Raw genomic sequence first — 115,343 nt, 5'->3', positions numbered from 1 at the left:
GTTCGGCACCGGTGACACCCTCGCCTCGCACGCCGTCGCGTGGAGCGAGCTCTTGTGCACCGTGGCCGGGCTCCCCCCGCTGGCCCCTGGTGTGCTGACCCTGCCCCGACGCGGGCGCGAGGGACGGCCGCCGCGGTGACCTCCGAACCCGACGACTCCCCCACCGAGGAGGTCGTCCTCCCGCCCCTGCAGCTGCACGACCCCCTCCCGGCGGTGGTCGACGACGCCCAGGCCCTCCAGCGCGTGCTGGACGCCCTCCGCCACGGGACCGGCCCGGTCGCGATCGACGCGGAGCGCGCCTCCGGATACCGCTACTCGCAGCGGGCGTACCTGATCCAGCTGCGCCGTGAGGGAGCTGGGACGGCTCTGGTCGACCCGATCGCGTTCGAGGACCTCCATGAGCTCGACGACGTGCTCGCCCCCACCGAGTGGATCCTCCACGCGGCCACCCAGGACCTGCCGTCTCTCGCGGAGGTCGGCCTGCGCCCCCGTGCGCTCTTCGACACCGAGCTCGCCGGCCGACTCCTCAACCTCCCCCGCGTCGGCCTGGCTGCGCTCGTCCAGGACGTGTACGGGATGAGCCTGGCCAAGGAGCACTCCGCCGCCGACTGGTCACGACGGCCACTCCCCGAGCCGTGGCTCGTGTACGCCGCCCTCGACGTCGAGCCTCTGGTCGGGCTGCGCAACGCCCTCGAGGAGCGCCTCGAGCGGGCCGGCAAGCTGGAGTGGGCCCACGAGGAGTTCCAAGCACTTCTCCACTTCGCCGGTCCCGCGGTCCGGACGGAGCCGTGGCGGCGGACGTCCGGCATCCACAAGGTCCGTGGGCCGCGACGGCTCGCGCTCGTGCGAGCCCTGTGGGAGGCGCGCGACGTCATCGCCCGCGAGCGCGACGTAACCCCGGGGCGGATCCTCAACGACGCCGCGATCGTCACGATCGCCCGCACCGCGCCGGCGAGCCGCCAAGAGCTGCGTGACCTGGAGGTCATGCGCAGCCGCGGGGCGCGCCGCTACCTCGACACGTGGGACAGTGCCCTCGCCGCCGCCCGGGACCTGCCGGAGTCAGAGCTGCCCTCCAACGCGTCGAGCGACGCCGACGGTCCTCCGCCTGCTCGTGCGTGGCCCGAGCGGAACCCTGAGGCTGCCGCCCGGTTGGCGGCGTACCGGACCGCTCTGACGGCGATCGCCGAGCGCCACGACCTGCCTCTCGAAAACCTTCTGACACCCGACATCCTCCGGCGGCTCGCCTGGGACGCGACGGTGGCACCGGACCGCGACGCCGTCGCGGCGTTCCTCACCGACCGTGGTGCCCGCCCGTGGCAGGTCGCGCTCACCGCCCAACCGCTCGCCGAGGCGCTCCGCGCGCTCTGAGCACCCACTACGCTGGCCGGGTGGCTGAGTTCAAGAAGCCGCTCGTCGCGGCTCCCGAGCTGTTCGCGGCGCGCCAGGGTGACCAGGACCCGGTGGCACGCGCGGAGGCTGGCGCACGCGTCGCCCAACTCCTGGTCCGCGGCGCCCGAGACGCCTCCGACCAGGCCACCACCGAGCGGGTCCTGGCGCTGGCCGACGAGCACGGGCTCGACCTGCTCGCCGAGCTGTGGGCCGACGCTCCCGGCGACTCGCTCGCCGGTGCGCTGTGGCGCCTGTACGTGCTGCGCACCTGGGTGCGACGCGACGCCATCCAGGCCGCCCGCGAGTTCGACGCCGGCAAGGCCCACGCGCCCGTCGACGAGGTGGTCGCCGGTGTCGTCGATCCCCCGGGACCGCAGGAGGTCGTCGCGCTCGCCGACGCGGTCGTGCGCGGTGTCGTGACCAACGACCTCGCCGACACCCTCGACCGGGCAGCGGCGTTCGCCCGGATCGTCGGGGTGGGCAGGGCCGCGCTCGGTGAGGACGACCACGGCCAGGCCATCAGCGCGTCACGGCTCGTCGACACCGCCGCCGCGTTGGAGAGTGCCGCCCGGAATGAACGCCGAGGCAACCTGGTTTAGTCTGGGAGTGCGCCGGGCTGCGGTTGCCCCGGGTCCCAAAATTAGCCGCTACGAGCGGCCACGCGCCGTGAGGTGCTCCCAGCCCGGCGCACTAGCCTTCTCCCCTCCCTCGTCCCGCCGATCGGCGCTGCGGGATGTCCCTCGGTGAGCGATGCTCGCGTCTATGGACACTGCTCCGTACGGCCGTACAGGCTCCACCGTCGACGTGGTGGTCATCGGCACGGGTCCCGGCGGCGAGGCGGCGACGGGGGCGCTCGCACGCTCCGGGCTCGACGTGGTGGCGGTCGAGGACGGACTCGTGGGAGGCGAGTGCCCCTACTACGGCTGCATCCCCTCGAAAACGCTGATCCGCTCCGCCGATCTCCTCGCGTCGGCCCGTCGAGCCGACGGCGTGGCCGGTGAGGTCGCCGTGACCCCGCGCTTCGCCGACGCCTACGCGCGGGTACGGGACGTCACCGCCGACTGGGACGACTCGGCGTCGGTCGCACGGCTCGAGAGGGCGGGCGCGACGATCGTACGGGGGACTGCGACCCTCACCGGGCCGCGGACGGTCGCCGTCGGTGACCGGACCTGGTCGGCTCGCCGGGGTGTCCTCCTCGACGTCGGGACCCGTCCGTCGGCACCGCCGATCGACGGACTGGACGGCACGCCGTACTGGACCAACCGCGACATCCTCCGGAGCCCCGACCTCCCCCGATCGCTGCTCGTCCTCGGCGGTGGCGCGGTGGGGCTGGAGCTCGCACAGGCGTACGCGCGCTACGGCACGGTGGTCACCGTCGTCGAGTCCGGGCCACGGCTCCTCGCGCACGAGGAGCCGGAGGCGGGGGACCTGGTCGTCGGCGCCCTGCAGGCCGACGGGGTCACGGTGCGCACCGGGAGCCCGGTCGCGGCGGTGGCGTACGACGGGGAGCGCTTCGCCGTCACCCTCGATGACGGCTCCGACCTCGACGCGGAACGGCTGCTGGTCGCCACCGGGCGGACTCCCAACACCGACCGGCTGGGCCTCCAGGAGCTCGGTGTGCCCACCGAGCACGGATTCGTCACCACCGATCCGCACCAACGGGTCCTGAGCGGCGGCGCGGTGGTGGACGGGCTGTGGGCGATCGGGGACGTCACCGGCCGCGGCGGGTTCACGCACGTCTCGATGTACCAGTCCGCGATCGCCGTGGCGACGATCACCGGTCAGAAGGGCCCTGGTGCCTCGTACCGCGCGCTTCCTCGTGTCACCTTCACCGACCCCGAGATCGGCGCGGTCGGACTCACCGAGGAGCAGGCACGCCGCCGCGGGCTCCCGGTGCGTACGGGGATCACCGACCTGGCAGCGACCTCGCGGGGCGCGACGTACGGACCGGGTGCGAGCGGGCTCATCAAGGTCGTCGCCGACGCCGAGCGCCGCGTGCTCGTCGGAGCGACCTCCGCGGGGCCGGCGGGCGGGGAGATCCTCGGAGCGCTCACGGTCGCGATCCAGGCCCGGGTCCCCGTGGAGGAGCTGCTCCGGACCATCTGGGCCTATCCGACGTTCCACCGCGCCATCGGGTCCGCCCTCGCCGACCTGTCGTGAGCGTGAGAGGCGGAGGACGGCGGGAGTGACCACGATCACCTCGACGGAGGAGTGCCCCCTCCTGTCCGGTTAGACTGGTCAAATGCTCAGGACCGTCCCGCGCCTGCCTGCCGTGATGCTTGCGGCAGCGCTGTCAGGACTCCTGCTCATGCTCGCGGGTCCGGCCTCGACCGCGACCGCTCGCAGCCAGACACCCGCGCCGTCCGACGCACGCAGCTCTGCCGACCGCGCCGTGACGGTGACCAAGGTGACGGTGCACAAGGTCGACGTCGGGGCTCGCGCCCATCACGACCAGAACGGGCTCGGGCCCGACCTCGCGGCGCTCCCTGCTGCCCACATCGGCGGCACGGCAGTGACTGCCCGCAGGGTCCTGGCTCTCGACGATGCGGCGTCGGCCGCTACCGCCTCACCCGAGCGCAGCCGCGCGCCGCCCCGCTGACGGACGACCTCCACAGTCCTGACCGCGCTGACCGCGGTCGCCACGTCAGCAGATCCCGGAGCCTTCCGTGTCACGTCCCGATTCTCGCGCGCCGTTGTGGCGCGCTCTGGCGGCCCTCACCGTCCTCGTCATCTCGGCAGTCGTCGCCCTGAACTTCACCCCCCGCCTCGGTCTCGACCTCAAGGGCGGGACACAGATCGTCCTGGAGACCCAGGACACCGAGCGCGTGAAGGCCGACGGCGAGGCGACCGACCGTGCGCTTGAGGTCCTGCGCGGCCGCGTCGACGCCCTCGGTGTCGCCGAGCCCACCCTGGCTCGCTCCGGCGAGAACCGGATCATCGTCGAGCTCCCCGGCGTCCAGGACCCGCGCGAGGCCGCCGAGGTCATCGGCCAGACCGCCCAGCTGACCTTCCACAACGTGATCGGCCCGGCTCAGGAGGGCGCCAAGCCCGCTGAGGGGCAGCAGATCGTCGAGGACGAGGACGGCAACCCGATCATCGTCGGCCCGCAGCTGCTCGACGGCAACGGCGTCTCCAGCGCCAAGGCCGAGCAGGAGCAGCAGTCGCTGCAGTGGGTCGTCAACGTCCGCTTCAACGGGGAGGGCACCCCCGGCTGGAAGCAGCTCGTCAACGAGGCGTGCGCCAACACCGCCGGCGGGCAGCGCATCGCGATCATGCTCGACAAGAACGTCATCTCCTCCCCCGCCGTGCAGCCGAGCCTCTGCGCCGGCCCCGGATCGACCACCAGCATCACCGGTGACTTCTCGGCCGACTCGGCCAAGGATCTGGCCGTCCTGATCGAGGGCGGCGCGCTCCCCGTCCCGGTCGAGGTCATCGAGCAGCGCACGGTCGGCGCGACCCTCGGCGACTCCGCCATCGAGGCGTCGATCGAGGCGGCGCTCATCGGCGTCGCGCTCACCGCGGTCTTCATCATGCTCGTCTACCGCCTCATGGGCTTCCTGGCGAGCATCGCCCTCGGCACCTACGCCCTCCTGTCCTACGCGATGCTCGTGTGGCTCGGGGCGACACTCACCCTTCCCGGCCTGGCGGGCTTCGTCCTCGCCATCGGCCTCGCGATCGACGCCAACGTCCTCGTGTTCGAACGAGCGCGCGAGGAGTACGCCCGGCGGACCGGTGAGGGCTTGCCACGAGCGCTCGACACGGGCTACAAGAAGGCCTGGACGGCCATCCTCGACTCCAACGTCACGACCATCATCGCCGCGGGACTGCTCTTCTTCTTCGCCAGCGGGCCCGTCAAGGGCTTCGGTGTGACGCTGACGATCGGCACGATCGCGTCGATGGTCTCGGCGCTCGTCATCGCCCGCGTCCTCACCGACTGGGCCGTACGACGGTCCTTCGCCCAGAAGCGCCCCGGCATCACGGGTCTCACCGGGACCGGCAAGTTCCGCACGTGGCTGGTGACCAAGGGACCGTTCATCCTGAAGCGCTCGGGCCTGCTCGTCGGGCTCACGCTCGCCGCGATCGCCGTCGCCGTGACCGGCGTCGTCACCCAGGGGCTCAACCTCGGCGTCGAGTTCACCGGCGGCCGCGTCCTGGACTACAAGGTCAGCAAGCCCATCACCACCGACGCCGCCCGTACGGTCGTCAGCGACGCCGGCTTCCCGAGCGCGGTGGTCCAGGAGAGCGGTGGCGAGTCCGGCGACCAGAACAACATCACGGTCCGCACCGACAAGATCACCGACGACGAGGCCGTCAAGATCGAGGACGCCCTGGACGAGGCGGCCGGTCCCGTCACCAAGGAGCGTGACGAGCTGATCGGCCCGAGCCTCGGCAAGGAGCTCCGCAACCAGGCGATCATCGCGTTCATCATCGCCCTGGCCGCCCAGATGCTCTATCTCTCGATCCGGTTCCGATGGACGTTCGCGACCGCAGCCGTGCTGGCGCTCGCCACGACAGTGGCTCTGGTGGTCGGCATCTTCGCGTGGTTCGGTGAGCCGGTCGACGGGGTGTTCCTCGCCGCGATCCTCTCGATCATCGGTCTCGACGTGAACGACACCGTCGTCGTCTTCGACCGCATCCGAGAGAACCTGCGAGAACGCAAGAAGGGCGACAGCCTGCGCCGGATCTTCAACGACTCGATCATGCAGACGGTCCCCCGTACGGTGAACACCGGCCTGGGCGCGATCTTCATCCTCGCCGCCCTGGCGATCCTCGGTGGTGCCTCGCTCCAGCCGTTCGCGATCGCCCTGCTGCTCGGTCTCACCTTGGGCACGCTCGGCACGGTCTTCGTGGCGTCGCCGATCGCCGTCCTCCTCGAGGAGCGGTTCCAGCCCAAGGACAAGGCTGACCGCGTGGCGGCTGCGGACCCGTACGCGACCGTGCCCGCAGGTGGTCGCGAGAGCGGCGCGCTCTGACCGGGACTCGCGTCGCTCTGACGCGGGCTCGCCCCTGACGAGACGGAAGGACCCGCCATCGGGCCGCTGCGGCGGCGCGATGGCGGGTCCTTGTCGTCGTGTCGGGTGGCGCGCCTCAGAAGGTGCCGGCGCGCTCGCGCGAGACGGTGAAGCCCTCGTCGGTCTCGGTGTTCAGGCACGTGATGCCCGTGCGCTGACTGGTGCACCCGAAGGAGCCGAGGGTCGTCGACTTGCCGTAGGCGAGCTCTGGGGAGTTGCCGGCGAGCGTCGGCGCGTCACAGCTGAAGAAGCCGCCCTCGTCGTCGACGACCAGCGTGCGACCCCATCCGTCCTCGCAGCCCTCCGGCTTGGGCGGGGGCGAGAAGTCGAAGTCGCCGATGTCGCAGCGCGCACCGTCGGTGTTGAGCCGGCACACGATGTTGCCGCTCGGGCTCCGGAACGCCCTCATCGGGCCGACGTCGTCGGTCAGGTCGGTCGCGACGTCGTCGAGCGGGAGCTGCGCGGTGCGCGGCGACGTCGTCGGGGCGGATGCTTCGGCCGCTGGCTCGGCGTCGGCCAGATTGGACGCGGAGCCGCAGCCACCGAGCGCGACCGCCAGGAGAATGGCGGCGCCACGGGCGAGCACGAACGACCTCGATCGGTGCACATCTGTCCTTCCGTACGGGCTGGTTCGTCGGCCACTCTAGGTGACCGCCCGACGGCTACGACGAGAGGTAGCGGGCGAGACCGACCTGACCGCGACGCATCATCGCCGTGTGGTTGAGCCGGAGGACCGGGGACACGAGACTGCCGATCGCGTTCATCCACGGCTCGCTCGTGACGACCTCCTGCGAGTAGCGGAGGACCGTGGTCTCGCGGTCAGCGCCGAGCCGCCAGCTCGCCCAGCCCTCGAGGTCACCGGCGATCTCGGCGAGCAGATGGCGTGACGTCTCGTCGACGCGGGTCCGGTGGAGGGTGAGGTGGAGCGTGTACGGGAGGGTCGCTCTGATCGCCAGCCGCGCGGTGTCGTCGTCGATGCCGGTGACGTGACGCACGTCGGGCCACCACACGGCATAGCGCTCGAGGTCGGCGACGGCGTCGAAGGCCTGCGCGACCGGCGCTGCCACCCGCCACGTGCTGGCGAAAGAGTAGTGCCGTGGCTTCATGACAGGGTGAGCCGCTCCGTGCGGGCGCCGCCGACGGACTCGAAGCGCCGGGGCTGACAGGTCAGGAGCACGACCTGTGCCGAACGGCCGACATCGTTGAGGACCACCGCGAGACGCTCCAGACGATCGGGGTCGGAGAAGCCGAGGGTGTCGTCGAGGATGACCGGAGCGCCCTCGTCGGGGTCGACCAGCTGTGCGCAGGCGAGGCGTCCGAGGACGGCGAGCTGCTCGCGGGCGCCGCCGGACAAGGAGCCGAACGGGACGGTGCGTCCCCGCAGCGTCCGGGTCTCGATGGCGAGGTCGGTGCTGACCTCGACCTCGAAGTCGGGCCCGAAGACGACCTTGCCGAGTCTGTCGATGCGTTGCTTGAAGGGCGCGACGTAGTGGCGCTGAGCCTCGTCGCGGTGCCGCAGCAACGTGGCGCTGAGAAGGTCGGCGGCCTGCGCCGATCGGGCGAGACGCCGGTGGGTCGCGCTGGCGACGTCCAGCGCGGCTTCGACGTCGGTGAGCCGGTCGTGGATGCCCTCGGCCGCGCGGTCGTCGAGGAGCGTCTGCAGCTCGACGCGGCGTTCGTCGGTCCTGGTGAGGTCGCGGTCAACCCCCTCGACGAGCTCGCGGGCGTTGGCGAGCTCCATCGCGAGAGTCTCCGGGGACGCGGCCTCGAACGTGGCCCGCGACGCCCTGCTCGTCGTCCTGGCGCGCTCGTACGCCTCGTCCGCGGCGACCACGGCTTCGGTGAGTGCCTCGTCATCCACCTCTGCTCTGGCGGCAGCCAGACGCGCCGTCTCGCGCGCCAGCTCGTGCTCGGCGCTCTCGAGCTCCTGCCGAGCTCGAACCGAAGCCTCGCCCGCCACCGAGAGAGCCTCACGCGCACCGTCGTGGGCGTCCCGCGCGGCCGCCGCGTCGGCGTCGGCGTCCTCCGCGGCACTGCGGGCGGCGTCCGCGGCAGCCTCGAGGGCGTCGCGCTCGCCTTCGGAGCTGGGGTCGGAGCTGGGCTCGGCGCTGGGCTCGGCGCTGGGGTCGGAGGGGCGTCGTCGCTCGAGTGTGGCCAACCGGAGCTCGAGATCGTCCAACGTCGTGCCACCGAGGGCGTCGGAGAGCGAGTCCTCGGCAGTGGCGCACTGGGACTCGGCAACCCGACGACGCTCGTGCGAGGACCGGGCCTCGTCCAGAGAGTCCACCCCGGCCTCGTGGAGAGCCACGTCGAACGCCGCGCGCGCCCGCGCGACGCGACGGTCGAGATCTGCGGGCGGCGTGCCCGGACTGACCACGACCTCGACCACCCCGTCGACGGTGATCCGGACGTCGTCGAGGACCGAAGCCTCGTAGGTCTCGCCGACGACCTCCGCACCCCCGACGTCGACCCGGTGGCCGCCGAGGGGACGGACCGACACCCGCGCGGCGGCGGCGTCGCGCGCGCCGACCGCCACCTGGACGTCCGTCGACAGGTCGGTCAGGCGCGCCAGCACCGCGTCGTCGACGCGGAGGACCTCACGCTCGGCCCGTGCGCGGGCGCACCGCTCCCCCGCCTCCCTCGCACGGCGGACCCGCTGAGCGAGCGCGGTCCGCTCGAGCTCGTCCCGGTGGCGTGCCACGGCGAGCGCGGCAGTCTGTGCAGCATGGCGGGCCACACGTGCGCGCTCGGTGGCGACGCCGACCTCTCGTCGCGCGTCGTCCTCGGCCGTGCGGGCGTCGGAGTGAGCCGCCACTACCTCCGCGACACGCGTCCGCAGCGCGTCGATCGTCTCGGCACGGCGAGCGAGGTCGTCGACCATGCTGCGGCGGTCGTCGCGCGCCCGGACGGCGTGCGACAGGGCGCGCTCTGCCACCTCGAGGTCCTCCTCGGAGCGGCGCAGCTCCTCGCGCAGCGTCTCGAGAGCCCGGACGGCGTCCTCCGAACGGCGAAGACGAGCGTCGGCCTCGATCGACAACGTCGACAGGCGCGCGTGCTCATGCTCGTTGGCCGCGTAGTCGTCGACGTAGCGGTCCATCTCGGCGCTCCGGGCACGCAGCCGCGCAGCCTCGGCCTCGAGCTCCACGATCTCGGCCGCTGACTGTGCGTGAGCCCCCCGCGGCTTGCCTCCCGCGGTGAGGAGACGGTCGCGCTCGGCGAGAACGGCGGCCATCAGCGCGTCGTGGTCGCCGGTCGCGCCGGCCGAGTCGTCCAGGGCGCGGTGGAGCGCGGAGATGCGGGCGAGCTCGGGCTGGTCGAGCGACTCGCCCTGGACGATCTCGAGCGCCTCCCACAGGTCGACGTCGACCGTCTCGCTCAGGATCGCTGCGAAGCGCTGGTGCGCCTCGTCGCCGCTGTGCTGCTCTCGCGAGGGCGCGGTCACGTCCAGCTCGGTCATCGGAGACTTGAGCCAGCGCTTGCGGTAGACCAGCGCGTACGGGCCGGTGCGCAGCTCGACCTCGGCCTCCGGTCCGACGTCGAGCCCGACGGGCTTGACGTCGCGGACCGCCTGACTGCGCGAGCTGGACTTGGTGGTGCGGAGCAGACGGACCGCTTCGGCGACCGACGACTTGCCCGCCTCGTTGGGTCCCACGACCACCGTCACGCCGTCGCCGAACCGGACCGTCGACTCCTGAACACCCCTGAAGTGCCGCAGCGTCACCCGCACCAGCCTCATCGGCCGGCCCCCGCGAGCCGGTAGAGCAACCCGAGCGCGTCTTGTGCCACGGTCGCGTCCGGTGCGTCGGAACGGGCGAGCTCGGCGAGCTCGTCGAGAGCGGCCTGAGCGAATCCGCTGAGACCGAGATCGGCGAAGTCGTGACCGTCAGGCAGGACGACCAGGTCCGTGTGCCGTTCCCAGGCGTCGAGCCGTGCGAAGAGGTCGCTCCCGTGCTCGAGAACGCCGTCGAGCCGCGCCATCTCGGCCGTGGAGAGCGTCCCGCTCAAGGCCAGCCACACGGCCGTGCGGTCCTTGTCGGGCATCTGCTCCAGCCGATCGGCGAGTCGGTCGACGTCCTCGGAGGAGGCCAGCTCCTGCTCGACGACCTCGAACCGCCAACGGCCGACCCGGACCGGATCCACGGTCACGGCCCGCGACTCCGGGTCGACGTCCACGACCAGCACGTTGCCGGGATCGTCCTCGCGGCGCGACGTGACCTCGGGAGCACCGGCGTACCAGATGCGGGACTCGATCTCGGTGGTCGAGTGGCGGTCGCCGAGGACGGCGACGTGAGCGCGGCCGGAGTCGAGTGCCTTGGTGAGGGTGGGCACGTCGATCGCCGCGAGCGCGTCACGGTCGGGGTTGAACGTGCTCGCCACGCCGTGTCCGGCAACCACACGCACCAGATCGCCCGACGTCGGCCGGAGTCCGGCGCACGCGTCTGCCACCAGGTCACGCGTGGGGTGCTTGCCGAACCACGGCGCACCGACGACCTCGGCACCCTCGACCACCGTGAAGGGGGCGCTGTCGCGCAGCACGTGCACGTGGTCGGGCTTGCGCTCGGCGAAGACACGCGAGTCGTAGATCGACGCGGCGTCGAGCGGGTCGTGGTTGCCCGGGAGCAGCACGACCGGCACCGAGAACCCTCGGAGGACCTCGAACGTCCGCGCGACGATCGCCCGGTCGAGCTGGTTGGACTCGAAGACGTCACCACAGACGACGGCGAACGCAGCGTCGCGCTCAGCGGCGAGGTCGCCGATCCGCCGGACGGCGTCGAGCCGGGCCTGCTGGAAGCGCGCACGCGCCTCGTCGCCGAGGAACCAGGCGGTCATGCCGAGCTGCCAATCCGCTGTCGCGATGAAGCGCATGCATCCACCTCCGGGGTCCGTGCGAGCCTCCGAGCAGGCTCCCTCGGAGCCTAGTGACGAGGGCGGACAGGTTGAGGGACGCGCGCCGGGCTGGGGACGGCCGGATCGTGTGGACAACACCACTCCCGTCACGCCCGCCACGCCTGCCGGGCGGGCCCTGGTCTCAGCCCGGCTGGGCACCGAGCCAGGTGGTCGCCTCCGCGCCGGCAGCCACGGCGGCCCCGAGCGCGCCAGCACGCCCCTCCCCCGCGGCCAGCGCGGCGGCGAGGGCCCCGGCGAACGCATCCCCGGCACCGGTCGTGTCCACGACCTCGACCCGTGGGGGCGTCGCCGAGTCCTCGCCCCAGCGTGCACCCGCGGACCCGAGCGTGACGCAGAGCGAGACGGCGTCGTACTCCCGCGCCTCGTGCTCGTTGACCACCAGCGGGTCGGCGAGCGCGAGCAGGGACGGCGGCAGCGGTCGTACGGGCGAGGCGTTGAGCACGAGCCTCGTGCCCGCCTCCCCCGCGACCTCCGACACGGCGTCCACGGCGTCCTGGCCGATCTCGAGCTGCACCAGCACCACGTCGGCCCCGCGGATCGCGCCGGCGGCGTCGCGCACGTCGGCGGCCGTGAGTCGGGCGTTGGCGCCGGGGGCTACCACGATGGTGTTCTCTCCCCGGCCGTCCACGACGATGAGGGCCGTCCCGGTCGCCACGTCAGGCGTGGTCCGCAGATGGGTCACGTCGACTCCCGCCGCGGCCAGCGCGTCACGGTACGCCCGACCGTCGGCGTCGTCACCGACCCTGCCCACCAGGGCGACCGAGGCGCCCGCGCGGACGGCACCGATCGCCTGGTTGGCGCCCTTGCCGCCGCGGGATCGGCGAAGATCCCCACCGAGGACGGTCTCGCCGGGCGAGGGATGGCGGCGGACCTCCGTGACGAGGTCCACGTTGAGCGATCCCACCACCGCGACCCGCGCTGACGCACGCGACGGCGGGGAGGGATCCGGGTGGGCCTCCGCGGGCGTCACCGCTGGACCGCCCGTGCCGTGTCGTCGCCGTGCGACGCCTGCGGGCCGGCGCAGATGGTGGTGAGGAACAGGTCACGTGTGGCCTCGTGGTCGACGTCGACCGCCACGTCGACCAGATGGCCGAGGGAGTCCACGCCGTGCACCGCGTCCTCGCCGAGCACGTAGCGCCGGTCGACGACCGTCTGCCCCCGGGTGAGGCCCGGCGCCAGTGCGACGTGGACCGGCCAGCGGCGAGTCGTGAGCAGGCCCGGGGACGCGACCGAGCAGACGGCACCGGCGTCGCCCACCAGGCCGCCGTGCCCGACCCGGGGGTCGCTGCGGATCACCTCGTGCGAGTGGGCGAGCAGCCGTCCGGCCAGCGCGACGGCAGGGTCGGGGTCGTCGCGCAGCACCTCATACGTCTCCGCCTCGACGACGACCCGCGAGAAGACGTCCAGCCCGTAGAGCGTGACCGGAACCCCGGAGGCGAGGACGATCGCCGCCGCCTCCGGGTCGTGCCAGACGTTGAACTCGGCGACAGGCGTCGCGTTGCCCCCCTCTAGGGCTCCGCCCATCGCGACGATGCCTCGAAGGTTCTCCTTGACCTCCGGGTAGGCCCTCAGGAGCAGCGCCACGTTGGTCATCGGCGCCAGCGGGACGAGCGTCACCGGGTCGGGAGAGTCGAGGATCGTCATCCGCATCAGCTCCAGCGCCCCGCCCGCGAACGGCATCCGCGAGGAGGACGGGAGCCGTTGCCCCCCGAGCCCATCGGCGCCGTGGACGTGCCGGGCGTCGCGGGAGCCGCCGAGCAAGGGCTGCTCGGCTCCCCGCGCCACGGCCACGTCGGGCGCGTCCAGGGCGTCGAGGACCGCCAGCGAGTTCGTCACGACCTGGTCCACGTCGGTGTTGCCGGCGACGCAGGTGATCGCCCGCACGTCGATCGCAGGGTGCCGGACCGCGAACATCAGGGCCAGTGCGTCGTCGACGCCGGTGTCGACGTCCAGCACGACCGGGACGGGCGGCGTGGTGCTCGGCTCGAGCGGGGGGTTGCTCATGCCCACACCGTAGTCCCGGCGACATGTGCGCGATCCCACTTGGACGGGTCGCTCGACTTCGCTAACGTCGAAGGTTGGCGCGGAGCCGGCCGCTCCCCGGCACGACCCCGCGCTCGACCACCGAACCACCCCCGAGATCAGGGGTACGAGACGTACGCGCATGTCGCGGGAAGGGATGTATGGCGGCCAAGAAGCCCGAGTTGGATGCCGAGGACGACAGCGGAGGTGTCCTTTCGGGAGTCTCCTCCAGCCAGGTCGTCGGGAGTGCCCTCGCCGCGATGACCGCGGCCGTGGCGGGCTCGTTGCTCGGCGTCGCCGGCACCCTCATCGGCGCGGCCGTCGGCTCCGTGGTGGCCACCATCGCCGGCACGATCTACACGAACTCCCTGCGCAAGAGCCGCCAGCTGGCCCAGGCCGCCCGGCTCACGAGCCTCGCGACGATGGCCAAGCGCGATGTCGGTGCGGGTGCCGGTGCCGGCGGTACTGCCGTGCTGCCTGTCCCCGAGGCGCTGGACGAGGTGGGCCAGCCCGGCGACGGTGGTGTCGAGGACACCGTCGACCCGGAGACCGCCGTCGACGCGCCGGACGACGGAGCCGAGGTGGAGGCCGACGGCACGGACACCGAGGCCGCCGACCCCGATGCCGCCTCCAAGCGACTGATCTCGTGGCGCGGAGTCGCGGCGGCCACGGTCGCGAGCCTGCTCCTCGCCCTCGGAGGCATCTTGGCGTACGAGGCGATCGTCGGGCACCCGCTCGGAGACAGCGGCAAGTCGGGGACCACGTTCAGCAACGTCGGGACGACGTCGGACGACGGCAAGGACGGCGGCGGCGACAAGGACGGCGGCACCGACCCCTCCCCGTCGTCGACGCCGTCGACGACGGATTCCGACCCGGACGAGCCCGCCCCGACCGACGAGGTGACCCCGCCGGCCGAGGAGGCCGTCCCCCAGCAGCCCGGGCCGACGACCGAGCCCACTCCCGAGCCGTCGACACCCTCGACGGAGCCTGCCCCGCAGCCCGACAACCTCGACGAGGATCCGTCCCTCGGCCAGCCCTCGCCGGCTCCCGCTGCCGACGAGGCGACGCCCTCGTCGTTCGAGGGATGACCGCTGGTTGGATGGTCCGGTGACATTCAACTTCTCGGTCGGTGACCGCCTCGGCGAGACCGTCGACGGCGCCCAGGGCCGTACCGGCGTGATCTCGACACCGCACGGCGACATCCAGACACCGGCGTTCATCCCCGTGGGCACCAAGGCCACGGTCAAGGCGGTGCTGCCCGAGACGATGGGCGAGCTGGGGGCCCAGGCGCTGCTGGCCAACGCCTACCACCTCTATCTCCAGCCCGGCTCCGACATCGTCGACGAGGCTGGCGGGCTGGGTGCCTTCATGAACTGGCGCGGTCCGACGTTCACCGACTCGGGCGGCTTCCAGGTGCTGTCGCTGGGGGCCGGCTTCCGCAAGGTGCTGGCGATGGACACCACCGACCGTACGGCCGACGACGTCATCGCCGACGGCAAGGAACGGCTGGCCCACATCGACGACGAGGGCGTGACGTTCAAGAGCCACCTCGACGGGTCCAAGCACCGGTTCACCCCCGAGGTGTCGATGCGGATCCAGCACCAGCTGGGTGCGGACATCATCTTCGCCTTCGACGAGTGCACGACGCTGATGAACACCCGCGGCTACCAGGAGCGCTCGGTCGACCGCACCCAGGCGTGGGCGGTCCGGTGCGTCGCCGAGCACGAGAAGCTGACCGCAGAGCGGGCCGGCAAGCCGTACCAGGCGTTGTTCGGCGTCGTCCAGGGCGCGCAGTACGAGGACCTCCGGCGGCGGTCGGCACGCGGCCTGGTCGAGCTCGGGTTCGACGGGTACGGCATCGGAGGCGCGCTCGAGAAGGAGCAGCTGGGCACGATCGTCGGCTGGGTCAGCGAGGAGCTTCCGGAGGACAAGCCGCGCCATCTGCTCGGCATCGGCGAGCCGGACGACCTCTTCACCGGGATCGAGAACGGTGCGGACACGTTCGACTGCGTGAGCCCCTCGCGGGTGGCGCGGTCGAGCCGGGTCTACACCCACGACGGTCAGCGCAACCTGGCGGTGGCGTCCTCGCGGCGGAGCTTTGCGCCGATCGACGCGGAGTGCGACTGCTACACGTGCGCGAACTACACCGAGGCGTACCTGCACCACCTGTTCAAGGCCAAGGAGTACAACGCCGGCACGCTGGTGACGATCCACAACGAGCGCTTCATCGTCCGGCTCGTCGACCGGATCCGCGCGTCGATCTCCGACGGCACCTACGCCGACCTCAAGGCGGACTTCCTCGGCCGCTACTACGCCTAGCCCGGCGGCCCTGGCCGCGCGCGGGCGGTGGTGGCCGGGTCAGCGCCAGTACGAGGGCTCGCGGGACTTCAGCCAGCGGATCACGAGCATCGTCACCGGCATGACGAGCAGCTCGACGCAGACCTTGTAGACGAACCCGATGACGGCGTAGTTCCAGAACTGGCCCCACGTCGTGATGCCGATGACCGACGCGGCGATCGCGCAGAAGATCAGCGTGTCGGCCAGCTCGCCGGCCCCGGTCGAGGTGGCGAGCCGCGCGAACAGCCCTCGCTCGGCGGTACGCGCCTTCATCCTGACCAGCACCACGCTGTTGAGCAGCTGGCCCACCACGTAGCCCGCGAGACTCGCCAGCACGATCTGCGGCACGAACCCGAGGACGCTCTCGTACGCCCCCTGGTTCTCATAGAACGACGCTGCAGGCGCTTGCTGGACCACCCAGAACGTCACCGCCGCGACCACCGCCATCGCGAAGCCGGTGATGATCGCCCGGCGCGCCGCCCGGAACCCGTACACCTCGGAGATGACGTCGCCCAGGATGTAGGCGAGCGGGAACAGGAACGCACCGCCGTCGGTGATCACCGGCCAGAGCTGCAGGCCGCCGAACGTCCAGCTCCCCGACCCGATCTCGATGCCCTTGGTCGCCACGATGTTGGAGACCACGAGGACGACGCAGAACGCCGCGAGGATGGCGTCGAAGTGGGTCGACCCCCGCGAGGCATAGCGGACGACGCGGCGGTCGGTGTCCTCGGGCGCGCGGAAGGTCATGCGCGCGGCCTCACGCGAACGGCTGCCGGCGGTCGACGCGCAGCGACATCCGGCCGGCCCAGCGCCACAGCCGTGCGACGGCGTCGCGGTCCTCGTCGGTGACGAGGTTGCCCATCAGCCGCAGCGCGATGGTCATCAGTGCGTACGAGCGCATGCCGACGGGGCCGCCGTACGTCACCACGCCCGGGACGGTCAGGAGCCCCGCGAGTCGGCGCGCGATCGAGAACGCCTCGCCGTAGTGCTCGCGCAGGACCGCCGGCCACGCGGTCGCCAGGTCGGTGCCGGCGGCGAGCTCGTCGGCGACCAGCCGGCCGGTCTCGAGCCCGTAGTCGATCCCCTCGCCGTTGAGCGGGTTCACGCATCCGGCGGCATCGCCGATCAGCGCCCAGTTGGCACCGGCGACACCCGACACCGCGCCGCCCATCGGCAGCAGCGCCGACGTCGGGGCGCGCAGCTCGTCGGCCAGCTCCCACTCCGTACGGCGCAGGCGGGCGTAGTGCTCCATCAGCGGTCGCAGCTGGACGTTGGCGGGACGCTTGGAGGTGGCGAGGGTGCCGACGCCGAGGTTCACCTCGCCGTCGGCCAGCGGGAAGATCCAGCCGTAGCCGCTCAGGACCTCGCCCTGTTCGTCGCGCAGCTCGAGGTGGCTGGAGATCCACGGGTCGTCGCTGCGGTCGGACTTCACGTACGACCGCGCAGCGACGCCGTACGCGGTCTCGCGGTGCCACTCGCGGCCGAGCACGCGGCCCAGCGGGGAGCGGACGCCGTCGGCGACGACGAGGCGGTCGCACGCCACGTGGTGCGGGCCGTCGGTGGTCTTGAACACCACCTCCCGGACCCGGTCGCCGTCCCTGACCACGTCGACCGCGCGGGCGCCGTCGACCGGGGTCGCGCCCGCGTCGAGGGCCGCGGCGCGGATGTGCGCGTCGAGCTCGGTGCGCGGGACCGCGGAGCCGTGGTCGGGCAGCGACCCACCCGGCCACGGGAGCATCAGCGTCTGGCCGAACCCGGAGGCACGGAGTCCGCGGTTGGTGCCGTGGCGACGGATCCAGGGGCCGAGGTCCAAACGGTCGAGCTCGGCGATCGCTCGCGGCGTCAGACCGTCGCCGCAGGTCTTGTCTCGCGGGAAGCGGGCGGCATCGGCCAGGACCACGTCGAGCCCGTGCCGCGCAGCCCACGCAGCCGCGGCAGAGCCGGCGGGACCGGCACCGACGACGAGGACGTCGGTACGGGTAGGAAGGTTGACGCTCACGCGCTCGATTGTGTCACCCTGCCGCAGCGCCGCGATCTTCCGGCGTGTCTGTGCCGCGCAGCACAATGGGGCGCATGCTCCTCGCCGACGTCGTCGCCACCTCTCGGGCCGTCGCCGCGACACGGTCGCGCCTCGCAAAGCGGACCGCGCTGGCCGACCTGCTGCGCGGGACACCACCGGAGGACCTCGAGGTCGTGGTGACCTACCTCGCAGGCGAGCTCCGCCAGCGCCGTACGGGGTTGGGCTGGGCGTCGTTGCGCGACCTCCCGCCGCCGGCCGAGGAGCCGAGCCTCACCGTGGCCGAGACCGACGCGACGTTCGCGGCGATGGCCGGGCTGTCGGGACCGGGGTCGCAGACGGCGCGTGCCGAGACCGCGCACGACTTGTTCGCGAGGGCGACCGCCGACGAGCAGCGCTTCCTCGCGGGACTCGTCTCCGGTGACGTCCGGCAGGGCGCCTTGGACTCCGTCGTCCTCGACGCGGTCGCGGAGGCCGCCGACGTGCCGGCTGCCGCGGTGCGGCGGGCCGCGATGCTGCAAGGGGCGAGCGCGCCGGTCGCCGTCGCCGCTCTGACGGGTGGCGCCGAGGCCCTGGCTGCGGTGATGCTCGAGCCGGGTCGCGCCGTACGCCCGATGCTGGCGTCCTCGGCGCCCGACGTGGCCGCCGCGCTCGACAAGGTCGGTCCCGCGCTACCGGCCTCTGTCGACACCAAGCTCGACGGCATCCGCATCCAGGTCCACCGGGTCGGCGACGACGTCCGTGTCTACACGCGCAGCCTCGACGACATCACCGAGCGGGTGCCTCAGATCGCCGAGACCGTACGCGGGCTCGCCGCCGACCCCCTCGTCCTCGACGGTGAGGCACTCATCGTCGAGCACGACGGGCGGCCCGCCCCGTTCCAGGACATCGCCTCGCTCGGAGCGACCCACCCCCGTGACACCGCACCCGACCTGCGCTCCGGCGAGGACGTCCACGTGCTGTCCCCGGTGTTCTTCGACGTGCTGCACGCCGACGGCGACGACCTGCTCGACCGCCCGTTGCGTGAGCGGCTCGAGGTGCTGGAGCGGATCGCGCCCGGGCTCGGCGTGCCGCGTCTGCAGACCGCTGACGCCGAGGAGGCGCAGGAGTTCTTCGCCGAGGCGGTCTCGTCCGGATACGAGGGCGTGGTCGTGAAGTCGCTCGACTCCCCGTACGACGCGGGCCGGCGCGGCGCGGCCTGGGTCAAGGTCAAGCCCCGCCACACCCTCGACCTCGTCGTGCTCGCGGTCGAGTGGGGGTCGGGGCGCCGCAAGGGCTGGCTGAGCAACATCCACCTCGGTGCCCGCGATCCCAACGGCGGATTCGTGATGCTCGGCAAGACCTTCAAGGGGATGACCGACGAGATGCTCGCCTGGCAGACCGAGCGGTTCCTCGAGCTGGAGGAGTCGCGCGACGGCCACGTCGTGCACGTTCGACCTGAGCAGGTCGTCGAGATCGCCTTCGACGGCGTGCAGCGATCGCCGCGCTATCCCGGCGGTGTGGCGCTGCGGTTCGCGCGCGTGCTGCGCTACCGCGACGACAAGACGCCGGCCGAGGTCGACACGATCGACGACGTACGCGCACTGGGCTGACGGGACGAAGGAGACAGCAGGTGATGGCACGGTCCCGGAAGGCGCGCGAGGCCGACATCGAAGATCTCGCGATGGCGCTCCCCCGCGCCGAGAAGGTGCCCGGGTGGGGCGGGCTCCCCCGCTATCAGGTGAGCAAGAAGTTCTTCGTCGGCTACCGTTCCTCGCGTCCGGACGCCGTCGACGCCGCGACGGGCGAGCGGCTGACCGACGTGCTGGTCTTCAGGGTGCCCGACGAGAGCGACAAGCTCGCCCTGGTCCACGGTGACGGGCCGTGGTTCACGACCGACCACTTCAACGGGCACAGCTCCGTGCTGCTCCGGCTGGCGCACCTCGGCCAGCTCACCCGAGCCGAGCTCGCCGAGGTGATCGAGGACGCGTGGCGGTCACAAGCGCCGAAGAGCGTCGTCGCGCGTTGGCAGGGAACCCGCACCGACTGACCAAACGATCACTCCAGTGGGCAGACGGGAACGGTGTTCCAGCGCTACAGTCCGGCCGTGGACCTCGACCTCGAGACGCGACAGACCCTGCAGCGTTTGGCGTGGACTCTCCTGACACCGCTTGCCGCGAGCGTGTCCGCGGTGGCGTGTGGGGGCAGCGCACCCCACGAAGGTCAGCCATGACGGCTGAGGAGGAGGTCCGCAGCGCGTTCGCTGCGCGCATCATCGGCATCGCCCTGGCCTGCGTCCTCGTGGCCGGTGCCACCGTCTACTGGGCCGTCGACCCATTCCGCGCCCAAAGCGGCCTGCGCGACCTGCGCCACGCGCGCGACCTCGTGTCCACGCAGGAACCCCAGAGAGCCGTCGTCGTCGACAGCGAAGACGTGCCCGCGAAGGAGTACGAGGATCTCGGCTGGGGCATTGCCGTCGTACGACTGCCCGACGGCTCGTATGCCGACCTCTGGACGATGGACGTCGGCTTCGCCGTCTTCTTCGGCGCGCCGGAGGAAGGCGAGCGCCTGACCGTCCTGGTCGACCCCAAAGACCCGACGTGGGCCGCGAGCGTCGCGGACGCGGACGCTTCGGCGCTCTCGCAGGCGCGCTACCTGTTCGTCAGCTTCTTCCTGCGGCTCGGGCTCGTCCTCCTGGTCGCGCGCGTGCTCCTCACCTGGGGGGCACGGATCCCGTTCCGTGCGTACCGCGCGCTGCGACGCCCTCGCGACCCACGTCCGTGCAGAAGTGGTCGCGGTCATGTCGAGGGCCCGGCGAGACGAGGAGCGCGTCACCCTGCGCATCCGCGTGGGCGATGACGACTACAGCTGGGACGCGACTCTCCCGCCAGGATGCGTCCCCTACGTCGGCGGCTTCCTCGAGCTGCGCGGCGACGTGCGCGACGGCGGCTGGGTGATGGCGGGCGACCCGGACCACGGCTTCGCGTACCCGCGGACCACGCTCCGCAAGTGGGGCGCAGCGCCGTCAACCCGCTCGTGGCACCCCGCAGTCTGACTCACTCCCCCGGCGCGCCCGAGCGCGCCCTCACCGCGGCCTCCGTACGACTCGCCACCCCGAGCTTGCGCAAGATCGCCGACACGTGCACCGACGCCGTCTTGCGGCTGATGAAGAGCCGCTCGCCGATCTCGCCGTTCGACAGCCCTTCGGCCACCAGCGCCAGCACCTGCCGCTCGCGCTCCGTGAGCTCGTCGGGGTCCCCGCGCCTACCGACCGCATCCAGCCCTCCGCTCTCGAGCACGGCCTCCGCCCGCTGCACCACGAGCCCGGCGCCGATCGCGCTCCCTGCCGCGACGGCCTCCGTCAGACGCTCCCGCGCGCCCGCGCGGTCCCCCTCAGCCAGCGACGCCTCTCCGTCGCGCAGCAAGGCGTACGGGCGCAGGTGGGCGGGACCCGGCGCGTCGGCCACCGCCGACCACGGTCCCTCACCGAGCTCGGCGGCGACGGCACCACCCCATGCGGCGAAGGTCGGCCAGGACGCGCACTCCTCGGCGATCGCGCGGTACGGCGCGACGTCGGGCGCCGCGCCCACGTCCTCGCGGCGGAGCACGGCGATCGCTCGCGCCGCGACCGCGACGACCGGAAGCTCGTCACCCGGGCTCCGGTCCTGACCTTGACGCAGCAGGATGTCGGAGGCGAGCCGCAAGGCCTCGTCCGGGTCACCCCGCAGCAGCGCCATCTCCCCCAGCGTCGCGGTGACCCGCGTCCGGACCTGCTGCTCGAGCCTCCCGAACCGCTCCCACCCGGCGAGCTTGGCCCGCGCGATCGCCTCGGACGCGTCCAGCTCGCCCCGCCACATCTGGAGCCACGCCCAGCGCTCGCGCAGATACATCGCGAACATGCTGTCCGACACGAGCGGGATCGCCCGCTCGTACCAGGCTGCGGCCTCGTCCCACCGACCCAGACCGATCATCGCCTCGGCGGCGTTGCCCTCGAGCATCGCATCGGTGCTCCACCCGGACCCGAGCGCGCGCGAGCGCCGCGCCCCCTCCGAGGCGAGACCGAGCGCGATCTCGAACTCGCCTCGCAGGAGGTGGCAGTGGGAGGCGTTGACGTAGTAGCGCGACAACGCCCTCCAGTCGTCGACGGCGAGGTCACGAGCGCGTTCGAGGTCGTCCAGACCGCCCACGTCCCCGAGCGACACACGGGAGACGCCGCGCATGTTGAGCGCCAGCGACGCGCTGGACGTCGCCCCCGCCGCCGTCGCCGTCTCGAAGCACTCGGTCGCGCTCGCGATCGCCTCGCGGGAGCGGCCGTCGAGCATCCCGTCTCGCGTCTTCGTGACGAGGAGCAGCGCGCGCACCTCGTCGTTCTCGCCCGGACCCACGAGGGCGAGCCCCGCTCGAGGAACGCGCGCCCCTCGGTGCTGCCGGCCTGCGCGGCGATCACCGCCGCGTTGTCCAGCGCCCGGGCCAGGCCGTCCGTGTCGTCGGGGGGCCATTCGGCGAGGGCCTGCTGGCACAGCGCGAGCGCACGGTCGAGCCGGGTCGTCGACCGCACGGAATCGGCGACGCCGATCACGAGCTGGTGATGGGAGACGCCGGCGGCCTCCTCGGCGTCCGGGACCATCTCCCAGAGGTCGAGCGCGCGCTCGCCCAGGGTCGCGGCGGTCGTCCAGGAGCCCGCACGGTCTGCTGCCTCCTGGCCCCGGACGGCGGCCGCCAGCGCACGGTCGGGCACCCGCGCGCGCCACCAGTGCTCCGCGATCTCGGACAGGCGCGCGACGGTCGTCGGATACGACTCGAGAGCGTTCGCGTACGCCGAGTGCAGGCGGCGACGCTCACCGGGAAGGAGCTCGGAGAGCACCGCCTCCTGGACCAGCGCGTGCCGGAAGGCGTAGCCGTCCTCGTCGCCCTCGAGCACCGCGGCTGCCACGGCCTCGCGGGCGGCGCCCTCGGCCGCGACCACGGCATCAGGCCCGAGGGCGTCGGAGAGAAGGTCGTAGGAGGCGCGCGGGCCGGCCGCGGCCACCTGCCGGCAGAACTCCTGCGCAGTCGGTGACAGCCGCGAGTAGCGCAGGAGCAGCAGGTCGCGCAGCGAGTCGGGGAGGTCGGTGCCGAGGAAGCCGACGAGCTCCTCGACATAGAAGGGGACGCCCTCGCTGCGGTCGATGAGGTCGGCAAGGCCGGGCCCGACGTCGTCGTCTCCGAGCAGCGCCGCGGCGAGCTGGGCGATCTCGCCCTCGTCGAGGCGCGGGACGGCGAGCCGGGTGACGAGTCGTGCGCGCTCGAGCTCGGCCAGCATCGACCGCAAAGGGTGCCCCCGGCCCACGTCGTCGCTGCGGTAGCTCGCCACGAGCAGCAAGGCACTCCCCTGCGGCAGCCGTGCGAGACGGTCGACCGTCGCCCGGGTGGCGTCGTCGGCCCAGTGGAGGTCCTCGACGACCACGACGAGCGGCTGGCGCTGCGCCACCGAGGCCAGCAGCCCCGCCACGACCTCCGGCAGCCGCCCAGGGCTCGCCTGCACGCGCACGTCGATCAGCCGCGGCGCCACCAGCCCGAGCGCGTCGGCGCTCGGCCCGGCCTCGTCGAGCGTCCGGTCGGCGCCGAGCGCACCGACGACGTCGCGGACCAGGCCCTCGAGCGCCGCGTACGGCAGCGGTCCGGAGCCTGAGTCGGCACACGCACCGGACACGACGAGCGTGTCGCCGCTCTCGCGCAGCTCGGAGACGAACTCACGGAGCAGCCGGCTCTTGCCGATGCCGGCCTCCCCGGCGACGAGGACCGAGCGGACGGCACCCCGGCGCGCCTCCGCGTACGCCTCACGCAGAACGGCGAGCTCTGGGGCGCGGCCGACCAACGGTGCACGGACGTGAGCCATGGCCTCATCGTGCCGTACGCCGCGGTCAGACCGGCCTACGCCGCTCGCCTCCCTATGTGGCTTCGGAGTCCCCCGTCGCGACCGGCCGGGACGGGTCGCTCACCCACTCGCTCCACGAGCCGGGATAGAGCGCCGCGTCGACGCCCACGCGCCGGAGCGCGAGCACCTCGTGCGCCGCGGTGACGCCCGATCCGCAATAGACGGCGACCTCGTGCCCCGGCACGGCACCGAGGTCCACGAACCGGTCCGCGAGCACCTCTGCCGGGCGCCAGCGTCCCGCGGCGTCGACGTTGTCGAAGGTCGGCGCGCTCACCGCTCCCGGGATGTGGCCCGCGACCGGATCGACCGGCTCGACCTCTCCGAGGTAGCGAGGCGTCACACGGGCGTCGAGGAGCACGCCGTCCCGCCCGACCCGCGCAGCACCGTCGGCATCCACAACGGGCAGGTGCCCAGGATCTGCGGCGAAGTCCCCCGGCTCGGGTGTCGGGGTCTCCGTGGAGACCGGCATCCCCTCCGCCTCCCACGCCGCGAACCCGCCGTCGAGCAGCCGTACGTCGCGGTGGCCGTGATAGGTGAGCAGCCACCACGCCCGGGCGGCGGAGGTGCCGTCGTCCGCGTCGTACACGACCACGGGAGCGCCCGCCCGTACCCCGTGCGCCCGCATCGCTGCCGCGAACCGGTCGGCGTCCGGCAGCGGGTGACGCCCCCGGCGGCCGTCGCCCGGCGGGTCCGCGAGCTCGGCGTCCATGTCCACGTACGAGGCTCCGGGCACGTGACCGGCCTCGTAGGCGGCCCGGCCGGCGCTGCCGCCCAGGACGTAGCGCACGTCCAGCAGGGTCACCCCTCCCCGGCGCAGCATGGTGTCGAGCTCACCCACTGTGAGCAGGGGCTCCCGGAGCGGATCGGCTCGGTCGTCGGACGAGGGCTCGGCGGAGGAATGATCGACCATGGCGACACGGTAGCCTCGTGCCTCGTGGCGAGCCTCCTCTTCTTCACCGGGACGATGGACAACGGCAAGTCGACCCTGGCGCTCCAGACCAATCACAACCACGCGGCCCGGGGACGCGTCGGCCGGATCTTCACCAGTCAGGACCGTGCCGGCGACGGCCGCCTCTCGAGCCGCCTCGGACTCTCCACCGACGCGATCGAGGTGGACCCCGACTTCGACTTCTGGGACTACGTCGTCCGGTCGCTGACCGGTGGTGGGCGGATCGACTACCTCATCTGTGACGAGGCGCAGTTCTACACGACCGCCCAGGTCGAGGCGCTGGCGCGGATCACCGACGAGCTGCAGATCGACGTGTTCGCCTTCGGCATCCTGACCGACTTCCGGACCCGCATGTTCGAGGGCTCGGTGCGCCTGGTGGAGCTGGCCGACCGGATCCAGCCCCTCCAGGTCGAGGCGCTCTGCTGGTGCGGCAAGCGGGCGACCCACAACGCCCGCACGGTGAACGGTGTGATGGTCACCGAGGGTGACCAGATCGTCATCGGCGACGTCGACGAGCCCGGCTTCCCCACCCCGCAGGTCGGGTACGAGGTGCTGTGCCGCCAGCACCACCGGCGTCGCATGACGACGGCGCGGGCCCGTGCGGTCACGACGCTCAACGACCCGCTGCCGTTCAACGGCTGAGGCTCACCGCTCGACGGCGAGCAGCCGGAACACCTCGACCGCCTCGCTCTTGCCCTTGAGCTCCAGGGCACCGAGGGGCTCGGTGACGACCCCGGAGAGCAGCTCGAGGGTCGCCGCGCTCACCGCGACGCCGCCCGCGGGCGCCTTCCCCTCGATCCGGGACGCGGTGTTGACCGTGTCGCCGATGACGGTGTGCGTACGTCCTCCTGCGGTGCCGAGCACGCTCACCGAGACCGGACCCGAGTTGATCCCCACCCGGAACCTGGGCCATCCGGGATGCTCGCGGACCACGGCCTCGGTCGCCTCCTGGAGCGCCAGGCCGGCGAGGGCCGCGCGACGGGCATGGTCGGGCTGGTCTCCTCGCCGGTTGAAGGTGACCATGAGCGCGTCGCCGATGATGCGGTCGACGTCTCCCCCGTAGCGCCCGACCACCGGCGGCACCGCCACCTCGAAGAACGTGTTGAGCATCTGCGTGACCTCCTGGGGCGCGTGGGCCTCGGAGAACGTCGTGAAACCCTGGAGGTCGGCGAACAGGATGCTCATGTCCCGTCGTCCCTGGGTCGTCTCGTCGAGATAGAGAGCGGCGAACCGCTCCTCGTGCCACTGGCGCCGGGCCGTGAGGGCGACGAGCAGCACGGCCGCGAGCACCAGGAGGTGCCACTCCCACCACGACAGGTGCCAGCTCCGGGAGAAGGCCACGGCGACCGACGCCTCCGCCAGCAGCAGGAACGCCGAGGCGACGGCGAGCGGCAGCGCGTTCCGGCGACGCCTCCAGATCCTGAGATAGCGCCACGCGGCGACGCTGTGCCCGACGATCGCCGCGCCCGCGATCGCCGACAGCATGCCGTCGACCTCCTCGGGCACGGGACCGGCGTCGAACGGCCAGATCTCTGTCAGCGACAGGACCGCCCACCCGACGACGACCGCGGCGACCACCGCCCGGATCACACCGGCCCGCTGGACGAGGCGGACGTCACGCTCGCCGCCGAGGTCGCTGCCGGACCACACCGCGAACACCGCACCCAGCGCCAGACCCACGGGCGTCGCGAGCACGAAGCCCGCGTTGGGAGTGGTGAGGAGGACGCCCGGCGTCGCCAGCGCGTGCAGCCCCAGGAACAGTGCGGTGACCAGGAAGGCGTACGAGGAGAGCAGCACGCGGGCGTCACCGCGCTGGAGGGCTGCGGCTCCCATCGCGTACGCCAGGACGGCGCCGATCACCGCGGCCGACAGGACCAGCCAGAAGTGAGCGGGATGGTCCTCCCAGGCGATGTCGATCTCGGGTTGCCACATCAACAGGGCGAGACCGAGCAACGGCAGCGCGAGGCACACGCCCAGAGCGATCGCGCCGGTCCGCCCACCCGGGGACGGGCGGCCGCTCGGCGCCGCGCGGTGGCCCTCAGGCATCGCCCTCGGCCAGACACTCGTGAACCTGCGAGACCACGACCGACCCTTCACCCACCGCGGAGGCGACACGCTTGACCGATCCCGAGCGCAGGTCACCGACGGCGAACACGCCGGGGAGCGTCGACTCGTTCGGCCGTGGCGGCCGGTCCCGCGGCCAGGTGCCGTCGGCCACCGCGTCCATCCCGGCGAGCAGGAAGCCGCGGACGTCCCGGCGCACCTCCTCGGGCAGCCAGTCGGTCCGTGGCTGGGCACCGATCATCAGGAACAGTCCGTCGCACCGCTCTTTGTGCTCGGCGCCGCTGGAGCGGTCGCGGAGCACGACATGCTCGAGCCAGCCCTCACCACCGCCGCCGACGACCTCCGTCCCGGTCAGGACGGTGATGTTGTCCGCAGCGGCGATCGCGTCGACGAGGTACTGCGACATCCCCGCCTCGAGCGACGCGGCCCGGATCACCAGGCTCACGTGGGCGCAGTAGCGCGCGAGGTGGAGCACCGCCTGACCGGCGGAGTTGCCACCGCCGACGACGACTGCCCGCCGCCCGGTCATCGCGTGCGCCTCGGAGACGCTCGCCCCGTAGAACACCCCGGCACCGCTGAGCGTCTCCAGCTCCGGCACTCCGAGGCGGCGGTACGAGACGCCGGTCGCCAGCACCACCGCCCGCGCCGTCACCGTGCCCACGTCGGCGATGTCGAGCTCGAAGCCGCCGCCCTCGGCCAGGCGCCGCAGCGCGACGACCTCACGCATCAGGAGGACGTGCGCCCCGAAGACCCAGGCCTGCTGGTAGCCCCGCTGGGCCAGCTCGGCCCCGCTGATGCCGCGCGAGAAGCCGAGATAGTTGCGGATCAGCGAGCTCGATCCGGCCTGCCCACCGATCGCCTCGCGCTCCACGACCAGGGTTCGCAGGCCCTCGGACGACCCGTAGACGCCTGCGGCGAGTCCGGCCGGGCCGGCACCGACGACGACCATGTCGAACGAGCGGTCGCCCGCCTCCTGACCCAGCGACGTCGGGACGCCCCAGGCCTCGGCGATCTCGACGTCGCTGGGATCACGAAGGACCGTGCCGCCGAGGGCCGGCATCGTCACCAGCACGTCCACGCCGGTGAGGTCGTGCCCCCGGTCGCGGACGGCCCGCTCGGCGTGGTCGGCCAGCGCTGTGCCGCGCTCCCGGAAGGCGTGTGGGATGCCGTTGCGTACCAGCAGGCTGCGGACCCCGGCGGCCCGCGCCGACTCGCGTCCGGCCACGACGACCACCTCGCGCAGGGTGGTCGCGTCGCTGCGGGACCACTCCTGGACGAACTCGGCGACGGTCCGGTGGAAGAGCTCGTCGCGTGACGTCCACGGTTTGAGCACGTAGTAGCTGACGCCACCGACCGCCACCGCCGACAAGATGGTGCGCGCGGCCTCCCTGCTCGCCCAGGCGCCCCACGGCACCAGCATCGCCCGCCGTGCGTCCGGGTGGAGCCGTCGGGCGGCGTCGAGGACGTCACGGCGGTCGTCCGGGTCCAGCGCGTGGTCGACGAGGACCACCGCGACGGCGGCCGAGCGGGCGTGCGCGCGCTCCAGGGTGCGGACGGCCTCGTCCGCGGTCAGCTCACCGCGGATACGGAAGTCGCTCCCGAAGGCACGCGTGAGCTCGCCTTCGACGCGTTCGAGGAGAGCCGGGTCGCGGTCGACGGCGAGCAGCAGCGGACGCGCGGAGTCCCCCGCGCGGGCATGGGCCATGAGCGCACGCTATCCAGGGCGCAGTCCGCCGACCACGTCCTTTGCAGTCTCCGCTCAGACGTCGACGAGCAACGGCACGCGCATCTCGGCCGGGGTCACCGACCCGTGGAAGCCGGCCATGCGGAGCTCGATCCCGAAGTGACGCGACGAGAACACGCCGAAGTCACCGAGCGAGGCCACCACGACGTCGCCGATCCGGGGACGGACGGCGTCGTCGATCGAGCCGAACCAACCGGCGGCCTCGGCCTCGTCCCTGGTGAGGACCAGAGCCTGCTCTCCGACGCGGTCGCGCCAACGACCGGCGACCTCGTGCTCGGCACCGGACCGCGTGTAGAGGTGGCGGAACCGCGCCTCACCGGCGAAGACCGTCACGTCGGTCAGCAGCTGGGGCTCCGCCTCGACGTCGAACCGTCCGGCGCGCGGGAGGTCGAGCATCCCGTGGTCGGCGGTGACGAGCATCGCCGTCCCCGACCCGAGCTCGGCACGCAGGTCGGCGAGGTCGTGGTCGATGCCGCGCAGGCGGTCACGCCACTCCGGGGAGGTGCAGCCCTTCTCGTGGCCGGTGTGGTCGAGCGTCGACTCGTACGTGTAGACCAGCGACCCCGGCGTCGCCTCGGAGGCCTCCACGACCACGTCGAGGCGCTCGTACACCGAGCCGAACGGGTGGAACGGCACCCCGCCCTGGCTGCACACGGTCAACCCGCTGCCCTCGAACTCGGCCTTGTTGACCGTCGACGTCGGGATGCCGGCGGCGTCGATGCGCTCGAACATCGTCGGGTACGGCTGCCACTGCGAGGGGTCGACCTGAGGGTCCCAGCGCAGCGAGTTCATGACGCGGTCGGTGCCGGGGATCCGGCTCGTGTAGCCGACGACGCCGTGGCGCCCGGGCGGCAGCCCGGTGCCCAGCGACGTGAGGCTCGTGGCGGTGGTCGACGGCAGACCACTGAGCAGCGGCTCACGGTCGAGGAGGCCCGCGAGGTACGGGGCCGCATCAGCGTGCTCGGCGAGCAGGTCGTAGCCGAGCCCGTCGACGAGCACGACCACGTAGCGCTCGGCGGGGGGCAGCCCGAGGGTGTCGGTCCAGCTGGGGACGCCCATCGCCGCCGCGACGCTCGGGAGCACCGAGGTCAGAGCACGGGCGTCGTAGTCGACGGCAGGAAGCACCGTCCCGGCAGCCGTCACCGCGGACGGCTCGTCGCCGCCGACAGCTCACGGGTGAAGGCGAGCAGACGCTGCACGGCGGCACCGCCGTCGGCGGCCGCGCTGACGCGCAGCGAGAAGTCGTCGGCAGTCGCCGAGCCGGTGTATCCGTGGTCGGCCTCGCAGTCGGGGTCGGAGCAGGCGGCCGGCTCCAGGTCGAGACGCCGTACTGCGCCCCAGCCGATCGTCAGGACGGCCTCGGCAGGGTCGTTGGACCGGTCCGAGGTGACGGCGGTGGCCGTCGGAACGGTGCGGGTGACCACGACCGAGTCGACGGCGCGCAGCGGCACCGCCTCGGTCGTCGTCGAGGTGTAGGGCTCCGGCAGCACGTCGTCGGCCGGGTGCTCGTCGGTGTGGGCCAGGACCAGGCGTGTGGGCGTCAGGGTCAGCACCGTCATGTGGCGGCGCACCTCGTCACCGTCGAACGTGGGCTCGTGGTGGAGCACGTACGCGAGGACGGGCTCGCCCGCGAGCGCATCGGCGATCCCGGCGGCCACCACCTGCGGGTAGTAGCCGGTGGTCTCGATGTCGGCGCTCAGCGTGGCGGTGCGGTCGCCCGGCTGGTCCGAGGTCTCGGTCTCGGGCCGCTGCGGCAACGGATGTCGGTTGGCCATGTCTACCAGTCTCCCACTGTCACGGAAGTCACGTCGGCCCCTCCCCGGAACCTGGCGCCGCCACCTCATGCGCCGGCCAACGTGTCTCCGAGGCCGGCCGGCGTGCTGAGGCGCCGCACGTACCAGTCGCGCCGGGTGTCGGTCGGCTGCGCGACCCGTGCGCGCGCCTTGAGGACGTGGTGTCCCGCGGGGCTCGCGACCACCGGCTCGAGGCTCAGCTCCGACACCTCGGGAAGGTCGTCCTTGAGCGCGGCGACCCGCTGCAGGAGGTCCTCGATGGACTTGAGGTCGGCACGAGGTCCGCCGCGGTAGCCGAACAGGAGCGGCGCCGACTTCAGCTCGCGGATCATGCTGGCGACGTCGACGTCGGTGACCGGCGGGATCCGGTACGAGCGGTCCTCGAGCAGGTCTGCAGCCGCGCCCGAGAGCGCGAACGACAGCACCGGCCCGAAGAGCGGGTCCTCGACCGTACGGATCGACATCGGGACGCCGGGAGGTGCCATCTTCTGGACGACGAACATCGCGCGCTCCGGCGGGCCGATGTCGGCGGTCATCACCGCCCACGCCTCACGCATGTCGTCGGCGTCAGCGATGTTGCGCCAGACGTGGGTGAGATCAGGGCGTGCCCGGACCGTGTCGGCGGTCGCCTTGAGCACGACGTTCCATTCGAACTGCTCCCCTGCCGCGATCGCGGCCTCGAGCGTCGGAGCCGGCTCCCAGTCCCACAGGTCGATGCCGTACATGGCGAGCAGCTGGTGCACCTCGTCGTCGGTGAGCCATCCGCCATCGGGGTTGCGAGCGAGCCCGGCGCGGACGAGGTCGCTGGCGGCCGTACGGTCGACGTCGTCGTAGTGGGCGATCACGCCCTGCTCGCTGCCTGCCCACTGCGCATAGCTGACGACGCGCGCCAGTGCGCGTACGGCGGACTCAGGCGCCGAGTACGACGGGACCGAGCCGCGCCCCGCCGCCCCCTCGACGTCGGGGACGCGCAGCAGCTCGGGCACCCCCTCGGTGCCGAGGAACGTCGAGACGATCGGCTTGTCGGACTGCTCCCCCACGGCAGCGAGCACGTTGGCGACCTCCTCGCCGGAGGTGTTGACCGGCGGGATGTAGACGGCCACGATCGCGTCCACCTCGGGGTTGTCGATCGCAGCGTCGAGGGCGGCCTCGAAGTCGTCGGCACCGGCGCTCGCGCCGAGCGCGATGGGTTCGGCGACGGTGAGTCCGGACGCGGCGGCGGCGTCGGCGACCAGCAGCGCCAGCGCGTCGCTGTTGCCGACCACCGCGACCCGCGGACCGCGCGGCAGCGGCTGGTGGGCGAGCAGCTGCGCGACGTCGAACATCTCGCCGAGCGTGTCGACCTGGATGACGCCCGCCTGACGGAACATCGCGTCGACCGCCGACTGCGGGGCCGTCGTCTTGCGCACGGCATGCCCCACCGGGACGCCCTGAGTCGAGCGACCCGACTTCACGGCCACGATCGGCTTCTTGCGGCCGACGCGCCGGGCGATGCGGGAGAACTTGCGCGGGTTGCCGATCGACTCGAGGTAGAGCAGCACGACCTCGGTCGCGTCGTCCTCCTCCCAGTACTGGAGGAGGTCGTTGCCGGAGACGTCGGCGCGGTTGCCCGCGGAGACGAAGGTGGACAGCCCGAGGCCCCGGCGGTCGACGTTCTCGAGGATCGCGAGACCCAGCGCGCCGGACTGGCAGAAGAACCCGACGCGCCCACGCGGCGGGATGATCGGCGACAACGACGCGTTGAGGCGTACACGTGAGGAGGTGTTGATGACGCCCAGGCAGTTGGGCCCGACCAGACGCAACCCGTACGACCGGGCGAGCCCGACCAGACGACGCTGACGCCGGCGTCCCTCCTCGCCGATCTCGGCGAATCCTGAGGAGATCACGACCAGGCCGTGGACGCCCTTGGCGGCGCAGTCGAGCACGACCTCGGGGACCGACTCGGCGGGGACGGCGATGACGGCGAGGTCGACCTCGCCCGGGATGTCCTGGACCTTCTTGTAGGCCGGGAGACCGGAGACCGCCTCCGCCTGCGGGTTCACCGCATAGACGGCGCCGGCGAAGTCGCCCAGCACGAGGTTGCGGATCATGCCCTGGCCGATGGTGTCCTGACGCCGGCTGGCACCGATGACGGCGACGCTGCGGGCGTTGAAGAAGCGCTCGATCGAGGCGGCCTCGGCCCGGTGCTCGCGAGACTGCATGACCCCGATCGCGGTCTCGGTCGGGTCGATCGAGAAGACCAGACGCATCACGCCGTCCTCGACGCTGCGCTCGACCTGGTAGCCCTGGTCGCGGAAGACCTGGATCATGCGGACGTTCGCCGGGAGCACGTCGGCCACGAACCGGTGGATGCCCATCTCGCGGCCGGCCTGCGCCAGGTGCTCGAGCAGCAGCTGTCCGAGCCCGCGTCCCTGGTGGTCGTCCTCGACGAGGAACGCGACCTCTGCCTCCCCTTCGCCGACCGCGTCATAGCGCCCGACGGCGATGATGCTGTCGCCGATGGTCACGACGAACGCGACCCGGGTCAGGTAGTCGACCACGGTGAACCGCTTGACGTCTCGGTCGGAGAGGGTCGGGTACGGGGCGAAGAACCGGTAGTACTTCGACTGCTCCGAGACGCGGGAGTAGAAGCGTACGAGCTCGTCGGCGTCCTCGGGGATGATCGGTCGGAGGTGGGCGGTGCCGCCGTCACGGAGCACCACGTCCGCCTCCCAGTGCTCGGGGTAGCGGTCGTCAGGTGCGTCGGATTGCTCGGCCACACCCAGAATCTACCGTCTGCTGCCCGGGTCACGGCGTCGCGACCCAGGGTCGTCGAGACGATGGCCTAGGGTTCTCTGGAGCGCTGACCGAGGCAGCGACCGACGAGAGAGGACGTGCATGGCCCGTCGTACGCCGAGCGCCCCGCCACCGGCCGACTACGAGGAGCACATCCTCGACGTCGACGTGCGCGAGGAGATGCGGTCGAGCTTTCTGGAGTACGCCTACTCGGTCATCTACTCCCGTGCGCTGCCCGATGCCCGCGACGGCCTGAAGCCGGTCCAGCGTCGGATCCTCTACACGATGGACGACATGAACCTGCGCCCCGACCGCGGGACGGTCAAGAGCGCGCGCGTGGTCGGCGAGGTCATGGGCCGCCTCCACCCGCACGGAGACGGGTCGATCTACGACGCGCTCGTCCGGATGGTCCAGCCGTGGTCCCTGCGGCTCCCGCTGGTGCACGGCCAGGGCAACTTCGGCTCTCCCGACGACGGTCCTGCCGCGATGCGCTACACCGAGTGCCGGATGGCGCCGCCGGCGACCGCGATGACCGAGAGCATCGACGAGGACACCGTCGACTTCCGGCCCAACTACGACTCCCGCGAGGAGGAGCCGTCGGTCCTGCCCGCCGCGCTCCCCAACCTCCTCGTCAACGGAGCGTCCGGCATCGCCGTGGGCATGGCGACCAACATGGCGCCGCACAACCTCGTCGAGGTCGTCCAGGCCCTGCGCCACCTGATCAAGAAGCCGGACGCGTCCCTGGACGACCTGATGCGCTTCGTTCCCGGCCCTGACCTCCCGACCGGGGGCAAGATCGTCGGTCTCGAGGGCATCCGAGAGGCCTACGCGACCGGCCGAGGCAAGTTCATGATGCGTGCCTCGGCCCAGATCGAGAGCATCACGCCCCGCCGCAAGGGCATCGTGATCAAGCAGCTCCCCTACAACGTGGGGCCCGAGAAGGTCATCGAGCGGATCAAGACCCTGGTCCAGTCCAAGAAGCTCCAGGGCATCTCCGACCTCAAGAACCTCTCCGAGGCCGACATCAACCTGGTGATCGAGGTCAAGAACGGCTTCAACCCCGACGCGGTGCTCGCCCAGCTCTACAAGATGACGCCGCTGGAGGACTCCTTCGGGATCAACAACGTCGCCCTCGTCGACGGGCAGCCGCGCACTCTCGGGCTCAAGGAGCTCCTGGAGGTGTTCCTCGCCCACCGCCTCGACGTGGTGCGACGCCGCAGCGAGTTCCGCCGCCGCAAGGCCGCCGACCGCCTGCACCTCGTCGAGGGGCTGCTGATCGCGATCCTCGACATCGACGAGGTCATCCAGCTGGTCCGGAGCAGCGACACCCGCAGTGAGGCGCACGAGCGGCTCAAGTCCGTCTTCGACCTCTCCGACGTCCAGGCCTCCTACATCCTCGACCTCCAGCTGGGCCGGCTGACCCGGACGTCACGGATCGAGCTCGAGCGGGAAGCCGACGAGCTCCGCGCGACGATCGAGCAGCTCGACGCGATCCTGGCCGACGAGACGATGCTCAGGGGCCTGGTGTCGGACGAGCTGGGCGAGGTCGCCAAGAAGTACGGCACCCCTCGGCGTACGGTCCTGCTGGAGAGCGCCGGTCAGGCCGTCACGGCCGCCGTCCCGCTCGAGGTCACCGACGACCCCTGCTACGTCCTGCTCTCCGCCACCGGTCTGCTCGCACGCACCACCGACGACACGGTCCCGGAGATCGAGTCCGGGCGCCACCTCCACGACGTCGTCGCCTCGGCCGTCCGTACGACCGCCCGCGGCGAGGTCGGGCTCCTCACCTCGGCGGGCCGCGTCATCAAACTGTCGGTCATCGACCTCCCCGGCCTTCCCCCCACCGCGGCCGCGCCCAACCTCCAGGGCGGCGTGCCGCTGACGGAGATGACCACGACGGGGCTGGGCCCGGACGAGCGGGTTCTGGCCCTCACGACGTTCGACCCGGAGTCGCCAGGGCTGGCACTCGGCACCCGCAAGGGGATCGTCAAGCGGGTCAAGCCCGACTACCTCGCCAGCAAGGACTCGTGGGACGTCGTGTCGCTCGACGACGGCGACGAGGTCGTCGGTGTCCGCGAGCTCCGGACGGGTGACGAGGAGCTCTGTTTCATCACCACCGACGCCCAGCTCCTGCGCTTCCCCGCGTCCGTGGTACGACCTCAGGGGCGTACGGGTGGCGGGGTCGCGGGCATCAAGCTCGCCGCGGGGGCGTCGGTGCTGTTCTTCGGAGCCTTCGAGCCGGTCGAGGACGCCCAGGTCGTCACGATCGCGAGCGCCGCAGGGACGATCCCGGGCACCGAGGCCGGGTCGGTGAAGGTGACGCCGTTCGACGCCTACCCCGGCAAGGGGCGCGCGACCGGTGGCGTCCGCTGCCACCGTCTCCTCAAGGGCGAGGCGGCCCTGGTCCTCGCGTGGGCCGGCCGTGGTCCGGCGATGGCCTCCGGCTCGGGCGGCGCGGCAGCCACCCTCCCGGCCGTCGACCCGCGTCGTGACGGGTCCGGCACGCCCGGTGCCCAACCCGTGCTGGCCGTGGGCAGCCCGGTCGCCACCCAGATCGGCTGACGTCAGCCCTCGGCGCCCTTGTGGTGGGCCTCCTGGACGTGCCAGGAGTTGCCGTCCGGGTCGTCGAGGTAGACGTAGGACATGAAGTCACGGTGCTCGGGATCGACGCCGGGCGCCATGCCGCCGGTCGCGACGTCGAAGTGCTGGATGCCGGAGCTCACGACGCCTCGCCCCTCCAGCTCCGCGTAGGCGGCCTCGATGTCGTCCACGACGAGGTGAAGGCCCTTGGTCGCGCCAGGCTCAGCCCCGTTGAGACCGACCCCGAACGTGACCGAGCACCCCGAGCCGACAGGCGTGACCTGGACGACCCGGAAGTCGTCGCTCGGCTGATGGTCGACGTCCAGGTGGAAGCCCAGACTCTGGGTGTAGAACTCCTTGGCCCGGTCGACGTCGGTGACTCCCAGGATGATGTTCTCGAGCTTCCAGTCCATCGGCTCGTCCTTCCGGTAGGTCGGTCACGACAGCCGCCTATGCTGACGCCATGCCGAAGTCTGCCAGCCTCGCCCTCCTCCTCTCCACGGTATTCCTGGCAGTAGCGGGGTGCTCCGGGGACGACGGCACGGACGAGCCCGCACGCGATCCCGGCGAGCGGCTCGCTGCCGCTCGTGCCGTGCTCGACGACGCCGAGAGCATCAAGCTCGATCTCGCGACCAAGAGCCTTCCGTCGGGCGTCACCGGGCTCCTCGAGGCCAAGGGGACGGGCACCCACGCTCCCGCTTTCGAGGGTGACGTCAAGGTCTCGCTCAAGGGCGTGCCGGTCAACGCCGAGGTGATCTCGGTCAACGGCACCGTGCACGCCAAGACCGGCTTCGCTCCCGACTTCCTGCCGATCGATCCGGCGTCGATCGGCGCGCCCGACCCGGCGACGCTGATGCGGACCGACGGCGGCGTCTCCTCGCTCCTGACCGAGACCGACGACGTCTCGACCGACGGCGAGAGCCGCGACGGTCGAGACGTGCTGACGACCATCAGCGGCACGATCGACGGCGCCGTGGTCCGAGGGCTGATCCCGACGGCTCAGGCCGGAGCGACGTTCGACGCGACCTATCGCCTGACCGACGACGACGTCCTCCGCGACATCACCCTGGAGGGTCCGTTCTACAAGGACGTCGAGCCGGTCACCTACACGGTCGCCGTCACCGCCTCCGACGACGCGGTCGAGATCACCGCACCGTGAGCGAGCCGTCCGCGGCCGCGGCACCGGTCGCGAACCCGGCGGCGCGCCTCCTGCTCGCACTCGCCGCGGTCGCGGTCGCGTTCGCCGCCGCCGACACGTACGTCGTCGTGATGGCGTTGCCGGACATGATGACGGCCGGTGGGCTGGGGCTCGACGAACTGCAGCGGGCAGCGCCGATCGTGTCGGGCTTCCTGCTGGGCTACGTCGCGGTCCTCCCCCTCGTCGGCCGGATCGCGGACATCCGTGGACGACGCCCCGTCCTCGTCGGCTCGCTGGTGCTCTTCGCCGTGGGGTCCGTCGTGACCGCTGCCGCCGACGGGCTCACGGTGATGGTCGTCGGTCGGTTCCTCCAGGGCGTCGGGGGTGGCGGGCTCGTTCCGGCGACGCTGGCACTCGTCGCGGACCTGTGGCCCCCGCGCCGGCGTGGTGTCCCGCTCGGCATCGTCGGCGCGGTGCAGGAGCTCGGGAGCGTCCTCGGCCCGCTGTACGGCGCCGCGGTGCTCGCGGTCGGCGACTGGCGCGCGATCTTCTGGTTGAACTGTGCCGTCGCCCTCGTGCTGGCTGCGGCGATCGCGGCCTCCGGCCGGATACTCGCCCTGTCTCACGAGCGAGGGTCTGACGAGCGAGGGTCGGGCGCCGGGTCGCCGGGCGAGAGAGGGGCGGGCGCCGGGTCGCCGGGCCGCGACGTCCTCGGCGCCGTCCTCGCCGTCCTCGCCGTCACGGGCCTCGCGCTCGCGATCGGCCAGCCCGACCGCGTGCGCAACGACGTCGAGCTCGGGACCCTGCTCCTCCCCCTCGTGGCGGAGTCACGCTGGACGACCCCGGTCGCGCTGGCGACGTACGCACTCGCCGCCGCCTTCGTCGCCCGTCAGCTGACGGCCCGGCGGCCGCTGATCGCGGTACGCACCTGGCCGGCGACGGTCCGCGCCGTCGACCTCGTCGGCGCCGCGCTGCTCGGCCTCGCGCTGGGCTGCGTGATCGTCACGTTCGCCTCGGCCGACCCCGAGCAGAGCGTCGTGTCCCCCAACGCTCCCCTGCTGCTCGGCGCGGCCGCTGTCGCCACCGCGGCCTTCGTCGTTCGACAGCGCACGGCTGCCGCACCCCTCATCCCCCGCCGTACGCTGCGCCAGCGCCCGGCGTGGGGCGCGCTGGTCGTGTCGCTGTTCGTGGGAGCGGCCTTGATCGCCGCCCTCGTGGACGTCCCGTTCTTTGCGCGGCTGACCGAGCATCGCGGCTCCCAGCTGGCCGCCGCCCTCGTGCTCGTCGAGTTCCTGGTGGCGATCCCCGTGGGTGCTGTCGTGGGCGGTTACGCCACCCGACGGGTCCGCCCGGCGTGGATCGCCGGCGCGGGGATGACGCTCGCCTGCGGGTGCTTCGTCGCGATGGCCGGCTGGGACGGTGACGCGCTCGCCCACGTGTCGTCGGCAGTCGTCCTGGCGCTCGCCGGCCTCGGCTTCGGTCTCGCCGTGGCCCCGGTCAACGCCGCGCTGCTCGACGCGACCCCGGACGAGACGCACGGCGTCGCCTCGGCGCTCGTCGTCGTGGCCCGGATGGTCGGCATGCTGGTCGGGATCTCGGTCCTGACGTCCTGGGGGCTGCGGGCCTACTACGACGCGGTGGACCGGATCCCTCCCCTGTCCGAGGTCTGTCCGGGGTCCGCCACCGCGTGCAAGGCCTACAACGCCGAGCTCGTGGACGCCGGCATCGTCCAGCTCAGCACGGTCTTCGCCGGCGCCGCGGTGTGCGCGGGTCTCGCGGCGGTCGCGGCCGTCCTGCTGCTCGACGTGCCTCGACGCCGTACGAAGGACGCCGCAACCAGGGAGCGGCCGTCGGGGTCGTGATCCTCATCACGAGGGCTGCTCCTGATCCACGCTCCTCCGCGACTGGTCGTACGCTCCTGCCCATGAAGGACGACTTCGACGACCTCCTCGCCGCCAACCGCCGGTACGCCGACGCGTTCGACCTGGCCGGGTTCGACGGCGTGGCCCGAGCCGGCATGGCGATCGTGACGTGCATGGACTCGCGCATCGACCCGCTGCGGATGGTCGGCCTCGAGCCAGGTGACGCCAAGATCCTGCGCAACCCGGGAGGGCGTGTCACCGAGCAGGTCCTGGTCGCTCTCGTGCTCGGCGCGAACCTGCTGAAGGTCGACCGCGTGATGGTCGTCGAGCACACCCGGTGCGCGATGGCGAGCGCGTCGGAGTCCGATCTGCAGGCACGGATCGGCGATGCCACCGGCACGGATGCGACGTGGATGTTCCTCGGGGCGATCAACGACCAGCGCGCGGAGCTGGCCGAGTCGGTGCACAAGATCGACTCGCACCCGCTGATCCCGCCGCACGTGAAGGCCGGCGGGTTCCTGTACGACGTCGACACAGGGCTGCTCGAGCAGGTCGTCTGATCGCGGCCACCCCGCGTCACGACGACGTACGCCCGCCTCAGCGCGGGCGTACGGTCGTCCCGCCCCAGGTCTCCGGACGCAGGTCCTCGACGGTCTCGGTGAACAGCCAGCGGTGGCCGGCCAGGTCCTCCGCGGCGTACTGACGTTCGCCGTACTCGAAGGTGATCGGCTCCATCACGATCGTCGCGCCATGCGATCGGGCATGGGCGCAGTGCTCGTCGACCGCATCGACGCGGACCAAGACCTCGTGGGTGACCTCACCGGCGCGAGGGGGCCGTTGGTCGTGGCGGACGTCAGCGACGATCACCGCCCCGTCACCGACGCCGAGCTGCGAGCGATGGTCCTCGCCGATCCGCACGTGCTCCTGGAATCCGAAGGCCGACTCGAGCCACTCGACGGCCGCACGGACGTCGGGATAGACGAGGACCGGGACCACCGTGGCGGCAGGAATCGAGCGATTGCGTCTCATGCGCTCCATGCTGCACCCGGCGTAGGCCCCGAGTCACGCCTTACGCGTCGATGCGGTCCGCGTCCAGCTCGTACGCTCCCTGGACGATGAACTCCTTGCGCGGCGCCACCTCGTTGCCCATGAGCAGCTCGAACACCGCGCTCGCCTCCTCGGCGTCGTCGACGGTGAGACGCCGCAGCGTGCGGCGCCTGGGGTCCATCGTCGTCTCTTTGAGCTGGTCGGCGTCCATCTCACCGAGGCCCTTGTAGCGCTGGATCGGGTCCTTCCAGCGCAGGCCCTTCTTGGTGAGCTCGGCGAGCCTCCGCTGGAGCTCGGGGTCGGAGTAGGTGTAGACGTACTTGTCCATCCCCTTCTTGGGGTTCGACAGCTCGATCCGGTGCAGCGGCGGCACCGCGGAGTAGACGCGGCCCTCCTCGACGAGGTCGCGCATGTAGCGGAAGAACAGTGTTGCGAGGAGGCATCGGATGTGGGCGCCGTCCGCATCCGCGTCGGCCATGAAGATGATCCGGCCGTAGCGCGCCTGCTCGGCGTCGAACGTGCGCCCCGACCCTGCGCCGACGACCTGGATGATCGACGAGCACTCGGCGTTCTTGAGCATGTCGGCGATGGAGGACTTCTGGACGTTGAGGATCTTGCCGCGGATCGGCAGCAGCGCCTGGAAGTCCGACGAGCGGGCGGCCTTGGCCGTACCGAGCGCGGAGTCGCCCTCGACGATGAAGAGCTCAGTGCGGTCGTTGTCGTTGCTACGGCAGTCGGCCAACTTGGCCGGGAGCGAGCTGGACTCGAGGGCGCTCTTGCGACGCTGCGTCTCGCGCTGCTGTCGGGCCATCTCGCGGGTGCGGGCGGCCGCGACGACCTTCTCCATGACGGCGCGCGCCTTGGCCTTGTGAGCGGTCTTGTTGGACGTCAGGAACGCCTTGAGCTCCTCGGAGACCACCTTGGCGACGATCCGGGTGACCGGCGGGGTCCCGAGGACCTCCTTGGTCTGCCCCTCGAACTGGGGCTCGGCCAGCCGGACCGTGACGACGGCCGTCATCCCCTCGAGGATGTCGTCCTTGATGACGTCCTTGTCGTTGGCCTTGAGCTGGCGGTTGGCGCGCAGGACCTCGTTGAAGGTCTTGGTCAGCGCTCGCTCGAACCCGCTCACGTGCGTGCCGCCCTTGGGCGTGGCGATGATGTTGACGTAGGACCTGGTCACCGTCTCGTAGCCGGTCCCCCACCGCAGCGCGATGTCGACGCCGAGGTCGCGCTCGACGTCCTGGGGACTCATGTGGCCCTTGTCGTCGAGCAGCGGAACGGTCTCGGTGAAGTGCCCGCTGCCCGCCAGCCGCAGCACGTCCGAGACAGCGGGGTCGGGGGCGAGGAACTCGCAGAACTCCGTGATGCCTCCGTCGTGCTTGAACGACTCCTTGAGCGGCGCGTCGCCGCGCTCGTCGCGCAGCACGATCTCAAGACCCGGCACCAGGAACGACGTCTGCCTGGCTCGGGCGACCAGCTCCTCGTACGAGAACTCCGCACCCTTGATGAAGATCTGGTGGTCCGCCCAGTAGCGGACGCGTGTGCCGGTCGTCGCCTTCTTGATGCGCCCGAGCTTGCGCAGTCCGCTTGAGGGCGTGAAGGGCGCGTCGGAACCCTCGCCGTCGAACGAGCCCGGTGCTCCGCGGCGGAACGACATCTCCCAGCGCCCACCGTCCTTGGCGACCTCGACGTCGAGCCGCTCCGACAGCGCGTTGACGACCGAGGCGCCCACGCCGTGGAGACCGCCGGTCGCGACGTACGAGCCGCCGCCGAACTTGCCGCCCGCGTGGAGCTTGGTGAAGACGACCTCGACACCGCTCAGCCCGGTCTTGGTCTCGGTGTCGACGGGGATGCCTCGACCGTTGTCCTGGACCTCGACGGAGCCGTCGGGATGCAGCACGACCTCGATCCGGTCGCAGAACCCACCGAGCGCCTCGTCCACCGCGTTGTCGATGATCTCCCAGAGGCAGTGCATCAACCCACGGGTGTCGGTCGAGCCGATGTACATCCCTGGCCGCTTGCGGACGGCCTCCAAGCCCTCAAGGACCAGCAGGTTGCGGGCGTTGTACTCGGTGTCGATGACAGGCTCCTTATCCACACGCTCCGGGGTCGTCCGGCGCGTCGGTGCCAAATCTACCCAGCCCGTACGACGCCCTCGGTGCACCGTACGGCCCTCGCGGCGCGGCGTGTCGTACGCCACACCGCAGGTCGCCACGTGGCGTCATTGCCCGCTGCGGGTACCGTCGAGTTGTCGAGCCATTCGCGAGGTGATCCGCTGCGGGAACACGCGCTCATGGTTGGATGTTGAAGCAGAGGAAGGCACTGAAGCCTTCCGCCCCTGAAGAACCGTTGTTCGGAGAGAAGAGGTCAGACGTGACAGCTACTGTCGCCCCCACCGCTGCCCTCAGCGCCGCTGATCGTTGCGACCGTTGTGGAGCCCAGGCCTACGTCCGTGTTGAGCTCGCCAACGGCTTCGAGCTGCTGTTCTGCGCCCACCACGGCCGCGCACACGACGCCAAGCTTCGCGAGGTCGCGGCGAACATCCACGACGAGAGCGACAAGCTCACGGCCACCCCGGCGAACGCGCCGGCCGAGGAGCACTGAGCCTCGGCGCCGCCGACGCCTGAACGAGCGTGACGAAGGGCCCCGTACCTGGTGGTACGGGGCCCTTCGTCGTGTCGGTGTCGCTGCCTGCTCCGTGTCAGTGACGCACGCCGTAGGCCCAGCGCGGCAGCATCACCAGACCATCGATGACGGCGTCACCGCTGAGCCGAACGGGGCCGGTGCGGCGTTGGGTCGGTCCAGGGGCGGTCCTCACGACGCCGAACTTCCGACGACCCGCCGCCCCGATGAAGGTGGTGCCCTTCACGCCAGGCCTGTGGATGGTGATCCCCCTGCGCCCGGGCTCACGCTTGAGCACGACGACGACCTCCGAGCGCTTCTGGACCCCGCGCAGGGTCACGGTCCCTCGAGCGCGAAGCCTCGTCGCGCTCCCGTCGACGAAGCGCTTGTCGCGGAGCCGCTTCGTGCTGCCCGAGCGGGCGAGCGCACGGTCGTCGTACGGGCGCGCGGCGCACTGCTGGCGGGTCCACGCCGACACGTTCCCGGCGCGGTCGGTCGCACGCATCTGGACGCAGACGACCTTGCCGCGCGGCACCGCGAGGATCACCGAGCGCCGGGTCGTCCGCGCCAGAGCACGCGGCGTACGCCAGGCCCGCGACATCCGCGCGGCGGTCTGGGCCGTCACCGAGTAACGGACCTGGTACGAGGCGACGCTCGACTCGTGCTCCTCGGCTCCCCACCGGAACATCGCCCGGGACGTCAGCACGACCTCCTTCGCGCGCACGAAGGTGTGCACCGGCGGCACCTGGTCGAGGATCCAGCGCGCCGTGACGACGGGCGAGACCCGCCCCGCGGCGTCGATGGCCCGGACGCGGAGCTCCTGCTTACGGCCCGCCACCTCGGGCGACCAGCGCGAGATCTGGTGAGGGCTCGAGCACTCCTCGAACCCCGCGTTGCTGCCGTAGCCACACTCGTACGTGAGCCACGCGTCGGCTGCGTCGGCGTCGGTCGCGGCGAAGCGGACGACCTGGTTCGCCACCTTGGTCACTGCCGGCGGGACGGCCGTGAAGCGTACGGACGGCGTCCGCGTGTCCGGGAACGAGCGCAGGAGGGTCGACCCGTGCATCACGAGCGGACCGTTCGCGCTCACGGCGACCGCCGATCGCCCGGTACTGGCGAACTGCCGCACGTGGGCCGTCGATGACCACACCACCCGGCGATACTCGCCGATGCGGCTCCACGATCCGTCGCCCGTCGAACGGTGCAGGCTCAGGCCGTCGCCCCCCGCGAAGAACGTGCCCCCCTCGGCCGCGAGGTCGAGCGTCTGCGTGGCCGAGAGACTGGCGAGCTTCGTGGGGGTCGACCAGGTGACACCGTCCGTGGAGGTACGGACCTCGCCACGTCGGGACCCGCCCTCTGCGTACGACAGCCCGAGGGCGATCCGGCCGCCGGCCGTGATCGCGACCCGCGGCGTCGCGCCGCCCCCTCCCGCCACGACAAGCGAGTGGGGAGCACCCCACGTGGTCCCGGCATCGGAGGAGGCCCGTACGGACCAGGTGTCGGCACCGGTCGCGGACACGACAACAGCCTCGTCCCCGTCGACGTCGACGTCGAGCTGCCCGTTGCCCACCTCGACGACGCTCGGTGTCGACCAGGTTGCGCCGCCGTCGCCGGTACGGGCGACGAAGACGTCAGAAGCGACCCTGTAGGCCAGGACCGCCCGGTTGCCGGAGGCAGCGAGCCGCAGGTTCGTCGGGGATGCGGTCGTCGCGATCTCGACCTTCTGAGGCGTGCCACCCGTAGCGCCACCTGACCAGCGGTTGACCCGGACGACGGGCTTGCCCGAGCCGGCGCGACCTGAGCTCGCGGTGAGGACGTGCACCCCCGCGACGGCCACGATGGGCGCGCTCGCGCTGTCATCGACCGTGCGCAGCGGTCCGAACGTCCGTCCCGCGTCGGTCGAGATGCGCAGATGGCTCTCCGGACGGCACGACGTCCCCGTGCACGGCCTCCACCGGACCGCGACCACCGAACCGTCCGCATCCGCGGCGACCGCGTCATCCGTCTGCGGCGCCCCACTGGACAGGTTCGTCACCGCCCACCCGAGCGGGGCGATGGGGTCGGCGGCGGCCAAGGTCTCACCGCCAGCGCTTCCCGGCGCGAACGCCAGAGCCCCCGCCACCAGCACCCCGCCGAGCGAGGTCGCCAGGATTGCCGCGAGCCGCGGCCGTCGTCCGATCTTCACGTGACCCTCCAGTCAGGTCACGCCACCGTGACTCTCAGACGTTGTTCTACCGCACCTCGGGGGTCACCCGACAGGGGCGGGGGTAACGATTCGTAACAGCGTTTCAGAGACAGTCCGTACGCCCGAACTCGACGTCGTTGCCGGGTCCGTCCGGTGTGAACCGGTAACAGCGCTGCTCGATCTTCTGCTGCTGCCCGAGCCACCCGTCTCCCACGGTGCGCTCGTACCGGACCACCACGGCCAGGTCGTCTCCGTCGCGGGTGCCCTCGACCGCGACGACAAGCCCGTTGCGGACCCAGGTGCCCAGCTCCTCCCCCGTGTCGGCTCCCCGGAAGAGCCCGAGGTTGAGCCGGTTGCGGTCGAGGTCGGCCGCCTTCCAGTGCCAGGAGTGCTCACAGCCCGCAAGCGCCAGCGCGAGCAGCAGCACCGCCGCTGCCGTACCGAGTCTGCGCGTCACCCGTCCGATCCTGCGCCGTCCCCAGACCGGACGGCAGCGTCGTCGTACTCAGATCGCTCTGGCACCCTTCCCCCATGGGAACCCTCGGCACCGTCCTCGTCGGCCTCGCAATCCTCGTCGGGCTCGCGGGGATCATCGTCCCGATCCTCCCCGGGTCTTTGCTCATCTGGGCGGCGATCGTCGTCTGGGCGATCGCGGTGGGCGAGCCGACCGGCTGGGCCGTCCTCGGGGTGGCGACGCTCGTGTACGCCGTCGCCCTCGTGGTGCAGTACGCGATCCCGGGCAAGCGGCTGAACCGGGCCGGGGTTCCTGGACGCGCCATGCTCGTGGGCGGCCTGTGCGGGATCGTCGGCTTCTTCGTCGTTCCGGTGCTGGGCCTGTTCCTCGGCTTCGTGCTGGGCGTGTACGTCTTCGAGATGGGACGGCACCGGACGCACGCCGCCGCCTGGGAGTCGACGAAGCACGCCATGAAGGCGGCCGGCCTGTCGATCCTCATCGAGCTCGCGGGCGGTCTGGTGTCGGCGACGCTGTGGGTCGTCGGCGTCGTGTTGACCTGAGAGTTCCTGACCCGTGGTTGCGGGGTGGCCGCGCTGAGCACGTGCCCGACGCGTGTCAGACCGGCGCCCTACTATCGAACACATGATCGAACACGGGGTCGGAGCGGCGACCGCTGCGACGCTGCTCGACGCACTCTCCACCCGTGTCGAGCAGGTCGTCGTGCTGACACGTGCCGGCCTCTCTCGCACAGACGACGTCGACCGGGCCGCCGGCGCCACGGAGATCGACGTCATCCGTGCGTGCGAGGTGGTGGTGCGGATCGCCCAGGGCGTCCAGCACGACGCGGTCTCGGCCCTCGAAGCCCGCCGTACGGGCGCCGAGCCGAGCCAGGACCCGAGCGCTGCGCAGCCGCGGACGCGTTCGCTTCGGGCCGAGGTCGGGATGGCTCGCGGTGTGGGCAACGGCGCCGGTCAGCACAGTCTCGACGTGGCGATCGCGCTCCGTGACCACCCGATGACCCACGCGCTCCTCCGCGACGGAGCCATCAGTGCCTCCGTCGCCGCAGCGGTCTGCGCCGAGACTGCGCCACTCGACCGACGACGGCGTCGGCGCATCGACGAGCGAGTCGTCAGCGTTCTTCCCGGCATGTCCGTCCGCGAGGCCTCCGCGGCGGCGCGGCGCCACGTCCTCGCACTCGACGCGGCGGGCTGCGCGGACCGGGCCGACGCGGCACGAGCAACACGGCACATCCGGCTGCGCCGACTCTCGGACGCGATGGCCGAGCTGACGGTCCGCGCTCCCGCCGAGCAAGTGATCGCCGCATGGCGACGTCTCCACTCCGACGCCTTCCGGCAGAAGGCCTCGACCGATCCGCGGACGACTCGCCAGATCGCCGCCGACCACGCGATCGAGGCGCTCACCGGTGTCGACGTCGACACACCGGACGGCTCATCGACGCACGCACCGGCGGAGATCGGTCTGTTGATGAGGCCGGAGACCTTGTTCGGCGTCGACGACGCTCCTGGCGTCCTCGACGGCTACGGACCCGTGCCGGCGGCCCTCTGCCGGCGGTTGGCCGGACGAGAGGCGAGCTGGCTCCGCAGGGTCTTCACCGACGACCGCGGCGACCCGCGCGACGCCGACGAGAGACGGCGCCGCTTCCCAGCACGGATCGCGCGGCTGATCCGGACGATCGACGGGCACTGTCTCCGCCCGTTCTGCGACTGCGACGCCACCGACATCGACCACGTCGACCCGCACGGTGCTGGAGGGCTGACGACCGTCGACAACGCGCAGGCACTCTGTCGTCACGACAACCTCGTCAAAGAGGTGCCCGGCTGGAGAGTGCACGCCTCCACGGGGTCCGCGGCGACAGGCGACCGCACTCCCATCCCTGACACGGTCACGTGGACCACGCCGACCGGCCACCACTACGCCGCCCGGCGTCGCCAGCGGGTCGACCAGCCATGGCCACACCGGGCCGGGCGAGGGCGCGGCGAGCTGAGCCCACTCGAGACCCACCTGCGCGATCTCGTCAGCGTCCATCGACCAGACCGGCGGTGAGGGTAGCCGCACCCAGGAGCCGCGACGGCTGGACTCAGGAAAACCTCGACCGCTGGGGCTGTCGACGCTCGTGGTTGTCCCGCCGGCCGAGCCACCACGCCATGACGACGCCCGCGACGGCGCCCATGAGGTGTCCCTCCCAGGAGATGCCGGCCTGACCGGGGAGGATCCCACCGACGATGCCGCCGTACATCACGGCGACCACCACCGCGACGAGCACCGACAGCAGACGGCGTGTCACGATCCCCCACACCACGAGGAACGCCGCGTAGCCGTAGATCAGCCCGCTCGCTCCGATGTGCACCGTGTACGGGGCACCGATCAGCCACGTGCCGAGGCCTCCGAGGAGCACGATCCCGAAGGTGGCCGGCCAGAATCGGGACCGCGCCGTGTACGCGAGGAGGATCCCGAGCACGACGAACGCCGTCGAGTTGGCGATCAGGTGGTCGAAGCCACCGTGCAGGAACGGAGCGGCCGCGATGCCGTACAGGCCGTCGGTGTCCCGCGGGCGGATGCCGTGCTGGTCGAGGAAGACGCCCGGAAGCGCGTCGAACAGCTCCAGCAACCACATGGCGCCGAGGAGGACGAGCACCGGGATCGCGGGGCCGAGGAACGACCGACGGCCCGGTGTACGCGTCGTGGACATGCCCTCAGCGTATCGGCGTACGACAAGGCAGCTCACGCACGAGCGCCGCGTACGGGACCCGTACGCGGCGCTCGTGAACGCTGATTGTGACTGCTGAGTTATCGCTCAGTCGAGGTAGTCGCGCAGGACCTGCGAACGCGACGGGTGACGCAGCTTGCTCATCGTCTTGGACTCGATCTGACGGATCCGCTCGCGCGTCACGCCATAGACCTTGCCGATCTCGTCGAGCGTCTTGGGCTGGCCGTCGGTCAGGCCGAAGCGCATCGACACCACACCGGCCTCACGCTCGGACAGCGTGTCGAGCACCGCGTGCAGCTGCTCCTGGAGCAGCGTGAACGAGACGGCGTCGGCGGGGACGATCGCCTCGGAGTCCTCGATGAGGTCACCGAACTCCGAGTCGCCGTCCTCGCCGAGAGGCGTGTGGAGGCTGATCGGCTCGCGGCCGTACTTCTGGACCTCGACGACCTTCTCCGGAGTCATGTCGAGCTCCTTGGCGAGCTCCTCCGGCGTAGGCTCGCGACCCAGGTCCTGCAGCATCTGACGCTGGACACGGGCGAGCTTGTTGATGACCTCGACCATGTGGACCGGGATGCGGATGGTGCGCGCCTGGTCGGCCATCGCACGGGTGATCGCCTGGCGGATCCACCACGTCGCGTAGGTCGAGAACTTGAAGCCCTTGGTGTAGTCGAACTTCTCCACCGCACGGATCAGACCGAGGTTGCCCTCCTGGATCAGGTCCAGGAACAGCATGCCGCGGCCGGTGTAGCGCTTGGCCAGCGAGACGACCAGTCGCAGGTTGGCCTCGAGCAGGTGGTTCTTGGCGCGGCGACCGTCCTCGACGATCCACTCGAGCTCCTCGCGCACCGGTTCCGACAGCTTGCCGCCCGAGGCGAGCTTTTCCTCGGAGAACAGGCCAGCCTCGATCCGCTTGGCCAGCTCGACCTCCTGGCCGGCGTTGAGCAGCGAGACCTTGCCGATCTGCTTGAGGTAGTCCTTGACCGGGTCGGCGGTGGCGCCGGCGACGGTGACCTTCTGCTCCGGCTCGTCGGTGTCGTCAGCCGCGGAGATCGTGAAGCCCGACGCCTCATCCTCCTTGAGGGTGGGGTCGGTCTTGAGGTCCTTCACGAAGACCTCGTCGGGGATGTCCGGCAGGACCTTCTTGCCGTTCTCGTCGACGATGATCGCGCCGGCGGTGATGTCGACCTCGGTGGCGCCCTTGGCCGCGGTCTTCTTCGCCGGCGCCTTCTTGGCCGCCGTCTTCTTGGCGGCCGCGCTCTTGGCCGGTGCCTTCTTGGCCGCCGGAGCCTTCTTGGCAGGCGCGGCCTTCTTGGTCGCGCCCTGCGAGGCCGAAGCCTTCACCGTGGTGCGGGCGGATCCCGCCTCCGCCACGACCGTCTTGCGTGCTCGGCTATCGGGCGCTGAAACCACGAGATGACTCCCTAGGGGTGCTCGGACCAGAAGGTCGCTGCAGTCTTGAGGGCGCGATCAACCGGCCTCCCGTCAACCGCGGCTCGTCCAGTCTGCCACGCGCTGGGGGCGAACCACGAACCGCCTGGCCCACGATCTCGTACCGTGACCGAAACGCGACCTTTTCGACCAAGGACGGCCGCGTCGTCGACCCGCCAGTCGCCGGTCAGGCCTTGACGGCGAGCACCGGGCAGGTGGCGTCGAGCAGCACGCGCTGCGCGTTGCTCCCGAGGATCAACTTGCCGACCGGCGACCGGCGACGCAGGCCGATGACGATGAACTCCGCCCCGGTCTCCTCGGCGACCTTGATCAGGTCGTCGGCGGGATCCATGCCGCGGACCAGCTGGCGAACCTCGGAGTCGACGCCCGAGTCGGCGAGCTGCTCGCGGACGTCCTTGAGCTGGGCCTCGGTCCGGACTGCGTCATCGTCGTCGAAGTCTCGCCCGCCGCGGTGAGAGTTGACCACCACGAGGCTCGACCCCCGGAGCTTTGCCTCCTCCACGGCCCGCGCGAGAGCCGCACGTCCCTCTGCCTTAGGGACGTATCCCACGACGATCGTGCCCATCCTCGACCTCCATAGCTCGACGGTGCTTCGACAGTATCGTGATCCATGTCGCTCGACAGCCTTCCACCGCCCTCGGCGCCGCGTCACCCCGACGTGTGGACATCCGAGCTCCGGCGAGACGAGGAGGACCCACCCTGGGTCCATGCCCTCGCTTCCCTCCGGCCCGTCGGTCGGCATCCCTCCCGCGGCTGCTTCGCGGCTCCTCGACGCGCTCGTCGAGCGGTGGGTGCGGCGGGCGACCCCGCCGGACGGCGAGCCGAGACTGTCGCTCTGGTCGTACGACGCAGGGCACGCGTCCCTCGTCGGGCGCTGGTCGTCGTCGCCGCGCGTCGTCCAGCGACTTGACGCGTGGATGCGTGCCGACGTCGTCGATCGGCTCGTGGCCCCGGTCGCCGCAGGCACAGGACCGCGCGACCGCGTGCTCGTCTGGGAGCGCGCGGGTCGGCCGGAGGTACGCGGCGCCGACCTCGCCTGGTACGCGGCGTGGCGGACCTGCGCGCGCGGGGACGGTGAGGTGTTCCTCGTCGTCACGCGGGCGGGCTGGGTCAGCGTGCCTGACGCCACCGTCGGGCCGCGCCGCTCGCGTCGGACGGCACGGTGAACCGTCGACAACCCGCAGCGGGACGAGCGCGGTCAGTCCCAGGTGTGCACGGGCTCGTTGGTGTGCATCCGCTCGCGATAGTGCATCGTCATCTCGCGCAGCGCCTCCGTACGGTCGGTGCCGGCGCGTTCGTACAACGTGCGGAAGCGTTCGCTCTGCCAGGTCGCACCGTTGCGACCCGTCAGGCACCGCTGCTCGATGATGCCGAGGTACTTGTCGCGGTCGGAGGGGTCCACCCCCATGGCGTCCAGCCCGTCGGCCGCCATCGGGAGGAGACGACGGAGCACCAGCTCGGTCACACCGACGGTGCCGATGCCGGGCCAATAGATACTCGCGCCGATCCCGCCCCTCGCCGCACTCGTGAAGTTTTCCTCGGCCGCGCTGAACGACATCTGCGTCCAGAGCGGACGGTCGGCATCGGCCATGGCCCGGACCAGCCCGAAGTAGTAGGCCGCGTTGGCCACCGTGTCGACCACCGTGGGCCCGGCGGGAAGCACGCGGTTCTCGACGCGCAGGTGGGGGCGGTCGCCGATCACGTCGTAGATCGGTCGGTTCCACCGATAGATCGTGCCGTTGTGCAGACGCAGCTCCGCCAGTGTCGGCGGGTCGCCGGCGGCGAGGACCGCCTCCGGGTCCTCGTCGTCGAGGACCGGCAGCAGGGCCGGGAAGTAACGGACGTTCTCCTCGAAGAGGTCGAAGATCGACGTGATCCACCGCTCTCCGAACCACACGCGCGGGCGGACCCCCTGGGCCTTGAGCTCCTCCGAGCGGGTGTCGGTCGCCTGCTCGAAGAGCGGGATCCGGGTCTCGTGCCACAGCTGCTTGCCGAGCAGGAAGGGCGAGTTCGCGCCGAGCGAGAGCTGGGTGGACGCGATGGCCTGGGAGGCGTTCCAGTACGACGCGAACTCGGCCGGTCCCACCTGGAGGTGGAGCTGCACGCTGGTGCAGGCGGCCTCGGGCATGATCGACTCGGAGGTCGTGGTCAGGCGCTCCTCCCCCGAGATCGAGATCGCGATGTCCTCCCCGCGAGCGGCGAGGACCTGCTCCGAGAGAAGGGAGTAGCGAGGGCTGGCAGAGATCGTCGACGGGGTCATGTGGCCCGCCTTGAGGGTCGGCATGATGCCGATCATCAGCAGATGTGCGTCGACCGACCTCGCGCGCTTCTCGGCGTGGTTGAGGTCCTCGCGGATCGTCTTCTCGTAGTGGCTCAACCCGTAGCCGTCGAGGGGCCGGGGGTCGATGTTGATCTCGATGTTGAACTGGCCGAGCTCTGTCTGGAAGTCCTCGTCGGCGATCGCCGCGAGGACGTCCTCGTTGCGCAGCGCGGGGTTGCCCACCTCGTCGATCAGGTTGAGCTCGATCTCCACCCCGGTCATCGGCTGGACCGCGTCGAATCGGGTGTCGCGCAGCATCCGGGAGAACACGTCCAGGCTGCGCCGGACCTTCTCCCGGAAGGCGGTCCGGTCCTCGCGGGTGAAGACCTGGTCGTCGACCTCTTGACCCATCTCAGCCTCCTCGGCCTCGTGACCGCGTCGTCGGCGTGTCGCAGCACCAACACTATGAGAGGCCGGGCACCGTCCGCAGAACGTCGTCGGTGTCGAATCCCTCCCAGTGCGCCGGGTCGAGGCACTCGGTGAGCGCCTGCTGCACCAGGGCGGCCATAGAATATCTGGGCGCGACCTCGGCGACGCGGTCCAGCGCGCACTGGGCCTGTGCCCCGTCCCCTGCCAACCATGCCGCGAACGCCGCAAGCGTCAACGGGGCCGCCTGGAACGGAGCCACGGCGCTCACGGCGACCTCGCGCCACATCGTGAGGCTGGCGAGCGCGTTGGCAGGCGTGATCCTCGACCAGAGGACGTCGCGTACGACGACGAGCGACGTCCACACCGACAGCGCAGCCACGTCGTCGGGGACCAGGCGATGGCCGCTGCCGCTCCCCCCGCCGCCCGTCGCCGGTCCACCCGGCCCTGCGCCGAGAGCCGCATCCACCACCGGGAGGACGCGGGCGAGTCCACGGCGCACGGTCTCGGCGTCGCGCTGAGCAGCTCCGTGCGCCCCGACGCGGCCCAAGCCCTGCACCTCTCGCTCGGTCGCTCGCTGCGCCTCCTCGAGCGCACGACCCGACACGGGGGCGAACCGGCGTACGAGGTCGTCCCGGTCGGACAGCACCTCGTGGCCACGGAAGACCGCCTCCGCGAGCAGCGGGGACGAGGAGACGTCGCACGGCACCCCCTCGCGAGGGCAGCACGTCGGGTCCTGGCAGGAGTAGGAGTAGTAGCGCGTGCCGTCGTAGCGGACGGCGTCGGTGACGTGGACGCCGTCCGCGCGGAGCAGTCGGGTCATCGCGTCGGTGAGTGCCCGCGCACCCTCGTCGAGATCGGTGTCGGCGTAGGCGATCAGGGCGACCGCGTCCGGATCCTGGCGGAGCAGGTAGCCCACCAGCTGGTCGGCGGCGAGCTCGGCGGCCTCCGGCGGAGGCAGGTCGACCCGCAGCCGGAAGCCGGCACGGCCGGCAGGACCGTCGAGGCACACGGCCACCAACGAGTCGCGGGGGTGGAACCCGAGCAGGACGGGGACAACACCGATCAGGTCGGACAGGGTGCGAGCGCGCATCACATCGGTCATGCCGAGAGGGTGGGTCCTCGGAGAGCACTCGGGACAGGTGACTTCTGGCCTGTGGACACCGGCCGGTCGACACCGGCCTGTGGACACTCGCCCGTGAACACGGGCCGGTCGACACTGGCCTCTCGACACTGGCCGACGAGCCGTCCGCAGCCGGAGCGAGAATGGGCCCATGCGCCGCCAGGCCACGATCCTCCACCTCGACCTCGACGCGTTCTTCGCCGCCGTCGAGCAGCGCGACAAGCCGTCGCTGCGCGGCAAGCCGGTGGTGGTCGGTGGTCTTGGTCACCGGGGCGTCGTGTCCACCGCCTCGTACGAGGCTCGGCTCTTCGGCGTCAGATCCGCCATGCGGACTGCGGAGGCGCGCGCCCGGTGCCCGCACGCGGCCTATCTGTCGGGACGCTTCGACGCCTACCGTGCCGCGAGCCGGGTCGTGATGGGTCGGCTCCGCGAGATCTCTCCGCTCGTCGAGCCCTTGTCTCTCGACGAGGCGTTCGTCGACCTCGCCGCCGGTGCGGAGTCACGGCACCTCGACCTCGACGGCGTGACCGCGCTCGCCGAGCAGGTCCGCGCCGACGTCGCCGAGCGCACCGGCGGTCTGACCGCCTCGGTGGGTGTCGCCTCATCCAAGTTCCTCGCCAAGATCGCGAGCGAGCTCGCCAAGCCCGACGGGTCGTACGTCGTCGCGCCCGGCACCGAGATCGAGACGCTCGACCCGCTCAGCGTGCGTACGATCCCGGGCGTCGGCCCGGTGACCGCCGAGCGCCTGCGCCGGATCGGCGTCCACACGGTCGAGCAGCTGCGCCGGCTCGACCTCCTCGAGCTCACGTCCCTGCTGGGCACGGCGTACGGGACCTCGCTGCACTCGCTCGCTCGCGGAGAGGACCACCGTGGGGTGGTCGCGGAGCGCGAGACGAAGTCGCTCAGCGTCGAGGACACCTTCGAGACCGACATCACCGATCCGCGCGTCCTCGCCGACGTGGCGACCACCATGAGCCGTCGAGTGTCGGAGCGCCTGCGCGCCAACGGCACCTCCGGCCGTACGGTCACGCTCAAGATCCGTCATCACGACTTCGAGACCCACACCCGGTCGGCGACGCTCGCCGGGCCCACCGACGACGCCCGCGTGATCGCACGCACGGTGACGGGGTTGCTCGCCGAGATCGACACCTCGTCAGGCATTCGGCTGCTCGGGGTCGGCGTCTCGGGGATGGCCGACTGGGTCCAGGACGACCTCTTCCCGCCCGACGACGACGAGCTCGCGGCCGCCACCGGATCGACGGGTGCTGCGACCACGCTCGCCGGCGAGCCGGACATGGCGACCGCCGGCGCGGTCCCGCGTCCGCTCCGTGCCCGCTCGCGATGGGCCCCGGGCGCCGACGTGGTCCACGACGAGCACGGCCCGGGATGGGTCTGGGGGTCGGGTCTGGGGCGGGTCACGGTGCGCTTCGAGACGGCCACCACGGGGCCTGGTCCCGTACGCACGTTCGACGCCGAGGACCCGTCCTTGACACCCGGTACGGTCGAGCCATGAGCACGTCTTCCGGTCCGCGGCCTCCGGTCGCGCCGCGCCACCCCCAGGTCAGGGTCCACCACGGCGACGAGGTCGTCGACGACTACGAGTGGCTCCGTGACAAGGACGCGCCCGAGACCCGCGCCTATCTCGAGGCCGAGAACGCCTACGCCGCCGAGCGGACCGAGCACCTCGAGGCGCTGCGCGGGCGGATCTTCGACGAGATCAAGTCGCGCGTCCTCGAGACCGACCTGTCCGTGCCGGTCCGGCGCGGATCCTGGTGGTACTACGCACGCACCTTCCAGGGCCGCGAGTACGCCGTCCACTGCCGCTGCCCCGTGACGAGCCCCGGCGACTGGACGCCGCCCGAGCTCGGCTCGGACACGCCCGTCGAGGGCGAGCAGGTCCTGATCGACGGCAACACCGAGGCCGAGGGACACGACTACTTCGCCCTGGGCGCGCTCAGCGTGAGCCGTGACGGGTCCCTGCTCGCCTACTCCGTCGACACCGCCGGCGACGAGCGGTTCACCCTGCGGGTCAAGGACCTGAGCTCGGGCGCCCTGCTCGACGACGAGATCAGCGACGTGTCGTACGGCGCGACGTGGTCGTTCGACGCCGATCACCTCTACTACTCGACCGTCGACGACGCGTGGCGTCCGGACAAGGTGTGGCGGCACACGATCGGGACGCCCTCGGACGCCGACGAGCTCGTGTTCCACGAGACCGACGAGCGCTACTTCACCGGTGTCGGCGCGACCCGCAGCGATCGATTCCTCGTGATCGCCTCGGGCTCCAAGGTCACGACCGAGATCCGGGTGCTCGACGCGACCGACCCCACGGGCGAGTTCCGAGTGGTGGCCCCCCGGCGCGAGGGCATCGAATACTCCGTCGAGCACGTCGTGGTCGGCGGCGAGGACCGCTTCCTCGTGCTCCACAACGACGGCGCGGTCAACTTCGAGCTGGCGAGCGCCCCGGTGTCCACGCCCGGACCGGAGCACTGGCGTACGGAGATCCCGCACCGCGACGACACCCGTCTGGAGGACGTCGACGCCTTCGCCGGGTTCGTCGCGCTGAGCCTGCGACGCGACGCGCTCAGCCAGGTGGCCGTGATCACCCTCGACGACGACGCCCGACCGGGCGCTCCGCTCGGCGACCCTGTCCCCGTCTCGTTCGACGAGCCCTTGTTCACCAGCGGGCTCGGGCCCAACCGCGAGTGGGAGCAACCGCTCGTCCGCCTCGGATACACCTCCTTCGTCACACCCGAGACCGTGTACGACTACGTCGTCGCGACGGGTGAGCTCCTCCTCCGCAAGCAGCAGCCCGTGTTGGGCGGCTACGACCCCGCCGACTACGAGCAGCACCGGCTGTGGGCGGTCGCGCGCGACGGCGCGAGGGTGCCGATCTCGCTCGTCGCTCGCAAGGGCGTGGCCCGCGACGGGAGCGCTCCGGCGCTGCTGTACGGCTACGGCGCCTACGAGTCGAGCATCGACCCCGGTTTCCGCGCGACACGGCTGTCGCTGCTCGACCGCGGGGTGGTGTTCGCGGTCGCCCACGTCCGCGGCGGCGGTGAGATGGGGCGCGGCTGGTACGAGGACGGCCGCCTCCTGCACAAGAAGAACACCTTCACCGACTTCGTCGACTGCGCTCGTCATCTCGTCGCCGAGCGGTGGACCACGAGCGAGCGCCTGGTGGCGGAGGGCGGTTCGGCCGGGGGCCTGCTGATGGGTGCCGTGGCCAACGACGCCCCGGACGACTTTGCCGGCATCTTGGCGGTCGTGCCGTTCGTGGACGCGCTGACCTCGATCCTCGACCCCTCGCTCCCCCTGACGGTCATCGAGTGGGACGAGTGGGGCGACCCGCTGCACGATCCCGAGGTCTACGCCTACATGAAGTCCTACACGCCGTACGAGAACGTCACCGCACAGCGATATCCCAAGATCCTCGCGATCACCAGCCTCAACGACACCCGCGTGCTCTACGTCGAGCCCGCCAAGTGGGTGGCGCGTCTTCGTGCCGTCGCCGGCGCAGACGTGCTCCTCAAGACCGAGATGAGTGCGGGACACGGGGGCGTGAGCGGGCGGTACGAGTCGTGGAAGGAGCGGGCGTACGAGCTCGCGTGGGTCATCGACACCCTCGGCGCGGCTCACGAGCCGCTCGCCGTCCGAGACTGAGGAAGGACGTCGGCGAGACTGACCGACCGGGCCAAAACTGTCGGTGCTGTCCGGGACGATCAGCCGATGACCCGGACGATCTACTACACCGCCAGCAGCCTCGACGGATTCATCGCCACGTCCGACCACGACCTCGGCTGGTTGCTCTCCCAGCCTGTCTCGGAGGACCTCGCGGGTGAGATGGAGGGTCTCACCACGCGCTTCGGGGCGATGGTGATGGGTTCCAGCTCCTACGAGTGGATCCTCGACCACGAGAGCCTGCTCGACAACCCCCAGGCCTGGCCCTACACCTCACCGAGCTGGGTGATGACACATCGCGACCTCCCGCGGGTCCCGGGGGCCGACATCCGCTTCGCCCAGGGCGACGTGGCGGCGGTCCACTCCGAGATGCTCGCGGTCGCCGACGACAAGGACGTCTGGGTGATCGGCGGGGGCGAGCTCGCCGGCCAGTTCGCCGACGCGGGTCTCCTGGACGAGCTCGAGGTCTCGTACGCTCCCGTCACGTTGGGCTCAGGCCAGCCGCTCCTCCCCCGGCGCCTCGACCTCACGCTGCGTGACGTTCGTCACGACGACCCGTTCGTGATCGCTCGATACGCGCTCGCCCACCCCTGAGCGGCCCGTGGTTAGGGGATATGGCCTAAGAAACACCTGAGACCGGCACCTTTAGCACGCTCTGTTCGTCTTTTCCAGTGCCAGACGGAATCGACCGGCGGCTGATCGCGTTGTGATGGATCGAGCCGAGAACGAAGTGAAGGAGCTGGTCTGCGTGACGACAGCAACGACTCAGGTGCGTGAGCGCGCCGAGGGACGAGACAGCGTCGGTATGTACCTCGACGAGATCTCGCGCACCCCTCTGCTCGACGCCGCCCGTGAGGTCGAGCTGAGCAAGACCATCGAAGCCGGACTCTTTGCCAAGCACCTCCTGGCCGAGGGTCGCGTGGGCCGCAAGAAGGGCGGAGCCCCGAAGTCGGCGACCCAGGAGGAGCTCGAGTGGATGGTCGCCGAGGGTGAGCGCGCCCTCGACGAGTTCATCACCGCGAACCTGCGTCTGGTCGTGTCGATCGCCCGCAAGTACGGTCGCTCGCAGATGCCGATGCTCGACCTGGTCCAGGAGGGCAACACCGGCCTGATCCGGGCGGTCGAGAAGTTCGACTACCTCAAGGGCTTCAAGTTCTCCACCTACGCCACGTGGTGGGTCCGCCAGGCCATCACCCGCGGCATCGCCCAGCAGGGCCGTGTCGTGAGGCTCCCCGTGCACGTCGTGGAGGAGCTCAACCAGGTGGGTGCCGCTCGTCGCAACCTCGAGCGCAAGCTGGGCCACGAGCCCGACCCGGCTGAGATCGCCGAAGAGCTCGGCATGCAGGTCGAGCGGGTGATCGACCTCATCTCGTGGGGTCGCGATCACGTCAGCCTCGACTCCCCGGTGGACGAGGACGGTGACACGTCCCTCGGCGACCTGGTCGCCCGCGAGACCCAGCCCGGCCCGGACCACGCGGTGCTCGACACGGAGTCCCGTGACCGCCTCTCGGGTCTGGTGGAGCACCTCGGCGAGCGCGAGGCCGACATCATCCGCTGCCGTTACGGTCTGCTCGACGGCCGCCAGCACAAGCTCGCCGACATCGGCAAGCGCCACGGAATCTCCGCCGAGCGCGTCCGCCAGCTCGAGCGAGAGGCGATCCAGCGTCTCCGCAAGATCGCCGACCCGGATCTCGCCGCCTGACGGGGGCGCAGCGAGTCCGCAGACGAACGGGCCGGTGTCCGCGACCGAAGGGTCGAGGCGCCGGCCCGTTCGGGGTCCCAGGCACCGCGCTGCCCCGGCGAGGTCAGCGAGGGGCAAGTGCGGGACGGAGCTCCTCGTACGCCCAAGCGGCCAGCGTCGTCGGCGTCGTGGTCACGGCGTCCCTGGCCTGCTCGGGGACGAATCCGTCGCGGATGCCCGACGTCATGCCCACGATCCCCTGCGCAGCCCTCTTGCCGAGACCGACCGACGTGAGCATCGCGAAGAGCTCGTCGTCCTCGACGTGGTGCACGGCCACGGGATGACCGGTGACGTCGCTCACCGTGCGCGCGACGTCGGAGAACGACAGGTCCTCTGGTCCGTGCACACCCTGGATCCGTCGCCCCGGCCGTCCGCTGAGCAGGTTAGCGGCCACGACGTCGCCGATGTCGCGCGGCGCCACCCACGGCAGCCGGCGATCGGGGGCCATCGCCGTCAGGAGCACACCACCACGGATCGCGTCGATGTCGTCGAGCAGGTTGGTGAAGAAGTAGCCGCAGCGCAGGACCAGCAGGTCGACGCCGGTGGCGCCCAGGATGTCCTCCGCAGCGCCCAGCCCGTCGATGAGTCCGACGCCCTGCCGGCGCTCGGCTCCGACGCTGCTCTGCAGCACGAGCCGCGAGATCGTGTTGCGCCGCACCGCGTCGGCGGCGTGCTCGGCGAGCTCTCGTGTCGAGGCATTGGGGTCGTCGACGGTCAGGTCGGTCGGATCCACCCAGAACAGGGCGTCGACGCCCTCGGTCGCGCGCACGACGTAGTCACGGTCGTGCAGGTCTCCCTCCCTCACCTGCACGTAGGGCAGGAGGTCAGGGTCGAGTCTGGCCGCGTCTCGCAACAGGAGGACGGGCCGCGTGCCGGCCTGGACGAGCAGGCGCACGACATGCGCCCCGACGTGACCGGTCGGCGTTGTCACAGCGAAGGTCGTCATGCGATCTGACGCTATCGGCGGTGTCTGACAACCTCTGGGCTCAAGCGCGTGGTCCAGAGCTGCTCCACCTCGCGCGCGAGGTCGTCGAGCGAGCCGGTGTTGTCGATGACGACGTCGGCCGCCGCGAGTCGGTCATCACGTGACGCCTGAGCCGCGATCCGGCTCGCGGCTTCCTCGCGCGACATGCCCCGCTGGGTCACCAGGCGCTCGATCTGGACCTCGACCGGAGCGTCCACGACGACGACCAGGTCGAAGCGAGAGGCCTGCCCCGTCTCCACGAGGAGAGGGACGTCGTGGACCACGACAGCATCGGGCCCTGCCTGGGCCTCGAGGTCAGCGCCACGAGCACGGACCAGCGGATGGACGATGTCCTCGAGGTCTCGACGAGCCGACAGGTCGGAGAAGACCAGCGCGCCGAGCGCCGGACGGTCGAGCTGCCCGTCGGCGGTCAGCACATCGTCGCCGAAGCGTTCGACGACCGCAGCCAACCCCGGCGTACCAGGCTCGACCACCTCGCGCGCGAGCACGTCGGAGTCGATGATGACAGCGCCGCGGTCTCGCAGCAGGGTTGACACAGCGCTCTTGCCGGAGCCGATCCCCCCGGTCAGACCGACGCGGATCACGCGGTCCGCCGTGCGCCGAGGTCAGCGCCCACGCGATGGTCGCTCTTCAGACTCTCCGCACGCTCGCGGGTCGCGTCGTCGAGCGGGACCACGTCGACGCTGGTCATGCGGTCGTACGCACGCAGCAACGTGCTCGCCACCGTGTCGACGTCGAGGCCGGGCACCTCTTCGTAGACCGCGCCCACCGAGCGGCGGCGCATGGGCAGCTCCAGGCGGTTGTGGATCACCGGCAGCGCCGCGCGGAGCATCGGGGCGTCTCCGAGGACGATGACAGCGCTGAACAGCCAGGCGCCTCGCACCACGCGCTGTGCGGTGCCGACCAGCTTGACGAGGCCGCGTGCGTTGACGCTGTAGTCGCCGGGGCAGTACTCCCCCGGGACAGCACCGACACGGGCATCGACACCGAGCTCGCCGAGGACCGAGGTCAGGAGGACCCCGTAGTCACGGAACCGGTCACGCATCCCTGTGCCCGGGTCGGGGTCGGGGCTGACGTGGTCCACGACCAGGGTCTGCTCGGTGTACGCGGCCACCCGGCCGCCCGCACCGCGGATGATCGGCTCGAAGCCGAGGGCACGACAGGCCTGCGCCGCAGAGGCGAAGCCAGGCCGGCGGACGTCCGAACGTCCGAACGCCGCGGTGGGGCCCACCGGGACGCTGATGCGCACCGTCGGCCCGATCTCACCGTCGGACGCCTGGCGGAGCAGGGCGTGCGCGGTCGCGACGTCGGTGACCGGGTCGTGGTCGACCGGCCGGGGGTCGAGGATGAAGCGCACGGGCACAGGCTACCTACCGCCCGTGGGACGCGACGAGGCCCCCGCCCAGATGGGCAGGGGCCTCGTGCAGCATGTCAACGGGAGCGGGTGATCACTCGCCGCCGGTCAGCTTGTCGCGCAGTGCCTGAAGTGCCTCGTCGGAGGCGAGCGCACCGCCGGTCGACCGGCCGTTGTCCTGCGAGGACGACGACGAGGACGACGAGCTGCTGGAGCCGCCGCCGGTGCTGCCGCTGGTGCTGCTGCTGGCGCCACCGGACGAGTACGACGAGCCGCTCGCGGCCTGCTGGCCGGCCTCGCGGGCCGAGGCCTCGGCGTCCACGATCTGCTTCTTGTGGGCCTCCCAGCGCGAGTGGGCCTCGGCGTACTGCCGCTCCCAGGTCTCCCGCTGGTCGTCGAACCCCTCGCGCCACTCGCCGGTCTCCGGGTCGAAGCCCTCGGGGTAGATGTAGTTGCCCTGCGCGTCGTAGGACGATGCCATGCCGTACAGCGTGGGATCGAACTCGTCGGCGTCCTGCGCGACCTCGGTCTCGTTGGCCTGCTTGAGCGACAGCGAGATACGACGACGCTCGAGGTCGATGTCGATGATCTTGACCATCACCGAGTCACCGACCTGGACGACCTGCTCGGGGATCTCCACGTGGCGCTCGGCCAGCTCGGAGATGTGCACCAGGCCCTCGATGCCCTCCTCGACGCGGACGAATGCGCCGAACGGGACGAGCTTGGTGACCTTGCCCGGCACGATCTGACCGATCTGGTGGGTCCGGGCGAAGTGCTGCCACGGATCCTCCTGGGTCGCCTTCAGCGACAGCGAGACGCGCTCGCGGTCCATGTCGACGTCCAAGACCTCGACCGTGACCTCGTCGCCGACCTGGACGACCTCGGACGGGTGGTCGATGTGCTTCCAGGACAGCTCCGAGACGTGCACCAGGCCGTCCACGCCGCCGAGATCGACGAACGCACCGAAGTTGACGATCGACGAGACGACGCCCTTGCGGATCTGACCCTTCTGGAGCTGCGTGAGGAAGTTCTGGCGGACCTCGGACTGGGTCTGCTCGAGCCACGCGCGACGGGACAGGACCACGTTGTTGCGGTTCTTGTCGAGCTCGATGATCTTGGCCTCGAGCTTCTGACCGACGTACGGGGCCAGGTCGCGGACACGACGCATCTCCACCAGCGAAGCAGGGAGGAAGCCGCGGAGCCCGATGTCGAGGATCAGGCCGCCCTTGACGACCTCGATGACCGTGCCCTCGACGACGCCGTCCTCTTCCTTGATCTTCTCGATGTCGCCCCAGGCGCGCTCGTACTGCGCCCGCTTCTTCGAGAGGATCAGACGTCCCTCCTTGTCCTCCTTCTGGAGGACGAGGGCCTCGACGGCGTCTCCGACGGAGACGACCTCGTGGGGATCGACGTCGTGCTTGATGGACAGCTCCCGCGAGGGGATGACACCTTCGGTCTTGTAACCGATGTCGAGGAGCACCTCGTCCCGGTCGACCTTCACGATGATGCCGTCGACGATGTCACCGTCGTTGAAGTACTTGATGGTCTTGTCGACCGCTGCGAGGAAGTCCTCCTCGCTGCCGATGTCGTTGATCGCGACCTGCGGCGCGGGTGCTGCCTGGATGCTGCTCGTCATATGGGATTGAGCTCCGATGGGTGGATAGGAGTTGTGCGGGGGGCTGCGGACCCGGATCGCAGCGTGCCGGTCGTTGCCGCGTGAGAACCTCGTGCGGTAGGACTGGAGACGCTGGCGAGCACGAACCCGCTCGGTCTGGGGCCGTACGAGTCCACAACGCACATCCAGGGTACGGGGTCGTTCGTCACACGGTCAACGCGGGCTAACACACGCCCGCGGACCACTCAGTACTCGGGGGCCAGGAACGCCGCGAGCGCGTCGGTGTACATCGCCGGGTCGGCCGCTCCCATCAGCTCCCTCGCCGCGTGCATCGCCAGCTGCGGGGCTCCGACGTCCACCGTGGTCATGCCGGTGCGGGCGGCCGTCAACGGACCGACGGTTGACCCGCAGGGCAGGTCGGCGCGGTGCTCGTAGCGCTGGAGCGGGACGCCGGCCTGCTCGCAGGCGAGCGCGAAGGCGCCGGCGCCCGACGCGTCCGTGGCGTAGCGGAGGTTGGGGTGAACCTTCAGGACGGGACCGCCGTTGGGGAGGATCCGGTGCGACGGCTCGTGGCGGTCGGCGTAGTTGGGGTGCGTCGCGTGAGACATGTCGCCCGACGCGACGACGGACCCCGACACCGCGCGATGGTAGTCGTCACGCGTGCCGCCGGCGGCGAGGACGATGCGTTCGACGACGGTCACGAGGAGGTCGGAGTCGGCGCCGCGGTCAGAGGTCGAGCCGACCTCCTCGTGGTCGAAGAGGACGAGCAGCGGAACGACACCCTCGGTTGGCTGGTCGACCACGTCGAGGAGGGCGGTCGTCCCCGCCCAGCACGTCGTCTGGTTGTCGAGGCGAGGAGCCGCCAGCAGGTCGGCCTTCCGGCCGAAGACCTGGCTCGGCACCAGGTCGTGCGTCATGATCTCCCAGCCGAGGAGCGCGTCTGTCTCCACATCGAGCCGGCCGGCGACGTCGGCCAGGAGGTCGGCCTTCTCCCCCACCCCGTAGATGCCGTCGAGATGACGCTGCGGGTCGAGCGCGACGCCCTTGCGGTCCTCCGAGAGGTGGATCGCGAGCTGGGCGACGGTGAGCACCGGTTCGTCGATGCGGACCAGCAGATGCTCCGCGCGCCCCCCGCGCCTCACGGTCACCCGACCTGAGAGGCCGAGCTCGCGGTCGAGCCACGAGTTGAGCAGCGGGCCGCCGTACGGCTCGAGGGCCACGGTCTCCCAGCCGGCGCTGGAGCGGTCCGGGCGCTGCTTGACACGCAGGTTGGGAGAGTCCGTGTGCCCCCCGACGATCCGGAACGCCGACTGAGGTCCAGCCGCCGACTCGGTGGACCAGGCCACGACCGAACCGCCACGGACGAGGAAGTAGCGTCCCTGCTCGGTCGGCCAGGCCTCGGTCTCGCGAACCTCGACGAACCCGGCCGCCCCGAGTCTGCGGGCCACCTCCGCGCAGAGGTGGAACGGACTCGGGGAAACGTCGACGAGCGCGCACAGGTCCTGTGCGCGCTCGTCTCGTGGGCTGGGGTCAGTGCTCTGCGTCGACATCGCCGTCATCGTAGCCAGCCGCTACGACAACGTCACACCGCTAGGCCTTGGCGGTCGACGGCTCGGCCGGCGAGTCCTCGTCGGACGAGGTGTGCTTGGGCGTCGAGTCGTCACCGTCGCGGCGTCCCCGGAGCAGCAGCAACGCACCGGCGATGATCAGCAGTCCGCCGAGGATGGCGCCGACCAGCGGGATGGTGGTGCGCACCATCCCGAGGAGCGAGGCCTTCGTCTTGTACTCGTCGACCGTCGCCTTGACCGTCTCGTCGTCGTAGGCCAGCTCCGCGTCGGTGATCGTCGCGCGAGTCTCGCCGTCGACGTCGAGCGTCGCGAGCTGGGCCTCCTGACCCTTGATGATCACACCGGTCTCCGGCTCGACCCACAGGGTGCGAACGTTGCCGTACATGCGGTCGGCGACCACGGTGGACGCCTCGGGCATGCCCACGAGGTTGCCCGGGACCTGCTGCTCGGCGATCTTGGTCGGCTCGATCGTCTGGACGAACTTGTAGACGGTGAGGCCCTCGAGCTCGTCGGTGCCCTCGTACTTGGCCGGCACCGCCTTCTTGAGCGAGCCGTCCCAGAAGTCGAGCGACTCCTTCTGCGTGTTGAACGGGAACTTGAAGTAGTTGCCGAAGAAGCTGAACGGCTCGATCTCGACGCCGGTGCTCTCCGTCTTGGCTCCGGCCCACCGGACCGTCTCGCCGGTGTGGCGGTCGAACGGCACCACGTCGCGCGTGCCGCTGAGCGCCTCCTCGGCCGGCGTGCCCGGAGGCGCCGTGTAGGAGAGCGTGTCCCACACCGCGACGTCCTTGTCGAGCTCGTCACTCGCATCCTTGCCGGCCTCGACCTGGCCGACGACGACGCGACGGGACTCGAGCGGACCCGACTCGATCACGGGGCCGCTCGGAGCGGCGACGTTCAGGTAGGACGCGTCCTTGCCCTCGGCAGTCTTGGAGACCGTCGTGGACTCCTGGTCGAGCGGCACTACGGCCAGCTGGTCGTACGCGTACGTCTTGGCCAGAACGGCCAAGACCAGAAGGAACGCGCCGATCACAACAGCAGCGAACCCGGTCTTCTTGCCCACGTGAACTCCCTCACAGTCGATGAGACGCGGCAGACACTACCAGCCGGTAGCGCCCCAGCGGCACGCCGTCTACAACGATTCGGCAAAGCCGGTTATCGTGCCGCGGGCGAGCCCGGAACCGTGGCAGTCGAGAATGTGGCCGCGGCTACACTCCGTGCGGTGAACACTCTCGCCGCGGACACCAGCCGCGCGCTCCGAAGCTGGATCCCCTCGGACGTCTCCCGCACCCAGAAGGTGACGGCAGTCGCTCTCACGCTCATCGCCGCACAGCTGGCGCTGCGGACCTGGGTCGTCTCCGACAGCTGGTTCTTCGAGGACGACTTCCACTTCCTCAGCGACATCGCGGCCGGGGAGGACGATCTCGCCTGGTACTTCCGGCCCCACAACGTTCACTTCATGCCGTTGAGCTTCGTGCTGGTCAAGATGGTCACCTGGGCCGGCCCGTTCGCGTGGTGGGTGGCTGCCGTCCAGACCGTCGTGCTCCAGGCCGCGGCCAGCCTGAGCTGCTGGTGGATGCTGCGCAAGCTGTTCGGCGACCGCCCCGCGATGCTGATCCCGCTGGCGTTCTACCTGTTCTCGATCTTCAGCATCCCGACGCTCACCTGGTATGCGGCGATGATCAACCAGCTCCCGCTGCACACCTGCATCTTCCTCGGCGTCGCCGCCCACGTGGCATACCTGCGGACCCGGCGCTACCGCTGGGCGCTCGTCGCGACCGCCCTCACCGCTGTCGGGCTCCTCTTCTACGTGAAGGCGATCGCACTCCCGATGGTCTTCGGCCTGCTCGCGGTGCTGTATTTCGCCAGCGGCCGGCCCGTGCGGCGGTTCGTCGCGGTGGTGCGCCGCTATTTCTGGGGCTGGTTGACGTACGCGGCGCTCGGCGCGGCCTACCTCGCGATGTACTGGGTCCGGATGCCCCGCTCGGACGCCGGCGAGACCGACCACGCCGCGCTCGCGCAGTCGATGCTGGTCGACGTCCTCGGCACCGGGCTGACCGGCCTCAGCTGGACGTGGGCGCTGCTGGGGCAGGGCCCACGGTCGATCAGCGTGCCGTCGACGCTCCTGGTCTCGCTCTCATGGCTGATCGTGGTCGGCATCTGGGGCTATCTCTATGCGACCCGCACCCGGGCGCTGCGTGGTCTGGTGATCGCTGTCCCCTACCTCCTGCTGACCTACGCGATCCTCGCGGTCGGCCGTTCCGGGACCTTCGGGGACGTCGGCCGGGAGGTGCGCTACCTCTCCGATGCCACGGCCGTCCTCTGCCTGGTCCTGGCGCTCGCGATCATGCCGCTGCGCGGCGCGGTGGAGTCGTCGGAGCCTCGTGACCAACCGCTGGTGAACGCCTCGCTGTCGCGAGGTGCGGTGCTCGTGATCGTCTCCGGGTACGTCGCGGCCTCGGTCTGGTCGTCGATCACGTACGCCCGGCCCTGGCACGACACCAACCCGACGAAGGACTTCGCTCTGACGGCGATCGACGAGATCACGAAGGCCGACCGGCCGGCGTTGCTCGACGCGCCCGTCCCCGAGGCCGTGATGTGGTCCGTCAATGCGCCGTACAACCTGCCCTCGCGCATGTTCGCACCGCTGGGCGACGTGTTCACCACTCCCGACCAGGGCAACGACCTGGAGACCTTCACGGCCCAGGGCATGCTCGAGCCGGCAGAGATCGCCTCCGGGACCACCGCGCTCCCCGGCCCCGACGTCGGCTGCGGATACTCGCTCAAGGGGGACGACGCCCCGGTCGTGATCCCGCTGGCGAGCGCCACCTACGACTTCCCCTTCTGGATGGCGATCGGCTACCTCGCAGGTCAGGACGGGTACGCCGCGGTGTCAGCCGGTGACAACGCGTACCGTGTCCACCTGGAGCGCGGCCTGCACACGCTGTACCTGCGGACCGACGGCTCGTACGACCGCCTCACCATCGACGCAGGTGGGGCCAACGTCTGCGTGGACCGGGTGGCCGTCGGCCCGGTGGAGGTGAAGCCGTGAACGACCGGATCGACGAACGCGAGCAACCGCAGGTCTACCCCGTGCTGGACAGCCTGCGCGCGGTCGCCTCCATCTTCGTCGTCGCGACGCATGTGGCGTTCATCGCCGGCTTCTACACCGAGGGACAGCTGGGCGCGCTCACGGCTCGCCTCGACGTCGGCGTCGCGATCTTCTTCGTGCTCTCCGGGTTCCTGCTCGGACGTCCGTTCCTGGCCGCGATGGCAGACGGCAGGTCGCTCCCGTCCACCGGGCGCTACCTGTGGAAGCGCGCCCTGCGCATCCTCCCCACCTACTGGATCGCGGTGATCGCCGCGATGCTCCTGCTGGACGAGAACGACGGTGCCTCGTTCGGCGAGTGGGCGAAGGCCCTCACGATGACGACGCTGTACGGGACGCAGCCGTTCCCCTACGGCCTCGCACAGATGTGGAGCCTCGCGGTCGAGGTGAGCTTCTACCTGGCGCTCCCCGCTCTGGCGTGGGTGGTCGCCCGGACGCTGTGCCGCAGTCCTTGGACGGCGCGCGACCTGATCTCGTGGACCATGGTGCTCGTCTACGTCAGCGTCGGGTGGCTCATGATCGGCTACACGCTGGTCGACGCCGACCTGATCTTCGCCCACCAGTGGCTGCCCGGCTATCTGAGCTGGTTCGCCGGAGGGATCGTCCTGGCGATCGCGTCGCTACCCAGCACCGACGGCAAGATCGTCGCCCTGGTGCGTCAGCTCGGCCGAAGCCCGTGGACGTGCTGGGCCACGGCGGCGGCGCTCTTCGCGGTGGCCTCGACGCCGCTCGCAGGACCGGTCACGCTCGATGTGCCGACCGCGGGCGAGGGGGTGGTCCGCAACCTTCTGTACGCCCTGATCGCCACCCTGATCATCCTGCCGGGCGTCTTCGCCCCCGAGACCTCCGTGTTCTCGAGGATCTTCTCGGTGAGCTGGATGCGGCACCTCGGGCAGATCTCCTACGGCATCTTCTGCATGCACATGACGATCCACTTCCTCATCTTCGAGTGGCGCGGCATGGAGCTCTTCCAGGGCCGTGGCCTCGAGCTGTTCGTGCTGACGCTCGCTGCCAGCATCGTGGTGGCCGAGATCATCTACCGCGCGGTCGAGGTGCCCTCGCTGCGCCTGCGCAACCTCGGCCGCCGACCGACCACGCCTCCCGCGACGACCGACGAGGCGAGCAGCCCGAGCGAGCAGACGACCAGCAGCTGAGGCCACCCCCACTCCCCGGCCCAGCCATCGCCGGACCCCCACGGGCGGACGACGTAACCGGCGGCCGCGACTGCCACCGGCAGTCCCGTCGCCCAGGCGAGGATCTCCGGCGAAAACCGCCGGATGCCAAGGCCGACGACCAGCCCGCCCAGCGCGACCAGCACTCCCGTCGTCCCGGCGAGCAGCCCGACCACCACGCCGGTCGCCACCAGGACGGGCAATGCCCAGACCTGTCGGCGGCCGCGCTCAGGCGGAAGGCTGCTCCGTCGCCTGCGCATCAGCAGCACCGACACCAGCAGGCCGAGGAAGGCCACAGCGCCCGCCAGGAGCCCGGCGCGATACGCCCCGCTCGGCCCGAACTCGAGCGACAGGTCGCCGGTGCCGGCAGGCACGACCCATCCCTGTTGCCACCCGTTCACCTGGACCGACTGGTAGCCGTCACGCGCCCGCCAGCCTGCGTTCGTGTTCTCCGCGACCGTGACGAGCCGGTCACCGTCGCTGTCGGCACCGTCCAGCGAGACCGACCGCTCCGTCTTGCCCCACGACGACGCGGTCGCCGGTGACGCCTGAGTCGTGGTGCCGAGCGAACCCAGCACGAGCGAGGTCGGACGGAAGGCGTCGTTGCCGACGACCCGGATCCGGTGGTTCCCCTCGGCGAGGTCGACCGTGCGGACCCCGCACAACGTTGCCGAGACCGGTCCGCCCTCGAGGATCTCTGCCGCCGTGGCGGTCACCCGCGTCGGGATGCGCTTGCCGTCCACCTCCACGGTCGGTCCACTTCCACACTTGCCGATCGGGGCGTCGTCGCGCGGTCGCTGCGGGTAGAGCTGGAACCGGCCAGGCAGCTCGGCCTCGCTCACGCCCACTGGAAGGGGCTCGGTGAGGCCGAACGCGTCCGCACTCGAGCGAACGTCGGTGCGGCCGAAGTGGATCTCGATGAACTCCGTGGCTACCGGCGTGAAACGTGCGAGGCCGTCGCGGAACGTCACGTCCTGCGACGTGCCGTCGGAGAAGCGCAGCGTGGCCTCCTGCGGCACCGACGCCGCCAAGCGCCGGCTCGTCTCGACCCGCAACCGCGACAGCCGCCGCTCCCCCACCCACCGGAGTGTCAAGGTGGGATCGAGGTCCTCGGCTGCTGCGATCCATCCCGTCGCGGGGTCACCGTCGATCGTCTGTGCGGCGCTGTTGCGCGCGTCCTCGACGGCGTACGAGCTGACGCTGGCGCCTGCGAGGCGACCGGCCTGAACGAGCGCGTCGAGCCCTGCGCCACCGGCCGGCTCCACCGTGAGGGACGGCTCGTACGTCGCCGCCTCGTTCAACGTGAGCTCCCGGTCGAGCGTACGACCGTCCTCTCCCCAACGCTGCTGACCCTCGACGCACCGCGTCGCGCCCTTGACGACCAGGCAGCCCGAGCGGTCCGCCTGGTCGACGGCCATCACGATCTGCTCCGGAGCACCCCAGCTCTCGGCAAGCCGCGGCATGACCAGCGGCCGGGACAGCTGCAACCCAGGGACCTCGACCTCGCTGAGCGTCAGCGGGTCGAACGCGGAGGCTCCGCTGCTGATCCGCAACCGCCGGGTCGCCCCCTCGGGGAGCGAGACATCCACCGACACCCCCGGTTGGAGCCCCGCCTCGACGGTGCCGGCGTCGGTGTGCACCGTGACCGTGCGCTGACGCTCCGCGCTGCTGTCGAGGGTGAGGCGCACCCGCGGAATGTCGGTCCTCCCGCTCAGCCGCATCTCGATCCACGACGTCCCGGTGTCACCGGCGCCGGCTTTCCACGCCGTCAGCGGGTCGCCGTCGAACGCCGACCACGGGTGCTGGCCCGGCACGAGGGCACCCGGCGCGTTCGCGTCGGACTGCGACGAGGACGCGGTGATGCTCTGCGCGCCTTCCAGGCGCCGTACGGAGACGTGTTCCTCTTCGGGACTGACGCGATAGTCGTGGACTGGGCGGTCCAGGGTGAACGGTTCGTCTGCGGTGAGTGACGCCGACCTGTTCTGCTCCGCACGGCCGAACGCCGCCTCCTGGCGGCGGGCGCCGTCGGTGAGGACGACCCGCTCGGGCACCTCACCAGACGCGACGTCGTCCGCGAGCACCGCGGCACCGAGCCCGTCGCCGATCTCGTCGAGCGTCAGCAGCGACGCCGGGCCGCCGGCCACGACCGCCGTGCTGTCCGCGTCCTGCACGGTCACAGGGCCGGCGTCGTCCTCGCCGACGTTGAAGATCTCGACCGCCGCGCGCTCGGCCTGCCAGCCACCGGCGACCCAGACGGGTCCGCCGTCCTCCCCCGTGACGAGCGGTTTGCTGCCGAGGGTGGGCCCGAACTGGGCGGCCAGGGTGATCTCCGGTGTGGAGGCGAGCGTCGAGTACACCCGCGTGGTGTCGGTGTGCTCGGTACCGAAGCCGAGGTCGTTGCGGACGACGAGGTGGCGAACCCCGGCTCGCTTCAAGTAGCGCAGGAAGCCCGCCGAGCCTTCGCCACTGGCCAGCTTGCGCTCGATCGCGTCGAGCGTGCGGATGTTGCCGCCCGGCACCAGAGGGATCGCGTTGCGCGTCGCCCAGGGCGTGCGGGCGAGCGGCTGGAGCACGTCGTCGCCGGTGCTGCCCCAGAGGTAGTCGCCGAACGAGGCAGCCGGGACCACGAGCGCACGCTGGTCGGAGTCCTGCTCGGCGAGCCAGTCGGCCGCCTCCTCCCAGTACCCCGGGACGCTCTCGTAGGTGCCTCGGTTGGCGATCTGGCCGGTCCAGGCGGGCACCGTCGCGCCGAGCACCGCGACGACGCCGAGCACCGCGACGCCCAGCCGCATCGCCCGGTCGCTCTCGCGGTTGCGGGCGGCCGCGGTGGCCAGGCCCGAGATCAGGTGGGCGAAACCGAGCACCAGCGGGATGCGGATCAACAGGTCGAACTTGTGGGTGTTGCGCAGAGGTGAGAGCACTCCGTCCAGGACGGACTGGAAGGTGGCCGACCCCCACCCGTCCACCGTCCCGGTGTGGCCGAGCGTGACGAGCACCAGTCCGAGCAGGAGCCCACTCACGAGGAAGCGACGGTACGGGGTTCCGCGGCGGGCGAGGCCGACCAGCCCGAGCGCCACGACGACCGCGCCGTTGGCGATCAGTCCGATCGAGCGGACCAGCTCGTTGCCGGCGAGGGAGTCGGTGTCGACGTAGGGAACCCAGTTGCTGGTCCCCCGCAGAGCGTCGAAGACGGTGGCGGCGAAGGTGGTCGTCGACGCGCTCTCGATGTAGTCCAGGAAGGGCGGGCTGTACTGGCCCAGCACGAACAGCGGGACCAGCCACCACAACGTGCCCATCAGCACGAAGACCGGCCACCAGATCATCATCGCCCGTCGGCGCGGGCCTCCCGGCGCGAGCAGCAGCCACAGGGCACCAAGGGGGATCACGGCGAACGTCGCCACGGCGTTGACACCGCCGACGCAGGCGACCGCCAGTGCGCTGAGCGCCGCCATCCGGCGCGGGTCGGCCCGACGCAGCCCGAGCACGAGCGGGACCAGCACCCACGGCGCGAGCGCCATCGGCCAGACCTCGATCGAGCTCGGCCCGATCACGCTGAGGATGCGGGGTGAGAGGGCGTACGCCAGCCCCGCCACGATCCGAGCCCACGGTGCGCCGATCTGCATCGCCGCGCAGAGCTTGACGATGCCGAGGAACGCCGTGACCAGCAGCAGCGACCACCACAGTCGTTGAACGATCCACGGCTCGATCTGCACGAGGTCGCCGAGCAGGAAGAAGGGCCCCATCGGGAAGAGGTAGCCGTACGCCTGGTTCTGGACCTGGCCGAACGCCCCGATGGGGTCCCACATGGTGAGCGCTCGTCCAAGGAAGCCGGCGGGGTCGACGACGAGGTCGAGCTTGGTGTCGGTGAGGACCCGTCCCGGCGCCTGCACGAAGGCGAGGGCGAACAGCCCGAGACTGACCGCGAGCAGGCGGAAGCGCCAGGCGAGTGTCTGGGCCGACCGTGTCGAGGGAGTCAGCGCTTGCGGAGCACGATCGCGAGATTCCACGTCGTCACCTCCCGCAGCACCGGTACATGCAGGGTCCACCACGCCCACCGCGGGTGGTAGCGCGGGATCAACGCCAGCACCTCCGCCTCGGACTGGGTGCGGGCCCAGCGCATGCCCGCGCCGGCGGTGACGGGGAACAGCGAGGTGCCGAAGTCGTTCTTGGGCCGCTTGCCGTGCGTACGCGCATAGCGGTCGGCGGCGCGGTAGCCGCCCAGGTAGTGCCAGGGCGCCGTCTCGTGACCACCCCACGGCCCGAACCAGAGGGTGTACGACAGGAAGACCAGACCGCCGGGCCGTGTCACCCGCAGCATCTCGTCAGCCATCGTCCAGGGCTCGGGCACGTGCTCGAGCACGTTGGACGAGTATGTGACGTCGAACGCGCCGTCGCGGAACGGGAGCGACATTCCGCTGCCGATCACCGTGCCGGGCTCGGGGTCGCCGAGGCCGGACAGCTCACCGAGGTCGGAGTCGAGCGGCGTGTATGTCGCCCCCACCGCCCGGAACGCCTTCGCGAAGTAGCCGGGCCCGCCGCCGACGTCGAGCACGCTGGCGCCCGTGAGGTCGGCGTACTGCGCCAGCTGCCCCACCGAGTCCGCCGCGAGCATCCCGTAGAAGTGGTCGGGATCGGTCTGCTCGACCCTGTGGGCGCGGAAGAGCTGGACGGACCGGCCCAGCGTCGGGCGCGAGGTCGGGGCGTGGAGGGGCGGTGCAGTCACGGCGCCGACGATATCCGACGGCCACGAGCGCGCAGTGACGTACCTAACTCGCTGGTAACCTGGGCCGCTCTTGGGAGGGAGAACACCTGTATGTCCACGAGCCACGTGCTGATCTGCAACTGGCGCGATACCCGCAACCCCGAGGGTGGCGGCTCCGAGCGTTACGTCGAGGAAGTCGCGCGCGGCCTCGCCGCGCGCGGCCACCGGGTCACGCTGTTCTGCGCAGCGCACCCGAACGCCTCTCGCGACGAGATCCGCGACGGGGTCCGTTTCGTCCGCCGCGGCGACAAGATGGCGGTGTACGCCTTCGCGCTGCTAGGGCTGCTGCTGCGCCGGTTCGGTCGGATCGACGTCGTGGTGGACGTCCAGAACGGACTCCCCTTCTTCACCCGGCTCGCGACCCGCAAGCCCGTCGTGGTGCTGGTGCACCACGTCCACCGCGAGCAGTGGCCGGTCGTCTACCCGGGGTTGATCGGCCGGATCGGCTGGTGGATCGAGTCGCGGCTGGCACCCCGGCTCTACCGACGCTCACGCTATGTCGCGGTCTCGACGGCGACCCGCGACGAGCTGGTAGCGCTCGGCGTGGACGCCGAGCGGATCTCCATCGTGCACAACGGCACCGACCCCACGCCGGTCACTCACGCCCGGCGCAGTCTCCACCCCTCGATCTGCGTGGTCGGCCGGCTCGTCCCGCACAAGCAGGTCGAGCACGCCATCGACGCGGTCGCCGAGCTGACCGAGATGCCCGACCTGACGGTCACCGTGGTGGGAGACGGCTGGTGGGAGGAAGAGCTCCGGGCGTACGCCCGCGCGCGCGGCGTGGCCGACCGGGTGGTGTTCACCGGGTTCGTCGACGAGCGGACCAAGCACGAGGTCTACGCGAGCTCCTGGCTGATGGCGCTCCCCTCGCTGAAGGAGGGCTGGGGCCTGGTCGTCGGAGAGGCCGGGTCGCACACGACGCCGACCGTCGCCTACCGCTCGGCGGGCGGCACCCAGGAATCCATCGACCACGAGGAGTCCGGCGTGCTCGTGGAGGATCACGCCGAGTTCGTGGCGGCGGTACGCCGGTTGCTCACCGACCACGAGTACCGCACGCGCCTGGGCAAGGGTGCCTACGAGAAGTCGCTGATGTTCACCTGGGACCAGACGCGAGAAGGCTTCGCCAGTCTCCTGGCGAAGCCTTCTCGGTGAGAGCTAGTCGGTCAGCCGTTGTTGCCGTACTCGACGACCTGAGTGGTCGGCTGAGTCGGGTTGTCGTCCGCACCCGAGGTCTGCACAATGCCCACGACGGTTGCCGCCCCGAGCCCGGCGCCGACGATGATGGCAGCCACACCGCCAAGAAAACTACTCACGTGTTCTTCCCTCCTGAAGTCCGAGCCGCCAGGTTACCAGTCAGTCGCAGCCGATGACCAACGTCACACCCACCGGCACGTCACCATCGGGACCGAGGCCCTCGGGTCGCAGGGGATCCTCTAGTGTGAGCCCACCATGAGCACGACCACACCCCGCCGATCTCAGGTGGCGAGCCTGCTCGCGACCACCCGCCCCCGTCAGTGGCTGAAGAACGTCATCGTCGTGACGGCGCCGCTCGCGGCCGGAATCCTCGCCCAGCCGGACGTCCTCGGCCGGGTCGCGGTCGCGCTGGTCGCGTTCATCATGGTCTCGGCGGCGGTCTACCTCATCAACGACGTCTGCGACGCCGAAGAGGATCGCCGTCACCCGGTCAAGTCGGCACGTCCGGTCGCGGCCGGCGAGGTCACGCCGGCGGCCGCGCTCGGGCTGGCGGTGGTGCTGACCATCGTCGGCGTGGGCATCGGGTCCTGGCTGACCTGGGAGCTCGGCCTCACCCTGGCTGTCTACGTCACGCTCCAGGTTTCGTACGCGCTGTGGCTCAAGCACATGGCCGTGATCGACCTCGCCGTGGTCGCGTCGGGGTTCCTGCTGCGCGCGGTCGGCGGTGGTGTGGCGACCGGTGTCGCCCTCTCACAGTGGTTCCTGCTGGTCGCCGCGTTCGGGTCGCTCTTCATGGTGGCGGGCAAGCGCTACTCCGAGTTCCATGCCCTCGGCAGCCAGGCCGGGACCCGCCGCTCGCTCACGCTCTACTCCGAGTCGTACCTGCGCTTCGTCTGGGGTCTGGCCGCGAGTGTCACGATCACCGCGTACTGCCTGTGGGCCTTCGAGATCGCGCCCGAGTCGGGCATCCCTTGGCAGACCATCTCGATCGCGCCGTTCGTGCTCGGACTGCTCCGCTACGCCGTGGACATCGACCGCGGGCTCGCGGGTGAGCCGGAGGACATCGTGCTGCGCGACCGGGTCCTGCAGTCGATCGGCGTCGTCTGGCTCATCACCTTCGCCCTCGGCGTCCTCGGGTAGCACACTCCGTTCGGTCGCTGGTTCGAGCCGCGCCGTCACGGCACTGCATAGACCGTGAGGTCGTCGCCGGTGAAGACGGGGGTCAGGCTGTTGCGGAGGCTGTCGAGATCGTCGGCACCGTAGGCGTCCTCCTCTACCAGGACCAGGCCGATCCCTTCCGCCCTCAGAGCGGCGGCCGGGTCCGGCGAGTCGAGAGCGCGAGCGGCGGCGCGTGCCCGCGGGTTCTCCCCCGCGATCACCTCGCCGGAGACCACGAGGTCGTCGTTGACCACGGTCTCGCGCGGGAAGTAGCGCCCGGCCGGGTCGAGGACGACACGCCCGCCGTTCCAGGCCGGGGCGCGGAATGCACTGAACGGCAGCACCAGCAAGTCCCCGGCAACGTCGCTGTCGGCGATGGCTGCACGGGCCTGCTCCCACTCTGCGGGGTACGACACCGCCTCGAGCCGCCCGCCCGCGCCCCAGGCCAGATCCGGCATCACGGCGATCGGGAGCAGGACGGCGACGGCCAGCACGCTCCAACGGGCGACGCGCTCGCGCAGGCGTCGTGTGAGCGCTTCGACGCCGGCGGCGACGAGGACGGCCTGCAGCGGCGCGAGCAGGGCGAGATAGCGCGCTCCGTCACGCAGCAGACCTGCGCCCGGCACGTTCTCCACCAACCAGCCGAGCAGGTCCGGGGCGAGCGTCCCGAGAAGGGCGATCGCGAGCCCCACCGCCGCCGCGGGGACCAGCGCGACGACCATCGTCCGCCGTCGCGGACGGCGCCAGGCGGCGACGGCACCCACTGCCATCACTGCCCACAGCAGCAGACAGAAGACCGTTGCGGTCGCCAGGCCCCGCGATGACGGGACGACGTCGGCATTCCAGATCCCCCCGAGGCTGAGCGCGGCGCCGAGCCGCCCGAGGCCTGCCTCGGCCTGCAACGCGAACGCCGCCACGCCGGCGGCATCGCTGCGTCCGCTCGCCGAGTGGGCGAACCCGGCCACGATCCAGGGCAGGTTCAGCACCAGCGCGAGCAGCGCACCCCGGCCCCATCGCCGGCCGCAGACAGACACCGCAAGCACCGCGCCGATCATCCCTGAGGCCGGCGACAGCGCGGTCGCGGCGAGCGGCACGACGAGCCGCCACCACCGCATCCGCTCGCCCGCGCGCACCTGCAGGCAGGCCACGACGAGCCAGGGCAGCGCCGCGTAAGCCACCAGCAAGGGCCAGTGGCCGATGACGAGACGCTCCGCGACGTAGGGGTTCCAGACGAACCAGGTGGCACCGGCGAGCTGGGCGCCGAGGCCGAACCGCTCCAGCAGCCGCATCGCTCCCACCCCGGCGAGCAGCAACGAGCCGAACAGCACCGCCTTCTGGAGCAGCCAGCCAGGGACGATCAGGTTGAGGACCGCGACGACGGCGTCCGAAGGCACCGCTCGGGGGGTCGCCGACCCGAGCCCCCACACGTCCGCACGGCCGACATCCAGGCGCGGGACGAAGACCATGTCGTACGACAGCACGTAGCCGCCGACGAGCATCGGGGCGCAGATCAGCAGCGCCATGGCCCACGGCCAGGCGCGCCCCAAACGACGTCGTCCCATCACGCATGGTTATATCGGGTCCGTGTCTGGGCCCCCCGCTGAACCGTCCCGCGCGCCCGCCAACGTCAGCGCCGGCGGGAGGATCGCGGTGGCCATGACGGTGCAGAACGTCGGCGCGTACGGCTTCACGCTGCTTGCGGCGCGACTGCTGGTGCCGTCGTCGTTCGGCGCGCTCACCGCACTGCTCGGCGTCATCCTCGTCGCCAACGTCGCCTCGCTGGCGGTGCAGACCACGACCGCGCGCCGGATCTCGGTCGACCCCGGCAGCGCCGAGCGGGTCGCTGGGACCGCCACGGCGGCCTCGGCCGCGCTCGGTCTGGGCGTCGGGCTCGTTCTGGTCGTGCTCAGCCCTGTGCTGTCGAGCATCCTCCAGCTCGACTCGGTCTGGCCGGTCGTGCTGTGCGGGGCCGCGGTCGTTCCGTTGACGCTGATGGGCGCCCTTGCGGGCATCACCCAGGGCCAGCACCGCTGGAAGGCACTGTCGGCGATCTACATCTCGAGCGGCGTCGGCCGAGCGGTCTTCGGCACCGCCGCGATGGCGATCAGCGCCACCCCCACCGCCGCGGTCGCCGGGATCATGGTGGGCGCCTGGCTGCCGGTGCTGGTCTGCCTGCGGTACCTGCGGCCGGGCAGGCTGTCGGGAGCGCGCAACTACCTGTGGGAGGTCACGGTCGGCTCCCACGCCATGCTCGCCTACCTGGTCCTGAGCAACCTGGACGCGCTGCTGGCCCGGGTCGCCCTGAGCCCGCACGACAGCGGGTTGTACGGCGCCGGCCTGATCCTGACCAAGGCCGCGCTGTTCCTCCCCCAGTTCGTCGGCATCGTGGCGTTCCCGCGGCTCGCCCGGGCCCGTCCTGAACGGGCGCGCCGGCTCGCGACCGGCGCCGTCGCAGTGGTCGGCCTGTGTGCCACCGCGGCCACCGCGGCGATGCCGTGGCTCGCCCTGGTGCTGGTCGGCGGCGACCAGTACGCCGAGGTGAAGCCCCTGCTGTGGCTGTTCGCGCTCGAGGGCTCGATCCTCGCCATCGTCCAGCTGCTGGTCTTCGACGCGCTCGCCCGCCGCTCGCACGGCATCGTGGCGGTGCTGTGGGTCGCCAGCGGGATCGCCGCCGGCGTGATCCTGGTGGCTCCGTTCCACGTCGCGGGCATGGTGATGACGATGGCCATCACGGCAGCCGTCGTCGCAGCGGCGGCTTGGTACCTGTCCGGCCGCACGCCCGAGCTGGTGCGATCGCCGCGCCCCTGAGCCGGCGGTGCCGCGCTAGTGGCCGGCCTCGTGCCAGGACCGCCCCACACCGACGGACACGTCGAGCGGGACAGCGAGGGTCGCAGCTGCCGCCATCTCGGCGCGGACGAGCTTCTCGACCTCGTCCCGCTCCCCCGGCGCCACCTCGAGCACCAGCTCGTCGTGGACCTGGAGCAGGAGCCGCGACGCCAGCCCCGACTCCCGCAGGGCCCGGTGCACGCCGAGCATCGCGACCTTGATGATGTCGGCGGCCGATCCCTGGATCGGGGCGTTGAGCGCCATCCGCTCGGCCATCTCGCGACGCTGACGGTTGTCGCTGGTGAGGTCGGGGAGATAACGCCGGCGACCCATGATGGTCTCCGTGAACCCGGTCCGGCGGGCTTCGTCGACCACGCCTCGCAGGTAGTCGCGCACGCCGCCGAACTGAGCGAAGTATTCGTCCATGAGCGCCTGGGCCTCACGGGTCTCGATGCCCAGCTGCTGGCTCAGGCCGTACGAGGAGAGCCCGTAGGCCAGGCCGTAGTTCATCGCCTTGATCCGTGAGCGCATGCCCACGTCGATCGACTCCGGGTCGACCTGGAACACCCGGGCCGCGGTCTGCGTGTGGAAGTCGGTGCCGGAGTTGAAGGCGTCGATGATGCCGTGGTCCTCCGACAGGTCGGCCATGATTCGCATCTCGATCTGGCTGTAGTCGGCCGTCAGCAGCGTCTCGAACGCCTCGCCGACGACGAACGCCTCACGGATCCGGCGCCCGGCAGCCGTGCGGATCGGGATGTTCTGGAGGTTGGGGTCGGCCGAGCTGAGTCGACCGGTGGCGGCGATGGTCTGGTTGTAGGTCGTGTGGATGCGACCGTCGGGCGCCACCGTCTTGCGCAGGCCCTCGACCGTCACCCGCAGCCGGGTGGCGTCGCGGTGCTCGAGCATGTGCAGGAGGAACGGGTGCTCGGTCTTGACGTAGAGCTGCTGCAGGGCGTCGGCGTCGGTCGTGTAGCCGGTCTTGGTCCGCTTGGTCTTGGGCATGCCCAGCTCGTCGAACAGGACGACCTGCAGCTGCTTGGGCGAGCCGAGGTTGATCTCCTTGCCGATCACCGCGTACGCCTCCTCGGCGGCGGTGCGGACCCGCGTGGCGAACTCGTCCTCGAGCGACTCGAGGGCGTCGCCGTCGACCGCGACCCCGACCTCCTCCATGTCGGCCAGCACCTGGACGAGGGGCAGCTCGACGGTGTCGAGCAGCGTGCGCCCACCCTGCTTGTCGAGCTCGGCGTCCAGCGCCGAGCCGAGCTCGACGACGGCGGCCGCCTGGAGCATCGCGTCCTGCGCCGCGGCGTCGTCGGCTACGTCGAGGGTGAGCTGGTCGCCGTGGTCCTCCACCCGCAGCTCGCGCTTGAGGTAGCGCAGCGCGAGGTCCTCGAGGTCGTAGGAGCGCTGGTCGGGTCGTGCGAGGTAGGCGGCGAGCGCGGTGTCGCTGGCGATCCCGTCCACGGCCCATCCCTGCGCCCGCAGCGCGAGGATCGGCCCCTTGGCGTCGTGGATCACCTTGGGCCGGTCGGCATCGCCCAGCCACGACGCGACCGCGGTGTCGTCGGCCGGTGTGAGGGTGGAGACGTCCCACCAGGCGGCAGCGCCCTCGGCGGTGGCGACGGCCAGGGCATCGACGCGCCCCGTGCCGCGCCCCCAGGCGCCGCTCACCTGGACACCGACCCGGACGCCGGGAGGCGCGTGCTCGGCCAGCCAGGGGCCGACCTGGCCCTCGCCGAGCACCTCCCCGGCCACCTCGAAGCCCTCCTCGGCCTCCGGCTCCTCGGTCGAGAGCGTCTCGAAGAGGCGGTCGCGCAGCACTCGGAACTCCAGCCCGTCGAAGACGCGGTGGACGGCATCGCGGTCCCACTGCTGCAGGCTGAGGTCGGCCGTCGTGACGGGGAGGTCGAGATCTCGGACCAGGGCGTTGATCCGACGGTTGCGCACGACGTCGCCGAGGTGGTCGCGGAAGGACTGCCCCGCCTTGCCCGGCACCTTGTCAGCGTCGCGGACCAGGCCCTCGAGGCCGTCGAACTGGGCGAGCCACTTGGCCGCCGTCTTGGGACCGACGCCGGGGACGCCGGGGAGGTTGTCGCTGGTCTCGCCCACGAGTGCGGCGACGTCGGGATAGCGCTCCGGGGCGACCCCGTACTTGTCCTGGACCGCCTGCGGCGTCATGCGCGCGAGGTCGGAGACGCCCTTGCGTGGATAGAGGACGGTCGTGCGGTCGGTGACCAGCTGCAGGGCGTCGCGGTCGCCGGTGCAGATGAGCACCTCGAAGCCGTCCTGCTCGGCGCGCGTCGCGAGGGTGCCGATGATGTCGTCGGCCTCGTAGCCCTCGAGCTCCAGATAGGTCACCCGCAGCGCGTCCAGCACCTCTTTGACCAGGGCTACCTGGCCGCTGAACTCCTCCGGCGACTTGGAGCGGTTGGCCTTGTACTCGGCGTACTGCTCGCTGCGGAACGTCTGCCTGGACACGTCGAAGGCGACCGCGAGATGGGTCGGCTGCTCGTCGCGGAGCACGTTGATCAGCATCGACGTGAAGCCGTAGACCGCGTTGGTGTGCTGTCCGGTGGTGGTCGAGAAGTTCTCGACGGGGAGCGCGAAGAACGCGCGGTAGGCGACGGAGTGACCGTCGATGAGGAGCAGACGGCCGTTGTCGACCGTTGCGTCGTCGGCCGGTGCGGTGTCAGCGGTGCTGGTCGAATCCACGCACCGACTCTAACGGGCGCGGCAGACAGCGTTCGTCCGGCCGACCGGCCCCTCCCTCGACCGACCGGCTCAGTCGCCGGCGGGGACCGCGGCGAGCTCCCCGCGCGTACGGCGCAGCGACCGGCGCACGGCGATCAGGCGCCCCGTGCCCCGGCTGGCGCCCGTACGGCCGACGGCGCGCGCCCTCAGGACCCGCACTTTCGCGGCACGCACGGTGGCGTAGTGGCCGAACCCGAGCCGGGTGAGGAAGCGGTGCGCGTCGCGCGAGTCCGACGGCGCCCACGCGTACACCAGCGAAGAGTCGACCTGCTCGGCCCAGTCCACCGCGACGTTCATCAGCGCGCAGGCGACGCCCTTGCGGCGGAAGCGCGGGTCGACGTGCAGCTCGCTCACGACGACGACCGTCCGAAGGTGCAGCGGCGTCGCCGGGGACAGGTCGACGTGGATGGCGCCGACCACCCGGTCACCGAAGACCGCCACGCACAACCGCCGAGACGTGGAGTCGCCCACGAGGGTCAGCGCCTGCCGCGCCTCGTCCTCCGAGGGTTCCTCCCACGCGGCCACGACCTGTGTCGGGTCGGCGAGCGCAGCGCCCTCCGCGACGCAGACCGACCAGAGGTCGATCAGGCTGCGGGCGTCACCGGGGACTGCCTCACGGACCTCCATCTGAAGGCGCGCCACCACTCCTCCTCCTGCGAGCGGCGGCCCGCGACTCGTGCTCCGGCGGGCGAAGGCCCGCACCGAGCGGCATGGTGTCGAGTTCGGAGTGAAACACTACGCCGTGGCGGAGCCCGCTGTCAGCGGGCTGGGGAGGGAGACTCGTGTTCGTCGGAGCAGGAACGGTCGCCAACGTGGTCGCCGTCCTCGTCGGGTCCGGGATCGGCCTGCTCGTCGGCAACCGTCTGCCGGCCCGCACCCGCGTCGTCGTCACCGACGGGCTCGGCCTGGTGACGCTCCTCATCGCCGGGCTCTCGGCCGTCGCCGTCACCGACCGCGTCCTGTCCGACGCCGTCGGCCCGAGCGCGCCCGTCCTCATCGTGCTCGGTGCGGTCGTCATCGGCGGGCTGATCGGGTCGCTGCTCCGCCTCGAGCACCGTCTGGAGAGCTCGGGCACGTGGCTCCAGGGCCGTCTCGGCGGATCGGACGACGAGGGGGCGCGGGCACGGTTCGTCGAAGGCTTCGTCACCGCGTCACTCGTGTTCTGCGTGGGGCCGCTGACGATCCTGGGAGCCCTCACCGACGGTCTCGGCGGGGGTGCCGAGCAGCTCCTCCTCAAGTCCGCGCTCGACGGGTTCGCGGCGATCGCGTTCGCCGCATCGCTCGGGGTCGGCGTGATGGCAGCGGCCATCACCGTCGGGGTCGTCCAGGGCGGCCTCACCGTGCTGGGGGCGCTCCTGGGGTCCTTCGTGCCCGAGCCGCACGTCGTGGCGCTCACCGCCACCGGTGGCGTCCTCCTCGTCGGCGTGGGCCTGCGGCTGCTCAACCTCAGATCCGTCGCGGTGGGCGACATGCTGCCCGCGCTCGTCGTCGCGCCGCTGCTCGTCCAGTCGGTGGTCTGGCTGCGCTGACGACCGTCGGGCCTACTCCCGCGCGTCGTCTGCGGGTCCGGCAGCGCCGTCGGCGACCGCCGCACCACCGAGGGTGGGTCCGTGCTCCACGACGCCCTCGGCCACGGCACGCATCGGCAGACGCAGGTCCATCGCGGTCTTCTGGATCCACCGGAACGCCGCCGGCTCGGACACCCCGAGAGCCTCCTGCAGCAGTCCCTTCGCCCGCTCCACCGCGCGACGCGTCTCGAGCCGGTCCTCCAGGCTCGCCACCTCGGCCTCGAGGGCCGCGACCTCGGCGAACCGGCTCACGGCCATCTCGATCGCCGGGACGAGGTCTGCCTTGCTGAAGGGCTTGACGAGATAGGCCATCGCGCCCGCGTCCCGGGCCCGCTCGACGAGCTCGCGCTGGCTGAAGGCGGTCAGCATGACGACGGGCGCGATCCGCTGCGCCGCGATCCGCTCGGCGGCCGAGATCCCATCGAGCTTGGGCATCTTGACGTCCATCACGACAAGGTCCGGACGAAGCTCCTCGACGAGGGCGACCGCCTGCTCGCCGTCGGCCGCCTGACCGACGACCTCGACGCCCTCCTCGGCAAGCATCTCGGCGAGGTCGAGGCGGATGAGGGCCTCGTCCTCCGCAATGACGACGCGACGGACGGGAGAGGGACTACCAGGGGTGCTCTGCGCAGATGTCACATGAGTAAGGTTATCCCGCGCCTGCCGGTGTCCGACGGGCGCGAGCCGGGTTGGCGGAATGGTAGACGCGGTGGTCTCAAACACCACTGTCCGAGAGGGCGTGCGGGTTCGAGTCCCGCACCCGGCACACCTCCCTTCGCGAGCGCACCGAGAAATCTCCGAGCACCATGCGTCCCTGACGCTCGCCCTCGCCCAAGATCGTTGACCGGGACAACCGTGTCGTAAGGGATTCCAACCGTTTCATAACGGCTTGCCATCATCGGGCTGCGAACGCCCTCGGCTGTGCTAAAACGATGCAGTTACTGCATGGGACGCACCACCCCCGCCCTCGGCACTTCCGGGGCCGGGCACGACGAATCGGAGGACACCACCGTGTCTCGTTCCACGAAGGCGCTCGCGCTCGCCGCAGCGCTGGCCCTGGCCCTCGCGGGCTGCGCCAACAACGACGATGGCGACAACGGCGACGACAACAACAACGCCGCTCCCGAGCTCGAGGTCCAGACCGCAATCGACGCCCCGGACGATGCCGTCACCCCGGCCGGCGATGGCAAGGCGGAGTGCCCGGCGACGACCACGCTCGCCTACCTCGGCGCCGAGACCGGCCCCAACGCCCAGCTGGGCATCAACATCCTCAACGGCGTCCAGCTCGCGATCAACGAGCACAACGAGGCCAACCCGAACTGCCAGGTCAAGCTGCGCAAGTTCGACACCGAGGGCGACCCGAACAAGGCCACCGGCCCGGTGACGCAGGCGACCAACGACGAGAACATCATCGGTGTCGTCGGTCTCCCCTTCTCGGGTGAGTCCAAGGCCACGGGCAACATCTTCGAGCAGGCCGGACTCGTCCACATCACGCCGTCGGCGACGAACCCGCTGCTGACGACCAACGGCTGGACGACGTTCTTCCGCGGTCTCGGCAACGACAACGTCCAGGGCCCGGCCGTGCCGGTGCTCGCCGAGAAGCTCGGCGCCGACAAGGTCTACGTCGTCCAGGACGACTCCGACTACGGCATCGGCCTCGCGACCTCCACGAACAAGGCGCTCGGTGACGCCCTCGTCGGCACCGACAAGGTGACGACGGGCCAGAAGGACTTCTCGGCCACGATCTCCAAGATCCTCGCCGCGAAGCCGGACGCGGTCTTCTACTCGGGCTACTACGCCGAGGCGGCACCCTTCAACCAGCAGCTGGTGAGCAAGGGCTACAAGGGCATCTTCATCGGCCCGGACGGCGTCAAGGACGACCAGTTCGTCAAGCAGGCCGGCGACGCCTCGAGCAACGCCTACTTCACCTGCCCGTGCATCCCCGGTGAGCTGATCACCAGCTTCGCCGACGCCTACAAGGGAGTCTCGAAGGGTGTCGACCCCGGCACCTACTCGGTCGAGGGCTACGACGCCACGACCGTGCTCCTCGCGGGCATCGATGCCGGCAACACCGACCGCGCCAAGCTGAAGGACTGGGTCAAGAACTACGACGCCCAGGGCATCAGCAAGACCTTCAAGTGGGACGAGACCGGTGAGCTCACCGAGCTTCCCGTCTACGGCTACAAGGTGCAGGACGGCAAGATCGTCTCGGTCGGCGTGATCGAGTAACAACCGACTGCCCAACGGAGGGGGTCCGTCTGATCCAGACGGGCCCCCTTTCTGCCCCTTCCGACTCCCAAAAGGAGCCCTAGTGGACCAGTGGATCACCCTCGACTGGGAGGCACTGGGCGCGAACTTCTGGAGCGCGACCGTCGACGGACTCACGTTCGGCGGCATCTACGCACTCGTCGCGCTCGGGTACACGCTCGTGTACGGCGTTCTCAACCTCATCAACTTCGCGCACTCCGAAGTCTTCATCGTCGGTGCGTACGCGATCGTCTTCACCCTCACGTCCCTCGGCTTCGGCCCGTCCGTCCCGAACCTCGCCTGGTACGCGATCGCAGCGAACCTGCTGCTGGCGGTGGTCTTCGGCATGCTCGCGTCCGCCATCACAGCCTTCATCGTCGAACGGGTGGCCTACAAACCACTGCGTGACAAGGGCGCGCCACGGCTCGTCTTCCTGATCTCCGCGATCGGCATGTCGTTCGTCATCCAGTACCTGATCTTCGTCTGGCGCGGGCCCAACCCCGAGCCGTCGGTGATCATGTTCGAGAACAAGGCGATCTTCGACATCGGCGGGACGCTGATCTACTTCGACTCGATCCTCATCGTGAGCGCAGCGATCCTCATGATGATCCTGGTCGACCAGTTCATCCGGCGGACCAAGCTGGGTCGAGGCATCCGCGCTGTCGCGCAGGATCCCGACACGGCCACCCTCATGGGCGTGAACCGCGAGCGGATCATCATCAGCACGTTCATCATCGGTGGCCTCCTCGCCGGTGTGGCAGCGCTCTTCTACGTCATGAAGGTGCCGTCGGGCGTCCTCTACCTCGGTGGCTTCCTCCTCGGGGTCAAGGCGTTCACGGCGGCAGTCCTCGGCGGCATCGGCAACGTCCGGGGAGCACTCCTCGGCGGGCTGCTGCTCGGACTGATCGGCAACTACGGGCAGATCCTGCTCGGGAGCGCGCAGTGGACCGACGTCGTCTGCTTCGTCGTCCTGATCGTCGTCCTGATGGTCCGACCGGAAGGCATCCTCGGGAGCAACCTCGGAAAGGTGAGGGCATGAGCACCGGTACGCCGATGGGCGGGGCCTCGGAGTCCCAGGCCCGCGCCGACGAGCTGGTCGAGGAGACGACCAAGCCGTCCCGCCTGCGAGGTCTCTCGTACTGGTGGAACCATCTTCCGCGCACGGGTCAGTGGGGCTTCCTGCTGATCGCCGTCGCGGCGGCCTTCGCGCTGCCGCTGGTCAACATCCCGCTGATCACCACCGAGCCCGGCAACAACTGGCCGCTCGCCTGTGCCGAGATGGCCCGTTACGCCCTCGTCGCGATCGGCCTGAACGTCGTCGTCGGCCAGGCGGGCCTCCTCGACCTGGGCTACGTCGGCTTCTTCGCCGTCGGTGCCTACGTCGCCGCTCTGTGGACGTCGCCGGACTCCACGCTGGTGCACATCCCCTACCTCCTGACGCTGCCGCTCGCGGCCATGGTCACGGTGGTGTTCGGGGTGCTGCTCGGTATCCCCACGTTGCGGCTCCGCGGGGACTACCTGGCGATCGTGACGCTCGGCTTCGGCGAGATCATCCGCCTGCTGGCGACGATCATCCCGGCGCTGAAGGGCCAGGTCGGCTTCCAGAACGTGGGTCGCCCGCCGGGCCAGGACGCGGACGGCAACGACGTGTTCGTCAACAGCGCCGGCGCGCCGTGGTACTGGCTGACGATCACGGTGATCATCGTCATCATGATCGCGCTGGGCAACCTCGAGCGAAGCCGTGTCGGACGCAACTGGATCGCCCTGCGTGAGGACGAGGACGCCGCCGAGATCATGGGCGTCCCCACCTTCCGCTTCAAGCTGTGGGCGTTCGGGATCGGCGCCGCCCTCGGCGGCGGCGCAGGTGCCATCGCGGCCGGTCAGATCGGCTTCGTCAACAACCAGCGGTTCGACGTCCAGATGTCGATCATGTTCCTCGTGGCAGTCGTCCTCGGCGGCCAGGGCAACAAGTTCGGAGCGATCATCGGCGGGGCGCTCGTGGCCTACATCCCGCTGCGGTTCACCGCGATCGCCGAGTACAAGTACCTCATCTTCGGTGCCGTGCTCGTCGTGCTGATGATCTTCCGGCCGCAGGGTCTCTTCGGCAAGCGTCCCCACCTGCTCACGTTCGAACGCCGAGCGCACAAGCGGATCGCGAACCTCTCCGAGGCTCCCTCCGCTCCGGCCACGAAGGAGGCAGGACAGTGACCGACAAGCTCACTCCCCCGTCGGCCACCCCGAAGCCGGACGCCCCGCCGCCGCTCGACTCCGAGGTGGCCCAGCTCGCTGCTCCGGAGCGCGAGATCGCCGTCGAGGTCGGGGACAAACTGGTCGAGATCCAGAACCTCACGATGCGCTTCGGCGGACTCACGGCGCTCGACGACGTGTCGTTCGACATCAAGCGCGGAGAGATCCTGGGTCTCATCGGTCCCAACGGTGCCGGCAAGACCACGTGCTTCAACGCGATGACCGGCGTCTACCGCCCCACCGAGGGCCAGGTGCTCCTCGAGGGCGAGGCGATCGGCCGACGCAAGCAGCACAAGATCACGAGGCTCGGCATCGCGCGGACCTTCCAGAACGTCCGCCTGTTCGGCGAGATGACGGCTCTGGAGAACGTCGTCGTCGGTCTCGACGCCCGGCACAAGGTGGGTGTCTGGGGCTCGCTGTTCCGTACCCCGCGGCTCTACCGCGAGGAGAAGGAGGCCATCGACCGCGGCATGGCGCTGCTCGAGTTCGTGGGCATCGCCGACAAGGCGATGGACCAGGCGAGCGCTCTCCCGTACGGCTACCAGCGCCGGCTCGAGATCGCCCGCGCGCTGGCGACCGACCCCAAGCTGCTGTGCCTGGACGAGCCGGCGGCAGGCTTCAACCCTGCCGAGAAGGAAGAGCTCATGGAGCTCATCCGGACCATCCGCGACGACGGCTACACGGTGCTGCTCATCGAGCACGACATGCGGCTCGTGATGGGGGTGACCGACCGGATCGTGGTCCTGGAGTTCGGCAAGAAGATCGCCGACGGGCTCCCCAAGGACATCCGTAACGACCCGACGGTCATCGCCGCCTACCTCGGAGAGGAAGACTGACGTGGCGTTGCTCGAGATCAACGACGTCTCTGTCCACTATGGACGCATCCAGGCGCTGCACGGCATCTCGCTGACGGTCGACGAGGGTGAGATCGTCACCCTCATCGGCGCGAACGGTGCCGGCAAGACCACGACGATGCGCGCGCTCGCCGGGCTGCTGAGCCTGTCCTCCGGCACCGTGATGTTCGAGGGCGAGGACATCTCCAAGCTCGCGGGCCACAAGCGCGTCGTGCGTGGCATCTCCCTCACGCCGGAGGGTCGAGGCATCTTCCCCGCGATGACGGTGCGCGAGAACCTCGAGATGGGGACGTACGCGCTCAAGGAGCGTGACACGGTCAACGAGAGCTTCGACCGGGTCTTCGACCTGTTCCCTCGGCTCAAGGAGCGGGAGACCCAGGCGGGAGGCACGTTGTCCGGCGGCGAGCAGCAGATGCTCGCCATCGGGCGCGCCCTGATGGGCCGACCCAAGGTGCTGCTGCTCGACGAGCCCTCCATGGGACTGGCGCCGCAGTTCATCCGGCAGATCTTCTCGATCATCTCGCAGGTGAACGAGCAGGGCATCACGGTGCTGCTCGTGGAGCAGAACGCCAACCAGGCGCTCAGCCGTGCCGACCGGGCGTACGTGCTGGAGACGGGACGGATCACGCGCTCGGGCACCGGCCCCGAGCTGCTGGCCGACCCGGCCGTCAAGGAGGCCTACCTCGGCGTCGCCTGAGCGCCGTCGCCGTACGACGAAGCCGGCCCACTCCCTCTCGGGGTGGGCCGGCTTCGTCGTGGCAGGAGTCCGCGCGCGCGGCGACGCTAGTCGCGGACGAGCCGTGTCGTGTACGCCGGGGAGATGCCCTTGATCGCGTCGCCCATCCGGTGGATCCGCAGGGCGTTCGTGGAGCCGGCGATCCCCGGCGGGCTGCCGGCCACGATGACGACCTCCTCGCCCTCCGAGCACTGACCGATGGCGAGCAGCGCACGGTCGACCTGGAGCACCATCATGTCGGTGTGCTCGACCTCGGGCACCAGGAAGGTCTGGACTCCCCACGACAGCGCGAGCTGGTTGCGGACGACCGGGTCCGGGGTGAAGGCGAGGACCGGCACCGTCGACCGGTAGCGGGTCATGCGCCGGGCGCTGTCACCCGACGTCGTGAACGCGCAGAGATATCTGGCACCGATGCTCTGTGCCACACCCGCCGCCGCACGGCCGATGACGCCGCTGCGGGTCCGGGGGTCCCAGTGGTACGCCGCCATCCGCGGGAGCCCGTGCTCCTCGGTGCTCTCGACGATCCGCGCCATCGTGCGGACGGTCTCCATGGGGAACTCCCCCACGCTCGTCTCGCCCGACAGCATCACGGCGTCGGCACCGTCGAGGACGGCGTTGGCGACGTCGGAGGCCTCGGCTCGTGTCGGCCGCGGAGCCGAGATCATCGACTCGAGCATCTGCGTGGCGACGATCACCGGCTTGGCGTTGCGCCGAGCCTTCTCGACGATCAGCTTCTGGACGATCGGGACGTCCTCCAGCGGCAGCTCGACACCGAGGTCGCCTCGCGCGACCATGATGCCGTCGAAGGCATTCATGATCTCGTCGAGGTTCTCGACGGCCTGGGGCTTCTCGATCTTGGCAATGACCGGTCGGCGGACGCCCACCTCGTCCATGATCGCGCGGACGTCGTCGGCGTCCGCGCCGTGGCGGACGAACGACAGCGCGATGAAGTCGACGCCGGCGCGCAACGCCCACCGGAGGTCGTCACGGTCCTTCTCGGAGAGAGCGGGCACGCTCACGCTCACGCCAGGCAGGTTGATGCCCTTGTTGTCGCTGAGCAGGCCGGGCACCTCGCACTCGGTGACGACGTCCTTGTCCGTCACCTCCGTCGCGCGCAGACGCACCTTGCCGTCGTCGATGAGGATCGCGTCGCCCGGATTGACGTCGCCGGTCAGCCCGGCGTACGTCGTCGAGCACCGGTGCTGGTCACCGACGACGTCCTCGACGGTGATCGTGAACGAGTCACCGACCGCGAGCGGCACCGGCCCGGAGCCAAACCGACCGAGGCGGATCTTGGGGCCCTGGAGGTCGGCCAGGATCGCGATGGGCTCCCCGTGTACCTCTGCGGCGTTGCGGATCCAGGCGAACGAACGATCGTGGGTCGCGTGGTCGGCGTGGCTCAGGTTGAGGCGGGCGACGTTCATGCCTGCTTCTGCCAGCTCGAGGATCTTCTCCTCCGACCAGACGGCGGGACCGATGGTGCAGACGATCTTTGCTCTACGCACCACTCAACCCTAGAGCGCACCCCCAGGACCACGCGACCCGACCCGCGATATTTGTTGTTCGAAAATCAGAATTCTGTCGAAAGGCGGCCCCACGGCAGGGCCGCGTCCCCGATGTGGGCAGTTGGACACGAAACCGGGTACGGGATTCCGTGATGAACTGCCCACATCGGGGACGAGAGGTCCGCTCAGACGACGAGGGGCCGCTCGGTCGGCCGGATCGGCGACGGCAGCGTGGTGGCGCCGTTCAGATAGGCATCCACGCCCGCGGCGCAGGACCGGCCTTCGGCCAGGGCCCAGACGATCAGCGACTGCCCGCGGCCGGCGTCGCCGGCGACGAAGACCCCGTCGACCGACGTCATGTAGGACGCGTCCCGCGACACGTTGCCACGCTCGTCGAGCCCGACACCGAGCTGCGAGACGACTCCGTCGGTCTCCGGGCCGGTGAAGCCCATCGCCAGCAGCACCAGCTGCGCGGGGATCTCACGGACGCTCCCCTCGACCTCCTGGAACCGGCCGTCGACCAGCTCGACCTCGACCATCCTCAGCGCGCGGACGTTGCCCTCGTCGTCGCCGAGGAACTCCTGCGTGGAGACGGCGTAGACACGCTCGCCACCCTCCTCGTGGGCCGAGGCCACCCGGTAGGTCATCGGGTACGTCGGCCACGGCTGGTGGCCGGGTCGCTCCTCGGCCGGACGGGGCATGATCTCGAGCTGGGTGATCGAGCGAGCCTGCTGCCGGATCGCGGTCCCGAGGCAGTCCGCGCCGGTGTCGCCGCCACCGATGATGACGACGTCCTTGCCCTCGGCCGTCACCTGTCCCTCGACCGACTCGCCGAGCGCCACCCGGTTGGCCTGCGGGAGATAGTCCATCGCCTGGTGGATCCCTCCGAGCTCACGGCCCACCGTGGGAAGGTCCCGGCGCACCGTCGCACCGGTGGCGAGCACCACGGCGTCGTAGCGGTCGCGAAGCTCGTCGCCGGTGATGTCGGCACCGACCGCCACCCCGTTGCGGAAGATGGTGCCCTCAGCCGTCATCTGCTCGATGCGGCGGTCGAGGACAGCCTTCTCCATCTTGAACTCGGGGATCCCGTAGCGGAGCAGACCACCAGGGCGGTCGTCACGCTCGTACACGGCGACCGTGTGGCCGGCCCGCGTCAGCTGCTGGGCGACGGCCAGGCCGGCCGGTCCGGAGCCGACCACCGCGACCGTCCGACCCGTCAGCCACTCCGGCGGCTCGGGCACGACACGACCGTCGTCCCAGGCGCGGTCGATGATCGAGACCTCGACGTTCTTGATCGTCACGGCGTCGCGGTTGATCCCGACGACGCAGGCGGTCTCGCACGGTGCCGGGCACAGGCGTCCGGTGAACTCCGGGAAGTTGTTCGTCGCGTGCAGCCGCGAGAGCGCCTCGTTCCAGTCGTCGCGCCAGACGAGGTCGTTCCACTCCGGGATCAGGTTGCCCAGCGGACAGCCGGAGTGGCAGAACGGGATGCCGCAGTCCATGCAGCGTCCCGCCTGCTGCGTGATGATCGGCAGGAGGGCACGCCCCGGGCTGCCCGGATAGACCTCTTTCCAGTCGTGGATCCGGTCTCCGACCGGACGGCGCGGCGCGACCTCGCGCGGCGTCTTCATGAAACCCTTCGGATCAGCCACGGATCGCTGCCTCCATCATCGCTGCGGTGGTCTCGTCCTCGCCGAGACCGGCCTCCTCGGCTGCGGCTCGCGCCTGCAGCACCCTGCGGTAGTCCATCGGCATCACCTCGGAGAATCGTGCCAGCGCGGTCTCCCAGTCGGCCAGCAGCGCCGCTGCCACCTCCGAGCCGGTCTCCTCGGCATGGCGCGTCACGAGTGCCTTGAGCTCGTCGGGCGCACCGACCTCGTGGACCTCGACCAGCTCACGGTTGACGAGGTCGGGGTCGAGGTCGAGGACGTACGCGACTCCCCCGCTCATGCCCGCCGCGACGTTGCGGCCGGTGCTGCCGAGGATCACCACGCGGCCACCGGTCATGTACTCGCAGGCGTGGTCGCCGACGCCCTCGACGACCGCGGTCGCTCCCGAGTTGCGGACGCAGAACCGCTCGCCGGCGCGTCCGCGGACGAAGATCTCGCCGCTGGTGGCGCCGTACCCGATGACGTTGCCGGCGATGATCTGCTCCTCGGCGGCGAACCGCGCCTCACGGGGAGGACGGATCACGAGGCGCCCGCCGGACAGGCCCTTGCCCACGTAGTCGTTGCCGTCACCCTCGAGCCGCAGCGTGATGCCGCGAGGGACGAAGGCGCCGAACGACTGACCGGCGGAGCCGGTGAACGTGATGTCGATCGTGTCGTCAGGCAGGCCCGCCCCGCGGTAGCGCTTGGTCACCTCGTGGCCGAGCATCGTGCCGACGGTGCGGTTGACGTTGCGGATCTCCAGCTGGGCCCGCACCGGCTCGCCCCGCTCCAGGGCGTCGGCCGAGAGGGCGATCAGCTCGTTGTCGAGCGCTCGCTCCAGGCCGTGGTCCTGACCGACGGTGTGGTGCCGAGGCGTGCCCTCGGGCAGCTCGGGCACGTGCAGGATCGGCGCCAGGTCGAGCCCGCTGGCCTTCCAGTGAGCGATCGCCTCGCGGGTGTCGAGCATCTCGGCGTGTCCCACGGCCTCCTCGATGGAGCGGAAGCCGAGCGCCGCGAGGTACTCCCGCACCTCCTGCGCGATGTACTCGAAGAAGTTCACGACGAACTCCGGCTTGCCCGAGTACATCTTCCGGAGCTCGCGGTTCTGGGTGGCCACGCCCACGGGGCAGGTGTCGAGGTGGCAGACCCGCATCATGATGCACCCGGACACCACCAGCGGCGCGGTGGCGAAGCCGAACTCCTCCGCACCGAGCAGCGCGGCGACGACGACGTCGCGTCCGGTCTTGAGCTGGCCGTCGGCCTGCACGACGATGCGGTCGCGCAGACCGTTGAGCAGCAGCGTCTGCTGGGTCTCCGCGAGGCCCAGCTCCCACGGACCACCGGCGTGCTTCAACGACGTCAGCGGGGAAGCACCGGTGCCGCCGTCGTTGCCCGAGATGAGGACGACGTCGGCGTGGGCCTTGGACACACCGGCGGCGACGGTGCCGACGCCGACCTCCGCGACCAACTTGACGTGGACCCGCGCCGACGGGTTCGCGTTCTTGAGGTCGTGGATGAGCTGCTTGAGGTCCTCGATCGAGTAGATGTCGTGGTGCGGGGGCGGCGAGATGAGGCCGACACCGGGCGTGGAGTGGCGCGTCCTCGCGACCCAGGGATAGACCTTGGGCCCCGGCAGCTGACCGCCCTCGCCCGGCTTGGCGCCCTGGGCCATCTTGATCTGGATGTCGTCGGCGTTGGTGAGGTACTCGGCGGTGACGCCGAACCGGCCCGAGGCGACCTGCTTGATGGCGCTGCGCCGCTCCGGGTCGTACAGGCGGTCGGGATCCTCGCCGCCCTCACCGGTGTTGGACTTGCCGCCCAGACGGTTCATCGCGATCGCGAGGGTCTCGTGCGCCTCCTGGCTGATGGAGCCGTACGACATCGCGCCGGTGGAGAACCGCGTGACGATCGCTGAGACCGGCTCGACCTCGTCGACCGGCACCGGCGGGCGGGCGCCCTCCCTGAGCTTGAGCAGACCGCGCAAGGTCATCAGACGCTCCGACTGGTCGTCGACGCGCTCGGTGTACTGCTTGAAGACGTCGTAGCGACCTGCCCGCGTGGAGTGCTGGAGCCGGAAGACGGTCTCGGGGTCGAAGAGATGCTCCGCACCTCCACGACGCCACTGGTACTCGCCGCCGACGTCGAGCTGGCGACGCGAGGCCGAGATGCCCGCCGTCGGGTACGCCTTCGCGTGCCGGGTGCGCACCTCCTCGGCGACGACGTCGAGGTCGATGCCGCCGAGTCGCGACGTCGTCCCGCTGAAGTAGCGGTCGACGAGCGCGGCGGACAGTCCGACCGCCTCGAAGATCTGCGCGCCCGTGTACGAGGCGACGGTCGAGACGCCCATCTTGGACATCACCTTGAGCACCCCCTTGCCGAGGGCATAGCGCAGGTTGGCGACCGCCTTCTCGGGCGTGACACCGTCGATGTAGACGGCGTTGCGGGCGAGATCCTCCGCAGTCTCGAGCGCGAGGTAGGGATTGACCGCCGAGGCGCCGTAGCCGAGCAGCAGGGCGACGTGGTGGACCTCGCGCACGTCGCCGGCCTCGACGAGGAGCCCGACCCGGGTGCGAGTCTTCTCGCGCACCAGGTGGTGGTGCACGGCGCCGGTCATCAGCAGCGACGGGATCGGCGCGAGCTCGTGGTTGGCGTGCCGGTCCGACAGCACGATGATGCGCGCACCGTCGGCGATGGCCGCCGAGACCTCGGTGCACAGCTCGTCGAGCCGTGCGCGCATCGCGTCGGCACCACCGGCGACGTCGTACAGGCCACGGACCACGTACGTCGAGAGCCCGGGCATGTTGCCGTGCCGGTTGACGTGGCGGATCTTGGCCAGCTCGTCGTTGGTGATCACCGGGAACGACATCTGGAGCTGCCGGCACGACGCCGGCGTCGCCTCGAGCAGGTTGCCCTCGGCACCGACCGTGCTCAGCAGCGACGTGACGAGCTCCTCACGGATGGCGTCGAGCGGCGGGTTGGTGACCTGGGCGAACAGCTGGTTGAAGTAGTCGAAGAGCAGCCGCGACCGGTCCGACAGCACCGCGATCGGCGTGTCGGTGCCCATCGACCCGATCGGCTCGGCACCCGTGCGTGCCATCGGCGCGAGGAGGATGCGCAGCTCCTCCTCGGTGTATCCGAAGACCTGCTGGCGTCGCGTCACCGAGGCATGGGTGTGGACGACGTGCTCGATGTCGGGGAGGTCCGAGAAGCGGACGAGGCCGGAGTAGAGCCACTCGTCGTACGGGTGGGCACCGGCGAGCTCGTGCTTGATCTCGTCGTTGGTCACCACACGCTTCTCCTCGAGATCGAGGAGGAACATCTGACCCGGCTCCAACCGGCCCTTGCTGACGATCGTCGCCGGGTCGAGGTCGAGGACGCCGGCCTCGGATGCGAGGACCACGAGTCCGTCCTCGGTCTGCCAGTAGCGTCCCGGTCGCAGCCCGTTGCGGTCGAGGACCGCGCCGATCTGCGTGCCGTCGGTGAAGACGACACAGGCCGGCCCGTCCCACGGCTCCATCATCGTCGAGTGGAACTCGTAGAACGCCCGCAGCCGCGGGTCCATCACCGGATTGTTCTCCCAGGCCTCCGGGATCATCATCATCATCGCGTGAGGGAGGCTGCGACCGCCGAGGTGCAGCAGCTCGAGCGCCTCGTCGAACGACGCCGAGTCGGAGTCCTCCGGGTCGACGATCGGGAAGAGTCGGCTCAGGTCGCCCGGGATCAAGGACGACTCGAGCAGAGCCTCGCGGGCCCGCATCCAGTTGCGGTTGCCGCGGGCGGTGTTGATCTCGCCGTTGTGCGCGATGAAGCGGAACGGGTGGGCCAGCGGCCAGCTCGGGAACGTGTTGGTCGAGAAGCGGCTGTGGACCACGGCGAGCGCCGAGGCCATCCGAGCGTCAGTGAGGTCGGGGAAGAAGTGGTCGAGCTGGTCGGTGGTCAGCATGCCCTTGTAGGTCAGGGTGCGGGCCGACAGCGACGCGAAGTAGACGTCGAGCTCGTGCTCGGCGCGCTTGCGCAGTGCGAAGGCGCGGCGGTCGAGATCGATCCCCGTACGCTCCCCGTCGGCGTCGGCGACGAACAGCTGGGCGAACGAGGGCATCGCGCCTCGCGCGGTCGCCCCCAGGATGCCGGGATTCACCGGGACCTCACGCCATCCGAGCACCGTGAGGCTCTCCTCCGCGGCGAGCCGCTCGACACCCTCGCGTGCCGCCTCCGAGAGCGCCGCGTCGACGGGCAGGAACGCCGTGCCGACGGCGTACGCCCCCGGGTCGGGGAGCGCGAAGTCGACCGCGTCACGCAGGAACGCGTGCGGAACCTGGATGAGGATGCCGGCGCCGTCGCCGGAGTCGACCTCGGCGCCCACGGCGCCGCGGTGGTCGAGGTTGCGCAGGGCCGTGAGGCCCTGTGCCACGATCTCGTGGCTGGCCTGGCCGGTCAGTGTCGCGACGAAGGCGACGCCACAGGCGTCGTGCTCGTCCTCGCCGGAGTACAGGCCTTGAGCTGGGGGAATCCCGCGCATGCCGCTCTTCTCCCGTCGTCTTCGCGATGGTGCTGCGGACGGGGGACTCACGTCGAACGCGAGGGCCAGTCCGTCAGCGGGGAACAACCACACCGAAGGGACGACAGTGGCCCTCTATGGCCTGCTCAGGTTACACGATTGTTGCCGCTGGCGACCCGCTGGTACGAATCGGACTCAGACGGCCACTCCCCCGACGAGACTGCCGACGAGGAACGTGAGGCCGGCGGCAGCTCCACCGAGGATCAGCTGGCGCAGCCCGCCGAACCACCAGGGCCGGTCGGTGATCGCGGTGACGACGGCGCCGACGCCGAACAGCGCGAGCAGGGACACCGTGACCGTCGGAACGACCGAGACGATCCCGAAGAGCAGGGGTACGAGCGGGATGATGGCCCCGACGGCGAAGGACAGGAACGAGGAACCCGCGGCAAGCATCGGCGACGGGAGGTCGGTGAGGTCGACCCCGAACTCCTCTCGCGCATGCACCCGCACGGCGTTCTCGGGATCGGAGTGGATCTGCTGCGCCACCTCGCGCGCCACGTCCTCGTCGACGCCCTTGGCGACGAACATGGACGCGAGCTCCGCCTGCTCGGCACGGTCATGGCGGGCGATCTCTCGGCTCTCCCGCTCGACCTCCGCGCGTGCGAACTCTGCCTGGCTGGCGACGGAGGTGTACTCCCCCACCGCCATGGAGAAGGCGCCCGCGGCCAGTCCGGCGAAGCCCGCGAGGATCACGGGCTTCGGGTCGGTGGTCCCGCCTGCCATGCCCATGATCAGCGCGAAGTTGGAGACCAGTCCGTCCGAGGCGCCGAAGACCGCTGGTCGGAGCCAGCCGCCTGTGACGTCGGGGTGCTCGCTCCCGATGGTCGCCGGATCGGGCAGCGGGTACGACGGCTGGTCCGGCGCGTCGTCGGGCGTGCGGCGGTCGCTCATGCCCTGAACCTACGACCGCGGCTCGTCGCCGTCATCCCGGGCACGGCTCGTCTCATGGTCGCCGGACGACGTCGTCCGGTCCTCCGCGGGGTCCTCGGCAGCACCGCTGTCGTCACCGTCGGACGCGCCGTCGTGGTCGCGCCCGTCGATCTGGACGGTCGTCTCGCGGTCGCCACGACCGGTCCGGGTCAACCAGACGAACAACGCGACCGCGGCCACGAACAGCACGATCGACGTCCACTGGTTGAGCCGGAGCCCGAGGAACTCGTGGGCGGTGTCGATCCGAAGACCTTCGATCCAGAACCGGCCCGCGGTGTAGATCGCGACGTACAGCGCGACGACGCGGCCGCCGCCGAGCCGGAACCGTCGGTCGGCCCAGATGAGCACGAAGAAGCCGAGGAGGTTCCACAGGGACTCGTAGAGGAAGGTGGGGTGGAACGTCTCGTACTGCGCCACGTCCGCGGGACGGTGGGCAGCATCGATCTCCAGGCCCCACGGGAGGTCGGTCGGGCTGCCGAACAGCTCCTGGTTGAACCAGTTGCCGAGGCGACCGATGGCCTGGGCGAGCAGGACCGCAGGAGCGAGCGCGTCGGCGAAGGGAGCGAAGCGGATGCCTTGGCGACGGCAACCGATGTAGGCGCCGAGCGCGCCGAGCGCGATCGCACCCCAGACCCCGAGGCCACCCTCCCAGACGTAGAGCGCCCGGATCGGCTCTCGACCCTCGCCGAAGTAGAGCTCAGGGTTGGTCGCCACGTGGTAGAGCCGAGCGCCGACGAGGCCGAAGGGGATCGCCCAGACCGCGACGTCGGCGACGGCTCCGGGCTTGCCGCCGCGAGCCTGGAATCGGCGGTCTCCGACCACGATCGCAGCGACGACGCCGGCGATGATGCACAGCGCGTACGCCCGCAACGGGAACGGCCCGATGTGCCAGACCGACTCGGCCGGGCTCGGGATGGACGCGAGGATCACGCGGGAGCTCCCTCTTCTGGGCTGTGAACGTCGGCACGAGCCCGCTCGACGCCGGCGCGGAGGTCCTGGGCGAGGCTGCGGACGGCGGCCACACCCGCGGGGCGGTCGGAACCAGCCTGGAGCAGGCACGCCACCAGGGCGGAGCCGACGATCACCGCGTCGGCGAAGCGACCCACGTCCGCGGCCTGGTCACCGTTGCTGACCCCCAGACCGACGCCGATCGGGATGTCAGTGAGGCGTCGGACGCGTTCGACCAGCGCCGGCGCCGCCGTGCTCGTCGCGGTGCGCGCGCCCGTCACTCCCATGACCGAGGTCGCATAGAGGAACCCGCTCGACGCGGCACCGGTCATCGCGATGCGCTCGTCGGTCGAGGAGGGCGCGACGAGGAACACCCGGTCGAGGCCGTGCGCAGAGGCTGCGGCGACCCACTCACCGGCCTCGTCGGGGATGAGGTCCGGCGTGATCAGGCCCGCACCTCCCGCAGCCGCGAGCCGGGAGGCGAACGTGTCGACGCCGATGCGCTCGACCGGGTTCCAGTAGGTCATGACCAGGGTGGGCGCCCCCGTGGCGGCGACAGCCTCCACGGTGTCGAACACGTCGGCGATCCGGGTGCCGGCGCGCAACGCCGCGTCGGCCGCCTTCTGGATGGTCGGCCCGTCCATCACCGGGTCGGAGTAGGGCAGCCCGATCTCGACGATGTCGACACCGGCGTCGACCATCGCGACCATCGCCTCGATGGCCGTCTGCTTGTCCGGGAAGCCCGCCGGCAGGTAGCCGACGAGTGCGGGGCGACCCTCCGCGCGGGTCTTCGCGAGGACCTCGTCCAACCGGCTCATGCGTCATCCTCGGCGAGCAGGCCGAAGTGCTCACCGGCGGTGTGGACGTCCTTGTCACCGCGACCGGACAGGTTCACCAGAATCGTCGGCGTGCGCCCGAGCGTCTCGGCGAGCTGCGGTGCGATCCGCAGCGCGCCCGCGATCGCGTGCGCGGACTCGATCGCGGGGATGATCCCCTCGGTCTTGCAGAGCAGGTCGAAGGCGGCCATCGCCTCGTCGTCGGTCACCGGCTCGTACGTCGCCCGGCCCGTCTCGGCGAGGTAGGCGTGCTCGGGACCAACCCCCGGGTAGTCCAGGCCTGCCGAGATCGAGTGCGACTCCATCGTCTGCCCGTCCTCGTCCTGCAACAGGTAGGAACGTGTGCCGTGCAGGACGCCGACGTCACCGGCCGTGATCGTCGCGGCGTGGCGCCCGGTCTCGAACCCGTCGCCACCAGCCTCGAACCCGTACAGCCGGACGTCGGCGTCGCCGACGAAGGCGGCGAAGAGCCCGATCGCGTTGGACCCGCCGCCGACGCACGCGGCGGCGGCGTCGGGGAGCGAGCCGGTCAGCTCGAACATCTGAGCGCGGGCCTCGTCGCCGATCCCCCGCACGAGGTCGCGGACGATCTCCGGGAACGGGTGGGCGCCGGCAGCGGTGCCCAGGAGGTAGTGCGTGTCGTCGACGGTGCCGACCCAGTCGCGCAGCGCCTCGTTGATGGCGTCCTTCAGCGTGCGGCTGCCGGTGGTCACCGGCACGACGGTGGCACCGAGCATCTGCATGCGGGCGACGTTGAGCGCCTGGCGCTCGGTGTCGACCTCGCCCATGTAGACGACGCACTCGAGATCGAGATACGCGCAGGCGGTGGCCGTCGCGACGCCGTGCTGGCCCGCACCGGTCTCGGCGATCACGCGACGCTTTCCCATCCGGCGGGTGAGCAGGGCCTGGCCGAGGACGTTGCGGATCTTGTGGGCCCCGGTGTGGTTGAGGTCCTCACGCTTGAGCAGGATGCGCGCACCGGCCCGCTCCGACAGCCGGGTCGCCTCGTAGAGCGGGCTCGGCACGTTGGCGTACTCGCGGAGCATCCGGTCGAGCTCGCCGGTGAAGGTCGGGTCGGCCTTGGCCTCACGCCATGCTCGCTCGAGCTCGTCGAGGGGCGCGATGAGCGCCTCGGGCATGAACCGTCCCCCGAACTGGCCGAAGTGGCCGTGCGCGTCGGGGAGCGTCGAAGGGCTGGTGCCGGCCGAGGCCGCGGAACTACTCATAGATCGATCCTTGCAGGTGGCGTCAACACGAGGTGCGACGGGAGACGGAGGCCGGAGCGAGTCCGGTCACCATCGGTGCTGCAGCGCCGGGTGGGATCCGGCCGCCACCAGGTCGGCCACCGTCGAGCGCGGGTTGCCGCCGGTGACCAGGGTCTCGCCGACCAGGACGACCTGGGCCCCCGCGCGGGCGTACTCGATGACGTCCTTGGTGTCACGGACACCGGACTCGGCGATCTTGACGACGGAGTCGGGGATCCGTGGCGCGAGGCGTGAGAACGTCGTGCGGTCGACCTCGAGCGTCTTGAGGTTGCGGGCGTTGACACCCACGAGGGTCGCTCCCGCGTCGATCGCCCGCTCGACCTCGTCCTCGTCGTGGACCTCCACCAGCGGGGTGAGGCCGATGGACCTGGCCCGCTCGATCAGCGACTCGAGCGCCGACTGGTCGAGGGCGGCGACGATCAGGAGCGCCATGTCGGCCCCGGCTGCCCGCGCCTCCCACAGCTGGTAGGAGGTGGTGATGAAGTCCTTGCGGAGCACCGGGCAGTCGACCTGGGCCCGCACCGCGCGGAGATCGTCGAGGCTCCCCGAGAAGCGACGCTGCTCGGTCAGGACCGAGATCGCTGCGGCACCTCCCGCGGCGTAGTCCACCGCGAGCGCCGCCGGGTCCTTGATGTCGGCCAACGATCCCTTGGACGGGCTGGCACGCTTGACCTCGGCGATCACGGAGACACCGTCGGCGCGGAAGGCCGGCATCGGATCGAGGGCCGGGTCCTGGCGTCCGGCGCGCTCCTTCAGGTCGGCGAGGGGGATGGTAGCCATCCGCTCCTCGAGGTCCTCGAGAACTCCCGCAAGGATGTCGTCAAGAACAGACATCGCGGCCCTGCCTTCCCACCCGTGGACGCCGGCGCACGCTCCCCGACGTGACCGACCTGCCTCACAGCGTATCCAGCCCGGCTTCCACCAGGACACCGCCCCCTCGCCGCGACGCGCGACGGCTCGCCCTCCGGACACCAGGCGCACCGGGAGCCACGGTGCGCACCCGCCGAGGCGTACGGCAGAATGCGGGACTCCCAGCGCCTGATGAAGGAGCACCATGAGCTATCCCCCGCCCGGTGGGCCGACACCACCCGACAACGACCCGCCCCGATACGACCCGTCTCAGGGCGGCTACGGCGATCAGCCCCCCGGCGGGTATGGCAACCAGCCCCCCGGCGGCTACGGCGACCAGCCCCCCGGCGGCTACGGCTACACGCCTCAGGGCGATGGGCCGTACGGCGAGCCGCCCAAGAACTCGCCCAAGGCGATCTGGGCGCTGGTCACGGGCATCCTGGGCCTCTGCTGCGGCCCGCTCGGCATCGTCGGCATCATCCTCGGCCGTAGCGCCAAGGCGGAGATCGACGCCTCGAACGGCCGTCTCACCGGAGGCGGCCTTGCCCAGGCAGGCCTCATCATCGGCATCATCGCCGTCGTCCTCTGGGTCCTCACCGTGCTCGTGCGATTCGTCTTCTCGGCCGGCAACTAGCCGGTCGACGCGAAGCGCCCCTCACCGCACCTGCGGTGAGGGGCGCTTCGTCGCTCCGGGCACTAGGGAGCCAGCGACGAGCCCCACGGGGTGTTGCGGACCACGGTGAAGACGAAGCCGACCACGATCAGCACCACGCCGACACGCGACGTGATCGCGATCATCGGCGCTCGGGCGTCGCGGAGCCGACGAGGGATCCACAGGGCGAACGCGACGGCGAGGGTCGCGACGAGCAGGACCGCCAGGACGTTGCTCGAGAGAGCGGCACCCACATCCAGGTCGGTGAGGGCGTGGACGGCACGCAGCCCACCGCAACCGGGGCAGGCCCAGCCCGTCACGGCCTGGAACGGGCAGAAGCCGTAGCTCCCGGACGTGTTCGGGTCACGGAAGTGCAGCAGTGCCGCGGCGGCGATCCCGCCCGCCCCGACCAGGGCCGGCGTGCGCAGGGCACGCCACCTGGAGACGCGGGGCGGGACCTCCACCGGCATGGTCACGCCTTCACGACCACCGACGACACGATCATGTCGTGCCAGGTCTGCTTCTTCTTGTCCCACAGGGGCCAGAGGAGGTCGAGGAAGCACAGGCTGGACAGCACGCTGTAGAGCAGCCAGCGCAGCACGCCTGTGCCGGCGCCCTGTGGCTGACCGGTCTTCAGGTCGACGACCTTGATGCCGAGAATCTGCTTGCCGATGCTCTGGCCGCCCTTGCCCTGGCGGGTGCCCTGGTTCCAGATCTGGAACGCGAGACCGACGAGGAAACCGAGGATCAGGATGATCACGCCGGCGGTCATGAGGCCGCTGTTGCTGACCTCGCTGGTCGTCGTGCCGAAGGAGTCGGTCTCGGTCTCCGTCGCCGCACCCATCATGACGGCGCCGATGACCACCGGGATGATCATGATGAGCCACGCGATGATCCCGTCGATGAGGAGCGCACCGACCCGTGACCACCAGCCCGCGTACGGCGCCGGAGGCTGGTAGTCCTGGACCTGCCCATAGCCGCTCCCCCCGTACTGGCCGTACTGCGGCGGCTGCGGACCGTAGCCCTGCGGCGGCGGACCGTAGCCCTGCGGCGGCTGGCCGTAGCCCTGCGGCGGCTGCTGGCCATAGCCGGGCGGGGGCTGCTGGCCGAACGGCGGTGGCTGCTGGCCGTACGGCGCGGGCTGCTGCGGCGGGTACGGCGGTTGGTCGGACACGGGATCTCCCTCGGGGTCACCACCGCTCGAGCGGTGGGATGTGCGTACGGCCGAAGTCTGGCGGAATCAGTGCTCCTTCGCGCCGAGACCCGCCGCAGACATCACCTTGCCGACGAGGGCCGAGCCGAGGACGAGCGCGACGCCGATCCAGAACAGCACCCAGGCGGGGCCCATCAGCAGCGCCACACCGCCGACGGTGAAACCGATCAGGCAGATGACGACCGCAGTCCAAGCGGCCGGGGAGGAACCATGCATCGTGCAAACCTCTCTACGACGGGTCGTGCTCGCAGGCGAGCGTCAGGGGGATGCCGCTCAGCCTAGACGGTCGGGTCCTCGCCCCGGTCGAGTGCCTTCCACGGGTCCTCGTCGGTCTGGGCCCGCTGCTGCCCCACGGAGTCGTAGCGGCGCCCCATCGACGGCCAGCCCCGGCCCCAGCGCACGACCGCGAGCCCGGCCAGCGCGGGGAGGACGAGCGCGACGAGGCACGCCCATCGCCAGGCCGTGCCGGTCGCCCGGTCGGCGAGCCGATCCTGCAGCGCGGCGTCACCTGCCATCGCGGGCGAGTCGGCGAGCGACGTGACCAGCGCGTCGTGGACGGCATCACCGCCGGTCGCCACGACCACGATCGCGCCGACGGACGCGAGCGCCACCAGGAGACCCACGCCGGTCCGGACCCGACCGGCGCTCGCGAGCACGGCGACGCTGCCGGCGAGCGCGACGAGGGCGAGCCCGCCGACCACCGGGAGTGCGTCGTTGCCGCTCACCGAGACCGCGTCGCGGGCGAGACCCTGGGTCTCCACCGTGACCTTCGACCAAGGCTGCGACGCGGCGAAGAAGGCCGCCGCCGCTCCCACCACGCCGAGCAGGACGGTCAGGCCGTAACCGCGGCGGTTCACCGCTCCGACCCCAGCAGCACGTCGTCGTCGAAGCAGGTCCGTGCCCCTGTGTGGCAGGCGGGACCGGTCTGCGCCACCGTGACGAGAAGGGTGTCGCCGTCACAGTCCAGCCGGACCTCGCGCACCTCCTGGACGTGGCCCGAGGTGGCGCCCTTGACCCAGTACTCCCGCCGACTGCGGCTCCAGAACGTCGAACGCCCCGAGGTCAGCGTGCGACGCAGCGCCTCGTCGTCCATCCACCCGACCATGAGGACCTCGCGCGTGTCCGCCTCCTGGACGACGGCGGGGACGAGACCGTCGGCGTCCCGCTTGAGGCGAGCGGCGATCGCAGGGTCGAGGCGTGCGGAGTCAGTCACGCCAGCCATTGTCCCAGGCAGCACCAGCGGCGTCGTCGAGGCCGTCGGGCGAGGGCGACGCCTCGATGCCCAGGTGGGCCTGGGCCACCCAGGAGGCGTGCAGGCGGGCGTACGTCCCGTGACCGGCGGCGAGCCGGGCGTGCGGTCCGTCCTCCACGAGGCGTCCCGCATCGAAGACGAGCACCCGGTCGGCCGCCTCGGCGGTCGAGAGACGGTGAGCGATCACCACCGACGTCCGGCCGGCCAGCAGGTGCTCCAGCGCCCGTGACGCCCGCATCTCGGTCTGCGGGTCGACCGCGCTCGTCGCCTCGTCGAGAACCAGCAGATCAGGATCGGCGAGGTAGGCGCGGACGAGCGAGACGAGCTGCCGCTCACCCGCCGACATCGACTCGCCACGCTGCCCGACCTGGGTGTCGAGCCCGTCCGGCAGGGACATGAACCAGTCGTCGATCTGCAACGCGGCGAAGGCCTCGCGCATGCGCTCGGGAGACGCGTCGAGGTCCCCGTAGCGGAGGTTCTCGGCGAGCGACGCGTCGAAGAGAAAGCCCTCCTGCGGCACCATCACCACCCGCTTGCGCAGGGTCGCGAAACCGATGTCTCGCAGGTCGACGCCGTCGAGCGTCACCCGGCCGTCCGACGGGTCGGTCAGGCGCGTGAGGAGCTTCGCGAACGTGCTCTTGCCGGAACCGGTCTCGCCGACGACGGCCACCCTCTGCTCGGCGGGGATGGTGACGTCGAGGTCGTGGAGCACGTCCGGACCACCCGGGTAGGCGAAGCGCACGCCTTCGAACCCGACCTCGAGGGCACCGCCGGGCAGGACCGACCGCCCCTCGCCCGGGTCACGGATGTCAGCGGGCGTGTCGAGGATCTCGATCACCCGGCGCCAGGACGAGATCGCGTTCTGGGCCTCGGTCAGCACCTGGGTCGCGGTCTGGACGGGACCGACGAACAGCGACACGAGGAACGCGAAGGCGATCACGCCGCCCAGGGTCAGGTCTCCAGCCACGCCGAGCAGCACGCCGACGACGATGACGGCCGCGTTGGCGAGGCCTCCCGCGATCCCCGCCGAGGCGAAGGTGCCGGCGACCAGCCGCTGTGCCCGCACGTTGGCCCGCAGGTTGGTGTCGATGGCCTCGTCGATGCGGCGCTGGGTGCGGCGCTCCACGGCGTACGCGCGGACGACGGATGCGCCGACCACCGGCTCGGCGATCACGCCCAGCATCGTGCCGACCGTGGCACGCGCATGGTCGTACGCCCGCGACATCCGACCCTGGAGCAGCACCAACGTGAGGACCAGCGGGACGAAGCAGGCCCAGACGACGAGCGTGAGCTCCCAGCTGTAGAACGCCATGATCAGGGTCGCGACGGCGACCTGGCCGACGCTGGTGACGATCATGATCCCGTTGAACTGGAGGAACAGCGACACCTGGTCGATGTCGGACGTGACACGCGAGACCAGCGCGCCCCGGCGCTCGTGGTTCTGGGTGAGGATCGACAGGTCGTGCACGTGGCGGAACGCCTTGATCCGCAGCTCTGAGAGCCCTCGCTCGCTGGCGGAGAAGAGCCGGACCTTCATCGCCCACGCGCACACGGCGGTGAGAAGGACGACGAGGGCGGCCACGGCGCTCCATCGCAGCACCACACCCTCGTCGGGCCCGCCCTCGGTGGCAAGGCCGCGGTCGATCGCGACCTGGACGACGATCGGGACCACGGCGCCGCCGACCGTGCTCAGCGCGGCGAGGAGCAGGGTGAGGGGAAGCCCTTTGGAGAGGGCGGGCGACAGCGCGAACCCTCGGCGGATGACGTCGAGCCCGCGGACCCGGGGCGCTCCGCCACCGCCGACACCGGTCATGGGCGGTGCGGTCGGCGTGGCCGTCGTCTGCGTGCTCACGGCGCCTCCCGGGTCTGGTCGTAGGCCTGGACGATGTCGGCGTACTCCGGCGAGCGCGCGACCAGCTCGGCGTGGGTGCCGCGGTCGACGACCTTCCCTCCACGCAGGAAGAGCACCTCGTCGGCGAGGGAGATGGTGGCCTTGCGGTAGGCGACGATGAACACCGTCGGTCCGGCGCCGGAGGCGGTGGAGCGGGCGAGCGCGGACAGGATCCGCTGCTCGACGTCGGGGTCGAGGGCACTGGTGGCATCGTCGAGGACGAGCAGCCTGGGGTCGCGGACGAGGGCGCGGGCGAGCGCGAGCCGCTGGCGCTGACCACCGGAAAGCGTGGTGCCGCGCTCCCCCAGCTGCGTGTCGAGGCCGTCCGGGAGGGCGTCGACGAACCCGCTCGCCTGGGTCAGCTCCAGCACCTCACGCACGCGTGCGTCATCGACGTCCGCGCCGAGGGTGATGTTGTCGCGAACGGTGTCGTCGAAGACGAACGTGTGCTGCGGCACCAGCGCGACCGCCTCGGCGAGCGCGTCGTGGGTCAGTGACGCGATGTCGGTGCCGTCCAGGCGGATCGTGCCCTCCTCCGGGTCGACCAGACGGTCGAGGAGGGACGCGAGGGTGCTCTTGCCCGATCCGGTCAGCCCGACGACCGCGGTGACCGTGCCGGGCTCGAGCGTGAAGCTGAGGTCCTGGAGCACCGGGCGGCCCGGCTCGTACCCGTAGGCCACCGCCTCGACGTCGACGCGGAGCGCACCGTCCCCGGGCAGCCCCTCACGGCCGTACGGCATGTCGCCCGTCGCGCGGAGGACAGCCTGGATACGGTCCCATCCGACGACGGTGCGTGGGAGCTCTCCGAGCACCCACCCGAAGGCGCGGACCGGGAAGCCCACGACCGTGAAGAGGTAGGCGACCTGCACCACGGCGCCCGCCTCGATGTCACCGGCGATCACCCGCTCGACGCCGATCACCACGACGAGCAGGACCGCGAGGTTGGGGAGCATCTCGATCAGGGGGTCGAAGACCGAACGGATCCGGCCCGAGGCCACGTTGGCGTCGCGGAGCTCTCTCGTGACGGCGGCGAAGCGCGCGGTCTCCTCGTCCTCGCGGCCGAGCGTCTTGACGACCAGGGCTCCGTCGAACGACTCGTGCGCGACGGCGCTGACCCGGCCGCGCAGCTCCTGGGCGCGGGTCACCCGCGGTGACAGCAGGCGCTGGTAGCCGACGTTGATGGTGAACAGCAGGGGGAAGACCACGAGACCGACGACGGTGAGCACGATGTCGGCGGTGAGCATCGCCGCCACGGCGGTGACGAGCATCGCCGCGACGCCGACCGCCATCGGAAGCGGCATCATCACCGCCCAGGTGGCCTCGACGTCGGCGTTGGCGTTGGACAGCAGCTGGCCGGTCGGGTGGCGGGCGTGCCACGACATCGGCAGCGCGAGATAGCGGCGGGTGACCTTGCGGCGGTACGAGGCCATGAGCCGGTAGTAGACGATGCCGCCGACCAGACGGCGCACGATCACGCCCCAGGCCCGGAGCAGGGCGACCGAGATGAAGAGCAGGCTCGCGACGACGGCAGCGCCGGTGGCGAGCTCGCCGTCACGGAACGACGGGACCACCACGTGGTCGGTCGCCCACCCGAGCACCCAGGCGTCGGCCACCGTCATCGCGCCGTAGACGAGAGATCCGACGACCGCGAGCGCGAAGCGACGGCGCTCCTCGGCCACGCCTCGCCCGATGATGCCGAAGCCGCGCCGGGTGACGCTGCGGGCCGGTCGGCTCGCCGTACGGGGGGAGACCTGCGCGGAGCTCACCGGACGACGTGCCCGGCGTTGCGAAGCGCACTCTTGACGTCGCCGACCGTCAGGGTGCCGAAGTGGAAAACGCTGGCGGCGAGAAGAGCGTCCGCCCCGGCGTCGACCGCCTCGCAGAAGTGCTCCGGCGTGCCGGCGCCCCCGCTCGCGATCAGCGGCACCCCGGTGACGGTGCGGGCGGCCCGGATCATCTCCAGGTCGAACCCGTCGCGGGTGCCGTCGGCGTCCATCGAGTTGAGGAGCACCTCGCCGATGCCGAGCTCGGTCGCGGCGCGCACCCAGGCGATGGCGTCGCGTCCGGCGGACTGCCGCCCGCCGTGGGTGGTGACCTCGAAGCCGGACGGCTGGTCGGCGGCACGGCGCGCATCGACGCTCAGCACGAGCACCTGGTTGCCGAAACGATGGGCGATCTCGGCGATCAGCTCCGGTCGCTGGAGAGCCGCCGTGTTGACCCCGACCTTGTCGGCGCCGGCTCGCAGGAGCCGGTCGACGTCGTCGACGGTGCGTACGCCGCCGCCGACCGTCAGCGGGATGAAAACCTGCTCGGCCGTCTGCGACACGACGTCGAACGTCGTCGCGCGGGCGTCGGAGGACGCGGTGATGTCGAGGAAGGTGAGCTCGTCGGCGCCCTCGGCGTCGTAGACGCGGGCCATCTCCACCGGGTCGCCGGCATCACGGAGGTCGACGAAGTTGACCCCCTTGACGACGCGGCCGGCGTCGACGTCGAGGCAGGGAATGACACGGATCGCCAGCGTCACCGAGCGCTGCCCGGGTCTGCTTCGGAGACGGCCTGGAGCGCCTCGGGGAGGGTGAAGTTGCCGGCGTACAGCGCCGTCCCGACGATCGCGCCCTCGACGCCGATGCCGGCCAGTCCGGCGAGGGCGCGCAGGTCGTCGAGCGTGGTGATGCCGCCCGAGGCGACCACCGGACGGTCGGTGACCGCGCAGACGTCGCGCAGAAGCTGGAGGTTGGGACCCTGGAGCATCCCGTCCTTGTTGACGTCCGTCACGACGTAGCGGGCGCAGCCCTCCGCGTCGAGCCTCGCGAGCACCTCGTAGAGGTCGCCGCCCTCACGGGTCCATCCGCGGGCCGCGAGCGTGCGGCCGCGGACGTCGAGACCCACGGCCACCCGGTCGCCGTACGTCGCGATCGCCTTGGCGCACCAGTCGGGGTCCTCGAGCGCGGCGGTGCCGATGTTGACCCGGCGGCAGCCGGTGGCCATCGCGCGGTCGAGGGAGGCGTCGTCGCGGATGCCGCCCGACATCTCGACCTTCATCTCCACGGAGTCGACGATCCGCGCGAGGAGATCGGCGTTGGAGCCGCGGCCGAAGGCGGCATCGAGGTCGACGAGGTGCAGCCACTGCGAGCCGCCCTCCTGCCAGCGCAGAGCCGCCTCGAGGGCGTCGCCGAACGCCTTCTCGGAGCCGGCCACCCCCTGGACGAGCTGGACGGCCCGCCCCTCGATGACGTCGACGGCGGGGAGGAGCTCGAGCGTGGTCACGTCCTTGATCGTACTGACCCGGTCGGACAGGGACGCCCGAGGCCAGCACTCGGGACCACCGGTGTCAGGCGACGGCCACCCGGTTCTGGACCACGGCCGAGAAGAAGTATCCGCCGTCGTTGAACGGCACCTGGTCCGGCTGGGTGCGCCCGGTGACGTCGGTCGCGCGGGCCAGCAGCACGTGCTCCCCCGAGGACCGGGGCCGCCACGGGTGCGACCACTGCGTCCAGCCACTGCCGCGGGCACGGTCGGTACGCGCGCGCTGCCACGTCTCGCCACCGTCGGTGCTCACCTCGACGCGGCGGATCGCTCCCGCACCCGACCACGACCGCCCGGTCAGCACCGTGCGGCGACCGCTCGCCAGCCCGGTCGGCGGCTCGAACACCGACTTCACCGGGAGGACGGTCAGGGGCGGCGAGTCCGCGGGGTAGTCCGGCCCGGTCATCCGGTACCACTTCGTGTTCCAGGGCGAGGTCAGGGTCGTACGCGACACCTCGAGCTCGCCGAGCCACTTGATGCTGGCGATGCCGACCCAGCCCGGCAGGAGCAGGCGTACGGGGAAGCCGTGGTCGGGCAGCAGCGGCCGCCCGTCCATCGCGTAGACGAGCAGGGCGTCCTCGAGGGCCTTGGCGACGGGGAACGGGCGGCGCACACGCCCGTAGTCGACTCCCCCGCTGACGAACGGTTCGTCGAGCCCGGTGGCCTGGATGTCGACCGCGTCGCGACGGATCCCCAGCCGCCGCAGGACGAGTGACAGCGGCACCCCGGTCCAGCGCACGGTCCCCACCGCTCCGAGGCCCCACGCCGTCCCGCTCACCGGCGTCCCCTGCTGGGTCGCGAACAGGGTCCGACCGTTTCCGGTGCACTCCAGGACGGTGGTGACGGTCCGCGCCGGGAGACGACGGAGGTCGCGGTAGGTCAGCACGTGCGCTCGCTCCGGCGTGCGGGGATCCGCGAGCCCGTCACCGTGGATCCTCAGCTCCCAGGTGCGGGCGTCGATGATCGGTGTGCGCGTGTGGTTGCGGACGAAGAGCCGCTCGGGTGCCGTGAGGTAACGGCGCGGGTCCACCGAGTCCCACCGCATCTCCGCGTTGGTCCCGAGCGGCACGAACCACTCCGGGGGCAGCGGCTTGAGGATCGGTCCTTCGGTCAGAGGGAGGAGAGACCCTGGGGCGGGTGCCGCTGCGGCCGCCGATCCTCCGACCGCGCGCGCAGCGACGAGGGCGGCGGCCGCGCCGGCACCGAGCCGGAGGACGTCGCGACGGGCGTAGGACGACGAGGCAGGCGGCATGCCCGTGACGCTAGAGGGCGTCGATCCTCGCGGGCAGGGTTTCGCGCGCTCCGATCACAACGCTCGCGCAGGTCGTCTCGCGCACGCGCTCAGGAGAGCGACCGTACCCAGTTGCGCAGCAGCGCCGCGCCCGCGTCGCCGGACTTCTCCGGGTGGAACTGGGTGGCCGAGAGCGGCCCGTTCTCCGCGGCGGCCACGAACCGGTCTCCCCCGTACGACGCCCAGGTGACCCGCGCCGGCATCGCCGCATGGGTGTCGGTCAGCTCCCAGCGGCGTACGCCGTAGGAGTGGACGAAGTAGAACCGCTCGTCGGCGATCCCGTCGAACAGGACCGAGTCGGCGGGTGCCTCGACGGTGTTCCACCCCATGTGCGGCACGATGTCGGCGTCGATCCGCTCCACGGTGCCAGGCCACTCGCCGCACCCCTCGGTGCGCACCCCGTGCTCGATCCCGGTCTCGAAGAGGATCTGCATCCCCACGCAGATCCCGAGCACCGGGCGTCCTCCGGCGAGCCGTCGACCGATCAGCTGGTCGCCGCGGACCGCCCGCAGACCCTGCATGCAGGCGGCGTACGCCCCGACCCCGGGCACGACGAGGCCGTCCGAGCCGAGGGCGGTGGCGAAGTCGGAGGTCAAGGTCACGTTCGCGCCGGCCCGCTCGAGCGCGCGCACCGCCGACCGCAGGTTGCCCGACCCGTAGTCGAGGACGACGACGTCCGGGCTCACAGGGCACCCTTCGTGCTCGGCACCCCGGTCTCGCGCGGATCGCGCTCGACGGCCTGGCGCAGGGCCCGGGCGACGGCCTTGAACTGGGCCTCCGCGATGTGGTGCGGGTCGCGACCGGCCACGAGCCGGACATGCATCGTCAACCCCGCGTGGTGGGCGAGCGACTCGAGGACGTGCTGCGTGAGGGAGCCGCTGTACTGACCGCCGATGACGACCGTCACCTGCGATTCGGGCTCACCGCTGTGCACGAAGTAGGGGCGTCCCGACACGTCGACGACAGCCTGGGCGAGCGCCTCGTCCAGGGGCACGAGCGCGTCGCCGTACCGCCGGATGCCGGCCTTGTCGCCCAGCGCGGCCTTGATCGCCTCGCCGATGCAGATCGCGGTGTCCTCGACCGTGTGGTGGGCGTCGATGTGGAGATCACCCTCCGACCGCACCGTGAGGTCGATCAGCGAGTGGCGCGAGAGCGCGGTGAGCATGTGGTCGTAGAAGCCGACGCCCGTGGAGATGTCGTGCGTCCCGGTACCGTCCAGGTCGACCTCCACCACGACGTGGGACTCGGAGGTCTTGCGCTCCACCCGGGCGCGGCGGGGTCCGGTGGTCTCGATCGTGGTCATGCGTTCTCCTGACGGATCGACGGGGTCTCGAGGGTGGTGACCAGGGCCTCGCGGAAGGCCGTCATCTCCTCGGGCGTGCCGACGCTGACCCGCAGCCACCCCTCGGGACCGGTCTCGCGGATGAGGACGCCCTGGTCGAGCAGGCCCTGCCACACGGCGTGCCGGTCGCCGAACGTGCCGAACAGCACGAAGTTGGCGTCGGAGTCGACGACCTCGAGGCCCTGCTCGCGCAACCAGCGTGCCGTCTCGTCCCGCGTCTCCCGAAGCTCGGCCACCCGTGCCAGCATCTCGTCGGCGTGACGCAGCACGGCGAGCGCCACGGTCTGGGTGACGGCCGACAGGTGGTACGGGAGGCGGACGATGCGGAGCGCGTCGACGATCGCGGGGTCGGCCGCCAGGTAGCCGACCCGGCCTCCGGCGAACGCGAACGCCTTGCTCATCGTGCGTGTGACGACCAGCCGGGGGTGCTCGCCGAGCAGCGACAGCGCGGTCGGGGTCTCCGGCCGGCGGAACTCCGCGTACGCCTCGTCGACGACGACCAGGCCGGGCGCCGCGTCGTAGACCGCGCGCACCGCCTCGAGGGTCAACGACTCCCCTGTCGGGTTGTTGGGCGACGCGAGCAGGACGACGTCCGGCTGCTCCGCGGTGACCAGGGCGAGCGCGGCCTCGACGTCGAAGGTGAAGTCGTCGGCGCGGCGACCGGTGAGCCAGCGCGTGTGGGTGTTGCGGGCGTACTCGGGATACATCGAGTACGTCGGGGTGAACGACGCGGCAGTCCGCCCCGGGCCGCCGAAGGCCTGCAGGATCTGCTGCATGACCTCGTTGGAGCCGTTGGCCGCCCACACCGCGTCGGCGGTGAGACCGTGCCCGAGGTACGACGCCAACGCCGTCCGCAGCGCCCACGCCTCACGGTCGGGGTAGCGGTTGAGGTCCGTGGCGACCACGCGCAGCGACTCGGCGACGTCGTCGGCCGTGGCCTTGGACGGGCCGTACGGGTTCTCGTTGACGTTCAGCTGCACGGGGACGTCGAGCTGCGGCGCGCCGTACGGCTCGAAGCCTCGGAGATCGGCCCGGATGGGCACCCACTCCGGGACGCTCACGAGCCGCTCCTCCCCTCAGGTGCGTCGAGACGCGCCGACACGGCCGCGCCGTGGGACGGGAGATCCTCTGCCTCGGCGAGGACCACGACCTCGGGGCCGACCTCACGCAGCGCCGGCTCGTCGTAGGTGACGACCTGCATGGTCTTGCAGAACGAGCGCACCGACAGCCCCGAGGAGCGGCACGCGCAGCCTGCGGTGGGGAGCACGTGGTTGGAGCCGGCCGCGTAGTCGCCGAGCGAGACCGGCGACCAGCTCCCGACGAACACCGCGCCGGCGTTCTCGACCTGGGAGGCGACACCGGCGGCGTCGGCGGTCTGGATCTCCAGGTGCTCGGCGGCGTAGGCGTTGACGACCTCGAGGCCCTGCTGCACGTCGCGGACGAGAACGGTCGCCGACTGCGTGGACGTCAGCGCGGTCTCGATGCGCTGGGCGTGCTTGGCCGCGGGCACCTGGCGGGCCAGCTCCTCGTCGACGGCGTCGGCCAGAGCGGGGCTCGGGGTCACCAGCACGGCCGCCGCGAGGGGGTCGTGCTCGGCCTGGCTGATCAGGTCCGCGGCGACGAAGGCCGGTGTCGCCGTGTCGTCGGCCAGGATCGCGATCTCCGTCGGCCCGGCCTCGGAGTCGATCCCCGTCACGCTCTGCACCAGGCGCTTGGCCGCCACCACGTAGATGTTGCCCGGTCCGGTGACCAGGTCGACCGGCTCGCACGGGCCGGCGCCATAGGCGAACATCGCGATCGCCTGGGCGCCGCCGACGGCGTACACCTCGTCGACACCCAGCAGCGCGCACGCTGCCAGGACCGTCGGGTGCGGAGCGCCGCCGTACTCGCGCTGCGGCGGCGTCGCGAGGGCCAGCGACCGGACGCCCGCGACCTGGGCCGGGACGGCGTTCATGATGACGCTCGAGACCAGCGGGGCGAGCCCGCCCGGGACGTACAGGCCGACGCGTCCGACCGGCACGATGCGCCGCTCGACACGGGCTCCGGGGCCGAGGTCGGTGACGACGTCGCGATCGAGCTCGGCCTCGCAGGTCGCGCGGAGCCGGCGGATCGACTCCTCGAGCGCGGCGCGGACGTCGGGCGCCAACGACGCGAGGGCAGCGTCGGCCTCCTCGGCCGGCACCGCGAGGGACGCGCGTTGCACCTGGTCGAACCGCTCGGTCGCGTCCAGCACCGCCGCCTCACCGCGGTGTCGCACGTCGTCGACGACCGGACGGACGACCTCGACGGCCGCCTCGACGTCGAACGGCGCGCGAGGAAGCAGCGCGCGGTACTGCGCGGGAGTCGTGCCCGCGGGGGTCTCCCGCAGGTCGGTGCGACGGATCATGCCTCAAGTCTACGGAGAGTGACGCGCCGGCCCTGCCCGTGTCCGCCGCGCGGCTAGGCTGACGGCGTGGCACGCACGATCCCGCTGTTCCCCCTCGGAAGCGTCGTCCTCCCGGGACAGACGGTGTCCCTGCACGTCTTCGAGGACCGCTATCGCGAGCTCGTCACCTATCTGCTCGACCTCCCCGAGCCCGAGCGCCGGTTCGGCATCGTGTCGATCCGCGAGGGCTACGAGGTCGGCGAGAGCGGGGTGCAGTCCATCCACCGGGTGGGTGTGGAGGTGGCACTGACCGACGTGACCGGCTACGACGACGGCCGGTACGACGTGACCGTGGACGCGATCGGCCGGATCCGGCTCGACGCGGGTGTCACGGGCGAGAGCTTCATGTGGGGCCACGTCGAGGACCTGGAGGAGCCCGTGGGCGAGGGAGCGGTCGTGGCCGCCGACAAGGCGCACGCCGTGTTCGACGTCTACCGCACCGAGCTCAACCGCTTCCGGCTGGACGCGAGCGTCGACGACCTGCCGGGCGACCCGGTCGACCTCTCCTACCTCCTGGCCTCGAGTGCGGTGCTGACGCTCCCCGACCGCCAGGAGCTGCTCGAGGCGGACGACGCGGCCGAGAGGCTGCGCCGCTACCACCACCTGATGATCACCGAGATCGGTGCCATGAGGGCGGTGCCGAGCCTCCCCGCCGTGGACGTGGCCCGTACCGCCTGGTCGCCCAACTAACGCGGCCAGGTGGCGGCTCGTCCCGTCCGCCCATCCGCCCGTCCGTCGGCCCCGTCCGCGACGTGAAGGGTTCGGGTCGCTTTTCAGACGCAGAAACGACCCGAACTCGACACGTCGCGGACGACGGCCTCAGGCGGGCTCGACCAGGCCCGAGGGCTTCGCGGGATCCCAGCGCAGCACCGCACCGACCCCGTCGGTGAGGAGGTCGTCCTCGCCGTAGACGATCGTGATGCCGGCATCCTGCTGCGCCGCGGCCGTGCCGAGCGCGATGTCGCCGCGTCGCGCTCGGGCATCTCCGGACGAGAGCTGACGGATCTCGTCGCGGTGCATGGACAGCTCGAGCGGCTTGTCACCCACCCAGACCATGACATCGGCAAGCGTGCTGACCGGTCC

The 115,343-nt window shown here is 71.0% G+C and carries 100 protein-coding genes and 1 tRNA gene (2 of these 101 only partly in view); 39 read left to right on the top strand and 62 right to left on the bottom strand.

The window, feature by feature from the left end:
* The 6 genes from KV100_RS18190 to secD all read left to right on the top strand — a co-directional run.
* Positions 1-139 carry the 3' end of a DUF3000 domain-containing protein gene (locus tag KV100_RS18190; RefSeq protein WP_220344502.1) on the top strand. The gene continues 464 nt to the left of window position 1, outside the view, so 139 of the gene's 603 nt are visible here — the last part of the coding sequence; the start codon falls outside the window, past its left edge; the stop codon is at positions 137-139.
* Positions 136-1,368 (top strand): HRDC domain-containing protein, encoded by a 1,233-nt coding sequence (locus tag KV100_RS18185; RefSeq protein ID WP_220344501.1) that lies wholly within the window; start codon positions 136-138, stop codon positions 1,366-1,368. The genes KV100_RS18190 and KV100_RS18185 overlap by 4 nt, the downstream gene beginning before the upstream one ends.
* 20 nt (positions 1,369-1,388) lie before the next feature.
* Positions 1,389-1,988, top strand: coding sequence for a hypothetical protein (locus KV100_RS18180; protein ID WP_220344500.1), 600 nt, complete (start codon positions 1,389-1,391; stop codon positions 1,986-1,988).
* 163 nt (positions 1,989-2,151) lie between these two features.
* Positions 2,152-3,549: an NAD(P)/FAD-dependent oxidoreductase gene (locus KV100_RS18175; protein ID WP_220344498.1), complete on the top strand. Its 1,398-nt coding sequence runs from the start codon at positions 2,152-2,154 to the stop codon at positions 3,547-3,549.
* A gap of 82 nt (positions 3,550-3,631) precedes the next feature.
* Positions 3,632-3,988 carry a hypothetical protein gene (locus KV100_RS18170; protein WP_220344497.1) on the top strand — a complete coding sequence of 119 codons (357 nt, stop codon included), beginning with the start codon at positions 3,632-3,634 and terminating at the stop codon, positions 3,986-3,988.
* Positions 3,989-4,055: 67 nt separating this feature from the next.
* Entirely contained in the window at positions 4,056-6,362 is a 2,307-nt protein-coding gene (gene secD / locus KV100_RS18165; RefSeq protein WP_220344495.1) for a protein translocase subunit SecD, read from the top strand.
* A 115-nt stretch (positions 6,363-6,477) separates the two neighbouring features.
* Here secD and KV100_RS18160 read toward each other — a convergent pair whose 3' ends face one another.
* The 6 genes from KV100_RS18160 to KV100_RS18135 all read right to left on the bottom strand — a co-directional run bounded on the left by KV100_RS18160 (position 6,478) and on the right by KV100_RS18135 (position 13,313).
* The gene (locus KV100_RS18160; protein ID WP_220344494.1) at positions 6,478-7,008 is read right to left on the bottom strand and encodes a DUF6636 domain-containing protein; all 531 of its coding nucleotides are present in this window, start codon (positions 7,006-7,008) and stop codon (positions 6,478-6,480) included.
* Between the two features lie 55 nt (positions 7,009-7,063).
* Complete coding sequence (locus KV100_RS18155) at positions 7,064-7,507, bottom strand: SRPBCC family protein (protein WP_220344492.1); 444 nt, start codon at positions 7,505-7,507, stop codon at positions 7,064-7,066.
* A complete protein-coding gene (locus KV100_RS18150) occupies positions 7,504-10,122 on the bottom strand; it encodes an ATP-binding protein (RefSeq protein ID WP_220344490.1) in 2,619 nt (872 codons plus the stop codon). Before KV100_RS18150 ends, KV100_RS18155 begins: the two co-directional genes overlap by 4 nt.
* Positions 10,123-10,133: 11 nt before the next feature.
* On the bottom strand, positions 10,134-11,267 hold the full coding sequence (locus tag KV100_RS18145) for a metallophosphoesterase (RefSeq protein WP_220344488.1): 1,134 nt from the start codon (positions 11,265-11,267) through the stop codon (positions 10,134-10,136).
* Between the two features lie 163 nt (positions 11,268-11,430).
* Positions 11,431-12,216 (bottom strand): ribokinase, encoded by a 786-nt coding sequence (locus KV100_RS18140; RefSeq protein ID WP_308291484.1) that lies wholly within the window; start codon positions 12,214-12,216, stop codon positions 11,431-11,433.
* A gap of 59 nt (positions 12,217-12,275) precedes the next feature.
* Positions 12,276-13,313, bottom strand: a complete 1,038-nt coding sequence (locus KV100_RS18135) for a nucleoside hydrolase (protein ID WP_220344484.1) — start codon at positions 13,311-13,313, stop codon at positions 12,276-12,278.
* A 179-nt stretch (positions 13,314-13,492) separates the two neighbouring features.
* On the opposite strand from KV100_RS18135, the gene KV100_RS18130 reads away from it, so the two are divergent.
* Together KV100_RS18130 and tgt are read left to right on the top strand one after the other, a co-directional pair.
* A complete protein-coding gene (locus tag KV100_RS18130) occupies positions 13,493-14,419 on the top strand; it encodes a hypothetical protein (protein WP_220344482.1) in 927 nt (308 codons plus the stop codon).
* Between the two features lie 19 nt (positions 14,420-14,438).
* Positions 14,439-15,650 carry a tRNA guanosine(34) transglycosylase Tgt gene (tgt, locus tag KV100_RS18125; RefSeq protein ID WP_220344480.1) on the top strand — a complete coding sequence of 404 codons (1,212 nt, stop codon included), beginning with the start codon at positions 14,439-14,441 and terminating at the stop codon, positions 15,648-15,650.
* A 39-nt stretch (positions 15,651-15,689) separates the two neighbouring features.
* Here tgt and KV100_RS18120 read toward each other — a convergent pair whose 3' ends face one another.
* Positions 15,690-16,415 carry a queuosine precursor transporter gene (locus KV100_RS18120; protein WP_220344479.1) on the bottom strand — a complete coding sequence of 242 codons (726 nt, stop codon included), beginning with the start codon at positions 16,413-16,415 and terminating at the stop codon, positions 15,690-15,692.
* Positions 16,416-16,425: 10 nt separating this feature from the next.
* A complete protein-coding gene (locus KV100_RS18115; protein WP_220344478.1) occupies positions 16,426-17,667 on the bottom strand; it encodes a geranylgeranyl reductase family protein in 1,242 nt (413 codons plus the stop codon).
* Positions 17,668-17,741: 74 nt separating this feature from the next.
* Between KV100_RS18115 and KV100_RS18110 the strand changes: the two genes are divergently transcribed.
* The 4 genes from KV100_RS18110 (at position 17,742) to KV100_RS18095 (ending at position 20,719) form a co-directional block, all read left to right on the top strand.
* Positions 17,742-19,277 (top strand): ATP-dependent DNA ligase, encoded by a 1,536-nt coding sequence (locus tag KV100_RS18110; RefSeq protein ID WP_220344477.1) that lies wholly within the window; start codon positions 17,742-17,744, stop codon positions 19,275-19,277.
* A 23-nt stretch (positions 19,278-19,300) separates the two neighbouring features.
* Positions 19,301-19,714 carry an MmcQ/YjbR family DNA-binding protein gene (locus tag KV100_RS18105; RefSeq protein ID WP_255566301.1) on the top strand — a complete coding sequence of 138 codons (414 nt, stop codon included), beginning with the start codon at positions 19,301-19,303 and terminating at the stop codon, positions 19,712-19,714.
* A gap of 179 nt (positions 19,715-19,893) precedes the next feature.
* Positions 19,894-20,523, top strand: coding sequence for a hypothetical protein (locus KV100_RS18100; RefSeq protein ID WP_220344475.1), 630 nt, complete (start codon positions 19,894-19,896; stop codon positions 20,521-20,523).
* Positions 20,513-20,719 carry a hypothetical protein gene (locus KV100_RS18095; protein WP_220344474.1) on the top strand — a complete coding sequence of 69 codons (207 nt, stop codon included), beginning with the start codon at positions 20,513-20,515 and terminating at the stop codon, positions 20,717-20,719. The genes KV100_RS18100 and KV100_RS18095 overlap by 11 nt, the downstream gene beginning before the upstream one ends.
* Before the next feature lies 1 nt (position 20,720).
* On the opposite strand, the gene KV100_RS19945 is transcribed toward KV100_RS18095, so the two are convergent.
* Genes KV100_RS19945 through KV100_RS18080 form a run of 3 tightly spaced genes read right to left on the bottom strand, consistent with a single transcriptional unit; the run spans position 20,721 to position 24,491 of the window.
* A complete protein-coding gene (locus tag KV100_RS19945) occupies positions 20,721-21,662 on the bottom strand; it encodes a response regulator transcription factor (RefSeq protein ID WP_304610830.1) in 942 nt (313 codons plus the stop codon).
* Complete coding sequence (locus tag KV100_RS18085; RefSeq protein ID WP_220344473.1) at positions 21,632-23,542, bottom strand: AAA family ATPase; 1,911 nt, start codon at positions 23,540-23,542, stop codon at positions 21,632-21,634. Before KV100_RS18085 ends, KV100_RS19945 begins: the two co-directional genes overlap by 31 nt.
* Before the next feature lie 52 nt (positions 23,543-23,594).
* Positions 23,595-24,491 carry a sulfurtransferase gene (locus tag KV100_RS18080; RefSeq protein ID WP_220344472.1) on the bottom strand — a complete coding sequence of 299 codons (897 nt, stop codon included), beginning with the start codon at positions 24,489-24,491 and terminating at the stop codon, positions 23,595-23,597.
* 24 nt (positions 24,492-24,515) lie between these two features.
* On the opposite strand from KV100_RS18080, the gene KV100_RS18075 reads away from it, so the two are divergent.
* Entirely contained in the window at positions 24,516-25,172 is a 657-nt protein-coding gene (locus KV100_RS18075) for a thymidine kinase (RefSeq protein WP_301022708.1), read from the top strand.
* 3 nt (positions 25,173-25,175) lie between these two features.
* Here the strand turns inward: KV100_RS18075 and KV100_RS18070 are convergent, their stop codons facing one another.
* The 5 genes from KV100_RS18070 to KV100_RS18050 form a co-directional block, all read right to left on the bottom strand.
* On the bottom strand, positions 25,176-26,576 hold the full coding sequence (locus KV100_RS18070) for an adenylate/guanylate cyclase domain-containing protein (protein WP_220344470.1): 1,401 nt from the start codon (positions 26,574-26,576) through the stop codon (positions 25,176-25,178).
* On the bottom strand, positions 26,569-28,299 hold the full coding sequence (locus KV100_RS18065; RefSeq protein WP_220344469.1) for an FAD-dependent oxidoreductase: 1,731 nt from the start codon (positions 28,297-28,299) through the stop codon (positions 26,569-26,571). Before KV100_RS18065 ends, KV100_RS18070 begins: the two co-directional genes overlap by 8 nt.
* A gap of 54 nt (positions 28,300-28,353) precedes the next feature.
* Positions 28,354-29,481 (bottom strand): alkaline phosphatase family protein, encoded by a 1,128-nt coding sequence (locus KV100_RS18060; protein WP_301022680.1) that lies wholly within the window; start codon positions 29,479-29,481, stop codon positions 28,354-28,356.
* The gene (locus KV100_RS18055) at positions 29,478-30,113 is read right to left on the bottom strand and encodes a DUF5998 family protein (RefSeq protein ID WP_220344468.1); all 636 of its coding nucleotides are present in this window, start codon (positions 30,111-30,113) and stop codon (positions 29,478-29,480) included. The genes KV100_RS18060 and KV100_RS18055 overlap by 4 nt, the downstream gene beginning before the upstream one ends.
* Positions 30,114-30,178: 65 nt before the next feature.
* Complete coding sequence (locus KV100_RS18050) at positions 30,179-32,890, bottom strand: bifunctional GNAT family N-acetyltransferase/acetate--CoA ligase family protein (protein WP_220344467.1); 2,712 nt, start codon at positions 32,888-32,890, stop codon at positions 30,179-30,181.
* 118 nt (positions 32,891-33,008) lie between these two features.
* Between KV100_RS18050 and KV100_RS18045 the strand changes: the two genes are divergently transcribed.
* Positions 33,009-35,468 carry a DNA topoisomerase (ATP-hydrolyzing) subunit A gene (locus KV100_RS18045; protein ID WP_220344466.1) on the top strand — a complete coding sequence of 820 codons (2,460 nt, stop codon included), beginning with the start codon at positions 33,009-33,011 and terminating at the stop codon, positions 35,466-35,468.
* 2 nt (positions 35,469-35,470) lie between these two features.
* On the opposite strand, the gene KV100_RS18040 is transcribed toward KV100_RS18045, so the two are convergent.
* On the bottom strand, positions 35,471-35,899 hold the full coding sequence (locus KV100_RS18040) for a VOC family protein (protein WP_220344465.1): 429 nt from the start codon (positions 35,897-35,899) through the stop codon (positions 35,471-35,473).
* A 50-nt stretch (positions 35,900-35,949) separates the two neighbouring features.
* Here KV100_RS18040 and KV100_RS18035 point away from each other — a divergent pair, with 50 nt between their 5' ends.
* The 3 genes from KV100_RS18035 to KV100_RS18025 all read left to right on the top strand — a co-directional run bounded on the left by KV100_RS18035 (position 35,950) and on the right by KV100_RS18025 (position 39,046).
* On the top strand, positions 35,950-36,645 hold the full coding sequence (locus KV100_RS18035) for an LppX_LprAFG lipoprotein (RefSeq protein ID WP_220344464.1): 696 nt from the start codon (positions 35,950-35,952) through the stop codon (positions 36,643-36,645).
* Positions 36,642-38,486: an MFS transporter gene (locus KV100_RS18030; protein WP_220344463.1), complete on the top strand. Its 1,845-nt coding sequence runs from the start codon at positions 36,642-36,644 to the stop codon at positions 38,484-38,486. Before KV100_RS18035 ends, KV100_RS18030 begins: the two co-directional genes overlap by 4 nt.
* Positions 38,487-38,548: 62 nt before the next feature.
* Positions 38,549-39,046: a carbonic anhydrase gene (locus KV100_RS18025; RefSeq protein ID WP_220344462.1), complete on the top strand. Its 498-nt coding sequence runs from the start codon at positions 38,549-38,551 to the stop codon at positions 39,044-39,046.
* A gap of 37 nt (positions 39,047-39,083) precedes the next feature.
* On the opposite strand, the gene KV100_RS18020 is transcribed toward KV100_RS18025, so the two are convergent.
* Both KV100_RS18020 and KV100_RS18015 read right to left on the bottom strand, forming a co-directional pair.
* Complete coding sequence (locus tag KV100_RS18020; RefSeq protein ID WP_220344461.1) at positions 39,084-39,515, bottom strand: VOC family protein; 432 nt, start codon at positions 39,513-39,515, stop codon at positions 39,084-39,086.
* Positions 39,516-39,555: 40 nt separating this feature from the next.
* Positions 39,556-41,631 (bottom strand): type IIA DNA topoisomerase subunit B, encoded by a 2,076-nt coding sequence (locus tag KV100_RS18015; RefSeq protein ID WP_220344460.1) that lies wholly within the window; start codon positions 41,629-41,631, stop codon positions 39,556-39,558.
* Positions 41,632-41,906: 275 nt separating this feature from the next.
* On the opposite strand from KV100_RS18015, the gene KV100_RS18010 reads away from it, so the two are divergent.
* Entirely contained in the window at positions 41,907-42,137 is a 231-nt protein-coding gene (locus KV100_RS18010; RefSeq protein ID WP_220344459.1) for a hypothetical protein, read from the top strand.
* 97 nt (positions 42,138-42,234) lie between these two features.
* On the opposite strand, the gene KV100_RS18005 is transcribed toward KV100_RS18010, so the two are convergent.
* Positions 42,235-44,340 carry a sialidase family protein gene (locus tag KV100_RS18005; RefSeq protein WP_220344458.1) on the bottom strand — a complete coding sequence of 702 codons (2,106 nt, stop codon included), beginning with the start codon at positions 44,338-44,340 and terminating at the stop codon, positions 42,235-42,237.
* A 103-nt stretch (positions 44,341-44,443) separates the two neighbouring features.
* Positions 44,444-44,797, bottom strand: a complete 354-nt coding sequence (locus KV100_RS18000; RefSeq protein ID WP_220344457.1) for a hypothetical protein — start codon at positions 44,795-44,797, stop codon at positions 44,444-44,446.
* Between the two features lie 74 nt (positions 44,798-44,871).
* Here KV100_RS18000 and KV100_RS17995 point away from each other — a divergent pair, with 74 nt between their 5' ends.
* Both KV100_RS17995 and KV100_RS17990 read left to right on the top strand, forming a co-directional pair.
* Positions 44,872-45,354: a DUF456 domain-containing protein gene (locus KV100_RS17995; protein WP_220344456.1), complete on the top strand. Its 483-nt coding sequence runs from the start codon at positions 44,872-44,874 to the stop codon at positions 45,352-45,354.
* An 82-nt stretch (positions 45,355-45,436) separates the two neighbouring features.
* Positions 45,437-46,858: an HNH endonuclease gene (locus KV100_RS17990; protein WP_220344455.1), complete on the top strand. Its 1,422-nt coding sequence runs from the start codon at positions 45,437-45,439 to the stop codon at positions 46,856-46,858.
* Between the two features lie 34 nt (positions 46,859-46,892).
* On the opposite strand, the gene KV100_RS17985 is transcribed toward KV100_RS17990, so the two are convergent.
* From KV100_RS17985 to KV100_RS17975, 3 genes are all read right to left on the bottom strand, one after another.
* Positions 46,893-47,504, bottom strand: a complete 612-nt coding sequence (locus tag KV100_RS17985) for a rhomboid family intramembrane serine protease (RefSeq protein WP_220344454.1) — start codon at positions 47,502-47,504, stop codon at positions 46,893-46,895.
* 105 nt (positions 47,505-47,609) lie between these two features.
* Positions 47,610-48,932 carry an RNA polymerase sigma factor gene (locus tag KV100_RS17980; protein ID WP_308291475.1) on the bottom strand — a complete coding sequence of 441 codons (1,323 nt, stop codon included), beginning with the start codon at positions 48,930-48,932 and terminating at the stop codon, positions 47,610-47,612.
* A 205-nt stretch (positions 48,933-49,137) separates the two neighbouring features.
* Positions 49,138-49,536 (bottom strand): universal stress protein, encoded by a 399-nt coding sequence (locus KV100_RS17975; RefSeq protein WP_220344453.1) that lies wholly within the window; start codon positions 49,534-49,536, stop codon positions 49,138-49,140.
* A 142-nt stretch (positions 49,537-49,678) separates the two neighbouring features.
* Here KV100_RS17975 and KV100_RS17970 point away from each other — a divergent pair, with 142 nt between their 5' ends.
* Positions 49,679-50,137, top strand: a complete 459-nt coding sequence (locus tag KV100_RS17970) for a hypothetical protein (RefSeq protein WP_220344452.1) — start codon at positions 49,679-49,681, stop codon at positions 50,135-50,137.
* A 32-nt stretch (positions 50,138-50,169) separates the two neighbouring features.
* Here the strand turns inward: KV100_RS17970 and KV100_RS17965 are convergent, their stop codons facing one another.
* Both KV100_RS17965 and KV100_RS17960 read right to left on the bottom strand, forming a co-directional pair.
* Positions 50,170-51,642, bottom strand: a complete 1,473-nt coding sequence (locus tag KV100_RS17965) for a glutamate--cysteine ligase (protein ID WP_220344451.1) — start codon at positions 51,640-51,642, stop codon at positions 50,170-50,172.
* 52 nt (positions 51,643-51,694) lie between these two features.
* Positions 51,695-52,762, bottom strand: a complete 1,068-nt coding sequence (locus KV100_RS17960; protein WP_220344450.1) for a DUF4192 domain-containing protein — start codon at positions 52,760-52,762, stop codon at positions 51,695-51,697.
* 169 nt (positions 52,763-52,931) lie between these two features.
* Here KV100_RS17960 and KV100_RS17955 point away from each other — a divergent pair, with 169 nt between their 5' ends.
* The 4 genes from KV100_RS17955 to KV100_RS17940 all read left to right on the top strand — a co-directional run bounded on the left by KV100_RS17955 (position 52,932) and on the right by KV100_RS17940 (position 58,163).
* The gene (locus tag KV100_RS17955; protein ID WP_220344449.1) at positions 52,932-54,293 is read left to right on the top strand and encodes a DNA polymerase IV; all 1,362 of its coding nucleotides are present in this window, start codon (positions 52,932-52,934) and stop codon (positions 54,291-54,293) included.
* On the top strand, positions 54,290-56,443 hold the full coding sequence (locus KV100_RS17950; protein ID WP_220344448.1) for a S9 family peptidase: 2,154 nt from the start codon (positions 54,290-54,292) through the stop codon (positions 56,441-56,443). The genes KV100_RS17955 and KV100_RS17950 overlap by 4 nt, the downstream gene beginning before the upstream one ends.
* Before the next feature lie 66 nt (positions 56,444-56,509).
* Positions 56,510-57,055, top strand: a complete 546-nt coding sequence (locus KV100_RS17945; RefSeq protein ID WP_220344447.1) for a dihydrofolate reductase family protein — start codon at positions 56,510-56,512, stop codon at positions 57,053-57,055.
* A 211-nt stretch (positions 57,056-57,266) separates the two neighbouring features.
* Positions 57,267-58,163, top strand: a complete 897-nt coding sequence (locus KV100_RS17940) for an RNA polymerase sigma factor RpoD/SigA (protein ID WP_220347200.1) — start codon at positions 57,267-57,269, stop codon at positions 58,161-58,163.
* Between the two features lie 103 nt (positions 58,164-58,266).
* Here the strand turns inward: KV100_RS17940 and KV100_RS17935 are convergent, their stop codons facing one another.
* The 6 genes from KV100_RS17935 to KV100_RS17910 form a co-directional block, all read right to left on the bottom strand.
* A complete protein-coding gene (locus tag KV100_RS17935; RefSeq protein WP_220344445.1) occupies positions 58,267-59,148 on the bottom strand; it encodes an NAD(P)H-binding protein in 882 nt (293 codons plus the stop codon).
* 11 nt (positions 59,149-59,159) lie between these two features.
* The gene (gene coaE, locus KV100_RS17930) at positions 59,160-59,771 is read right to left on the bottom strand and encodes a dephospho-CoA kinase (RefSeq protein WP_220344444.1); all 612 of its coding nucleotides are present in this window, start codon (positions 59,769-59,771) and stop codon (positions 59,160-59,162) included.
* Positions 59,768-60,544 carry a lipoate--protein ligase family protein gene (locus KV100_RS17925; protein ID WP_220344443.1) on the bottom strand — a complete coding sequence of 259 codons (777 nt, stop codon included), beginning with the start codon at positions 60,542-60,544 and terminating at the stop codon, positions 59,768-59,770. Before KV100_RS17925 ends, coaE begins: the two co-directional genes overlap by 4 nt.
* A 91-nt stretch (positions 60,545-60,635) precedes the next feature.
* Complete coding sequence (rpsA, locus tag KV100_RS17920; protein WP_220344442.1) at positions 60,636-62,177, bottom strand: 30S ribosomal protein S1; 1,542 nt, start codon at positions 62,175-62,177, stop codon at positions 60,636-60,638.
* Positions 62,178-62,401: 224 nt separating this feature from the next.
* Entirely contained in the window at positions 62,402-63,706 is a 1,305-nt protein-coding gene (locus KV100_RS17915) for a M18 family aminopeptidase (protein ID WP_255561209.1), read from the bottom strand.
* Between the two features lie 40 nt (positions 63,707-63,746).
* Positions 63,747-64,787 (bottom strand): DUF3068 domain-containing protein, encoded by a 1,041-nt coding sequence (locus KV100_RS17910; protein WP_220344440.1) that lies wholly within the window; start codon positions 64,785-64,787, stop codon positions 63,747-63,749.
* A 159-nt stretch (positions 64,788-64,946) separates the two neighbouring features.
* Between KV100_RS17910 and KV100_RS17905 the strand changes: the two genes are divergently transcribed.
* Positions 64,947-66,776, top strand: a complete 1,830-nt coding sequence (locus KV100_RS17905; protein ID WP_220344439.1) for a hypothetical protein — start codon at positions 64,947-64,949, stop codon at positions 66,774-66,776.
* On the top strand, positions 66,773-67,987 hold the full coding sequence (locus KV100_RS17900; protein ID WP_220344438.1) for an acyltransferase: 1,215 nt from the start codon (positions 66,773-66,775) through the stop codon (positions 67,985-67,987). Before KV100_RS17905 ends, KV100_RS17900 begins: the two co-directional genes overlap by 4 nt.
* Here the strand turns inward: KV100_RS17900 and KV100_RS17895 are convergent.
* Entirely contained in the window at positions 67,870-72,012 is a 4,143-nt protein-coding gene (locus KV100_RS17895) for an alpha-(1->3)-arabinofuranosyltransferase (RefSeq protein ID WP_220344437.1), read from the bottom strand. The two genes, KV100_RS17900 and KV100_RS17895, sit on opposite strands and share 118 nt — an antisense overlap.
* Positions 71,979-72,728: a class I SAM-dependent methyltransferase gene (locus tag KV100_RS17890; RefSeq protein WP_308289386.1), complete on the bottom strand. Its 750-nt coding sequence runs from the start codon at positions 72,726-72,728 to the stop codon at positions 71,979-71,981. The genes KV100_RS17895 and KV100_RS17890 overlap by 34 nt, the downstream gene beginning before the upstream one ends.
* 90 nt (positions 72,729-72,818) lie before the next feature.
* Between KV100_RS17890 and KV100_RS17885 the strand changes: the two genes are divergently transcribed.
* A complete protein-coding gene (locus tag KV100_RS17885) occupies positions 72,819-73,919 on the top strand; it encodes a glycosyltransferase family 4 protein (protein ID WP_220344436.1) in 1,101 nt (366 codons plus the stop codon).
* Between the two features lie 11 nt (positions 73,920-73,930).
* Here KV100_RS17885 and KV100_RS19850 read toward each other — a convergent pair whose 3' ends face one another.
* The gene (locus KV100_RS19850; RefSeq protein ID WP_255559402.1) at positions 73,931-74,059 is read right to left on the bottom strand and encodes a hypothetical protein; all 129 of its coding nucleotides are present in this window, start codon (positions 74,057-74,059) and stop codon (positions 73,931-73,933) included.
* A 157-nt stretch (positions 74,060-74,216) separates the two neighbouring features.
* Between KV100_RS19850 and KV100_RS17880 the strand changes: the two genes are divergently transcribed.
* Complete coding sequence (locus tag KV100_RS17880) at positions 74,217-75,101, top strand: decaprenyl-phosphate phosphoribosyltransferase (protein WP_220344435.1); 885 nt, start codon at positions 74,217-74,219, stop codon at positions 75,099-75,101.
* Positions 75,102-75,136: 35 nt separating this feature from the next.
* Here KV100_RS17880 and KV100_RS17875 read toward each other — a convergent pair whose 3' ends face one another.
* Positions 75,137-76,681 carry a hypothetical protein gene (locus tag KV100_RS17875; RefSeq protein WP_220344434.1) on the bottom strand — a complete coding sequence of 515 codons (1,545 nt, stop codon included), beginning with the start codon at positions 76,679-76,681 and terminating at the stop codon, positions 75,137-75,139.
* A gap of 94 nt (positions 76,682-76,775) precedes the next feature.
* Between KV100_RS17875 and KV100_RS17870 the strand changes: the two genes are divergently transcribed.
* Positions 76,776-77,927, top strand: coding sequence for a lipopolysaccharide biosynthesis protein (locus tag KV100_RS17870; protein ID WP_220344433.1), 1,152 nt, complete (start codon positions 76,776-76,778; stop codon positions 77,925-77,927).
* Positions 77,928-77,942: 15 nt separating this feature from the next.
* Here KV100_RS17870 and polA read toward each other — a convergent pair whose 3' ends face one another.
* Both polA and KV100_RS17860 read right to left on the bottom strand, forming a co-directional pair.
* On the bottom strand, positions 77,943-80,657 hold the full coding sequence (gene polA, locus KV100_RS17865; RefSeq protein ID WP_220344432.1) for a DNA polymerase I: 2,715 nt from the start codon (positions 80,655-80,657) through the stop codon (positions 77,943-77,945).
* 69 nt (positions 80,658-80,726) lie between these two features.
* Positions 80,727-81,338: a GNAT family N-acetyltransferase gene (locus KV100_RS17860; protein ID WP_220344431.1), complete on the bottom strand. Its 612-nt coding sequence runs from the start codon at positions 81,336-81,338 to the stop codon at positions 80,727-80,729.
* A 140-nt stretch (positions 81,339-81,478) separates the two neighbouring features.
* Between KV100_RS17860 and KV100_RS17855 the strand changes: the two genes are divergently transcribed.
* Positions 81,479-82,225 carry a DUF554 domain-containing protein gene (locus KV100_RS17855; RefSeq protein ID WP_220344430.1) on the top strand — a complete coding sequence of 249 codons (747 nt, stop codon included), beginning with the start codon at positions 81,479-81,481 and terminating at the stop codon, positions 82,223-82,225.
* Between the two features lie 12 nt (positions 82,226-82,237).
* On the opposite strand, the gene KV100_RS17850 is transcribed toward KV100_RS17855, so the two are convergent.
* The gene (locus KV100_RS17850; RefSeq protein WP_220344429.1) at positions 82,238-82,903 is read right to left on the bottom strand and encodes an ANTAR domain-containing response regulator; all 666 of its coding nucleotides are present in this window, start codon (positions 82,901-82,903) and stop codon (positions 82,238-82,240) included.
* Positions 82,904-82,947: 44 nt separating this feature from the next.
* Here KV100_RS17850 and KV100_RS17845 point away from each other — a divergent pair.
* The 6 genes from KV100_RS17845 to KV100_RS17820 all read left to right on the top strand — a co-directional run bounded on the left by KV100_RS17845 (position 82,948) and on the right by KV100_RS17820 (position 88,309).
* Positions 82,948-83,030 (top strand) — tRNA-Leu (locus tag KV100_RS17845).
* Between the two features lie 245 nt (positions 83,031-83,275).
* Positions 83,276-84,493, top strand: coding sequence for a branched-chain amino acid ABC transporter substrate-binding protein (locus tag KV100_RS17840; RefSeq protein WP_308291474.1), 1,218 nt, complete (start codon positions 83,276-83,278; stop codon positions 84,491-84,493).
* A gap of 82 nt (positions 84,494-84,575) precedes the next feature.
* Positions 84,576-85,550 (top strand): branched-chain amino acid ABC transporter permease, encoded by a 975-nt coding sequence (locus tag KV100_RS17835; protein ID WP_220344427.1) that lies wholly within the window; start codon positions 84,576-84,578, stop codon positions 85,548-85,550.
* Positions 85,547-86,719, top strand: a complete 1,173-nt coding sequence (locus KV100_RS17830) for a branched-chain amino acid ABC transporter permease (RefSeq protein ID WP_255559403.1) — start codon at positions 85,547-85,549, stop codon at positions 86,717-86,719. Before KV100_RS17835 ends, KV100_RS17830 begins: the two co-directional genes overlap by 4 nt.
* Complete coding sequence (locus KV100_RS17825; protein ID WP_301022375.1) at positions 86,716-87,594, top strand: ABC transporter ATP-binding protein; 879 nt, start codon at positions 86,716-86,718, stop codon at positions 87,592-87,594. The genes KV100_RS17830 and KV100_RS17825 overlap by 4 nt, the downstream gene beginning before the upstream one ends.
* A 7-nt stretch (positions 87,595-87,601) precedes the next feature.
* Positions 87,602-88,309 carry an ABC transporter ATP-binding protein gene (locus KV100_RS17820; RefSeq protein WP_255559471.1) on the top strand — a complete coding sequence of 236 codons (708 nt, stop codon included), beginning with the start codon at positions 87,602-87,604 and terminating at the stop codon, positions 88,307-88,309.
* A gap of 86 nt (positions 88,310-88,395) precedes the next feature.
* Here the strand turns inward: KV100_RS17820 and pyk are convergent, their stop codons facing one another.
* From pyk to trpC, 8 genes are all read right to left on the bottom strand, one after another.
* Complete coding sequence (gene pyk / locus KV100_RS17815) at positions 88,396-89,853, bottom strand: pyruvate kinase (RefSeq protein WP_220344425.1); 1,458 nt, start codon at positions 89,851-89,853, stop codon at positions 88,396-88,398.
* Positions 89,854-90,038: 185 nt separating this feature from the next.
* Positions 90,039-91,505: a glutamate synthase subunit beta gene (locus KV100_RS17810; RefSeq protein ID WP_220344424.1), complete on the bottom strand. Its 1,467-nt coding sequence runs from the start codon at positions 91,503-91,505 to the stop codon at positions 90,039-90,041.
* Positions 91,498-96,021 carry a glutamate synthase large subunit gene (gene gltB, locus KV100_RS17805; RefSeq protein ID WP_220344423.1) on the bottom strand — a complete coding sequence of 1,508 codons (4,524 nt, stop codon included), beginning with the start codon at positions 96,019-96,021 and terminating at the stop codon, positions 91,498-91,500. The genes KV100_RS17810 and gltB overlap by 8 nt, the downstream gene beginning before the upstream one ends.
* A gap of 174 nt (positions 96,022-96,195) precedes the next feature.
* The gene (locus tag KV100_RS17800; protein ID WP_220344422.1) at positions 96,196-96,951 is read right to left on the bottom strand and encodes a VIT1/CCC1 transporter family protein; all 756 of its coding nucleotides are present in this window, start codon (positions 96,949-96,951) and stop codon (positions 96,196-96,198) included.
* A 9-nt stretch (positions 96,952-96,960) separates the two neighbouring features.
* A complete protein-coding gene (lgt, locus tag KV100_RS17795) occupies positions 96,961-97,920 on the bottom strand; it encodes a prolipoprotein diacylglyceryl transferase (protein WP_220344421.1) in 960 nt (319 codons plus the stop codon).
* Positions 97,917-98,756, bottom strand: a complete 840-nt coding sequence (gene trpA, locus KV100_RS17790; protein ID WP_220344420.1) for a tryptophan synthase subunit alpha — start codon at positions 98,754-98,756, stop codon at positions 97,917-97,919. The genes lgt and trpA overlap by 4 nt, the downstream gene beginning before the upstream one ends.
* Positions 98,753-100,000, bottom strand: a complete 1,248-nt coding sequence (trpB, locus tag KV100_RS17785) for a tryptophan synthase subunit beta (RefSeq protein ID WP_220344419.1) — start codon at positions 99,998-100,000, stop codon at positions 98,753-98,755. The genes trpA and trpB overlap by 4 nt, the downstream gene beginning before the upstream one ends.
* Positions 100,001-100,066: 66 nt before the next feature.
* Positions 100,067-100,873 carry an indole-3-glycerol phosphate synthase TrpC gene (gene trpC / locus KV100_RS17780; protein ID WP_220344418.1) on the bottom strand — a complete coding sequence of 269 codons (807 nt, stop codon included), beginning with the start codon at positions 100,871-100,873 and terminating at the stop codon, positions 100,067-100,069.
* A gap of 220 nt (positions 100,874-101,093) precedes the next feature.
* Between trpC and KV100_RS17775 the strand changes: the two genes are divergently transcribed.
* Complete coding sequence (locus KV100_RS17775) at positions 101,094-101,522, top strand: DUF4190 domain-containing protein (RefSeq protein ID WP_220344417.1); 429 nt, start codon at positions 101,094-101,096, stop codon at positions 101,520-101,522.
* 62 nt (positions 101,523-101,584) lie between these two features.
* Here KV100_RS17775 and KV100_RS17770 read toward each other — a convergent pair whose 3' ends face one another.
* The 14 genes from KV100_RS17770 to hisD all read right to left on the bottom strand — a co-directional run bounded on the left by KV100_RS17770 (position 101,585) and on the right by hisD (position 114,221).
* A complete protein-coding gene (locus KV100_RS17770; protein WP_220344416.1) occupies positions 101,585-102,010 on the bottom strand; it encodes a DUF2752 domain-containing protein in 426 nt (141 codons plus the stop codon).
* Between the two features lie 2 nt (positions 102,011-102,012).
* Positions 102,013-102,714 (bottom strand): RDD family protein, encoded by a 702-nt coding sequence (locus KV100_RS20275; protein ID WP_220344415.1) that lies wholly within the window; start codon positions 102,712-102,714, stop codon positions 102,013-102,015.
* 66 nt (positions 102,715-102,780) lie between these two features.
* Positions 102,781-102,969 (bottom strand): HGxxPAAW family protein, encoded by a 189-nt coding sequence (locus KV100_RS17760; RefSeq protein WP_220344414.1) that lies wholly within the window; start codon positions 102,967-102,969, stop codon positions 102,781-102,783.
* Positions 102,970-103,031: 62 nt separating this feature from the next.
* Entirely contained in the window at positions 103,032-103,610 is a 579-nt protein-coding gene (locus KV100_RS17755) for a Trp biosynthesis-associated membrane protein (RefSeq protein WP_220344413.1), read from the bottom strand.
* A complete protein-coding gene (hisI, locus tag KV100_RS17750; RefSeq protein ID WP_220344412.1) occupies positions 103,607-103,975 on the bottom strand; it encodes a phosphoribosyl-AMP cyclohydrolase in 369 nt (122 codons plus the stop codon). Before hisI ends, KV100_RS17755 begins: the two co-directional genes overlap by 4 nt.
* The gene (locus KV100_RS17745) at positions 103,959-105,857 is read right to left on the bottom strand and encodes an ABC transporter ATP-binding protein (protein ID WP_308291473.1); all 1,899 of its coding nucleotides are present in this window, start codon (positions 105,855-105,857) and stop codon (positions 103,959-103,961) included. The genes hisI and KV100_RS17745 overlap by 17 nt, the downstream gene beginning before the upstream one ends.
* A complete protein-coding gene (locus KV100_RS20270) occupies positions 105,854-107,662 on the bottom strand; it encodes an ABC transporter ATP-binding protein (protein ID WP_220344411.1) in 1,809 nt (602 codons plus the stop codon). Before KV100_RS20270 ends, KV100_RS17745 begins: the two co-directional genes overlap by 4 nt.
* Positions 107,659-108,420 (bottom strand): imidazole glycerol phosphate synthase subunit HisF, encoded by a 762-nt coding sequence (hisF, locus tag KV100_RS17735; RefSeq protein WP_220344410.1) that lies wholly within the window; start codon positions 108,418-108,420, stop codon positions 107,659-107,661. Before hisF ends, KV100_RS20270 begins: the two co-directional genes overlap by 4 nt.
* On the bottom strand, positions 108,417-109,163 hold the full coding sequence (priA, locus tag KV100_RS17730; RefSeq protein WP_220344409.1) for a bifunctional 1-(5-phosphoribosyl)-5-((5-phosphoribosylamino)methylideneamino)imidazole-4-carboxamide isomerase/phosphoribosylanthranilate isomerase PriA: 747 nt from the start codon (positions 109,161-109,163) through the stop codon (positions 108,417-108,419). The genes hisF and priA overlap by 4 nt, the downstream gene beginning before the upstream one ends.
* Before the next feature lie 64 nt (positions 109,164-109,227).
* Positions 109,228-110,454: a sulfite oxidase gene (locus tag KV100_RS17725; protein WP_220344408.1), complete on the bottom strand. Its 1,227-nt coding sequence runs from the start codon at positions 110,452-110,454 to the stop codon at positions 109,228-109,230.
* A gap of 89 nt (positions 110,455-110,543) precedes the next feature.
* The gene (gene hisH / locus KV100_RS17720) at positions 110,544-111,179 is read right to left on the bottom strand and encodes an imidazole glycerol phosphate synthase subunit HisH (protein WP_220344407.1); all 636 of its coding nucleotides are present in this window, start codon (positions 111,177-111,179) and stop codon (positions 110,544-110,546) included.
* Complete coding sequence (gene hisB / locus KV100_RS17715; protein ID WP_220344406.1) at positions 111,176-111,796, bottom strand: imidazoleglycerol-phosphate dehydratase HisB; 621 nt, start codon at positions 111,794-111,796, stop codon at positions 111,176-111,178. The genes hisH and hisB overlap by 4 nt, the downstream gene beginning before the upstream one ends.
* A complete protein-coding gene (locus tag KV100_RS17710) occupies positions 111,793-112,896 on the bottom strand; it encodes a histidinol-phosphate transaminase (RefSeq protein ID WP_301022856.1) in 1,104 nt (367 codons plus the stop codon). Before KV100_RS17710 ends, hisB begins: the two co-directional genes overlap by 4 nt.
* Positions 112,893-114,221, bottom strand: coding sequence for a histidinol dehydrogenase (gene hisD / locus KV100_RS17705; RefSeq protein WP_220344405.1), 1,329 nt, complete (start codon positions 114,219-114,221; stop codon positions 112,893-112,895). Before hisD ends, KV100_RS17710 begins: the two co-directional genes overlap by 4 nt.
* 66 nt (positions 114,222-114,287) lie before the next feature.
* Here hisD and KV100_RS17700 point away from each other — a divergent pair, with 66 nt between their 5' ends.
* Positions 114,288-114,950 (top strand): LON peptidase substrate-binding domain-containing protein, encoded by a 663-nt coding sequence (locus KV100_RS17700; protein ID WP_220344404.1) that lies wholly within the window; start codon positions 114,288-114,290, stop codon positions 114,948-114,950.
* Between the two features lie 129 nt (positions 114,951-115,079).
* On the opposite strand, the gene KV100_RS17695 is transcribed toward KV100_RS17700, so the two are convergent.
* Positions 115,080-115,343, bottom strand: the 3' end of a protein-coding gene (locus tag KV100_RS17695) for a Vms1/Ankzf1 family peptidyl-tRNA hydrolase (protein WP_220344403.1). The gene runs 900 nt beyond the window's last position; 264 of the gene's 1,164 nt are visible here — the last part of the coding sequence; the start codon falls outside the window, past its right edge; the stop codon is at positions 115,080-115,082.

The sequence above is a fragment of the Mumia sp. zg.B21 genome (assembly GCF_019550855.1).
Classification (GTDB): Bacteria; Actinomycetota; Actinomycetes; order Propionibacteriales; family Nocardioidaceae; genus Mumia.
This window is presented reverse-complemented; position numbering and strand designations above follow the sequence as displayed.

What these genes read in the sequence shown, in the direction of transcription:
- KV100_RS18070 (WP_220344470.1), bottom strand. Translation starts at nt 26,576, where the DNA reads ATGCCTGAGGGCCACCGCGCGGCGCCGAGCGGCCGCCCGTCCCCGGGT.
- KV100_RS18145 (WP_220344488.1), bottom strand. Translation starts at nt 11,267, where the DNA reads ATGCGCTTCATCGCGACAGCGGATTGGCAGCTCGGCATGACCGCCTGG.
- KV100_RS17940 (WP_220347200.1), top strand. Translation starts at nt 57,267, where the DNA reads ATGTACCTCGACGAGATCTCGCGCACCCCTCTGCTCGACGCCGCCCGT.
- KV100_RS17830 (WP_255559403.1), top strand. Translation starts at nt 85,547, where the DNA reads ATGAGCACCGGTACGCCGATGGGCGGGGCCTCGGAGTCCCAGGCCCGC.
- KV100_RS18155 (WP_220344492.1), bottom strand. Translation starts at nt 7,507, where the DNA reads ATGAAGCCACGGCACTACTCTTTCGCCAGCACGTGGCGGGTGGCAGCG.
- KV100_RS17880 (WP_220344435.1), top strand. Translation starts at nt 74,217, where the DNA reads ATGAGCACGACCACACCCCGCCGATCTCAGGTGGCGAGCCTGCTCGCG.
- trpC (WP_220344418.1), bottom strand. Translation starts at nt 100,873, where the DNA reads ATGTCTGTTCTTGACGACATCCTTGCGGGAGTTCTCGAGGACCTCGAG.
- KV100_RS18085 (WP_220344473.1), bottom strand. Translation starts at nt 23,542, where the DNA reads ATGGCTCACGTCCGTGCACCGTTGGTCGGCCGCGCCCCAGAGCTCGCC.
- KV100_RS18065 (WP_220344469.1), bottom strand. Translation starts at nt 28,299, where the DNA reads ATGGCCCATGCCCGCGCGGGGGACTCCGCGCGTCCGCTGCTGCTCGCC.
- KV100_RS19945 (WP_304610830.1), bottom strand. Translation starts at nt 21,662, where the DNA reads ATGCTCGAGGGCAACGCCGCCGAGGCGATGATCGGTCTGGGTCGGTGG.
- KV100_RS18130 (WP_220344482.1), top strand. Translation starts at nt 13,493, where the DNA reads ATGGCGGCCAAGAAGCCCGAGTTGGATGCCGAGGACGACAGCGGAGGT.
- KV100_RS17975 (WP_220344453.1), bottom strand. Translation starts at nt 49,536, where the DNA reads ATGGGCACGATCGTCGTGGGATACGTCCCTAAGGCAGAGGGACGTGCG.
- KV100_RS17985 (WP_220344454.1), bottom strand. Translation starts at nt 47,504, where the DNA reads ATGTCCACGACGCGTACACCGGGCCGTCGGTCGTTCCTCGGCCCCGCG.
- KV100_RS18170 (WP_220344497.1), top strand. Translation starts at nt 3,632, where the DNA reads ATGCTCAGGACCGTCCCGCGCCTGCCTGCCGTGATGCTTGCGGCAGCG.
- KV100_RS17965 (WP_220344451.1), bottom strand. Translation starts at nt 51,642, where the DNA reads ATGGGTCAAGAGGTCGACGACCAGGTCTTCACCCGCGAGGACCGGACC.
- KV100_RS18100 (WP_220344475.1), top strand. Translation starts at nt 19,894, where the DNA reads ATGACGGCTGAGGAGGAGGTCCGCAGCGCGTTCGCTGCGCGCATCATC.
- KV100_RS17875 (WP_220344434.1), bottom strand. Translation starts at nt 76,681, where the DNA reads ATGGGACGACGTCGTTTGGGGCGCGCCTGGCCGTGGGCCATGGCGCTG.
- trpB (WP_220344419.1), bottom strand. Translation starts at nt 100,000, where the DNA reads ATGAGTAGTTCCGCGGCCTCGGCCGGCACCAGCCCTTCGACGCTCCCC.
- KV100_RS17725 (WP_220344408.1), bottom strand. Translation starts at nt 110,454, where the DNA reads ATGCCGCCTGCCTCGTCGTCCTACGCCCGTCGCGACGTCCTCCGGCTC.
- KV100_RS18120 (WP_220344479.1), bottom strand. Translation starts at nt 16,415, where the DNA reads ATGACCTTCCGCGCGCCCGAGGACACCGACCGCCGCGTCGTCCGCTAT.
- hisD (WP_220344405.1), bottom strand. Translation starts at nt 114,221, where the DNA reads ATGATCCGTCGCACCGACCTGCGGGAGACCCCCGCGGGCACGACTCCC.
- hisB (WP_220344406.1), bottom strand. Translation starts at nt 111,796, where the DNA reads ATGACCACGATCGAGACCACCGGACCCCGCCGCGCCCGGGTGGAGCGC.
- KV100_RS18040 (WP_220344465.1), bottom strand. Translation starts at nt 35,899, where the DNA reads ATGGACTGGAAGCTCGAGAACATCATCCTGGGAGTCACCGACGTCGAC.
- KV100_RS17915 (WP_255561209.1), bottom strand. Translation starts at nt 63,706, where the DNA reads ATGTCGACGCAGAGCACTGACCCCAGCCCACGAGACGAGCGCGCACAG.
- KV100_RS18035 (WP_220344464.1), top strand. Translation starts at nt 35,950, where the DNA reads ATGCCGAAGTCTGCCAGCCTCGCCCTCCTCCTCTCCACGGTATTCCTG.
- KV100_RS17775 (WP_220344417.1), top strand. Translation starts at nt 101,094, where the DNA reads ATGAGCTATCCCCCGCCCGGTGGGCCGACACCACCCGACAACGACCCG.
- KV100_RS17950 (WP_220344448.1), top strand. Translation starts at nt 54,290, where the DNA reads ATGAGCACGTCTTCCGGTCCGCGGCCTCCGGTCGCGCCGCGCCACCCC.
- KV100_RS17960 (WP_220344450.1), bottom strand. Translation starts at nt 52,762, where the DNA reads ATGACCGATGTGATGCGCGCTCGCACCCTGTCCGACCTGATCGGTGTT.
- KV100_RS18025 (WP_220344462.1), top strand. Translation starts at nt 38,549, where the DNA reads ATGAAGGACGACTTCGACGACCTCCTCGCCGCCAACCGCCGGTACGCC.
- trpA (WP_220344420.1), bottom strand. Translation starts at nt 98,756, where the DNA reads ATGAGCCGGTTGGACGAGGTCCTCGCGAAGACCCGCGCGGAGGGTCGC.
- gltB (WP_220344423.1), bottom strand. Translation starts at nt 96,021, where the DNA reads ATGCGCGGGATTCCCCCAGCTCAAGGCCTGTACTCCGGCGAGGACGAG.
- KV100_RS17990 (WP_220344455.1), top strand. Translation starts at nt 45,437, where the DNA reads ATGATCGAACACGGGGTCGGAGCGGCGACCGCTGCGACGCTGCTCGAC.
- hisI (WP_220344412.1), bottom strand. Translation starts at nt 103,975, where the DNA reads ATGGCTGGCGTGACTGACTCCGCACGCCTCGACCCTGCGATCGCCGCT.
- KV100_RS18175 (WP_220344498.1), top strand. Translation starts at nt 2,152, where the DNA reads ATGGACACTGCTCCGTACGGCCGTACAGGCTCCACCGTCGACGTGGTG.
- KV100_RS18020 (WP_220344461.1), bottom strand. Translation starts at nt 39,515, where the DNA reads ATGAGACGCAATCGCTCGATTCCTGCCGCCACGGTGGTCCCGGTCCTC.
- KV100_RS17995 (WP_220344456.1), top strand. Translation starts at nt 44,872, where the DNA reads ATGGGAACCCTCGGCACCGTCCTCGTCGGCCTCGCAATCCTCGTCGGG.
- KV100_RS17885 (WP_220344436.1), top strand. Translation starts at nt 72,819, where the DNA reads ATGTCCACGAGCCACGTGCTGATCTGCAACTGGCGCGATACCCGCAAC.
- KV100_RS17760 (WP_220344414.1), bottom strand. Translation starts at nt 102,969, where the DNA reads ATGCATGGTTCCTCCCCGGCCGCTTGGACTGCGGTCGTCATCTGCCTG.
- KV100_RS17945 (WP_220344447.1), top strand. Translation starts at nt 56,510, where the DNA reads ATGACCCGGACGATCTACTACACCGCCAGCAGCCTCGACGGATTCATC.
- KV100_RS18045 (WP_220344466.1), top strand. Translation starts at nt 33,009, where the DNA reads ATGGCCCGTCGTACGCCGAGCGCCCCGCCACCGGCCGACTACGAGGAG.
- KV100_RS18110 (WP_220344477.1), top strand. Translation starts at nt 17,742, where the DNA reads ATGCTCCTCGCCGACGTCGTCGCCACCTCTCGGGCCGTCGCCGCGACA.
- KV100_RS17770 (WP_220344416.1), bottom strand. Translation starts at nt 102,010, where the DNA reads ATGCCGGTGGAGGTCCCGCCCCGCGTCTCCAGGTGGCGTGCCCTGCGC.
- KV100_RS17970 (WP_220344452.1), top strand. Translation starts at nt 49,679, where the DNA reads ATGCCCTCGCTTCCCTCCGGCCCGTCGGTCGGCATCCCTCCCGCGGCT.
- KV100_RS17870 (WP_220344433.1), top strand. Translation starts at nt 76,776, where the DNA reads ATGACGGTGCAGAACGTCGGCGCGTACGGCTTCACGCTGCTTGCGGCG.
- KV100_RS18105 (WP_255566301.1), top strand. Translation starts at nt 19,301, where the DNA reads ATGGCACGGTCCCGGAAGGCGCGCGAGGCCGACATCGAAGATCTCGCG.
- rpsA (WP_220344442.1), bottom strand. Translation starts at nt 62,177, where the DNA reads ATGACGAGCAGCATCCAGGCAGCACCCGCGCCGCAGGTCGCGATCAAC.
- KV100_RS18080 (WP_220344472.1), bottom strand. Translation starts at nt 24,491, where the DNA reads ATGGTCGATCATTCCTCCGCCGAGCCCTCGTCCGACGACCGAGCCGAT.
- KV100_RS17935 (WP_220344445.1), bottom strand. Translation starts at nt 59,148, where the DNA reads ATGACGACCTTCGCTGTGACAACGCCGACCGGTCACGTCGGGGCGCAT.
- KV100_RS17800 (WP_220344422.1), bottom strand. Translation starts at nt 96,951, where the DNA reads ATGAGCGACCGCCGCACGCCCGACGACGCGCCGGACCAGCCGTCGTAC.
- KV100_RS17955 (WP_220344449.1), top strand. Translation starts at nt 52,932, where the DNA reads ATGCGCCGCCAGGCCACGATCCTCCACCTCGACCTCGACGCGTTCTTC.
- KV100_RS18135 (WP_220344484.1), bottom strand. Translation starts at nt 13,313, where the DNA reads ATGAGCAACCCCCCGCTCGAGCCGAGCACCACGCCGCCCGTCCCGGTC.
- KV100_RS18055 (WP_220344468.1), bottom strand. Translation starts at nt 30,113, where the DNA reads ATGGCCAACCGACATCCGTTGCCGCAGCGGCCCGAGACCGAGACCTCG.